This is a genomic window from Gammaproteobacteria bacterium (genome assembly GCA_028819075.1).
Lineage (GTDB): Bacteria > Gemmatimonadota > Gemmatimonadetes > Longimicrobiales > Gaopeijiaceae > BD2-11.
This window is the reverse complement of the sequence record JAPPMM010000049.1, coordinates 173015-263465: the sequence shown is the minus strand read 5'-3', so window position 1 is coordinate 263465 and position 90451 is coordinate 173015. Positions and strand designations below refer to the sequence as shown.

The following is a 90451-nucleotide window of genomic DNA, read 5'->3' as shown; positions in this document are numbered from 1 at the left end:
ATCCGTACTCGCCCATTTCCGGGCGTCCACATACGGTAATCACCTGACACCCGGCCCTTGCTGGCCATCTCGACAGCGATCATCGCACTACCCCTGACGGTCTACGCTGGCCGGCGAAGTCGGTGTACCGCGAGTCAGGGTCGGCGCGGTGGCTGACTCAACGACGAAAGTCCGGGCTAAAGGTCTCTAAGAGGCTTAGGCTGATGGGCAGGCGGGGAGCAGCTCCGTCGGCCGCCTGACTGACCCGCGTCCAGCCGGATCACTCTGCTCAATCGCCCACGTCAGACTTGGCGTGAAACCCGTGGACCGATTATTTCGCACACCCGAGGCGGGTGTAGCGGCGGGGGAAGCCTGATCGTTCACTCAAAGGCAGCGGCGCGCCAGCGACGCCAGCAGGAATTCCCGGCACTCTTGGATTGACGTGAACAGGTGATCGGGATCTGATGCTATGAGAAGCTCGACATCTGCCGATCCCCACGCCGCCCCTATCGCCACGATGCCAGCCCGTCGGGCGGCTTCCGTGTCGTCGGGGTGATCCCCGACGTGAAACGTCTCGCCCCGTTGGCTGCCGGCCTTGCGCATGGCGAGAACAAGCGGTTGCGGGTCCGGCTTTCGCCTTCTCACCTGGTGGTAACCGATCACGATGTCGATTCGGCCACCCGTGCTGACGTACGAAATACCGGGGGACCATGTCTGGACTGTTGGTGACGATCGCAAGCGCCTGGCCTCTCGCGGCAAGGTCGACGAGGAGTTCATGCACGCCGTCGTATACTTCCAGCGTCGGAAGCCGAGCCATGACCAAGTTCCATTTTCGGGCCGCCCGCAATGGCTCCACGGGGTTCGTGTCGACGAGTGTAAGATCGAAATCGAAGATGATCACGCTAGAATCCGAACAATGTCTGCGTCTCGCGGATGACGGCCGCGGGCTTTGGAGCAGGCTGCGTCGCATTCGCAAGCCGCAGGTCGTCCAGGAACTCGATGAGTGCCGAGCGATTCCCAATCGGTTGCGCGTGCCGTTGCTTGACGAGCTTCCGGTTGCCCTGGGTCGTCACTTCCGAATGAAAGCGTTCCCGGTGGTCGAGGTGGATGCAAGCGAGCGCCCGTTTCTGTTCGAGGGCGAAGCGCACGGTGTGCATCGTCCCGCCTCTGATATCCGTCTCGATGACGAGCACGCCGTCGGACAGTCCACTTTGGATCCGGTCACGCTGGGCGAACGCTGAGCGTGTCGGCGGCATTCCCACCGGATACTCGCTGGTCAGGCAACCTCCGGTGTCCAGGAGTCGGTCCGCCAGATCGCGATTCGCGGCTGGGTAGACTCTGTCCAGTCCGTGGGCCAGAACCGCCACGCCGATGCCTCCCGCCTCAAGGCACCCCTCGTGCGCCAACGTGTCGCATCCAAGAGCCAAGCCGCTGATGATCGCATAGCCGCTTTGGACGGCTATGCGCCCTGATCGCAGAGCCAGTTCCTCGCCGTTCGGCGTTGGCCTCCGAGTCCCCACCACCGCCAAGGCCCTCGATGCGTGCAGGCCCTGCACATTCCCCTTCACGAACAGCAGGGCCGGTGGATCGGAGATCTTTCGCAGACGGGCGGGATACTCTTCATCGTGGAATGAGATGGCGTGCACGCCGAACTCGGAGCCTCGGTGCAGCTGTTCCTCGCTCCACGCCCAAGCATCCGAGATCGCTGCAGACCGAACGCGGGGCAGCCGCGCGCGGATGCGGTCCAAAAGGGCTTCGCGGCAACTCTCGGGTTCTGTTTCGTTGATCGGCCGATCGACGATGGCCAAGGCACTCGCCCGCCCAACGCGTTTCAGCTTCATGAGCGCGAGTATCGAGACTGCGGTCAGCGACGCGCCGGCGACATCACGTTCCATTCAGCCAACTCCTCTCCCACTCAGGCGGCACATGCTCGTTCGAGATGTCTACTCCGAACCTCTCGTGCCAGTAGCGAGTTCGTTCCGTCTTTCCAAGCGCGACAGCGAAGACCCTGAGCCCGGGGTTGCGTTTCAGGATGGCTCCTGCAAGGTGCGACATCGTGTTACCGCTCGTGATGAAGTCGTCGAGAATCAGGACGTTGTCGGCATGCATCTGTGCCGACCTGAAATCGGCGGCGGCCAGAATGGACCTCCTGCTGGCGGCATCGGTTTGCAGGTGGAGTTTCTCGTGCGCCTTCTTCGTGATCCGATCCCCGGCGAATCCCACCCCCGCCCAACTGGCGCAGAACCGTGTCAAGCGCCACAGTACGCCGGCGGGGGACGCGACCGTCTCCCCTGATGATAACGCCGGGACGAAGACGGTCTTCGAGGTATCGAGTCCATGATCCTCGACGAGACCTCCGACGAGACGGGGAACAGCATCCCGCATCATCGCTGCTCCGCCGCGGAGGGCGGCGCGCTCTTTCTCCTTGAACGCATTGAAGCGGGCCGTCCAAGGGTCGTCGCGATCGTCGGTCAAGCGGTAGCCGATCGTGAACGCGCGCGTCACGCCGTCGTCCTCGGACAACTCGTCGAATGCCATCCAGCCACGAAACTCACTCCAGCCCGGCATTCGCATCTCCCGTTGTCTCCAAATCCTACCTTTTGGACAAGTGGGTGACGGACTCGATCTGAGTCCGGAACGGATGACCGTCCCATCGCGGAGCACATCGTCCGCGGCGCCCGAGATGTCGCTGCCGATCCGGTGAACGTCAGGCCGTTGGTCATAGGTAATGATAGCACGAAACCATGCGGCAGGCCCGCGCGAGAAACGGCAGGGGGCGGTCTGCTGAGTGGGTCGCCAAGTCGTCGCGGAGCCGACGACCCCTCTCGGGATGCTCCGCTACCTAGCAGGCAGGAGGCTCGAAATCCCTGCCCGTTGGCGCGCGTGCCTGGAAACACGATGGAGGAACGCCAAGTCGGGGAGTTCCAACCGCTCCTCCTGGGCGACCCGATGACGAACGCGACGAACGCAGTGGACCTTAGCCCCGGGTACGGCGTTGGCGGTGAAATCAAGACCCGTGGGTACGGACCGAACCGATAGCGTCTCTTCCCAGCAGTCGCTGGGCAAGATGACGGGATCGCAGATCGCGTCAACAGCCCCGCCAAATTCCTGCTATTTGACCCGGTTTTCCCGCAATTCGAGCACGACAGGCCCGATCATGGCTTCACGGCAAGAAGGGCAGATCGTGCAGTCCTAGTTGAACTTAGACGATTTCTTGCCTAGATTTCACGCCCTCTGAGAGACATCTGATAAGCGTGAGGTCGGTAGTTCGAATCTACCCAGGCCCATTGGATTCGAAGCCGGAGGTCCGAGTCCGGGCCCGGCTCCGAACCACCAGCTGCTCCCCGGCCGCTCGATACGCCTCGTCGATGGCCGCGTCCGTGTGCGGGGTGGCGGCGGCATCGGAGTTCGCGATCGAGATCCGTCCGAAGCGACGGCTGCCGATCACGCAGGGCCGATCGTCGGGGGCGAAGAGCGCCCACTCGATGGGATCGTTCAGGGTGTCGTAGCTGTAGGCGTAGCCGTGCGGCCAGCGGTTGACGGTGATCGCCTCGATGTCGCGCGCCGGATCGAAGCCCCCGTCCGCGAGCATGCGGCCCAACTGATCCCTGATCTTGCGCTCGAAGGTCTCGAAGGTCGTGGCCAGGAGGTCCGCCCGTCCAATGCGGTGCTGCTCCTTCTTCGGCTCGCCGGGAGCGCAGGGCGTCCGGGTCATGTGCAGGACCATCGGCCCGTCGGGCGATCGGTTGGGCTCGTAGTCGCCCAGTTGCACCGACCGGCCCAGGTTGACTCCGGTGTGGTACATGCCGGGGGAGTTCGCCCGTGAGATGCCCAGGTTGGTGAATGCGGTCCACCGGCGGACGAGGACGCTGGTGTAGACGATCGGCATCTTGACGCCGTACATGAGCGCCGCCCGCTGTGCTTCGGGCATCTCCGGCACGAGGTGCGGAATGACCCGGTTGTAGCACGCCATCACGCAGTGATCGGCGCGGACCTTCTCGGCCCTGCCCCCGCGCACGTAGGTGATCTCGACCTCGCGGGCCGAGTCGGGATCGCCCAGGTGGCGGGCGGACACGACCGTGCTGTTGAGTCGGATGCGGGCATCGGAGCCTTCCCGGTCGAGCCGGTCGTACGCGAGGCGCGACGTGATCGAGTCCTCGAGCGTGGACCCCGGAAGCGCGTCGGGGATCATGGCCCGGACCAGCAGCCGCGCCAGCGTCGCGTTTCCGTCCGGAAGATCGATGGTGGGTCCTCCGTCCCATTCAGTCTCGCGGCCGTGCTGTCCTCCCCCGATGTGCGTGAGGGGCCCCACCGGGGAGAAGGGCTCGAGGTTCATCCCCTGGAACCCGGGATAGCGCTCGGCCCAGGCGTAGAGCGCGGGATAGGCATCGATGCCCACGCAGAAGAGCCCCTTGGGCCTGTCGTCGTAGAAGGGAATGACGTCGGGATGCACCTTCGCGACATCGAGGAGGAAGTCGCGGTAGCTCATCCTGGCCAGCCGCTCCTTCTTCTCCCAGTCCGGGAGTTCCGGCATGTAGTCGGGGTTCGAGTTCCAGTCGTTGAGTCGCGCGATATCCCTGCGCGCGTCCGCGGACAGCGGGGTCCGGGCCAGCCAGTCGGCCCAGTCGCTTGCACGGTTCCCCCCAGGCCGCCCCATCACCAGCCGATCCTCGCCGAATACTTCCTTCGCGAAAAACGTGGCGCTGCCGAGCCCCAGAGAGCGGTAGAACTCCCGGCTTCCGGCGCTCGCCGCCTGCGCCCTGTCCAGGTCCAGGCCGATGGCCGAGAGCAGCGTCCGCGAGACCGTGCTGTAGTGGTTCACGGACTCCAGGTTCGAGGTCCCGCCGTTCAGGAGGAGCGTGCGGCCCCCGTACGTGAACTCGTTCCGCTTGGCGTGGCCCCCGAAGTCGTCATGGTTGTCGAGCACGAGCACGCGCGCGCCGGGGCCGGCCGATGTCAGGAAGAAGTACGCCGCGGAGAGTCCGCTCAGGCCCGCGCCGACCACCACGAGGTCATAGCTCTCGCGCGTGTCGGCGGCATCGCTCCAGGTGATCCCGTCCCGGAGCTGGTGGGCCACCTCGAAGGAGCCCGCATGGCTCCCGCGCATTCCCGTGAGGGCGGGCGGATAGTACTCCTGCGGGCCGCCGAAGGGCCGGCCTTCGAGGGCCGACAGCCATCCCGGCGCGATGAGGGAGCCGGTGACGGCAACCCCGACCCCGTTGACGAAGTCGCGCCGGGTGATGTCCCGGTGCATGCCGAGATCGCGATCCTCACTCGTGGACATGGCCTCTCCGGTTTCTCGAGTCGCGCGGCATGGCGGACGGTGTAGTTTCATGCAAACTCCTCCGGCCCAAAACCGGTGTCAAGCAAGACCAGAACCCGAGGAAGCGCTCATGCCAACTCGTCTGCGTTCGATCGGAGCGGGCTCGCTCGCGCTCGTGGCGTGGCTCGGGGCCTGCGAGCCCCGTGTCGGCGGCGGCGACGCCGATCCCGCCGACTGGGCCTACTTCGGCGCCGATAAGGCCTTCACGAGATACGCCCCTCTCGATCAGATCACGCGTGACAATGTCGGGGACCTGGAGATCCTCTGGCGGCGCCCCGCGGTCGATCCCGCCCTGACGGCCTCTTTCCCGGACCTAGGGGTGTCGGGCTACCTCCGGGCGACGCCGATCTTCATCGACGGCGTGCTTTATGCTCCCAACGGTGTCGGTCTGGCGGAGGCCTTCGATCCGGCGACCGGCGAGACCCTGTGGATCCAGCAGCCGTTTCCGCGGACGATCGAGGAGGCCCGGGGCCGGTCCTCACGGGGGATGGATTACTGGACCGACGGCTCCGACCGGCGCCTGATCCACGTGCGCGGCGGCTTTCTCTACGCCCTCGACCCGGCAACCGGCCACGCCCGTCACGATTTCGGCGATGGCGGGAGGGTCGACCTGGTTCCGGCCTCGGCCGAGCGGTTCAGCTGGAGTTCCGGTCCCATCGTTGTGAACGACGTCATCGTGGTCGCGGGCGTGGTGGACGGGGCGGGCGACTCGGGGATGCGCTGGAAGGGGAGCGCGCCCGAGAACCTGCGCGGATACGACGTGCGCAGCGGCGAGCTGCTCTGGACCTTCAACGTCGTGCCGCGGGAGGGCGAGTTCGGCGTCGACACCTGGGGCAACGATTCATGGAAGGAATCCGGCGACCTCGGCGCATGGTGCTGCCTCAGCGCGGACGAGGAGTTCGGTTTCGTGTTCGTGCCCTTCTCGGCGCCGACCGCCGCCTACTACGGGGGCCATCGTCCGGGCGACAACCTGTTCTCCAACAGCCTGGTGGCGATCGACGTCGCGACAGGGGAGCGGGTATGGCACTTCCAGATGGTGCACCACGACGTGTGGGAGTACGACACCGTGGGTCCGCCGACGCTGGGCGAGATCGTGGTGGACGGTCGCCGCATCCAGGCCGTCATGCAGCCGAGCAAGACGGGCTTCCTCTACGTCTTCGACCGAGTGACCGGCGAGCCGGTATGGCCGATCGAGGAGCGTCCCGTGCCCCAGTCCACGGTTCCGGGCGAGCACACCTCCGCAACGCAGCCATTTCCCACCAAGCCGGCGCCGTTCGCCAGGCACGGCCTCACCCTCGACGACCTCATCGAATTTCCGGAGCTCCGGGAGCGGGCGCGCGCGGTGGCCGACTCGTTCGTCCTCGGCCCGATCTTCACCCCGCCGTCGCTGGTAAGCGAGGAACCGGGCGGCAAGAAGGGAACGCTGATGGTGCCCGGATCGTGGGGGGCGGGAAACTGGAACACGGGCGCGTTCGATCCCGAAACCGGCATGTACTACGCGTTCGCGCACACGATCCCGCGCGTGTACCGTCTCGTGAAGGCCACCGACCCGACGTCGGAGATGGAGTACTGGAGCCCGAACCGGGACGCGCCCTACATCGACGGGCTGCCGATCACGAAGCCGCCGTGGGGCCGGATCACGGCGATCGACATGCACCGGGGCGAGCACGTCTGGATGAAGGCGAACGGGGATGGCCCGAGAGATCACCCCGCTCTCCGCGGTACGGACGTCCCGCCGCTCGGCGTCGCCAGCCGGCCCGTGGCGCTCGTCACGAAGACGCTCCTGTTCATGGGCGAAGGAGGCCAGGGAGTGTTCGGGGGCGTCCAGGCGAACATGTGGGGCAGGAGCTTCCGCGCCTGGGACAAGGCCACGGGAGACGTGGTCCGGGAGATCGAGTTGGACGCGGGTACGACGGGAGGCCCCATGTCGTACATGCACGACGGGAAGCAGTTCATCGTCGTGGCCATCGGCGGCAGAGAGCATCCGCCCGAGCTCATCGCGCTCGGGCTTCCCTAGGCCGCGTTCCGGCCGCGCCGGTCCGGGTTATCCCGCGGCGCTCCACCAACTGGACGGCTTCAGGCGCTCGCCCCGTCCGCTGACCCGGTCCAGCCAGAGCGCGAGGCGCCGGAGCGGGGTGCCCGCCAGCCATCGCCAGACTCGGCTCCACAGGTGGCGATAGTCGCGGTTGTAGGGGCAGACGCGCACGCAGATCGAGCAGTCGGTGTTCTGGTTGGCCCAGAAGCGGAAGCACTTCTCGGCGTCCGTGGTCCATTTGCGGATGCCCTGGATGTTCGACCGGTTGTGGACCACGGTGGACGGCTCGCCGTCGTCGATGGCCTTCGCGGGGCAGCTGTTCGTGCACGCGCGGCAGATGTCGCACGTCTCCTTCACGCCGAACCGGATGGGCCGGTCGTGGGCGAGCGGCATGTCGGTGAAGATCTTGCCGAGCCGGACCCGGGGTCGTACTCGCGGGTGATCAGGAGGCCGTGGCGCCCGTACTCGCCCAGTCCGGCCTTGATGGCGAGCGGGATGGCCAGTGCCGAGTCGTTCATGCTGGCCACGGCGCGGTAGCCGAGATTGATGATGTACTGCGCGATGGCCAGCAGCACGATGGTGTCGCGCGAATAGGTGGCTCCCGTCGCGGTGCCGCTCAGCGCGGAGGGGGCAGTGCTGAGGACTTCCCGGTCCATGGATTGCGCGATCACGATCACGTTTCCGAGATCGGTAGAGATCTCCTGCGGCTTCTCGTGCTCGTTCTCGCGGCTGTAGGCGTGTGTGTAGAGCCACCGCTCGTCGTTGCCGGTGATCCCAACCAGGTCGGCGCCCAGGGTCTTCGCGGCGTGCTTGATCTCGCGCGCCGCCTCCTCGGGAGATTCCACCGGCAGCGTGTGGCCCGGGCCCTCGCGGACGGCGGTGTACGGATCCAGAAAACCCTCGCGGCGATCGTCGTCTCCACGCAGCTCGGCAAAGATGTCCGTCACGTGCCACGATGCGTTGCGAAGCGCGTAGTCACGCTGGGTGAAGCCGTCGACGGCACGCCAGGTCAGCTTGGGCGTGCGGTAGGTCTCGTAGAACATGTCCGAGCGGTGCGTCCGCACCTCCGGGTCCCAGAACGAACGGCAGAAGATGTCGTCCCTCTGCGAGAAGCGCCGAAAACCCTCCAGGACATCGAAGCCGGCTTCCTCGTCGGAGACGGTGGATTCGGTATCGCGCGTGCGACCCGGGTCGGTTGAGTCGTCCATCCTGTCTGGCGCTCCAGCCGCGGGTCCCTGTTATTCTGGCGCGACGGAATCAGTCGACCCGCCGCCACGTAGAAGATGGTTAGCATTGCGCGGAAGAGCCAAGGAGGGCCAAGCCGATGAAATCGAAGATTCTGCACTACTCCGGCGAAAAGGCGGCCGTGAGTTACGATGTGAGGAGATGTATCCACGCCGCCGAATGCGTTCACGGCCTGCCCGATGTGTTCGACCCGGGCCGAAAGCCCTGGATCGATCCCGACTGCGCCGAGGCGGAACAGCTCCTCCAGGTGATCATGCGTTGTCCGACGGGTGCCCTGCATCTGGAGCGAAGCGACGGCGAACACACCGAGCCCACGCCCGAGCGGAATACCGCGATCATAGAGCGGAACGGTCCGGTCTACCTTCGCGGTGACCTGGAGATCGTCACAGGGGAGGGCGAGGTCTTGCTCAGGGACACACGCATCGCTCTTTGTCGCTGCGGGGCTTCGGAGAACAAGCCTTTCTGCGACGGAAGTCATGTCCGAGTCGGGTTTGCGGGGGACTGAAGCGCCGAAGAAGTGCGTCGCCCGTCGCCTCCTACCAGAACACCACGTAGAGCCCCACGGTCAGTATCACCACCACCGCGCCCGCCCACCTCGCCGAGGGCGCGGGTGCCAGATCGACGGCATTGGACTGCGGCAGTGACCGAGCCGCTCTCAGCGGGCGCACGCGCGACCCGACGATCATGGCGAGGCTCGACAGCACGAACGCTCCGGCCGCGGCGTTCAGGTACGCCTGCGAGTCGAAAAACACATCGAGCACCACCGTCAGCAGCCCGTACGCCACCGGGCCGATCAGGAGCGCCACCGTCGCCGCCCGCGAGGGGGCCCTGGGCAGGATCATCCCCATGAGGAAGACCGCGAGGATGCCCGGCCAGATGAAGTTCCAGACGCGCTGCATGTACTCGTAGATCCCCCCGACCGACGCGAGCTGGGGCGCCAGCAGGCAGCCGATCACGACGAAGACGCCGGTCGCGATCCTGCCGATGCGGATCGCCCTGCGGGGTTCGAGCTCCTCCGTCACGACGTGGCGCGAGTAGATGTCCAGCGTGAAGATCGTGGACGCCGAGTTCAGCATGGAGTCCAGCGAGCTCATCACCGCCCCGAAGAGGGCCGCGAACATGACGCCGCGAAGGCCCGTGGGCAGCAGATCGGTCATGAGCGTGGGATATGCCTGATCTCCGATCGCGATCCGGTCGGCGTAGAGCTGATACGCCGCGATCCCGGGCAGCACGATCAGGAACGGGATCAGCAGCTTGAGAAACGCCGCGAAGATCACGCCCTTCTGGCCCTCGGCCAGACTCCGCGCGGCCAGCGCCCGCTGGGAGATGAACTGGTTCAGCCCCCAGTACGCGATGTTCGGGACCCAGATGCCCATGATGTAGATCGTCCACGGGAGCGTCGGATGATCGGCCGGCAGCATCAGGTGGAGCCTGTCCTCGTTCGCGGACAGGAAGGCACCGAATCCACCCACGGCGTCCATGGCCAGGAAGAACAGCACGGCTCCTCCCCCGAGCAGCGCGATGCCCTGGAGCATGTCGGACCAGACGACGGCCTTCAGCCCGCCGTAGATCGTGTAGCCGCCCGCGAGCAGGCCGATGGCCCAGACCCCGGCCGTCAGGTCGAGCCCGAAGATGCTCGTCAGCGCCAGGCTTCCGGCGTAGAGGATGCCGGCCAGACCCACAATGACGTAGACCGTCATCAGGTACGCGGCCATGATGACGCGTGGAGTCGGCCCGAATCGGAACTCGAGGTATTCCGGGAGCGTGTAGATGCCGGCCTGCAGAAACCTGGGCAGGAGCACGAGCGCCACGAAGACGAGTGCGATGGCTGCGATCCACTCGAAGGCGGCGATGGCAAGTCCCGTCTGAAACCCCTCTCCGGACATGCCGATGAAGTGCTCGGAGGAGATGTTCGACGCGATCAGCGAGATGCCGATGAGCCACCAGGGCAGGTTGCGGCCCGCCAGGAAGTAGTCGGCGGTCGTGTCCTCCCTGCGGCCCGCGTAGAGGGACACGCTCACAACGATGCCGAGGAAGATGAGGAACGCGGCGAGATCGATCCGGTCTAGCGCCATCTTCGCGACGATTCAGGGGAAATGCTCGGATGGAGAATAGCCTGTCGCCCACCTCCTTGCCGAGCAACGGGATAGGGAATCGGTGGTTCGGTCCACCCGCCGGCAGCGCGGGCCTTGGAGCCAAATCCGCGATCTCTCTTGCGACACCGCATGCGCGTCACGTGCTGCTTCTTCGCCCGACGAGTAACCGCCACTCCTCCCAACCAGGATTCGATGCGCCTACGGGACGATATCCGCCGGTCCGGGGCGGCTACCCGGCCTGGTACTCCTTAGGCCGTGTCGCTACCACGGTACCCGCGGAGTCGACGATTCGTCCGGGAAGCTGGTTCTCCGCGTAGTGTCTGAACCTGATGGTGAGGAGCCCTGTAGCCGCCCTCCGGAGTTCGTTGTGATGACGCCGTTTCCTGGGGTTGGGTGAGCGCCGTGGCGGCGGCGCAAACCATACCGGTACTCGCTCGCGCGCCATTCTGGCAGCGGGGCCGAAATCCGTGTCTCCTGAAACGATGACAGCCGCGTCGCATCGGCCGAGGAGCACTGATTCCATCAGGGTAGCCGCAAGCCATACATCGGTCCCCTTCTCCTCATGGTAGACTACGCCGCCCCGCCGTCTTCGCCCCAGGGTCGCGTCCTGAACCGAGGGTGAACGCATGTCTCGAAGCAGGGACCCGCAGAGGCCTACAACATCAAGCCACTTGAGATCGTCACGCCGAGAGTCCCGCAGGGAATGATAGAGATTGAAGCCGTCGACGAAGAACGAGACTCGCGATAGCAAGGGATCCTGTCCGGCGACGCGGTGGGCAGAAAAAGGACCCGGCGAGGCACGGATGGCTCCGCCCTCGCCGGGGGCCGGTTAGACCGGAATTGGCCGATCCTCGCCGGGGTTGATGTACCGAAGGTAGGCCGAAGGTGAAGGAAGGTCAAGAACTGTCAGCCAATCCGCTGGCACCGGGGGTCGGAGCGCGGAACCGACTGCGCGGTGATGGCGCTCAGGCCAGCTTGTCTACCTGGGGTCCAGGAGCTGGTCGAGATGCATCCAGATGACTCGAGAGTAGCGGAACAGCAGAGGAGCCAGAAAGGGCACCATCACCGCAATCGCCAGGATGCTCTGATTCGCCGAGAGACCCCCCAACACCATCAGGACCACACCCAGCGGCGCGCACAAGGCCAGGCCCAACCCATAGCTCACGTACATCGCCCCGGTGAAGTAGCCTGGCTCTCTCTCGTATCTCAGCCGGCAGGAGGGGCAGAGAGGGTGCATCTTCCAGAGGCTTGCGAAAACCGAGCCGCCCAGGCAACGCGGGCACCGGAGGAGGACGACGGCCTGGAGGCGCCTCGGAAGCCCCTCTCTCATCGGCGTGGCCGCGCGAGATGGTTGAGGCCCTGAACCGCGGCCACGGGCCTCAGGACCGACCCGAAGGCGGGGTGTATCTCCCGTCGATGGCGGTCCAGCCGCCGTCCGCAAACAAGACCGACCCGGTCACGTAGCTGGCGGCGTCCGAGGCCAGGAAGACCGTGGGGCCGGCCATCTCCGCGGCGCTGCCCCAGCGGTTGAGGATGTTGCGCGCGGCGTAGGCGCCGTACCAGTCCGGGTGGTCCTTGATGGGTGCCGTGAGCGGCGTGTCGATGACGCCCGGCGCGACGGCATTCACCCGCACCCCGCTGGGCCCGAGTTCGGCCGCGGCGACGCGCACCATCTGCACGATCCCCGCCTTGGTCGCGGCGTACATGCTCTGGCCCGGCTCGACCACCACCGACCGGATCGAGCTGAAGAGGATGATGGACCCGGAGCCCTGCCCGCTCATGATCCGGCCCGCGGCCTGGATGACGTGCGCGCCGCCCTTCAGGTTGAGGCCCAGAACCCGGTCGATCTCCTCGTCGGTGTAGTCGAGGAGGGGCTTGCGCACGTTCACTCCGGGGGTGCAGACCACGACGTCGAGGGATCCGCGGGCGGCGGTGATGTCGTCGAATACGCGGGTGACGGCCGCGCCGTCCATGATGTCCAGGTGGCCGGAGGCGGCCTCGCCCCCGGCCGCGCGGATGGTCGCCGCGGTGCGGGCGGCGGCGTCCGCGTCGATGTCGAGGCAGGACACGTGCGCACCCGCCTCCGCACATCCGATCGCGACGGCCTCACCGATGCCGGAACCGCCTCCGACGACCGCGGCCGCGCGTCCCTCCAGGCTGAACATGGTTGTCATGACGGGTCTCCGGTGGGGTTTCGTGTGGTGAAGGAGCGGGGCACAATGTTAACAGCCGCGCCCAGCCGGCAACCCGGCCCAAGGACGCGCCGCCCCACGCGCCCGGCCTTCGTTGCCTCCAGCCCCCAGCCCGAAACTGCATGCACCACGCCAACCGTCCGACCCGCATCCAACGCGAAGACCGCATCCTCGCCGAAGTGGAGGCCGCGCGGGACGAGATCGTGGCCTTCACGGCGGAGATGATCCGGATCCCCACGGTGAACCCTCCGGGAGCGTGCTATCGGGACTGCGCCGAGCTGATCGGGCGGCGCTTGCAGGCGACCGGTCTGGCCGTGGAGTACGTGGAGGCCGAGGGGCGCCCCGAGCACACCGCCCAACACCCGAGGGTGAACGTGGTAGGGCGGGGGCCGGCCGTTCCGGGACGCCCTCGGCTCCACCTGAACGGCCACTTCGACGTGGTTCCGCCGGGTGACGGCTGGACGGTCGACCCCTTCGCGGGCCTGGTGCGCGACGGGCGCATCTCCGGGAGGGGCGCGTCGGACATGAAGTCGGGGATCGCTGCCGCCGTCTTCGCGGTCGAGGCACTTCGGCGGGCCGGAGTCGAGCTCGGGGGAGCCGTGGACATCAGCGCCACCGTGGACGAGGAGAGCGGCGGCTTCGCGGGCGTGGCCCACCTCTGCGAGACCGGGATCATCTCGAGCGACCATACCCAATACGCGATCATCCCCGAGCCGTTCGGGCCCACCCGAGTGTGCCTGGGACACCGGGGCGTCTACTGGTTCGACATCGTCGCGCACGGCCACATCGCCCACGGGAGCATGAGCCATCTGGGACGCAGCGCCATCGAAGACATGGGCGCCCTTCTGGAAGCCCTTCGAACCCGGCTCCTCCCCGAGCTGGCCACCCGCAAGTCAGCGCTGCCCATCGTGCCGGAGCCCTCCAGGCGCCCCTCCCTGAACGTCAATGCGATCACCGGCGGTCAGGCCGGCGAACCAACCCAGTCGCCCTGCGTGGCCGACCGCTGCGTCGCCACCATCGACCGCCGTTTCATCCCCGAGGAGCCCTTCGAGGAGGTCCGCGCCGAGATCGCGCGCCTGGTCGGCTCGGTGGAGGACGCCGACCCCGGACGCCGTTTCACCATCGAGGAGCGCATGGTGGTCCATCCGACTTCCGCGCCCCCCGGGTCGCCGCTCGTGGCTGCCCTGTCCCGGGCGGTGGAAACGGTAGCCGGCCGGCCCGCCGAACTCGTGGCCAGTCCCGGCACCTACGACCAGAAGCACTTCGACCGCATCGCCGGCATCGAGCACTGCGTGGCCTACGGCCCCGGACCCCTCGAGGAGGCCCACCAGCCGGACGAGTCCTGCTCCGTGGACGACCTCGTGGCGAGCACGCAGGTGCTGGCGCTGGCGGCGCTGGAGCTGGTGGGGCCCGCGTAGATGGCGAAGCTCCATGCGGGCATGTCGGTCGAGGAGTTCGACGACAACTACTTCTATGCCGCGGAACTCAAGACCTTCGCGCGCCAACTCGGCATTGCCGTCGGCCGACGGCGGAAGCTCGAGCTTGAGGCGCTTATCCGGGAGTTCCTTCGAACAGGGACGGTTCCCCTGGCCAAACCCGAGCCTGATCGCCGGTCCGGCAAGTCGCGCGACAGGCTGGCGGCGGAGACTATCGTCCGGGACTACGTCGACGACCGCAGGACGAAGGACTTTCTGCGAGACCTCGCGCGCGCGCGCGACCCCCAGCAAAAAGACAAGTCGGGCCAGTGGTACCGGCTCAACGAATGGCGCCGTACGCAACTTCGGGCAGGCCAGCGCATCACCTACGCGGACCTCGGCAATCGATTGTTGGAGCTTATGCGTTGGGAGGGCCGCTTTCCGCGGATCCCCGCCGGTCGATTCAACAACTTCGTCACGGATTTCTGGGCAGACCCGGCGAACAAGGGCAAGACCCGGGCCGATGCCGTGGCGGCCTGGAAACGCATCAAGTCCGTCCCCGGACCGAAGACGTACGAGGCGTATGCGGTTCTTAAGCCGAGTAGAGGTCCCGAGGCTGCGATCGAAGACGGGATAAAGCGATGAAGCGACAACCGGGTCTCGGCGCACTCCGGCGAGAGCTGCGGCGGCGGTACGCGCGGTGCGCGATCCTGGCCCTGGCCACGACCGCGGTTGCCGGCTGCGAAGCGGCCCCCGTCTCCACGAACACGTCGCGCGACAGCCTCGGGGTAACGATCGTCGAATCGGTTGCGCCGTTGTGGGCCGAGCGTGACGCCTGGCGGATCGAGGAGGAGCCGATCCTCGACCTCGCCCGGGCCGGCTCGGGCGAAATGCACACCTTCTTTCGCGTAAGGGATGTGCTGCGCGCGGGATCCGGGCATCTGGCCGTGGCCGACGGCGCGTCCCAGCAGGTCCGGATCTACGATGCGACCGGGCGATTCGTCCGCGCCTTCGGCGGGCCGGGCGAGGGGCCGGGCGAGTTTCGCTCTCTCTGGACCGTCGTCCTGAAGCCCGACGGACGACTCGTGGCGCTGGACCGGGCCGCGGGGGGAAGCGGCGCGGAGTTCGACCTGGGATCGGGGCTGACGTCTTCGTTTCGGATGCCGGAGGGGGTCTCTCCGGTTCGGCATCCCCTGCCCTCGGACGTGGTCTGGGGACTGGACCTGGCGCCAGGCACGGATGAGGAGAGACGAAGCGCGGGTGTACTGCGCCCCCCGGTCAATGTCGTTCGGTTGTCGGAGGATCGGATGTCGGCCGACTCGGTCACGAGCCTTCCCGGATACGAGAACTTCATCGTCACCGAAGGGGACGACATCCCGATCATGGGCCGGCTGCCCCACGCGGTGCCGGACGGCGAGGGGCGCATCGCAATGGGCACGGCCGACGCGCTCGAGTACTCGATCGTCGACGGCGGAACCGGGGAGCTGCGCCTGATCGCGAGGATCCCCGGAGTTCCGCTGACCGTGTCCAGCGCGGAAGTGGACCGTGAGAGGGAGGAGTGGCTGGGACCCGATCCCAGTCCCTTCATTCGGGATTTCATGGCTCGCCTGCCCGAGCCCACCGAGAAGCCGGCCTATCAGCGCATGATTGTGGATGCCGACGGGAATGTGTGGGCGGGCGAGTACCTCGGCCTCGCCCGGCGCGACGAACCGCAGGAGTGGTACGTGCTGGACTCGTCTGGGGCGTGGCTCGGAGTCGTCGAAACGCCGGCGCGCTTCGAGCTGATGCGGGTGGGGGCCGACGAGGTGTTCGGGGTGCGGCGCGATGTCGACGACGTCGAGCATCCGCAGGTTCTGCGGCTGGCGAAGCCCTGATCGGCTTCGATGGGACGTTTCAGCTGAAACGCGTTCCCGGATTCGCTGGCCTTCGGGACTGCGGCCTGAACTCAGTGGGGCTGCGACAAGCCCTTCCACGGATCGCCCGGCAGGAAGGCGATGATGCGCTCGAGAACCGTGTTCATGGCAACGTCGACATCCCAGAGGAGCCCCGGGCGAAGCAACGGACCCATGTCCTCGCGGAAGTCGGGGAGCCCGCGCTTCCCCTCCATGTTCTCCTCGAATTGCGCACGAGTCGCGGAGTGACCGCCCTCAGCCATGTAGCGCAGGAAGCAGGCGATCACCCTGGGTACGTCGACCCGACCCGTGTCCAGGGCATGCCATAGGTCGAACAGGTCGCGCCCCTTCTTCCGCTGGTAGAGCGCCCTGAGTTTGGTTCCGAGAAGCTCGTCGAGTGTGTACGTGGTTACTCCCGCGGACCCGCCGAACCAGCGGCTATCGACGTCAAGCGGCACCCTTTGGAGTCCAAGCTCCGTGAAATGTTCGCGGGTATTGATCTCGATCTTCAGGCGGAGCCTCAGCGGTGGCTGATCCTCCGACTCGAATCGGTACAAGAGGTTGACGCCTTCCTCCTTGAGCTTCCACCGGGGCGGGCCCAACCACGGATCGAGTACCGGCCGCATGAGGTTGAGCGTATCGCCGATCGGCTCCGCGCCAACCTGTACGAGATCGATGTCCTCCGAGTATCGGGGAGGTGGCGTCAGGTGCAGTTTGTATAGCGCCGTGCCCCCGCGAAAGGCGAGCGCGCTGGCCAGATTGGGCACTCGAAACAGCTCGACAAGCGCCCGGCTGATAACGAGATCCTGCTCGACCTGCGCGTCCGTGGCCCAGGGCGCGTGGACACGCCAGGACGTGATGTAGTCCCGGGGGATCATCCGTCTGTTTCTATGACGACGTTCACGATGAGTTTCCAGGTCGCGTCTCGCCCAGCTCCGGTGTTCGGCGCCGCGCGGCGTAACGGGGTGTAGCTGCGAGCCTGTTCCTCGACGAAGGGCAGCAGCGTATCAACCAGGTCTGATTCGCCGAAGCGCTCAAGGAGGTATCCCAGGCGCTGCGACCAACTCACCGGGGAGAGATGTGCTGCCCGCGCGAGGGCGTCCGCCTCCATCTCCTCCGCAAGATCGCGCAGGACCGTTGCGACGTTGGCAATGCCGCCGGCGTGGCTCGGGTAGCCGACGAGCTCCAGCGCGGTTACCTCGGGAGTCGAGTAGCGAGCCAAGCCCCGAGGCGTATTGAACTCCTTCACGAACATCCGGCCGAGGTCATGGCGGGCGACGAACACGACGCGCACCTGCCCGCACTCGATTGCCGCGCGGTTCCTGCGAGCCATCACCTGGACGACTTGCGGCCGCTGGTGCGCCGCCCCGTATCGCTCCGCCGCGCTGAGCAGGGCGAAGTAGTACGGTTCGCCGGCAAGATCCATCAACTGGGGAATGAACTGCTCGGCAGGCAGACAGCCGCGACTCCTGTACTCGGCCGGGACGATGATGTTGAAGCCGCGAATGGGCTCGGCGATGACGCCACGTGCCTTCAGCCGCCGCAACTGCGCTCGAACGGCGCTCCTGGGGCTGCGAATCGCGCCGACGGCCTCGTCGGTCGTGAAATGATGTCGTCCCCGCGCCGCCATGTCGGCGACGTAATCACGAGCGAACATGGATAGTACAATTACCTGTGCAAGTGACGCCCAAGGCGACGTTCGCAGAGAATCGGCTCACCTTTTTTTGATACGATTATTTGCGATACTAACATTTTTTGCTATCTATGCCAAGATTTGTAGTGCCAAGAGTGTGATGGGCGATGGCTACCCTCTGCACCCTTGCGGCATGCGGTTTCTGCGTCCCGGCACGCCTTCCCGAGCCGCGGCGAAGGGGATACAATCGTGAAGACGCGCGGAGCCCGGTCAGGGTGATTCGGCTCGCGCCCCGGCGCTCGGTTTCCCGACGAACAGCATGTCGGTGGTGGGTGGCCCGCCCAGACGCGGCTCGTAGAAGCGCGCGGTCAGCGCTTCCATGACCGGTTCGACGGTGCTGTCGTCGCAGAGGGCGACGGCGCAGCCACCGAAGCCGGCGCCGGTGAGGCGTGCACCCGCTGCACCCGCCTCCAGCGCCACCGCTACAATGGCGTCCAACTCATCCGTGCTCACCTCGTAGTCGTCGCGGAGGCTTTCGTGCGACTGCACCATGAGGTCGCCGAAGCGGTGCAGGTCGCCGCCGCGCATGGCCTGCTCCGCGAGGGCCACCCGGCGGCCCTCCGTGACCACGTGTCGGAATCGGCGAAACAGTACGGGGGAGAGGATCCGGCGGACGCGGCGGAGCAGGCCGTCGGGGTCGGCCGCTGAGACCAAGTCGCTGTACGCAGGCGCGGTGTTGGTTGCGCGGTTGCCGGAGTTGGCCGCCCGGCCTCCCGCCACGGCGCCGACCGACGCTGCCAGCGCCTCCCGGCACTGCCGCGCCCTCTCGTTATACATGTCGCGCGCGCCCGCGGACTTCTCCGCCCGGACCAGCGACGACGCCACCACCCACCGCCATCCCTTGGGCACGCGTACCGGGGTCACCCGCAACGGGTCGAATTCGATGCGGAGGGCGTGTCCGGCGACCCCGTGAAGACACGCGGCCTGATCCATCCCGCCCCCTTCGAGGCCGACGAAGCGCTCGGCACGCGCCATGAGGGCCGCGAGCTCGAGGCGCGACAGGGCCCGAGCCCCATCGCCTCGCGGCGCCCCGTCGCCAACGTCCACCCCGTTCGCCTTCAGCAGCGCAAGCGCCGAGGCCACCACCAGCGCGGACGACGACGACAGCCCCGATGCGATCGGCACGTCGCCGGACACGGTTCCTTCGATGCCTCGCTCCAGCGAGATCCCGTGCTCGAGCAGTCCCCGAGCGGCGGCGCGCACGTAGTTGGACCAGTCTCCCTGCGCTGCTGCCTCGATGGGACGTTTCAGCTGAAACGCGAACGGCGCGAAACGGGCCGACGGGCTGTCCAGTCGCACCACCGGATCGTCCACGACCCGGAACTCGATACGGACGTCCCGGTCGATGGCGATGGGAAAGACCGGCAGGCCGTTGTAGTCGGTGTGTTCGCCGATCAGGTTGACGCGGCCGGGGGCGATCGCTCGCCAGCGGACGGCATCGCGGCTGCGCAATTCACCGCTCAATCCGAATAGCCCAACTTCGGCAGCAGCCGGAAGAGCCAGATTCCCGCCCCGGCCGAGATCGCCAGCGCAGCCACCGCCGCCACGCCCTGCCCGTACAGCAGGTATCCCGTCCCGAAGAGCGCCGCGTAGACCAGCACGCACCCGAGGAACCAGGCGAGGAAGGCCGCCGTGACGGACCCCGATTCGCGCGGCCCGTCGCCCACGTCGACGACCCGCCGCCATCCCGCCCCCATCGGCCGGATCCTGTCGTAGAAGCCCTGCAGCGTCTCCGAATCGGCGGGCGCCGTAAGGAACGTCACCCCGAGCCAGCCGACCGTCGTGACCGCCACGCCGATCACGAGCTGCGTCCACGCCGGCAGCGGCGCCAGTCCCAGCGCCCCGTGCACCCAGGCGAAGTAGACGGCCACCATGAACGAGATCGTCATCCCGGCGAGCTCGCTCCACACGTTCACGCGGTACCAGAACCAGCGCAGCAGGAAGATGAGCCCGGTACCGGCCCCGATCTGGAGCAGGATCTGGAACCCCTGCCCCGCGGTGTCGAGCTGCAGCGCGATGAAGGCGCCCAGGACCATAAGCCAGACGGTCGACAGGCGTCCCACGGCAACCAGCCGCCGCTGGCTGGCATCCGGGTTCACGAAGCGGCGATAGAAGTCGCTAACGACGTAGGACGAACCCCAGTTGAGCTGGGTGCTGATCGTGGACATGTACGCCGCCGCCAGAGACGCCACCACCAGCCCGAGCAGTCCGGCGGGCAGGAACACCAGCATGGCCGGATAGGCCAGGTCGTTGCCCACCAGCCCGGGATCGAGGTCCGGGAAGCGGGCCTGGATGTCGGAGAGCTCCGGGTATACGAGCATCGAGCACAGCGCCACGATGATCCAGGGCCAGGGGCGGAGCCCGTAGTGCGCGACGTTGAACCAGAGCGTCGCCTTCATCGATTCCTTCTCGTTCTTCGCGGCCAGCATCCGCTGCGCGACGTAGCCTCCGCCCCCCGGCTCGGCCCCCGGATACCACGCGCTCCACCACTGCACCGCGATGGGGATGATGAAGATTCCCGCGGCGACGCTCCAGTCGGAGAAGTCGGGGAAGAAGTTCATCGCCGACTGCAGCTCCGGGTGCGAGACGAGCCCCGCGAGCCCCCCGACCTCGGGCTGGCGCAGCGCGAACACGGCGGCCGCGACCGATCCGATCATGGCTACGACGAAGAGTACGAGGTCGGTCACGACGACGCCCCAGAGCCCCGAAGTAGCGGAATAGATCATGGTCACCGTGCCCGCGATCAGCACCGTGGTCAGCGGATCGAGCCCCAGGAGTACGCCGCCGATCTTGGTCGCCGCGAGCGTCACGGTGGCGATGATCATCACGTTGTAGAAGACGCCCAGGTAGAGCGCCCGGAAGCCCCGCAGGAACGCCGCCGCGCGCCCCGAATAGCGCAGCTCATAGAACTCGATGTCGGTCAGCGCGCCGGACCGCCGCCACAGGCGCGCGTAGAAGAAGACCGTGCACATCCCGGTGATCAGGAAGGCCCACCACGCCCAGTTCTGCGCGACCCCGCCCCCGCGCACGAAGTCCGCAATCAGGTTGGGCGTGTCGGTCGAGAAGGTGGTCGCCACCATCGACGTGCCCAGCAGCCACCACGGGAGCTTCCGCCCCGAAAGGAAGAACTCGTCGGCCCCGGACCCCGCGCGCCGGGCGAAGCGGAGGCCGATGGCGAGAGCGGTGAGCCCGTACAGCGCGATGACGATCCAGTCGAGCGTGGTCAGTTGCATGCGGCTTCAGTCGCTGGAGGCGGAGGATGACGGCGCGTCCCGGCGGATGGGCCGGGCATCGCGGGAGAAAGGGGATGGCCGGGCGTCCCAAAGGGTTGGTTGGGCGTCCCAGAGACGCATCGGGTAGACCCCCGAGTCTACCAGCCCCCGCAGCGACTCGGCCACTCCCGCATGATCGCCGGGGAACGTGACACCGAGCCACAGCTCGCGGGTGGGCAGCACGGTGCAGCGCGCGCGGTCCGCCGCGATCAGGTCGTTCATGGCCTCGGAGAGGTAGAATTCGCGGTCGAGTCCGGGTCCCGAAGCGAGGAACGCGGCGAACAGGTCCCGGAGGGGCAGAAGGATGTCCGGTTGGAACCCCCAGAGGTTGGTGCAGACGGGCATTTGCAGGGGCACGTCGAGCGGTTTTCCGGCCACGTCCCGGCCCACGGCGCGGTCCCCGTCACGTCGGAGTTCCAGCCCCTCGGTCAACCGCCGGAGCGCGCCCGACTCGTCGATCTCGCACAGGCCACGGGAGACGCCCCCGCTCTCCGACAGGGTGACTTCGAGGGGGTAGCCGATGGTGAAATGAGTGGTGTTGCGCGCGTCGGCGGGTACCGACTGAGCGCCGCGCATCGCCCCGGCAAGAGCCGCGTACGCTCCCCGCCCGTAGAAGTCGTCCGCGTTGCACACGGCGAAGGGGCCGCCGACCTCTTCGCCCGCGGTGAGCACGGCGAAGCCGGTACCCCAGGGGCGGATTCGTCCCGGGGGCGGGTCATCCACGAGTCCCGGATGGGCCATCCGCTGGTACGCGTAGCGGATGTCGAGGTGGGTTGCCGCGTCCCGAAGATGCTCATCGAAATCCGGGCGCAGCGTCTCCTGGATGACGAACAGGAAGCGCGTGAACCCGGCGATCGCGGCATCGTAGAGGGCGTAGTCGAGGAGGGCTTCGCCGCCCGGGCCAATGGGCGCGAGCTGCTTGAGGCGGCCGAACCGGGTGGATTGGCCGGCCGCGAGGATGACGAGGGTCAGGGTTGGGCGAGACACGACATCGCTGTCAGTGGGCTCGTTCATCGGCTGGCGTGCCCGCCTTCGCAGGGTGCTCGAACGTCCGTTACCACCGGCGTCGGTTTTGGTTACCGTATTCAACACCGAGGTCGACGATAGCGAAAGGGGGAGGATTCTGGAGACGATGATCGGGCGGGGGGACGCCGGCCGCCACCGGAGTTACTCTCCGTGAGCCGGAAGGTCCTGATCACCGGTGGCGCCGGTTTCGTCGGGAGCCACCTCGCCGACGCCCACGTCGCCCGGGGCGATCGGGTGTGGGTCCTGGACGACCTCTCCGCGGGGCGAGCCGAGAACGTTCCCTCCGGCGCCGAGTTTGTCGAGATGGACATCGGCGATCCGCGCGCGCGGGAACTGATCCTCGACATCGGCTTCGACCTGATCAACCACCACGCGGCGCAGATCGACGTGCGCGCCTCGGTCGCCGATCCGATCGGCGACGCGAGGGTCAACATCGCCGGCCTCATCAACATCCTCGAAGGGGCGCGCGACGCGGGGACGCAACGAGTGGTCTTCGTATCCAGCGGAGGCGTGGTCTACGGGGAGCCCGAGGTGTATCCCACGCCCGAGGACACCCCCAAGTGCCCGGTGTCTCCCTACGGGGTGTCGAAGCTCGCGGGCGAGTACTACCTCGACTACTACCGCGAAGTGCACGGCCTCGACTACGTGGCGCTTCGCTACGGCAACGTCTACGGCCCCAGGCAGGACCCCCATGGAGAGGCGGGCGTAGTGGCCATCTTCTGCAACCGTCTGATCGACGGCGAACCCCTCGACATCTACGGGGACGGCGAGCAGACGCGGGACTACGTCTACGTGGAAGACGTTGCGGCCGCGAACCTGATCGCCTCCGAGATGCCGTTGGAGGACCGCGCCGGCATCGACGCGAGAGCCTACAACGTGGCCACCGGCGAAGCGACGAGCGTCAACACGCTGGCGACGCTTCTGGAAGAGATCGCTGGCGCCCGGCCGGGCCGGATCCACAAGGACGCTCGGGCCGGCGAGCTTCGGCGCAGCGTGCTCTCGACGGCGCGGATGCGGGCGATGGGGTGGTCGCCGGCGCAGAGCCTCCGGGAGGGGCTGGCGCGGACGTTCGGGCATATTGCGTCCGGCAGGACGACCCGGTCCATCGCCAGCAAGGCGCAGTGGCCAGACGAGTAGGGAGAAGACCATGCTTCGGCATCCAGCCTTGATCGATGGCGCGGCATGACGCGCACGTCATACGTCGAGTGGATGGCGCGCCGCATCGCCCAGGCGGGAGGGTGACCTACCTCGGCTCGGCGAACCCCAGCCTCCAGACCACCATCTCGGGGAAATCCCGTTCGTTCTCGACGGTCTCGATGACCAGGCCATTCCCGATAAAGGCCTCGAACAGCGCATCGTGACGGCGGGTTGCGATGAGCGAGCCGTTGGCGAGATCGATCAGGTCGATGCGCATCTCGTAGATCGCTTTCATGTCATCGTCGATCGGGACGTAGGCTACCCGGCCATTGGGCATGACTCGATAGTCCATGCGATCCTGCCAGTCGTCCTTGCGAGCAGAACTGATCACCCAGAGTCGCTGTTGATCGTCGACCTGCATCGCGAAGATCCGGTTCCGTGGCGGATTGTCGGGAGACCAGGGTTCGCGTGATGGTTCCCGCTCGTTCAGCACCGGCCCGCTGAGCCCGAGGATCCTGCGGCCGCTATCGCTCCATACCTGAATGAGATAGTCGTCGAGTCGCGCGCTGTAGATGCGCTTCTGCCGATCTACCGCCAACACCCGGTGCGCGTTGCCCGGTGCGTCAAGGCCCGCCATCCGACCGAACGAATGGAGAACATTCGGTCCATCGACGATGTGCAAGGGCATGGCGACCCGTTGAGTCGTCATCCTTGGCCTGTTCAACAGGTATCTCCCGTCGTCTCCGAGCGGTACCGCGAGATGGGAACCCCCCGGGTCGAGCAACCTGTCCGAGTGATAGGAGAAGTCGGCGTTCACGATGGTCTCTCGTCCGATATCGAGGTCGACGATGTGAACTCGCCCCTCGCCATCGGTGCGGACCGGAGCCGGACGATGGAACTCCATGGGCCCGTCCCCCCTGCGGCCGACCTGCCTCAGGAATCTCCCCTCCGCGTCCCAGACCTTGATCACGCCTTCCTGCTGCTGTCCGACCCAGTAATTGCCGGCATCATCCAACGCCACGTAAATCGACCAGTTGATGTACCCCGGGCCTGTCGTGTCGCCCAGAGCCACGACGCGCTCTACGGTTATGCAGTCTGCGCACATCCCCGGACTCTCGAGGATGTCTACGGTGGCGGTGCTGTCCTGCAGTGTGGTCAGATCCCTGTGGGAGTCGGGGGCGTCACAGCCGGAAAGCCAGCCGGCCAGGACGACAGCGAGTGGAAGTGGAGCGACAGCGAAGGGCAACGATGCCCTGGTGGACCTGCCAGGCATTCGATCCTCCTTGGCGAGCCGCCGGAACGAGCAGGCAGCGGACGTCCCTTCCATTCAGACTGCCTCCACGGTCTGAACGTTCCCGCTCGGCCACGTGTCAACGGATCTCGCCTCACCGCCCTTCCTGCCTCTTTTCAACATTCTCCACGTACGTCAAGGACTTCTCCAGCGTCGGATTCTCGTTGTAGGCCTCCGACTGCCCAGGCGGAATGCTCAGGTACTCCCAGTCCTCACCTCGGAAGGACTTGGCCAGGTACACGATCTGCCCCACATGGTAGGCGGCGTGGGCCAGCGACCGGAGGAGTGCCTCGTCGACTCGATGGGGAACGCGGCGGACGGTCACTTCAGAGGTCAGGTCGTGGTCGGTGAGCTGTGAGAGGGTTTCGAAAAGCACGCCCCAGCCCCGGTCCCACTTCGCGGCGACTTCGTCGGGCGACACCTCGCGCGGCTCGAACTCCGACTCCCTGTCGCGCCACGGTTTCTCCCCGTCCGTAGTCAGGAAGTCGGTGAAGCGCGACTCCAGGTTGCCGGCGACGTGCCAGACGATGGTCGCGATCGAGATGGCGTGTTCGGAACCGGCGACGAGGTGCTCGGCGTCCAGCTGGGAAAAGGCGCGCTCCCCGAGGAGCTTGTAGCGCCGGTATTCCGCTTCGATGAGGGCCAGGACGGTGCGGTTCATTATTGTCGTCTCATATTGTAGTGACGTGATATATTGAGCAGACATTGATATATATTGCAATATCTAATATATATTATATATACTATGTAGACATGATATACGATAGACAATATAATATAAGATCCGTGGACTATCAACCCTTCGGGCCGATCCGCTCCACAAGGGTCCCGATTTCCGCCACGGGAAGTACCGAGATGCGGTCGTCGAGCACGTACCCCTCGTCGCCCGGATACACGATCCAAAGATGGTCCAGCCCCAGATCCTGGAGCGCCACCCGCATCGACCGCGTGGTGCCAGGGGCGTCCGCGAACTTGCACTCGAAGCCGTAACGCTTCCCTCCGGAGAGCACGAGGAGATCGAGTTCGGCGCCGGCGTGGGTCGCCCAGTAGTACGCGTCCCGCGTCTCCAGCGCACCGAGCAGCTGTTCGACGACGAAGCCCTCGAATGAGGCTCCGACCTTGGGATGACCCGGCAACTCGTTCTCACCGGGAATCCCCAGCAGCGAATGCAACAGGCCCGTGTCGCGCACGTAGACCTTCGGCGCCTTGACCTGACGCTTCCTCAGATTCTCGAACCATGGCGGCAGGACGCGCACCATGAAGGCCCCCGCAAGGATGTCGAGATAGCGGCGGGCGGTCGCTTCGCTCGACCCGAGCGACCGGGCGAACTCGGCGGCGTTCCAGGCCTGCCCGTGGTAGTGGGCGATCATCGTCCAGAAGCGCCGCAGCGTCTCGGCCGGAATGGTGATGCCGAGCTGGGGAATGTCACGCTCCAGGAACGTGCGGACGAAGTCGCGCCTCCACAGCGATGACGCCTCCGTGCCGCGCGCGAGGAAGGAGCGGGGGAATCCGCCGCGGTTCCAGAGCTTTCTCCAGGCATCCGTTCCCGTTTCGCTCAAGCCGAAGCCGCCTAGATCCACGAGCCCCACGCGCCCCGCAAGAGATTCGGAGACGCCCTTCACCAGCTGGGGAGAGGCGCTACCGAGCAAGAGAAAGCGGGCGTCGTTGTCAGGGCGGTCCACCAGCACGCGCAGCGTTTCGAAGAGCGAAGGCATCCGCTGGACTTCGTCGATGACCACTAGGCCGCTCAGCCGTCCGAGCGTCTGCTCGGGTGTGGCGAGACGCCGTCGGTCGACGGCGGCCTCCAGGTCGAAGAATGTGGTACCGGGGGATTCGGCGGAGATCTGTCGCGCAAGCGTGGTCTTGCCGCATTGCCGAGGACCGGTGAGCGCGGCGCAGGGATGGACTTCGAGCGCCTCTTGAATGCGTCTGGTGGGCACTGGCCGGGCGATGAGCATGCCCTCATGATAATCCTTGAAAATCCGCAGAACAAGTGAGGATGTTCAAGGAACACCAGCCAGCTATCCCGTGTCCGGCGGCCTCCTCAGCACTCCTGCGAAAAGAATCGCGCCGGACTCGCGCTCTCGTATCAGGTAGGCGAAGGGCCGGTTCGCGATCACCGATGGCGGTAGGCTCGTGACCCCGATCCCGACCGAGGTTGTGCCGGCTCCTTCCGCGCCTTCCTCGGCCACCTCCACGAACGTCTTCTGCTTGACTTCGGAGATGAATAGCGGAGGAGAAGTGGTGGAGATGCCCGTGAAGTCGGCGACGTTCGGGAGGAAGGCGTCCGTCGTCCCGAGCGCCTGCAGGACCGGCTTGAGACTCTCGTCGTACTCGACGCGGAACCTGGGAAGCACGACCCTCACCTTCCTCGCGTTCAGGTTGTCCAGCAGACTCTGCCAGCGCCTCACATCCATCGAAGCGAGTTGCGCGTCGATGCTGCTCCCGGCTCCCGGCACGAGAACCGTCATCGCGAAGGCGCCTTCTCCGAAAGGCAGCTCGATGACCTGAAGGTTGCCGTCCTCTGCGTACGGGAATTCGGCGGTCAGCTCCATCATGGGCATGGACTGCGACTGGCCATCGGCAATGTGGAAGGGCGCGTCCTGCGTCCTTTGCGGATCGAATGCGTACTTCCACGGGCCCTTGAAGTAGATCGCGTTGATCAGGAAGAGCATCGTGCGGCTGTCAATGGGAGACTCGACGATCTCCCCGATGCGTCCGCCGGTTTCCTCCGACACCCATTGATTGATGGCGTCCGCGGCGGCGGCACTCGAGAAATCGAGCCCGGCGATCTCTGCGTCGAAGAAGGCTCGCACCGCTTCCAGGAAGTCCTGCTCGACCGCGAATCCGCTACGGTACCACGCCGAGTTGGCGAGCTGCGTGTTCACAGTGGAATCCGCTGCAGGCAGATGGGCCATGAGGCCATGATAGCCCAGGTTGACCGTGTCCAGCGGGGCGTCCTCGAAGCCGAGGGTGGCCCGCATCTGATCATACGTCGTCCCCCGAGCCCCGTTGAGCGCCATGCCGAGAGCCATGGATGCGCTCAGTGGCGAGACGAGAACGTTCGCCTCGGGATCCGCGGCCATCGCGGCGGGAAGAAGATTCCAGGCGAAGGCGTTGCTCTTTTCGAGGACGGCAGCCTCCGCGGAGGCCGAGCGCGGTGGGATGACGATCGAGTCCGGCGGACCGGGATCCGTGGGCTCCGGGACGACAGGATCTGCTGGACCCGGTTCGACAAGGTCGTCGGAGCAGGCCAGGGCCGGCATCACTGCCGCGATCCAGATAGCCAGAGCGATGCGGCTAACGCACGCGACGCGGAATACCGGTTCGATTCGGAAGTTCGCTCCGACGCGTCTGTGGCTGCTCACGCTGATCCCCTGTTCAACATCAACTCGCTCATGATGAAAGTAGCACTGTCCTCGGAGAACGAATGCACGAGCTGGAATGTGACGTCTCCGGGGAACGTCGTCGTCTGGCTGGAATCCGATGGAGGGCGTTAAGCTCGACTACCTCCGGGCCGGTTGCGAGCGATGGCGCGGCCCCTCGAAGGGCGACTCCAGGAGAGGAAGACCCCGATGAACAGCATCCTCCGCCTTGCCTTCGCGGCTGCAACGGCCCTCTTCACCGCTGCCACCGCGATGGCCCAGCAGGCTCTGCCGGCCGACCCCCCCGGCGCCCTCCCCTACGACCTCGCCTTCGGGATGGCGTCGTTCATCTGGGACACCCAGTTCGCAGTCTCGGCCGACGGGCGCTTCGTCGCGTACGACGTGCGGATTCCTCCCGCGGATACCACAGCCAACCTGGATGAGCGCTATCAGCCCAACGGCACGCCCAGTTCCGTGGTGGGGGCGACCATCCGTTACACGGAGATGGCCACGAGGCGGACGGTCGAGGTCTGTCCGGGGGGCACCTGTTGGAGGCCGGTGTGGTCCCCGGACGGGGCGTTGATCGCGTTCTTCTCGGACGCCGATGGCGTGCCGCAGCTGTGGGTGCACGATGTCGCGACGGGCACGTCGCGCAAGCTCTCCGACGAGCCGGTCAAGCCAAAGCTCTGGCACGGGGACGAGCCGCGCTGGAGCCCGGACGGGTCGACGCTGTATGTGGGGTTCGCGCCGGAGGGGCCGTTCCGCAACCCGATGCGCCCGGCCGAAGTGCGGCCTGAGAACCCGGCCGGGGTCGTGGTTCTGCGCAGCGGCAGCGAGGCGGCTGCGGCTCCGGAGGCGGAAGCGCCGCCCCCCACGCCGATGACCGACCACTACGCGCGCGAGCATCTGGTGGCCGTGAAGGCGGTCGATGTCGCCAGCGGAGTGACCCGCGTGCTCGTCGCTCAGGACGCCGAGTTTCCGGCCGGCACGCTGCGCCGCTCGGCGTCGGGCAGGTGGCTGGGGTATCTCTCCACCTTCCGGCCGGAGAGCGACACCACCCAGTCCACGGTGATGGACGTCGCGGTGGTGCCGACGGCGGGCGGCGAACCGATTCCGGTCGTGCGCAACGTCCCGCTCACCCGCAACGCCTACTTCAGCGTCAGCTACGCCTGGCATCCGTCGGACGACCGCCTGGTGTACCTGGACGGCAAGCGCTTGCACCTGCTCGACCTCCGTTCGGGGTCGCCCGCCGCCCCCGTGCCTCTCGCCCCCGAGCTTGGCGACGTCGCCTCGACCGTCTTCGCCTTCACACGCGACGGCGAGGCCGCGGTGATGGGCGTCGATGTCGTAGACGACCAGGGTTACGGCGACGCGCGCCCGCGCGCGCTCGCGGTCGTTCCGCTGGACGGCAGCCCGCCCGCGACCTTCGCCCTCGACGACGAGCGCTGGACCTACGACCAGGTCCTCAAGGCCGACGAGCGCACCGCGTGGCAGCCGGACGGCGAATCGATCTCGGTGCTCGTGACGGAACGCGCGACCGGTGACAAGGCCATCCTCCGCTACGATCCGGCCACGGACGACGGCCGCGTGCTCTGGAAGGCCCGGGCGCGGCTCGTCAACCTCACCTCCGGCGGCAGCCACGACTTCATCGTGGGCCAGTACGAGGACATGCGCACGCCGTCCAACATCTTCCGCTTCGACGCCGACTTCTCGGCCCGTGAGCGCATCTCGCACATCGATCCCCGCCTGGACGACGTGGAGATCGGGACCGCGGAGGTATTCGAGACCACCGTGCCGCTTCACGACGGCACCCTCGCCACCGTCAAGACGGCCGTGCTGCTTCCCCCGGGAGCAACGCGGGGCGACCGCCTTCCCGCCCTCGTCACCATGTATCCGGGCAGCGACATAACCCGCCGCGCCGCCGACTTCGGGGGCGGAAGCGTCTTCACGGTTCCGAACCTGGTCTTCACCAGCCGCGGCTATGCGGTGGTGCTATGCGACCTGACCCTCGGCCCCAACGAGCAGGCCGGCAACCCGATCCGGGACATGGTCGACGTGCTCCTGCCCCAGGTCTACCGCGCCGCCGAGCTCGGCTACGTCGACCTGAACCGCCTCGCCATCACCGGCCAGTCCTACGGCGGCTACGGCACCGGCTCGATCATCACGCGCACCAACATCTTCCGGGCGGCGGTGCCCATCTCCGGCATCTTCGACCTGTTCGGCACCTACGGGCGCATCGATGTCGACGGCGGCGGCTTCTTCCTGGCCTGGAGCGAGGGCGGGCAGGCGCGCATGGGCACGCATCCCTGGGCCGACGTGCGCCGCTATCTCGACAATTCGCCCTATTACAACGCGGACAAGATCGCGACCCCGGTCCTGATCGTACACGGAACCGAGGACATGGCCTATCACGACGCCGGCAAGCTCTTCAGCGCGCTCCGGCGGCTGGGAAAGCCGGCGCAACTGGCCTCGTACCTGGATCAGGGCCACGTCATCTCGTCATGGCGGAGGTCGAGCGCGATCGACGCGGCCCGGCGCATGGTGGAGTTCTACCGGCGCCACCTCGGGGATCCGGCGTCGAGGCCGATTATCCCGTGACTCGACGGGGACCACATCCCCTTCCCGAACACGACCACCTACGCCACCCCAGGATCCATCCCATGCAACTCGGCGCCTTCTCCATCAGCCTTTCCGTCAACGATCTCGAAGCCTCGAAATCCTTCTACGAGAAGCTCGGCTTCAGGCAGACCGGCGGGGACGGCACGGGATATCTGATCATGGTCAACGACAGCACGATCATCGGCCTCTTCCACGGGATGTTCGAGGGCAATATCCTCACTTTCAACCCCGGACTGGCGCAGGACATGTCGCGGCCGGAGATCTTCACCGACGTGAGGGAGATCCGCGCGTCGCTGGTGGCTGACGGCGTGGAGATGTCGACGGATACGGACCCCGACGGCACCGGGCCGGCGCACATCGTGGTGACGGATCCGGACGGCAACCCGGTGCTGATCGACCAGTTCTTTCCGAGACCGGGGAGCGCGGGGAAATGAAACCGGGGGGAGAGCCTTGAGCCGCACAGAGATACAGCGCACGATCGCCGCGCCCGCCGACAAGGTCTTCGCAGCGGTCGCCGACGTGAGACATTTCTCGCGCGCCGTGGAGCACATCGAGCACGTCGAGTTCCTGTCCGACACCCGGACCGGCCTGGGCACCCGCTTCCGCGAAACCCGCCGCATGCGTGGGCGGGAGGCCACGGTCGAACTCGAGATCACGGAGTTCGCAGCGCCCGAACGAGTCCGGTTTCTGTCGGAGGCGGGTGGCGTGAAGTGGGACACGGTCTTCACGGTTGTGGCAGGCCGAGACGGTAAAACGCGCCTGATGTTGGTCATGGAGGCTACGCCTCTCACCTTCCCCGCCCGGCTCATGGTGCCGCTGATGAAGGGCATGGTCCGCAAGGCGATTGCCGCGGACATGGACGCGGTCAGGAGGTATTGCGAGAGATCTTCGGGAGGTTCGTAGCGCACCGGGGTTTGCATCGTGGTTCGAGCGCATCCAGCTTTGTGCGCTTAATGTTCCGATACCTTATCGACATCGATACCACTCAGAGACGCATACATATGGCAGACCGGCGCCAGCAGGCTCTCGATTACCATACCGACGGCCGCCCCGGCAAGATCGAGGTGGTCCCGACCAAGTCGCTCTCGACCCAGCGCGAACTCACCCTCGCGTATTCCCCGGGGGTCGCCGAGCCCTGCCGCGAGATCGCGGCCAATCCCGCGGAGGTTTTCACCTACACGGCGCGCGGCAACCTGGTCGCGGTGGTCTCCAACGGGACCGCGGTGCTCGGGCTGGGCAACATCGGGCCGCTCGCCGCCAAGCCGGTGATGGAGGGCAAGGGGGTGCTCTTCAAGCGCTTCGCGGGCATCGACGTGTTCGACATCGAGGTGGATTCGAGCGACGCGGAGGAGGTCATCCGCTTCTGCCAGCTCCTGAGCCCCACCGTGGCCGGCATCAACCTGGAGGACATCGCCGCGCCCGAGTGCTTCGTCATCGAGCAGGCCCTGCAGGAGAAGCTCGATATCCCCGTCTTCCACGACGACCAGCACGGCACCGCCATCATCGCCGCGGCGGCGCTGCTCAACGCCATCGACCTGGTGGGCAAGCGCATCGAGGACGTGCGCGTGGTCTTCAGCGGCGCGGGCGCCTCTGCAATCTCCACGGCCCGCCACCTGCGCCGGCTGGGCGCGGATCCGCACAACGTCCTCCTGTGCGACTCGCGCGGCGTGATCTACGAGGGCCGCGAGGAGGGGATGAACGAGTACAAGGCCCCCTTCGCGGTCGAAACCGAACTGCGCACGCTGGAGGAGGCGCTCGTCGGAGCCGACATCTTCATCGGGCTCTCGGTGAAGGGGATCATGACGCCAGCCATGGTGTCGTCGATGGCGCCGGATCCCGTCATCTTTGCCCTGGCCAACCCGGATCCGGAGATCCTGCCGGAGGACGTAGCCGCGATTCGGGACGACGCCATCATGGCTACCGGACGGTCCGACTACCCCAACCAGGTAAACAACGTCCTGGGCTTTCCGTTCATCTTCCGGGGCGCGATCGATGTGCGCGCGCGCGGCATCAACGCGGAGATGATGCTCGCCGCGACGCGCGCCCTCGCCGAGCTGGCCCGGCTGGAGGTGCCCGAGGCGGTGCGTGGGGCGTACGGCCACGAAGACATCCACTTCGGGCGCGACTACCTCATCCCCAAACCCTTCGACCACCGCGTGCTCTTCCACGTCGCGCCCGCGGTGGCCGAGGCGGCCATGCGCACCGGCATGGCGCGCCAGGAGCTCGACCTGGACGAGTATCTGGACCGCCTGCAGGCGCTGCTGGGTCCGGGGCGCGCGGTCATGACCGGGATCCGCGCGCAGGCCCGGCGCGAGCCGGCGCGCATCGTCTTCCCCGAGGGCCACAACCAGGACGTGATCCGTGCCGCTGCCGAGCTCGCCGAGGCCGGGACCTGTCGCCCCATCCTGCTGGGGCGGCCGCCGCGCGTGGCCGAGAAGGCGGGCTGGATGGGGCTGGACATGGACGGCGTCGAGGTCGTCTACGCCGCCGAGCGTCCCGACGACCGCCACGACTACGCCGAGAAGCTGTTCCAGCGCCGCGCCCGCAAGGGCCTCACGCTGGCCGAGGCCCAGTGGAACCTCTACAAGCCCATCTACTTCGCGCTCAGCATGGTGGAGGAGGGGCAGGCGGACGCCATCGTGGCCGGCATCGAGGCCAACTACGCCGAGATCCTGCGCCCGGCGCTGCAGGTGATCGGGGCCAAGGGGGACATGCGGGTGGCGGGCCTCTACATGCTGGCCTTCCGCAACCGCCACCTGGTGTTCCTGGCCGACACGACGGTGAACATCGCTCCGTCCGCCGAGACCCTGCGCGACATCGCCCTCCAGACCGCCTCCTTCGTGCGCGACCTGGGCATCCCGCCGCGGGTGGCGATGGTGAGCTTCTCCAACTTCGGCTCGGCGCCGCACGACGAGTCCCGGCGCGTGGCGCAGGCGGTGCAGCTGGTGCGCGAGGCCGATCCCGAACTGGAGATCGACGGCGAGATGCAGGCCGACACCGCGGTGGATCCCGTGGCACTGCGCGAGGTCTACCCGTTCACCCACCTGACCGGGCCCGCCAACATCCTGGTCTTCCCGCGCCTTTCGGCCGCCAACGCCGCATACAAGCTTCTGGAGCACCTGGGGGGCGCCGACGCGATCGGTCCCATCCTGCTGGGCATGGCCAAGCCGGTGCACATCGTCGAGCGGGGATGCGCAGTGCAGGACATCGTGAACCTGTCGGCCGTCGCGACCGTGGACTGGCAGGCTCGCGCGCGCCCCGAGAATCGGTAGCAGCCCTCTTCCCAAGGAGCAAGAAATGACATTCGATTCACGCGCACGGCGGCGCTCCGGCGGCGCGGCGCTCTTCCTGCTTGCGCTGGCCCCCGCGTTAGCGGCCGACGCGGCCGCGCAGAAGCCGGTCCATGTCCCGGAAGACATTCCGGCCCGCGTCCAGCCCCTGCCTTCCCTGCGCGAGCAGGCGGCGGAGCAGCAGGAGTGGCTGGAGCTGCGCATCGGGCGGATTCTGCCGGCGCTGATGGCGGAATACGACGTGCGCATGTGGATCCTGTCCATGCGCGAGTACGCCGAGGATCCCGTCTTCTGGTCGATCACCTCGCCCACCACCTTTGCCGCCCGCCGGCGCTCCATCTACGTCTTCAACCGCCAGGACGACGGTGCGGTCGAGAGGCTGGCGCTCGGCGGGACGGACCAGGGCGGGGTTTTCCAGGCCTATCGCTCGACGCGGCCGGCGCCCACCCAGCCTACCGCGGAGCTGGTCGGCAACGAGCAGTGGAGGCTGCTGCGCGAACTGGTGGAGGACCGAGACCCGGAGAACATCGTGCTCAACATCGACCCCGACTGGGCCTTCTCGGACGGCCTGCACGCCGGGGAGCGCGAGGCTCTGGAGGAAGCGCTGGGCCCGGAGCTGATGGGCCGCGTCAAGCGCGAACCGCGCCTGGCCATGAACTACATCGCGCTGCGTCTGCCGGAGATGATGCCCCGATACCGCAAGATCGAGGAGACGGTGCACGCGGTCATCTCGGAGGCGTTCTCGAACGCGGTCATCACGCCCGGCGAGACCACAATCGAGGACGTGGAGTGGTGGATGCGCCAGCGGGTGCGCGACCTGGGCTACACGACCTGGTTCATGGCCAACGTGGACGTGCAGCGGGCGGGCGAGGTGCCCTCGGACGGCCCCGCCGTGATCGAGCGGGGCGACCTGCTCTGGACCGACTTCGGGGTGGTGGCGCAGAATCTCCACACCGACACGCAGCATCTGGGCTACGTCCTGCGCGAGGGCGAGACCGAGGTGCCGCCGGGGCTCCTGCAGTGCATCGCCAACTCGAACCGCCTGCAGGACATCCTGCTCGAGCACATGGAACCCGGGCTGACCGGCAACGTGATCCTGGCCAACACGCTGGCACAGATGCGGGAGGAGGGCATCAACGGGACCGTGTATACGCACCCCATCGGCGACCACGGCCACGGCGCCGGGCCGCTGATCGGGCGCTGGGACGGGCAGGAAGGCGTGCCCGTGCGCGGCGACGCGGTGCTGCTGCCCTCGACCTGGCACTCGATCGAGCTGCAGGCCACGACCCCGATCCCCGAGTGGGACGGCAAGCCGGCCAGTTGCCGCCAGGAGGAGGAGGCGTACCTGGACACCGAGGGCGAGCGGCACTGGGTGTTCCGGAGGCAGAGCAAGTTCCACATCGTGTGGTAGATGGGCCACGCCAGATGGCAGGAAAAGGAAGGAATGACATGGAGACGACGCGAATCACGATGCGAGGATGGGCCCTGGGGATGCTGCTGGGCTCGGCCGCGGCACTGGCCAGTCCGACGCAGACAGCCGCGGCCCAGGGGCTGGCGGTACCCGATCCCGTGCTCGAGGGCATCTGGGCCGAGGCGATGGACAACTCGCAGATCGAGTCCATGGGGCAGGTGCTGCTGGACGCCATCGGCCCCAGGCTGACCGGGTCGCCGCACATGGAACGGGCCCAGGAATGGGCGGTCTCGATGCTCTCCGGCTGGGGAGTGGAGGCCCGCACCGAGGAGTACGGCACCTGGGAGGGATGGGACCGCGGGGCCAGCCACGTGGACCTGGTGTCGCCGCGGGTACGCTCGCTGGAGGGGCGCATCCTGGCGTGGAGCCCCGGGACCGGGGGCGAGCCGATGGAGGGCGGGGTCGCCGTGCTCCCGGAGATCCGCTCGCCGGCGGACTGGCAGACCTTCCTTGGCACGGTGAGCGGCAAGTGGGTGATGTTCTCCTTCCCGCAGCCGACCTGCCGCGCGGACGAGCAGTGGCTCGAGTTCGCACAGGACGGATCGTACGAAGCCATGGCCGAGGCGCGCACGGCGGGCAACCGGGCCTGGAACCAGAGCCTGGCCGCCGCCGGCTCGCGCGATCCGCGCCGCCGCGACCTGCACGCGCAGATCGAGGAGGCGGGCGCACTCGGAATCGTCACCTCGCTCTGGCCGGGTTCCTACGGCACCACCCGCGTCTTCAACGCCTACAACCGTGAGACTCCGACCTTCGAGCTGGGGTGCGAGGACTACGGACTCGTTCATCGCCTGGCCGCCAACGGACAGGAGCCGGTGCTGCGGCTGACCGCGGAGGCCGAGAACCTGGGCGAGGTTCCGGTTTCCAACGTCATCGGCACAATTCCGGGAACCGAGCTTCCGGACGAGTACGTCATGCTTTCGGCGCATTTCGACTCGTGGGAGGGCGGATCGGGCGCGACCGACAACGCCACCGGCTCGCTGCTCATGCTCGAGACCATGCGCATCCTGTCCGCCGTGTATCCGAACCCGAAGCGAACCATCCTCATCGGGCTCTGGAACGGGGAGGAACAGGGGCTCAATGGTTCGCGCGCCTTCAGCGAGGACCATCCCGAGGTGGTGGAGGGGCTGCAGGTGCTCTTCAACCAGGACAACGGGACCGGACGGGTGGTGAACATCTCCGCCCAGGGTTTCACGGGGTGGGCGCGTCGCTCGCGCAGTGGCTGACGCGCGTGCCGGTCGAGGTCTCGGGCCACGTGAGCCTGAGGCTGCCGGGCAACCCGGGCGGAGGCGGCTCGGACTACGCCTCGTTCGTCTGCCACGGCGCGCCCGGCATCAACCTGAGCGCGCTGTCATGGGACTACGGCTCGCACACCTGGCACACCCATCGCGACACCTTCGACAAGCTCGTCTTCGATGACCTGAAGAACAACGCCGTGCTCGCGGCTTCGCTCGTCTACCTGGCTTCCGAGGATGATCAGCGGGTGAGCCGCGAGCGGCGCGAGCTGATCATGGGGCTCGGCGGAACCGGCGGGCGCTGGCCGGAATGCACGCCCGCGGCGCGGAGTTCGAGGGACAGCCAGAGGATGTAGGGGGCCGTGCAAGACGAGTTGCCGATCAAACCGGAATGCGTCTTGCGATTTGCCGATCGTTCGCGGACACGTAAGACGGTACCGAACCGTCAGCCGGCGGCTGGCGGCCCATCACCTCCCCCCACCCAGCGGTCGACCACAACCGACGTGGTGATCTGCCCCCACAGGTTGGTCACCGTGCGGAACATGTCCGGGATGCGGTCGATGCCGAGCAGGATGCCCAGCCCGCCGAGCGGCACCCCCGCCACGTCCAGGGCGGGCGCCATGGTGAAGATGCTCGCCGACGGCACCGGCGCGATGGTGAGCGCGACCAGGAAGACGGCGAGCACCGCGCCCCCGGCCGCGGCGAGCGGGAACGGCACCTCGAACAGGTGGGCCAGGAAGACCACGGCGGCCCCCTGGAAGAGCGCGCTGCCGGGCCGGTAGAGCGACGCGCCCAGCGGCAGCACCAGGTCGGCGACGTTTTCCGACACCCCGAGTTTCCCGCTCGCCTCCTGGAGCGACGCAGGGAGGGCGGCGACCGTGCTGGTGCTCGCGAAGGCGATGGAGGTGGCGCCGAACACGCCCTTCACGTAGCGGCCGGGACCGATGCCGCCCACCCAGCGCAGCAGCACCAGGAACACCCCGCCGGTGAACATGAGGAGCCCGGCGAGCACGGCCGCGACGAACACCGCCAGGCTCTGCACCAGGTCCCACCCGAGCTGCGCGGTCACCGGGGCGGCCAGCCCGAAGACCCCCACCGGGGCGCACCAGAGCACCCACCAGACCAGCTTGACCAGAGTGGCCGAGACCGCGTCGGCGAAGGTCATCAACTGCTCCTTGTGCTTCCCGCCGAGCGCGGCCGCGGCAGCCCCGAAGAGCGCCGTGAACACGATCAGCGGGAGCAGGCTTCCCGCCGAGGCGGCCGCGAAGGGGTTGGGCGGCACCAAGGTCACCAGGAAGTCGACCACGCCGGGGATCTCGGGCGCGGCCTGTTCGCCGGCCGCCGGCATCGCCACCTCCGGCGCGAAGCGCAGGAAGAAGGCCATGGTCGCCATGCCCAGCACGATCGCGGGCGGGGTGGTGATCCAGTAGAAGCCGAGGGTGGTGCCGCCCAGCCGGCCGAGCTTGCGCAGGTCGCCAAGGCGGGCCACCCCGGTGAAGATCACCGCCATCACCAGCGGGATCACCACCATGCGGATGGCGTTCATGAAAACGGTGCCGATGGGCGCGGAGGCCAGCGCCGCCGCCATGAGGGCCTCCGACCCGGTGGCCGCGGCGAGCAACCCGACCGCGAAACCCAGCACGAGCCCGGCGGCGATGAGGATGTGCAGCATGGAATGGATGCTACGCTTCGGCCTTTCCGCCCGGCAACCCCGCGCCCGGATGACTTACCGCGCTAGCGGATCACCGCAGGCTCCAGTCGAACCTTCGCAGCGTACTCCATGAACTGGTGCGAATAGGCTCGAATGTGGGTTCCCCCGGCGTAGACCTCCACCATGTACAACTGGCTGGTCGGAATGTCCTCCAGCTCCGACCAGCCCCCGAGCAGGCGGATCTCGTCGAGATACACCTCGGGCTCGAGCGGGCCTCGCGCGTAGCCCCGGTAGTAGACGCACGTGCTCCCGGCGCATGGCGTCGTATAGACGCCTGCGTGCAGGTCGACGAAATCGGCGGCTGACCATTGACTGCTGCGGAGAAGATCCTCCTGGCCAAAGGTGCTGACGCCGGACTCCACAGCCCGCCGCCGGCGTTCGAACCGGTCGGTTACGATCGCCAGACCTTCGAGCAGAATCGGGTCGGGCTGCATCCGAAGGGCGATCCGGTCCGACGGTGCGGCGGCCTCGACCTGGGACTCCAGCGTGGCGTATCCGAGCCGCTCCACGGTAACCAGGTGGATTCCGGCCTCGATCCCGCACAGCGCAAACCAGCCGTTGTCCGTAGTCAGCGATCCCCAATCCGACCCCGCCGCCGAAATATAGGCACCACTCAACGGCATCTCGGTGCCGGCATCGACGACAACCCCGAGGATCCGCGCCTGGTCGTCCAGGCATTCGGGCATCTCCTGCTGTGCGACAGCCGGAGAAACGACGCCAAGAGCCACGACCCCGATCCCGATCGCCTGGAGCACCGCTGAACACCGGGGCGAGTCAGACATTGAGCAATCTCTCGCGAGTGGGGGAGGTTGATGTGTACCAAGGTAGTACGATACATCGACTCGCGCCCGATGGATCCTCTCCCGCAACACCGCCACCAACGGCCGCCACCGATTGGCCGCCCGAACCCGGAGACCTCCCGTGAACGACCCCTGGTTTCTCGCGATCGCCATCCTGGGCTGCCTTCTCGCCCTCGCCGCCCTCGCGCTCGCCATCGTGCTGCGGCGCTACACCCGGCTGCGCCTGGAGCTGCCGGTCCGGCTGCGGGAGGCGCGCGAGGACGCCGTGGCGCGCAGCACGGCGGTCGTGCGCGGGCAGGCATTCGAGCACCTCGTGCCTTTCATGGACGACTTCGGCTACCATCCCCGGGACGCCCGCTTTCTCGGCAGTCCCATCGACCTTGTCGTCTTCGACGGCCTCGGCGAGACGGATGTGCGCGAGATCGTGTTCGTGGAGGTCAAGACAGGCCGGTCTCGCCTGAGCAAGCGTGAGAGGGCGGTGCGCAAAGCCGTGCTCGAAGGGCGGGTGACCTGGCGGGAGCTGCGGGCCTGAGTGTGCCCCAGGGACTCTCGGGGCTAGAATAGGCGCATGACTTACGAAATCGTTTTCGTGCTTGTGGTTGCGGCGGCGGCCCTGGTGTTCTTCGCCATGGATCGCATCCGGCTCGACCAGCTCTCCATGTCGGTTCCGGTGGTGCTGCTGCTGGGCGGAATCATCGGCCCGCTGGAAGCGCTCTCCGGTCTCTCCAGCGAGGCCACCGTCACAGTGGCGGCGATGCTGGTGCTCGGGCTGGGGCTGCGCAAGACGGGGCTGGTGGCGGCGATCGGCATCTGGGCGCGCACGGCGCCGCTGGGCGGCAAGACCCTGCGCATGTTCATCCTCTGCCTGCTGGTGGCCTTCCTTTCGCCGTTCCTGAACAACACCGCCGTGGTGATCGTGTTCATCCCGGTGTTCGCGGCGCTCGCCGAGCAGGCCGACGAACCCGTCTCGCTGTATCTGATGCCGCTTTCGTTCGTGGCCATCATGGGGGGGACGGTAACCCTGATCGGCACCGCCACCAACCTGGTCGTACACGGGGAGGCGGTCGCGCGCGGGTACGACGAGCTGACCATGTTCTCCATCGCGCCGGTGGGACTGATCTGCCTGGCGGTGGGGATGCTCTACCTGTTCACCATCGGGCGTCACCAGATGCCCCGCCGGGAGCGCCCGCCGGACCTGTCGAGCCGTTACGGCGTGCGCCGGTTCACGACCGAGTTGCGCGTGGGGCGGGACTCGCCCGCGGCCGGACGCTCGCTGGCCGAGCTGCGCTGGGGCGAGCGCTTCGACGTCGTGGTCGTGGGAATCGAGCGCGATGGACGGGTCATCTCGCTCCCTGCGGGCGAGCGTGTGATCGAGGCCGGGGACAGGCTCTACGCCCAGGGCGCGGCCGACAACCTGCTCCGTCTCGCCCAGGGGCAGCGGCTGGACACGCCCGAGGGGAAGCCGCCGCAGGAGGCGAGCGAGACCGTCGTCGGAGGGCGCATGGTGGAGGTCATCATGGGGCCCGGTTCGGCGCTCGTGGGGCGAACACTGAAGGACCTCTCCTTCGCTCAGCGCTACGACGTGACCGTGCTCGGAGTCCAGAGCCACGGCGCCGCCGTCACCGACCGGATCGCGCAGATGGAGTTCTCCGTGGGCGATATCCTCCTGGTGCGCGGGGAGGCGAGCGCGCTCGACCGCCTGGCCGACGAACCCGGCTTCATCCTGATGGCCGAGGTGGACCACCCGGTGGGCAGCCGGCCGCGCGCCGCCTTCGCGGCCGCCATCATGGCCGCGGTGGTGCTGGCCGCGAGCGTAGGCCTCTTCCCCATCTCCACGTCGGCCATGGCGGGGGTGGCGCTCATGGTGTTCACGGGGTGCGTGCGCGTCGACGAGATCTACGCGGAGCTTGACTGGCTGGTGGTGTTCGTAATGGCCGGGCTCATCCCGCTGGGGCTGGCGATGGAGTCGACGGGGGCGGCCGCCTGGATCGCCTCGGGGGTGGTGGGCACGACCTCCGGGCTGGGTGAGACCGGGATGATCGCCGCGTTCTACCTGCTGACGGCCGTCATGACCGCGGTGGTGGCCAACACCGCCACAGCCGTGATGCTCACCCCGGTGGCCATCCTTGTGGCCCAGAACGCCGGGCTCAATCCCTACGCCCTTCTGGTAACGGTGATGTTCGGAGCCTCCGCCTCCTTCGTCACCCCGTTCGGCTACAAGACGAACGTGATGATCTACTCGCCGGGCGGATACCGCTTCATGGACTTCGTGAAGGTGGGCGGGCCCCTCAACCTGCTTCTTGCGATCGTGGCCTCGATCTGCATCCCCTTCTTCTGGCCGAGCTGAACGTCCCACTCCGCATTCGCGGCTGCGTCGGCCGGTTGTAGCCAAGTACGCCGCCGCCCCGTTCTCAGCGGCCAGTTGCATTGTGATGAGCGCCCCTCTGCAGGCTGTTGCAAACTCGAAAAGGCAACACAGTGTTGCATTTTGGATTTTGCAACACTCCACGGACGGGTTTGACAGGCCATAGGTCACTGCATGCGGCCTGACCAGCCTGACGGGCGGCGCCACTGCGGGCGTGGCATCACGATGACGGGGCAATCGGGCAACCTCCTCGCCACAGAGAGAATCACATCCTACCGAGGGCGTGAGGCATCCGGCCGGGTCGCGCCTTGGTGCGAGCATCGTTCCCGAGGACGAGCGACATGCGGTGACGACAGGGACATCGGATCGCGCGAGAGTCGACGCCCGACGCAGGAACAGCCGACGGGTCATCGTAGCTTCCATGGCCGCGTCGATCGCGATCCATGCGTTCGTTTTCTCTGTCGTCATGGTGCCATCGGCCGAGACCAGCCGGCGTGCGGGGACAGTTCCCGACTCCCCCGGCCGCCCCACGTCATCCGACGCCCCCTCGGGCATCCGGGTCATCAGAATCGTCGCCGAGCCGGTTGCCCAGCGCCGGTTGCACGAATCGGACGCGCGGCTCGAGTCTCCCGAACCTGCGACCGAGCAACCCGTGGCGGAGCCTTCCGCGCCCGAAATGGAGTATGCGGCCGAGACAATCGAAGGCGAGCCGTCGCGACCTGACCGGATCGAACCCGCCGCCCGGCTCAGGCCCCGTTTCACCAATCCCGCGCTCTGGCGGGAGATCCGGGGCGCTCGAGCCGATACGGAATGGACGAGCGGCATGCTCTTGCGCGACCGCGTCGAGGGACGCGAATCACGATACACACCGCCCGACGCCTGGGCGTTCGACACATGGACGACTCAAGACGCGGGCGGACGGCTCTGGGGCGTCGCCCCAGGCAGCATCTACCTCGCCGGGTTCGGCATACGCACCTGTGGCGGACGCTTCGACGCCTCGAACTGCGGGTTCGGCCTGCCTGGCTGGAAGCGACGGCAATACCAGCGCTCCCTCCAGACCGCAATTGAAATCGAGAACCAGCAACGCTGGCGGGGCATCATGGAACGCAACCGCGCCATCCGTGAACGGCGCGGCGCGGAACGCCATCCAAGAACGGACTCCATCCCCGGTCATTCGCGATGACGATTGACATGCGACAGCGGCACGAGTGGCGCGTCCTCAACGACAGAAACGGCACGATATCAGCGTCAGAAATGGCAACAACGGGGCGTCAGAAACGGCGCAGGCGGAGCCCCGCGTTTCGGCTGAAACGCGATTGGGCTCTCGGATCCCGAAGCCGTTCCGTCAGGAACCCTCCCTCGGGGCGCGGCTGAACGGTTCGCGGGCGAACACCCGGCGCACCATCGGCTCGAAGAACTCGAGCGGCAGGGTGTCGTAGTCGGGATCGAACGCGCACTGGTCCCAGCGGTGGCAGAAGTCCACGGCGTCCTGATACCAGGGATGGTCGCGGTACTTGTCGCGCGCGTTGCGGTCGCCGCCCACGTGGTGGCCGTAATAGTAGTACTGGAACAGGCCGTGGTGCCGGACGATCCAGTACGTCCGCTCGGTCACGTAGGGACGCAGCAGCAGCGCGGCCAGCTCGCCGTGGCTGTGCGGGGCCATCAGGTCGTCGATGTCGTGCAGGAGCGCCGCCACCACCAGCTCCTCCTCCGCTCCGTCGCGATGGGCGCGGGTCGCGGTCTGCAGAGAATGCTCCAGCCGATCGACCTGGTAGCCGGCGAGCGAACCGGATAGCTCGCGGAGGTGCGCCAGCACCCGGTCGGCGGTGCCGGCGGCGAACTCCTCCTCGAGGTGCGCGAGCAACTCGTAGTCCTCGCGGGTCCCGTCCGCCATGCTGGTGAAGCTCACCATGCGGCCGCCGCGCCTTGCCGGATCGTCCATGCCTGTCACGCTCGCAAGTGAGGGTGCGTCGCCCCGCAGCGTGCGCCTGCGCCGAGAGATGTGTCAAGGACGGGCGCGCGGCGTCGGCGGTTGACACGCGCCATGCAGGGGGAGTCAGATAGTCCCTGGCGTCAGGCAGTCACAACGGACCCGGAGGATCGACCATGCAGCACTCGATCAGCAGCGTCAGCCCGAATGCCGGCGCCTTGGCCGCGGTCTGGAGCAGCGGCGAACGGACCGAGCTTCCGTACCTCTGGCTGCGCGACAACTGCGGATGCAGCGAGTGCCGCGTCGTGCAGACCACGGAGAAGCGGTTCCACATCTTCGAGGTCGCCAGCGACCTGAGACCGCTTCAGGTCGGCATCGAACGCGCCGAATCCGGGGACGAGGCGATCTCCATCGCCTGGCCGGACGGGCACCAGACCCGCTACCGGGCGAGCGAGATCCACGGCCTGCTGAGCCAGCCTCGCTCCGAGCTGCGCTACTGGGATGGCCGGTTCCAGCCGCGACAGTTCGACTATGCACGGTTCCTGGCGAGCGACCAGGCGGCGGCGGAGCTGATCGAGGAGTTTCTCCGGACCGGGGTCTGCGTGCTCGTCGACGCTCCCGCCGAACCGGATTCGTCCGAGCAGCTCGCGACCCGCCTGGGCCCGGTCCGCGAGGTGCTGTTCGAGCGCATCCACAACGTCAAGGTCGATCCGAAGGGGTACAACATCGCGCACACGGGCCTGGCCGTCGCGCCACACAACGACTTCACCAGCTACACCTGGCCGCCGAGCGTACAGGCCCTGCACATGCTGGTGAACGAGTGTGACGGCGGCGAGTCCATAGTCGTGGACGGCTTCGGGCTGCTCCACGAGCTGCGCAGTGATTCCCCCGACAAGTTCGATGCGCTGTGCGCGGTACCGGTCCCGTTCCGCATCTTCAGCGAGCGATACGAAGTCTACGCCGCCAACCCCATGGTCGAGCTGGACAGCGCCGGCGAGGTCAGGATGATGCGCTTCAACACCGCGCAAATGCAGGCGGTCCCCCTATCGGAGCCGCGGCTGAGCGACTTCTACGACGCCTATCACGAGCTGTCCAGGCGCGTCAACGACGTCAGCGCGCAGGTGACCTTCCGGTTGGAGGGGGGACAGGTGCTGCTGTGCGCCGGGCACCGCGTGCTGCACGGTCGCACCGCGCTCCGTTCGAATGGGCAACGGCACCTCCAGGACGCCTACTTCGAGCACGACAACGCGCGCACCCACCTCAGGTGGCTGCGCCTCAGCGGGCGGATCTGAAGGCGGCAGGCCCTTGGCATCGGATGAAACGCCATCTCCTGCTGGCACGCGGGCTCGGACCGCGCTCCGCGACTTGGCCCTCGGCGCCTCGGTGGAGATACTCCCGGGCCAACTGCCGTCTCCGGAAGTCCTCGCCAGCCACCTTCCGCGCGGGACCTCCGTCTACATACCGTACCCCCCGAAGGGCCGGTGGCCGGACACGGTCGCCGCCTGCGAACAGGCGCTGGCGGCGGGAATGAAGCCGGTGCCGCACCTGCCGGCGCGATCGGTGCGCAGCGCGGGCGAGCTCGACGACTGGCTGGCCGGCGTGGTGGAGAGAGGGGTGGACGCCGTGATGCTGATGGCCGGAGACCGCGCGACGCCCACCGGCCCCTACCCCGATACGCCGGCCCTGCTCGACTCCGGGCTCCTGGCCGAGCACGGTCTGCGGCGGCTCGGCGTCACCTCGTATCCGGAGGGGCATCCCCTGATCGCCCGGGCCGATCTGGATGAAGCACTCCGGCGCAAGAGGGAATACGCGCGGGCAACGGGTGCTGAGCTGTGGATCGTGACGCAGTTCGTGTTCTCGCCCTCCCCGGTGCTCGCCTGGCTGGCGCGGATGCGGGACGCGGGTTGCACGCTGCCGGTTCGCATCGGGCTGCCCGGACCGGTCGCACTGGGCGCGCTGATCGGTTACGCGGTCCGCTCCGGCGTCGTGGCGTCGGCACGGGCGCTGAAGCGCAAGCCCGGCATCGCGCGGCTGGCGGGCAGATGGTCACCCACTCCAATCGCGCTGGCGCTGGCTCGGCACCTGGCCGATCGCGAGGACACGGCTTCCCTGGACATTCATTTGTTTACCTTCGGGGGATTCGCGGACGCCGCCGAATGGCTGTCGAACCTGCGGAAGCTCGACGAACTGGCGGTTTGTCCGCCAGAAACGAGTTGATCTGGCACACAAAAAGAGGGCCCTGACAGGAGGTATTCCATGCGGCGTCGGACAAACACCTTTCTGATCGGTGCGGGCATCGCCGCCGCGCTCGCAGGCTGCGCCCCCATGGGCGACGCGCCCGCCAGAGACGAGGCGACGGCTGCCCGCGTCGACGCCATCTTCGCCGACTACGCCAGCGAGGCGGGTCCCGGCTGCTCCATGGGCGTTATCCAGGACGGCCGCCTGATCCACGCCACGGGCTACGGGACCGCCAATCTCGACCACGGCATCCCCAACGGGCCCGCGACCATCTTCCGCACAGGCTCGGTTTCGAAGCAGTTCACGGCCGGCGCGATCGCCCTGCTGGCCGTCCGGGGCGACCTGGAGCTGGACGCGCCCGTGCAGCGCTACATCCCGGAGTTCCCCGACTATCCCGACCCTCCCACCGTCCGGCATCTGGTTCACCACACCTCGGGCGTGCGCGACTACATCGTGCTCATGTCCCTGGCAGGCAACCGGAGCGAGGACTTCTACACCAACCAGGAGGTTCTCGACGCCATCAACCGGCAGCGCGAACTCAATTTCGAGCCCGGCGCCGAGTACCTGTACAGCAACGCCGGCTACTTCCTGCTCGGCGAGATCGTGGCCAGGGTCTCGGGACGGAGCCTGCGCGAGTTCGCGGAGAGCGAGTTCTTCGACCCCCTGGGCATGACCCATACCCACTTCCACGACGACCACAACGAGATCGTGCCCAACCGCGCCATCGGCTACGCCCCCACCGGCGACGGCTTCCGCATCAACGTGACCACGCTCGACATGGTGGGCGACGGCGGCGTCTTCACCTCGGTGGAGGAGTGGGTCGCATGGGACCGCAACCTCACCGAGGGCACCGTGGGCGGGCCCGAATGGGTGGCGCTCATGCACGAGCGGGGTGTGCTCAACTCCGGTGACACCATCCCCTACGCCTTCGGCATCTCGCACGGCGAACACCGGGGGCTGGCGACGGTCGGCCACACCGGCTCGTGGGTCGGCTACCGGGCGGCGATGTCGCACTATCCGGAGGCGGGCTACTCGTTCGTGGCGTTCTGCAACCGGTCGGCCATCGCCCCCGCGACGCTCATCGCGAGCACGGCCGAGATCTACCTGGAAGACCGGATGGAGCCGGTGGAGGGCGAGGAAGCCGAGGTGGCCGAGGAGGAGGCACCCGCGGAGGCAACGGGCGACGCAGACTCGCCGGATGAGCCCGACCTCGACATCCCCAACCGCGCGCACTACGCCGGATCCTTCTACAGCCCCGAACTGGACACCACCTATTGGATTGTCGAGGAAGGCGATGACGGCCTCACGCTCCACGTCGGCCGGCTCGATCCGGCCGCGTTGATGGCCGAGTCCGAAGGGGTGCTCACCAGCGAGCGGGGGTGGACTCTCCGGCTCTCGCAACTGGTCGACACCCGCTACCAGGCGATGATGGTCGACGCGGGCCGGGTCCAGAACCTCCGGTTCGCGCTCGTGGAGGGATGACGTGGAAAGAATGTGCGCGCGATTCGCGACGGGGATGCCGATCCTGCTTTCGCTCCTCGCCTTCACTGCACCTCTTCCCGTCTTCGCACAGGCCAGTCAGCTCAGCGGTCGGGTCCGGTCTGAGGACGGCCGTCCCGTCGAAGGCGCGCTGGCGGAGGTCAACCCGGTTTCGGACTCGACGCGGGTCGAATACACCCTCGCGGATGAGCTGGGCTTCTTCGCCTTACGCGATCTGGAGCCGGGCGCCTACGTGCTCAGGGTGACCCGAATCGGCTTCCAGGAATACCGGGAACAGGTGAGCGTCGAGGCGGACGTGACCGAGGTCGAGGTCGTGATGGCGGCCCAGGCGATCTTGGTCGGAGGCATTACCGTGGAGGCCGAGCGCAGCCGCGCCAAGACCCGCTTCGAGGAGTCGGCGGGCATCACCGTCCAGGAGATCGCGGCCGCCGACCTCAAGTCCATCCCGGTGCTGATCGAGGCGGACCCGCTGCGCGCCATCGAGGTGCTGCCGGGGGTGACGACGGTGTCGGACTTCTCCGGATCCTTCAACGTGCGAGGCGGTTCGGCCGACCAGAACCTCATTCTCCTCGACGGAGTCCCGATCTTCAATCCGTTTCACCTGGGCAACATCTTCTCCGTGTTCAACGCGGATATGGTGGACCGCGTCGAGCTTCAGTCAGGGGGCTTTCCGGCCGAATACGGCGGGCGCGTGTCTTCGGTGTTGACGGTTGCCAGCGATGCGGGCGACGGAGATTTCGGCGTCGACGCGGGCGTCAGCCTTCTGGCGACCCGCCTTGCGATGAACGGGGCCCTTCCCGAAAGCGCCTCGCAGACACTCGGTTTCACCACGACGCGCTGGCGTGCCTCGGCCCGCCGATCGTATCTGGACGTTCTCTTCAAGCCGTGGGTCGACTTCCCGTACCACCTGACCGACCTTCAGGGCGTCTTCGAAGGCTGGACGGCGGGAGGAAGCCGACTCCGGTTCGTCGGATACAGCGGACGCGACATTCTGGATCTTTCCGGGGTCGACGATACGCCGCTTCCGATCCGCTGGTGGTGGGGAAACGACCTTTTCGGCGGGTCATGGACGCAATCCATGGACGGGGGCGCGTCCATGGAGGTCCGCGCCTCCTTCTCGCGCTTCGGGTCCGACCTGTCCTTTCCGGAGGTCGACACCGAGTTCCAGACGGGCGTGGAGGAGGCAACCTTCGGAGCCGATCTCGAACAGCGTCCGGCATGGGCGACGCGCTGGAAGTCGGGCATGGCCGTGAAACGGGTCGCCTACGACAACGGGCTGGTCGGAGGCGGCTCCACCTTCCTGGACCAGGAAGGCACGGGCGTCGAGGTGGCCGGCTACAGCCAGGTACACTGGGACCCCAACCCCGACTGGCTGGTGGAGGGCGGCCTGCGCCTGGACTACTGGCGCCCGAGCGCGGGGGAGACGGCGGTCACGCTTTCGCCCCGCTTCGCCTTGAGACGCTTTCTGGGAGAGAGAAACGCGGCGGTGCGTCTGGCCGTGGGCAGGTACAGCCAGTTCATCCACTCCACGCGCGACGAGGAGTTTCCGTTCGGGCTCGACACATGGATCCTGGCGGGCGTGGAGGCCCCGCGCGTCGTGTCGGACCAGGTCCAGGTCGGAGCCGAGAGGTTCTTCGGCGACGCCGACCAGTGGTTCGCCTCGCTGGAAGGCTACTACCGGACCTTCGACGGCGTGGCCGCGGTCAACGCGGCCGAGGACCCGAACGACGCAACCGATGCTCTGGTGGCGGGTGACGGCAACGCGTACGGCGTGGACCTCTACGTGAAGCGGGACCGCGGCACCACCACCGGGTGGCTGTCGGTCTCGTTCCTGAAAACCGTCCGAACCTTCCCGGATACGCGCGTCGGGATCGATCCCCTGCCGTTGATCACCTATCCGCCCGTCTTCGATCGCCGCCTCGAGATCGATCTCTCCCTGCGCCGGCCCCTGGGCTGGTGGGGACTGGAAGCGGGGATCAGGGCAAACTTCGGAACCGGCCTGCCGTACACGAAACCACTCGGCACCTACCGCGTCTATCGAACCCGGTTCGTGACGGGAGTCCTCGAAATCGATGACGACGACGCGGTGGTGCTGGGGCCGCGCAACGGCTCCCGCTATCCGGCCCGGCATCGGCTGGACCTCTCGCTCCGGAAGACGGTGACGAAGAGCTGGGGCACGATGACGCCCTACCTGAGCATCATCAACGTGTACAACCAGAAGAACGTCCTGTTCTACTTCTTCGACTACCAGGCGGTGCCTCCCGCCCGGGAGGGCGTCTCGATGATCCCCTTCCTTCCCACCGTGGGTTTCGAGGTGTCGTTCTGATGATGGCCTCAGAGCGAGGGCGGAGGATTTGGCGGCGGTTCCGCAGGCCGGGCGCCTTTCGGTCTTCGGCCGCGAGTGTCGTCACCGCCGCCGTCGCGTTGCTCGCGGCCTGCGAGCTCACCGAGGTCACGATCGCCGAATCGGATGACGTGGTGATCTCGGAGACGCAGTTGACCGTCAACCTTCACGACGACGGGGGGACATCCCTCGCCGTGTACAGCTATCTGCACCGCACGCTGAGCGCCGCGCGCCCGGACGAGGTGGAAGGCGCCATGGTGCGCGTGTCGGGGGAATCGGGGGCGACCGTGCAGCTCGAGGCAGCGGACAGCGGGGGTGTGTGTCTCTATCGGCCGGAGCCCGACGATGACAACGACGACGATCCCTTCCGGGAAATCGGATCGTGCTACCGGGCCAGCGTCTCTCCATCGCCCTTCTCTCCGGGCGAGGTTCTGGAACTCGAAGTACTTCTCCCCGAAGGCGGGACCTTGACCGGGGCGAGCCGGATACCCTCCGCCTTCGACTTCATCGGCCTCACGCACGAGGACGGGTACTGCCGCCTGGAACCCGACACCAACTACCGCTTCAACTGGACGGAGGCGGCGGGCACCTGGTCGTATCTCTCCGACGCCTGGATCGAGGGATTGCCGCAGGCCCTGGCGGGCCGCGACGTGGAAGCACCCGACTCACTGTACCTGACCGGGTTTGCGATCGGACAGGACGACACCGATGTCCTCTTCCCAGGGGAATACGGGCTGTTCGACCTGGGCGAGGGTGCCGATACCGATCTCCTCCGCATTCTAGACGACGGCCTCCCTGGCGGCGCCTGGGCAAGGGTTGGATTCGCCGCCACCGACCGGAACTGGGTGAACTGGGCACGGGGCGGAAACTTCAATCCCTCGGGGATCATCCGCATCCCCTCCGTGTTCGGAGATGGGACCGGCTTCTTCGGCACGGCAACGCAGCGGGTGCTCGACGTCCGAGCTGGCGCGGGCGGCGAGGGGATGCCGCCGCTGTGCGGACCTGCAGAACCTCCGGAGTCCTGAGAAGCGCGGAGGACGGGGCTCGGGGCTTGGCGTCCCCTACCCCGCCAGCGGATCGGGCCGTAGCTGGAACTGGAGGACCTTGCTGGGCGTGCCCCTCCCCCCTTCCATGTGAAACGGCGCCCGAGTGCTCACGGTCGCCCACAGCCCCCTTCCCTTCCATCCCCCGTCCGGGTCGTCGATGCGGCCGTCCAGCCACTTGGTGTAGAAGCCGAGCGGATAGGGGACGCGCAGCACGACCCACTCTCCGTCCACGAGGGCGAGCAGCCCCTCGGAGGCGTTGCCGGTGTTGATGGGCACGTTCTCGCCGAGCCCGAAGACGTTGAACTGATCGACCCAGGTGTAGTAGCTCGCCTCGGCGCTTCCCGGGGCGGTGACACCCCGGATCTGCGGGAGCGGCTCCCGATGGAAGGTCCAGCCCTCGGGGCAGTGCTGGCCGGTGGCATCCGGGCCGTTGAGCGGGCCCGTGCACTTCGTGCGGTCGAAGCTGGCCATGTGCCCGCTGGCGAGCGCCACCCACATCACCCCGTTGCGGTCGATGTCCCCGCCGCGGGGCGAGAACCCATTGATGGGCGCGCCGGTCTCGTCGAGGGGCAGCTCGTAGAGCTCGGCGAGCGCCGTCGCCGGCGGATTCGGGCCCGGATCCAGCCGGACGATCGCGCCCGGATAGCCGAGTGACGTCGCCCAGACTGACCCGTCCGGCGCGGGCGCCACAGAGTAGAAGCCCGCGACGACCCTCTTGTCCATCGTGGGATCGACGGGCTCGTTGGGCTCGACGTAGTCGTCCCGCCGGCCGTTGCCGTTGGTGTCGAGGATGAGCGCGGTCCAGCCCTGGGAAGCCTCCTCGTCCCCGGTCTCCTCGAACATCCTCGTGTTCAGCCAGCCCACGACCTGCCCGCCCCCGCTGGTCCAGAGCGTATTGTCCTCATCCTCCGCGAACATGAGGTGGTGCGTGCTGAAGCAGGTACGGATGTGGGTGAGCTCCTGCGTCTCCGGATCCCACAGCTGCAGGTGGCGCCGGGCGCTGTTGGTCGGGAAGAGTTGTGCCGATGGGTGGTCCGATCCTTCGCGGCAGAAGTCCGGGTTCTCCGGGGGAGCCACCGTGGAGGTGAGCCAGAGCCGCCCCCGCTCGTCCAGCATCGGGTTGTGAACGTTGTTCTTGCTGGTCCAGATCACTTCGTCTCCCCAGTAGGGCGACGGCTCGGGCATGCCCGGACCCGACGCGGGCTGCGTGCTCGGATCGCGGACCGTGAGAGGGATTTGCGTCGCGGCGTGGCCCACCGGATCCAGGACCGACACGTAGTCCGCGCTGGCCTCCAGCGCCCCGTAGATGGGCCCATAGGCGTTGACCGTGGGATCGCGCCGGTCGGTGGAAACCTCGTCGTGGAGGTAGGCCTTGGGATCGGCCCAGTCCCACAGCGTGACAACCACGTTGCGCTCGATGCCCTCGGGCCGGGGAGGCGCCTCCGCCGGCACCTCGCCCGCCGCGATGCGGTCGGTCCAGTCGGCGAACATCTCGAGCATCCGCTGCCGGCCCATGCGGTCGAAGCCGCCACTCATGCCCCCGCCCGCCTGCCCCGACTTGATGCGCCGGTCCCACGCGTCCACGGAGGAGGAGAACTCACCCAGTTCCGCCGGGATGTTCCGGGTGCCGAGGCCGCCCATCTGATGGCACGCCGTGCAGTTGCCCGACTTCAGGAGCCGCATCAACTGGGCCTGGTGCTCGAGGTTGGGCGAGATGCCGTTCCCTTGGTCACCGGTTCCCGGGAACTCGTGCTCCTCCGGCACCTGGAGCAGCGACAGCCAGTACCCCGCGGGGTAGTACTCCACCGCTGCGCGGGCATCGGGCGCCGGCACCGCCGTCAGGTCCAGATCCGCGCCAGGGGCGACGCGAACCTTCTCCGAATCGACCAGGCCGTAGCCGCGCACCCAGACATCGTAGCTGGCCTCGGGCAGGTCGGGGATCAGGTACCGGCCCTCGTCGTCGGTCACGACGATCCGGGCGAAGCGGGTGGGAAGGTCGAGTGTTTCCGCGATGACCCAGACGCCGGCTTCGGGGCCGTTCGCGCCGGTCACGATGCCGCTGATGTCGTCGGCGTCGGTGGAGGGGGTGTCTGCGGCGGGTTCGCACGCGGTGAGTGCGGCCAGGGTGGCCACGGCCGCCAGAACACCCGCGGTCGAGATCCGCGGTTTGCTCATCCGTGGGGTCGTCCGATTCCTCATGTCACTCCTCCCGCTCAGGCATCCCGAGACCGACAACTCGGGTACTCTGACTGATAGGACGGAGGCTGATGCCGGGCCAGTGCGTTGCCGCGGAGATTCTGCCGGCGGGGTCTCAAGAAGGCTGGAAGCGATCAGCGTGTCGGGCCGCCGCCCGACAAGCGCCCGGGGCGAGGGCTGATGAAACCTGACGTGCTGCCCTACGGGCCGGGATTGTGGTATCGTTCTGATAGAGTTGGCGACGGGGCCGTGGAACCTTCAGGAACGACACAAGCAGCGATGAACGAGATCATCTTCGAAGTTACGGAGGACGAGGTCGACGGTGGCTACTCGGCCAGCGCGATCGGGTACGGGATTCACACGCAGGGCGATTCCATGGAGGAAATCCGTCGAAACGTCCGGGAGGCTGTTGACTGCTACTTCGATGAGACGATGGAACGCCCCGGGATCATCCGTCTGCATTTCGTGCGCGATGAAGTCCTTGTTCCGTGAGGTTGCCCCGAAATGTCAGTGGACGAAGGCTAACGGCCGCCTTGGCGCGGCTGGGGTATGAGGTTGTCCGCCAGCGCGGGTCTCACGTCCGGATCACCACGCAGGTCGGTGGCGAACATCATGAAGTCATTCCAGATCACAATCCGATTCGGGTCAAGACGCTGTCGAGCATACTGAAGAGCGTCGCGCGACATCACGGGATGACAGTAGACGATCTTCTCGCTCGCCTTGACCTATAGGATTAACCCTTTCACAACGGATCGATCATGGCCATGCACAACCCACCACACCCGGGTGGCATCGTCAAGCGGCAGTGTCTCGAACCCCTGGGGCTGACCGTGACACGGGTCGCCAAGGGTCTGGGCGTTACCCGGCAGGCGCTTTCGGAGCTGGTGAACGAGCGAACCGGGATTTCGGTGGAGATGGCCATCAGGCTGTCGAAGGCATTCGGTTCGACGGCGGAGACCTGGCTGGGGATGCAGACGGCCTACGATCTATGGCGGGCCCGCGACCGTACGCAAGAGATCGCGGTCGAGCGCTTCGTTGGAGCGTGAAACCCAAACTCCTCTCGGGCGGCAACCCCCAGATTGCGAAGGCCGATGGCGATGCGCCCGTGCAGGCGTACATCGCCGCCATGCCGGGCTGGAAGCACGATGTCGGCGGCTATCTCGACGCCCTCGTCGAGCGCCACGTGCCCGATGTCCGCAAGGCGGTGCGATGGAACTCACCCTTCTACGGCATCGAGGGCCAGGGCTGGTTTCTCGCCTACCACTGCTTCACGAAGTACGTGAAGGTGACCTTCCTGAACGGCGGCTCGCTGCGTCCCCTTCCCCCGGTGACTTCAAAGTACGAGCACGTGCGCTACTTCCACATCCTCGAGGACGATGAGCCGGACGAGGATCTGCTGGTGAGCTGGATAAAGCAGGCGTCGGCGCTGCCCGGAGAAAAGACCTTCTAGTCCCGTCCGGCCGCCACGTTCGCAAAGAGCCCGTTGGGCGCCCCTGAATTCGCGGTCACGATATCCGGAAGCCCGTCGCCGTTCAGGTCCCCCACACCCAAGCCGTAGGTCGCGCAGTCCGCGCATCCGAAACGGAACTCGACGAACGCCGGGAGCTCGCCGCCCCGGTTGAAGTAGACGGCGTTTTGCGCGCCCACGTTCGCAACAACGATGTCGGGATCCCCGTCGAGATCCAGGTCCGCGAGTTGGACCGCGTAGCTCTCGTCGTCGGCCAGCCCGAAGGGCAGGCTGCGGTCGAACCCTCCCGATCCATCGCCGAAGTACACGGCGTTCGACTCGCCGATGTTGGCCGTCACGATGTCGAGGACCCCGTCGCCGTCCACATCGCCCACAGCCACACCGCGCGTCTCGTCGCTCCCGGTCCCGTATCCGCTCACCCGCTCGAAGCTGCCGCCATCGTTCCAGTGGATGGTGTTCGCCCCACCGTCCCGGTTGGCGAGCACGAGGTCCGGGTCCCCGTCGCCGTCAAGGTCCGCGGCGACGACATCGATGGTAGAGTCGTCCCCGGCCCCGAACGGCGTTCCCTTGCCGAAGGCCCCCGAACCGTCTCCATGGAAGATGAAGTTCTGGCGGGCCCGGTTGACCACCAGGATGTCCACCTGCCCATCGCCGTCCAGATCGGCCAGCGTCAGGCTGCGCGTTGAACTTGGCGCTCCGAACGTGGCACCGGTCTCGAAGCGGCCCGTTCCGTCGTTGAAGAAGATGAGGCTGCGCGTGCGGTCGTTCCCCACTGCGACATCCAGATCTCCGTCGCCATCGAAGTCGGCGAGCGGGACAGCGTAGCTGCCCGCCTCCTCCTCACCCAGCCGCCGCGCCAGCGTGAAGGCGGCGTCGCCGTCGTTCAGGTAGACCCGGTTCTGCTCGGGCCAGTGGCGGCCGTTGGCGACAACCACGTCCAGCGCCCCGTCGCCGTTCACGTCGCCCAGGCTCACCGAGGCAGTCAGTTCGCTTCCTCCTCCAAGCGACCGGAGTGGGCGGAACGTCCGCTCCTGTGCGACGAGCGGGGTCAAGGCGAGCGGGGATGCGAGGCTGGCGGCGGTGAGTAGCGCAAGGCAGCGTTCCCGAACGAGCATCGTCAAATCCCGCATGTCTCCCCTCCTGCTCAGACCTCTTCCGAGCCAGCGATGCTCGAATGGATAGGACGGGGCAGGATGCCTGGCCAGTGCCGGGGGTGCGCTACCCGTCCGCCCTTCCGGGCCGCAACAGCAATGCGATGGCGATGGCGATGGCGGCAACCAGGCCTCCGACGACAAAGGCATCGTCGAGCGCGCCGCCCAGAGCCGTCGTGAAGTACCGGCGCACGCTGTCAGCAGCCTGAGCGCCGCCCGGCAGTTCCTGCAACGTCGAGTCGAGAGCCGCTCCGGCCAGCGCCATCGACTCCATCCAGCCGTCGGGAAGCTGGACGCGCAGCGACTCGGGGAGGGCGTCGAGAAACCGCGAGGACGTGCGCTGCGCAACCACCGCGCCCATGACGGCCACGCCCACCGTGCCTCCCACCGATCTCTGGAACTGCACTGCCGCCGTGGCAGCACCGATGTTGGCATGGGCAACGGTGTTCTGTACCGCAACCGTGAATACCGAGGTCACGCCGCCGATCCCGATGCCCATCACCAGGATGTACGCGAGGGCAATGGCAACCCCTGTTTCGGGGGTCAGGGTCGAAAGCGCCAACATCCCGGTCGCTGCGAGCGCCGTGCTGGACAGAGCCAACGCGCGATGGCTCACGCCTGAACGAGAGAGAAGCTGTCCCGACGTTGCGGCGCCGACGACGATGCCCAGCATGATCGGGGCGAGATAAGCGCCGCTTTGCGCGGCGGATGTCCCCTGCACCGCCTGAAAGAAGAGCGGTATGAAGAGGATGCCTCCAAACATCATGAACCCGATCAGGAACATGGCCGTCACGGACACGAGCACGGTTCGGTTTCGGTAGATGTCCAGGGGCATGATCGGCCACGCCGCCCTGGACTCGATGGCCATGAAGAGACCGGTGACCGCCAGTCCGAAGACAAGGAGCCCGATAACCTGCCAGGAACCCCACGGATACAGGACGCCGCCCGCGGAGAGGGCCACGAGCACAGACATCGTGGCTACGACCAGCGCCGCGATTCCCGCATGGTCGATCGCCGGGCGATCTCCGGGCGGGCGGGCGGGACGGGGATAGGACCGCGCGAGCCGGGCGAACACCGCCAACCCGACCGGTACGTTGACAAGGAACGCCCAGCCCCAATGCACCCGGTCAACGACTACCCCGCCCACCAGCGGTCCGGCGACGGCTGCCAGGCCGAAGACAGCGCCGGCCATGCCATGGTACCTGCCGCGATCCTCAGGAGGAGCCAGGTCTCCGGCGGCGGCGATGGCGTTGACCAGGATCACACCGCCCCCGGCACCCTGCAGGGCGCGGAAGGCGATGAGCTGGTTCATCGACTGGCTCAATCCGACAAGGACCGAAGCGAGGGTGAAGGCCACGACGCCGACCAGAAACATGACCCGGCGCCCGTAGAGGTCGGCGAGCCTGCCCGCGATCGGCATGACCGTCGTCGAGGTCACCATGTAGGACGTGGACGCCCACGCGTACCTGTCGAACCCCCCCAGGTCGGCGATGGCGGCAGGCAGCACGGTGCTCACGACCGTGTTCCCCATGGCGGCCAGAAAGAGCGCCGCCATCGCGCCGTGGAGCGCCCGCCGGTGTTGGTCGGGGCTCACCACCCCAACACCCCCGGCAGCCACAATACCACCCCCGGCACAAACGCGATCACCATCGTAAGCCCCAGCATCAACGCCAAATACGGCCACAGCGGCCGCGCCACCTCCGCCGGCTCGACCCCTCCCACCGAGCAGGCCACCAGCAGGCTGACGCCCACGGGCGGGAGGAACACGGAGATCCCCTGGGTCGCCACGATGACGGCGCCGTAGTGCACGGGATCGATGCCCAGTTGCATCGCCAGGGGCAGCAGGATGGGCGTGAGCAGGACCACCGCGGGCACGCCCTCCAGGATGGCGCCGAGCGGCAGGAAAACGAGGATCGTGAGGAGCATGAAGCCGGCCTGCCCGCCGCCCATTCCCACCACCGATGCCGCCAGCGTCTGGGGCACCTGCATCACGGCGAGGACCCAGCCCAGCAGGCGCGCGGCGCCCACCACGAACAGCACCATCCCCGACACCATGGCGGTCTGGACGATCTTCCTCCACAGCTCCGCAAGGGTGAGGGACCGGTACACCAGCCCGGCCAGCAGCAACGCGTAGGCGACCGCCACCGCAGCGGCCTCCGTGGGCGTGAAGAGCCCGAAGCGGATGCCCCCCAGGATGACCACGATCATGAGGAGCGGCAGCAGCGCATCTCGCGCCGCGCGCCGGAGTTCTGCGAGGGACGCGCGCTCCCCGGCAGGCCATCCCTGCCTGCGCGCCTGCCATCCGATCTGTGTCATCAGGCCGACGGCGATGAGCAGCGCGGGCACGATCGAAGCGACGAACAGCGCGCCGACGGAGACGTTGCCGATGACGCCGTAGACGACCATCACGATGGCCGGCGGAATGAGGATTCCCATGCCGCACGCGGCCGACACGATCGCGGTGGCGCGCGCGCGGCCGTAGCCGTTCGCCGTCAGTTGCGGCACCATGATGCCCCCGATGGCGGCCGCATCCGCGGAAGTGGAGCCGGACACCCCCGAGAAGAACATCTCGGCCATGATCACCACCTGCCCGAGCCCTCCGGGGAGGTGTCCCACGAGCGCCCGCGCCAGCGTCACCAGTCGGCGGCTGATCCCTCCGACGTCCATCAGGAAGCCGGCGAGAATGAAAAGGGGGACGGCGAGCATGGGGAAGGAGTCCATGCCCGCGACGATCTGCTGCGGAATGATGACGAGCGGGAGGTCGGCCACCACGATGGCCAGCACGGCCGCGATCGCGAGCGCGAAGCCGATGGGCACGGCGGCCAGCACCAGCAGCCCGAAGATGCCGAGGAGAAACGCGCCCATCAGCGGGTGTCCTCCCCGGCCCATCCCGCCACCATGTGCACCACCATCAGCACCCCGGACACCGGAGCCGCCGCGTAGACCAGGGCGACAGGCAGGTTCAGGGCCGGCGAGCGCTCTCCCATGGTGAGGTCCATGAGCGCGATGCCGGTGCCGATGAGGAGCAGCGAGAACAGCAGCACGACCGCCCCGGCGAACCTCGCCACGACCTTCTTCTCGCGCGGCGCGAGCGCCTTCGTGACCTGGTCGAACCCGAAGTGCGCCCGGTGCTCCACTGCCAGCGACGCCCCCAGCAGCGACAGCCAGATGAAGCAGAAGCGCGAGACCTCCTCGCTCCACGGATTCGGGTACGCGAAGAGGTAGCGCATCAGGACCTGGAGGAGGACCACGAGGGCTACGGTGATCAGAAGGCCACCCGCCGCCCAGGTCTCGAGCTTCACCAGGACCCCGTTGAGGGCGCGGAGCCGTCGCATCATTCGCGCTCAGCCTCGGCTCGCGTCACCTGATAGCCCCCGTCCGCGTTCTCGCCTTGTACCGCTCGTGATCTGGCAGGTATCGCGTATGCCGCCGGATCACCTCCGCCGAGAGATCGCCGAAGTGCCGCTCCACCAGGGCGGCCGCGACACCCGGGTGCACCTTCGACATGTCGCTCACGACCCACCCGATCCCGGTCTGGATGAACCGCTCGCGTTCGCGCACAAGCGCCGCAACCGTCGTCTCGATGAGCGGATGGTACGACTCGTCGCGCACCACCGCCCTGAAGGGCACGATTGCCGCGCGACGCTGCCAGAGGTTCTCGGCGGTGCGCCATCCGGCGATCCTTTCGGCCGTCCCGGTCGGGCCACGGCGGAGCAGCGGACCCAGCACCCGCACGCTGAACCAATCGCTCGTCGACCAGTCGAAGAAGGCGCCCTCCGCAAAGAGTTCTTCGGCCACCGCGAGAAGCCGGTCCGGATGCAGCCGCCGCACCAGGTACTGCTGCATGTAGAGAATCCCGGCGAACTTGTCCTCGGCCAGGCGTTCCCCGATCAGCGAACGGGCCAGGGCGAGCTGATCGTCGTCCGGCAGGCGCTCGAGCCCGTGCTCGCCTCGCCACTCGGCCACAATCCGCGTGACCACCGGCGTCTTCACCCCGCGGTAGCCGATCGCGTGCTTCAGGTAGTTCTCGAACCACACCTTAGTGGCGGGATCCGCAACCGCGTCCAGTCGCCCCTGCAGGTCTGCGATCAAGCCGGCGGCTCTCGAATCGAAGCTCATCTCATCGCGGGGGGATCAGGCTGTCCACGGCGCCGGGAGAGAACGCCTCACGCTCCGCCTCCTCCACCAGCCTTGCGATCAGCGCCTCGCCGTCCGGCAGCCGATCGGCCAGCTCGTTCCAGATGCGGGGCCGCACGGCCGGGACGAACGGCGCCAGCCCCGGGCGCGAGATCTCCACGCCCGCGGCCCGCATCTGCTCGATCGCGTCCGCCTCCATCCGGCGCGCGGCTTCACTCTGATAGGCAAGCGCATCCGCCGCGGACCGGTCGACGATCTCCCTGATGTCCTCGGGGAGCCCCCGATAGAACGGCTCGTTCACCAGAAGCGTGATCGGGTTGTAGGTGATGGACGTGAAGCTGTAGAAGCGGGCCACCTCGTAGAGCCGGCTGCTCACGAATCCGATGGCGTTCGCCTCGCCGCCGTCGATCACGCCCTGCTGCAGCGCGGAGTAGACCTCGCCGTAGTTCATCGGGGTCGCCTGGACGCCGAGCGCCGAGTACGCCGCCAGGTACGTCGCGTTCTGCAGGACCCGGAGCTTCAGTCCGGCGAGATCCCCGGGCGTCTCCACTGGCCGGCGCCGGTTGTAGACGTGGCGGAACCCGTAGTCGAGGAAGCCCAGCGAACGGACGCCCGTGCGCTCCAGCAGCAGATCACGCCACCAGTCCCCGACGGCGCCGTTCATGACCGCGAGCCCGTGATCCCGGTTCTCGAAAAGGAACGGGAGGTCGAACATCTGCCCCTCGGGCACCCAGCCCGATAGCACGGGCGTGCCCGTGATGGCCAGGTGCACCGCGCCGACCTGGATCTGCTCGAAGGCCACGCGCTCTCCGCCGAGCTGCCCCGACGGATAGATGACGACCCGGAAGCGCCCGCCGGTGCGCTCGAGCATGAGATCCCGGAAACGCTCCGCCAGGAGATGGAATTCCGAGTTGGTCGAGAGCACATGGGAGAAGCGGACCTCCCAAGTGCGGGAGTCGCCCAGGGTTGCACTGTCGGAATCGCCGAATTGCGGGCCGCGGCAGGACACCGCGAGGAACGACACCAACATCGCCGTCAACAGCGCCCGCACAGCTCGAGGAACGCGATCGACCGCCGGGCCGATGCCGTGGGTCGGGGCGCTTCGCAGCACTACGCTGTCGCTGCGTAGGGAGAGTGCTCGCCGAAGGCCCCGGAGCCCGTCCGCGATGCGCGGGATCGGCGTACCGTCATTCCTGCAGCCACATCCGGAGAGTGTTGCCAAACCGGAAATGCAATGCTGTGTTGCATACTGGGAAATGCAACGCTCTGCAGAGGGTCTGGCGACGATACGTCGCGGCGGCCTTCGTGACCCGCCGCGGCACCTCCCTCGGCCCATCGCACCAGCGATCCCCTCCGCGAGCCCCCTCCGCACCCTCAGATCAACTGCCCGGCATCGACGAACAAGCTGGTCCCGGTCACGAGGCGCGCTTCTTCGCCCGACGCGAGAAACACGACAGCCCCCACCACGTCGTCCGGCGTGCCGATCACCCCCAACGGAATGCGCGCGAGGCGGCCCTCCCGGAATTCGTCCCGCGCGATGTCGGCCCGGTTGAGATCGGTCTCGATCAGGCCCGGCGCGATGGCATTCACCCGGATCCCGTGAGGCGCGAGCTCGAGCGCCATCTGCTTCGTCAGCATCCCGACCCCCGCCTTCGACACGCAGTAGTGGGTGAGGTTCGGACCGGCCGCCGCCTGCCCGGCGGAGGACACGTTGACGATGGCGCCCGGCGTCCCGGCCTCGACCATGCGGCGCGCCACTGCCTGCCCGACCAGGAAATACCCCTTCAGGTTGACGTCCAGGATGGCGTCCCACTCCTCCTCATCGATCTCGAGAAGGGGCGTGCGCTTCAGGATGCCGGCGTTGTTGACCAGGATGTCGATGCCGCCCAGGAAGTCGTGCGCCCCGGCGACGAAGCGCTCGACATCCGACGCCGAGTCCGTGGACCCCTGCAGGGCAACCGCGCGCCGCCCCATTCGCTCGATCTCGCGAACGGCGCTCCCGGCATCCGCGTGGCTTCGCCGATAGTTGACGGCTACATCCGCGCCCTCACGAGCCAGGCCCAGGGCGATGGCCCGGCCGATACCCCGGGATCCTCCGGTGACCAGAGCACGCCTGCCTTCAAGACGCATGGAGAGTCCGGATTCGGGCGAGCCTCCGGCCGAGCCGGTCAATCATCAACCCAGATCGAAGCGGTCCAGGTTCATCACCTTGTTCCACGCCGCCACGAAGTCGCGCACGAAGGCCTCCTGTCCGTCGTCGCAGGCGTAGATCTCGGCGAACGCCCGCAGCTCGGAGTTCGAGCCGAAGACGAGGTCGACGCTGGTGCCGGTCCACCTCACCTCGCCCGTCCCGCGGTCGCGTCCTTCGAACTGGTCGTCGGAACCGTCGGATGCCTGCCATTCGACACCCATGTCGAGCAGGTTCACGAAGAAGTCGTTGGTCAGCGTGCCCGGCCGGTCCGTGAGGACGCCCAGCTCCGAACCCCCCGAGTTGGCGTTCAGGACGCGTAGCCCGCCGACCAGCACGGTCATCTCGGGAGCGTTCAGGGTCAGCAGGTCAGCCCGGTCCACCAGCAGCTCCGCCGCCGGCCTTCCGCTTCCGTTCCCGGCGAAGTTGCGGAACCCGTCCGCCCTGGGTTCGAGCACCGCAAACGACTCGGCGTCGGTCTGCTCCTCGGACGCATCCGTGCGCCCAGGCGCGAACGGCACCTGCACGTCATGCCCGGCGTCCCTGGCCGCCTGCTCAACCGCCGCGCACCCGCCCAGCACGATCAGGTCGGCGAGCGACACCCGCTTCCCGCCGGATTGCGAGCCGTTGAAGTCGTCCTGGACTGCCTCCAGCACCGCGAGCACCTCCGCCAGTTCGGCCGGATCGTTCACTTCCCAGCCGTTCTGCGGGGCAAGGCGGATGCGCGCCCCGTTCGCCCCGCCGCGCTTGTCGGTTCCGCGGAAGGTCGACGCCGATGCCCAGGCGGTCGAGACCAGTTGGGATACGGCCAACCCCGACGTCAGGACGCGCGCCTTGAGCTCTACGATGTCCCGCGCGTCGATCAGCTCATGGTCGACCTCGGGCACGGGATCCTGCCAAAGCTGCGGCTCGGCGGGCACCTCGGAGCCGAGATACCGCGCAACCGGCCCCATGTCGCGATGCGTGAGCTTGTACCAGGCCTTGGCGAAGGCGTCCGCCAGCTCCTCCGGATGCTCCATGAAACGCTTGGCGATGGCCGCATACGCGGGGTCCATCGTCAGGGAGAGATCCGTCGTCAGCATCATCGGGGCGTGCGTCTTCGACGGATCGTGGGCATCCGGGACGGTTCCCACGCCGGCGCCGTCCTTCGGGGTCCACTGCGCGGCGCCGGCGGGGCTCGTCACCTGCTCCCACTCATAGCCGTGCAGGTTCTCCAGGAAGTTGTTGTCCCACTTCACCGGGTTGGTCGTCCAGGCGCCCTCGATCCCGCTGGTAACGGAATCGGGGCCCTTGCCGGTGCCGTAGCTGGTTTTCCAGCCGAGGCCCTGTTCCTCGACTTCGGCACCCTCCGGCTCGGGACCCACGTAGCGGCCGGCATCCGCCGCGCCGTGTGCCTTGCCGAAGGTGTGCCCTCCGACGATGAGCGCGACGGTTTCCTCGTCGTTCATCGCCATGCGCCGGAAGGTCTCGCGGATGTCCCGCGCCGCCGCGACGGGATCCGGCTTGCCGTTGGGCCCCTCCGGATTCACATAGATGAGTCCCATCTGCACCGCGCCGAAGGGCTCGTCGAGTTCGCGGTCGCCCTTGTAGCGCTCGTCCCCGAGCCAGGTGTCCTCGGCGCCCCAGTCGATGTCCTCAGGCGCCCACACGTCCTCGCGGCCTCCGCCGAACCCCATCGTCCTGAAGCCCATCGACTCCAGGGCGCAGTTGCCAGCGAAGATCATCAGGTCGGCCCAGGAGAGCTTGCGGCCGTACTTCTGCTTGATGGGCCAAAGCAGCCGGCGCGCCTTGTCGAGGTGAGCGTTGTCGGGCCAGCTGTTGAGGGGCGCGAAGCGCTGGGTGCCGGCGCCGCCGCCCCCACGGCCGTCGCTGATGCGGTAGGTGCCCGCGCTGTGCCAGGCCATGCGGATGAAGAGTGGCCCGTAGTGGCCGTAGTCGGCCGGCCACCAGTCCTGCGACGTGGTCATCAGCTCGAAGAGGTCCTTCCTCAGGGCCTCCAGGTCGAGCGACTTGAACTCCTCGGCGTAGTCGAAAGCCTCGCCCATGGGATCGGTCGAGCGGGCGTGGCGCTGAAGCGGCTTCAGGTTCAACTGGTTCGGCCACCAGTCCTTGTTCATCGTGTGCATCTGCTTTCTTCCTCGAGGTTGAGCGGAGCGTGTCGTCGTGGGGTGGCGGCCCACCTGCAGCGTCGGGGCCGCGTCGCGCAGTGTTGGGCGGCGTCCCGCATCGAGTGTTTTTGGGTCGTTTGGACTCTATAGTATCGGACGCGGCAGGTCCATTCCTCATCGCGGAGCGATCCATGAGGCCCTCGGTTCGAGCTGTAATCATCTGTGTTCCAGCCTTCCTCACCTCCATGACGGTTCCGTTCGAGCTGGTGGGCACGGGGGCGTTGGCCGCGCAGTCGTTTCCCTCCGACGACCCGGTGATCCGGGCGATCTGGGAGGAGGGCGTGGAGCGCTCGCAGGTCTACGAACTGGGCCAGGTGATGATGGACTCGATCGGGCCGCGTCTCACCGGTTCACCGGCCATGGTCGGCGCCAACGACTGGGCGCTGGCGAAGTACGCGGAATGGGGCATCGAAGCGTACAAGGAGCAGTACGGCACCTGGCGCGGGTGGGAGCGCGGCATCACCCACATCGATCTCATCGCGCCGCGCGTGCGCACGCTCGAGGGCATGGCGGCCGCGTGGAGCCCGGCCACGGACGGGCCGGTCGAGGCGGAGGTGGTGATCCTCCCGGACGCGGGCAGCCCCGAAGCCTTCGAAACATCGCTGTCGGAGGTGCGCGGCAAGTTCGTGCTCGTCTCACCCCCGGAGCCGAGCTGCCGCGCGCCCGACAACCTGGAGTGGTTCGCGCGGCCCGAGACGATGGCCCGCATGACGGCGGAGCGCGAGCGCGCGAGCGCGGAGTGGAGCGAACGCGTGGGGAACACGGGGTTTGATGCGCGCTCGCTACCCGAGGCGTTAAGCACAGCCGGACCCGCCGGCGTCATCCGCTCGCAGTGGTCCGAAGGCTGGGGCGTCACCAAGATCTTCGGCACCCGCGCGCAGCGGGCACCGGTTCTGGACCTGAGCTGCGAGGCGTACGGGCTCCTGTACCGGCTGGCCGAGAACGATCAGGGGCCGGTGCTGCGCGTCGACGCCCAGGCCCGCTTCCTGGGAGAGGTGCCGGTCTCGAACGCCTTCGCCGTGATCCCCGGCAGCGCCGAACCCGAGGAGTACGTCATCCTCGGAGGCCACTTCGACTCGTGGGACGGGTCGGACGGCGCGCTCGACAACGGCACCGGCGCGGTCGCCATCATGGAGGCGATGCGCATCCTCAAGAGCGCGGTTCCCAACCCCCGGCGCACCATCATCGGCGCCCTCTGGAACGGCGAGGAGCAGGGCCTGAACGGCTCACGCGCCTTCGTCGAGGACAACCCCGGGATCCTCGAGCGCACCCACACGGTGTTCAACGTCGATCATGGGAACGGGCCGGTCACTTTCATCCCCATGCAGGGATTCGCCGGAGCCGCCGGGCGCTTCGGCGAGTGGCTGGCGCAGATCCCGAGCGAGCTGTCGGACCTGGTCACTCTGGAGATTCCGGGGATGCCCGAATCGGGCGGGACGGATCACGCCTCCTTCCTGTGCGCCGGAGTGCCGGCGTTCAGCTTCCACGTCGGCGCCGGCCGCAGCGAGATGAACATTGCCGACAACCGGTGGGACACCAGCATCTACACCTGGCACACCAACCGGGACACCTTCGACAAGATCGTCGTCGAGGATCTGCGGGACGATGCGGTGATGACCGCGCTGTTCGTCTATCTGGCGTCGCAGGATCCGGAGATGATGCCGCGGGACCGGCGGGCGATGCCGGAGGGCACGCAGTGGCCCGAGTGCCGCCCGCCGGCGCGGAGTTCGGGGGTGAGCCCGCGCTAACCCCGCCCCATGTCCTCCGGCTCCGAGTGCACCGCGAAGGCCGCGCCCTGCGGGTCCAGGCACTGCGCGATGAACCCGCCTCCCGGTACCTCCATGGGTCCGTTCAGCACCGTCCCGCCCAACTCGGTGACCTTCTTCGCCGCGGCGAAGGCGTCCGGCACCCGCACGTAGTTCAACCAGGCTGACACGGGCATCTCGGGAGGCCGGTTGTAGAAGCCGCCCAGAGGGTGCGCGCCGCGGTGGAACATCTGATAGATGCCCGCCTCGCCCATGTCCATCCGGTCAGCCTCCTGCCAGCCGAACAGCTCCGAATAGAAGGCCCAGGCCGCCTCCCAGTCGGTGGTGGCCAGCTCGCGCCAGGAGAACTCGCCGAGTTGGGCCAGTTCGTCGTGCCCGGGCGTCACGTCGGAGGGCTGGTAGGCGATGAAGACCGCGTCCAGCGGATCCTTGAGCACGGCCATGCGCCCGACCTGATCGACATCGACCATCTCCAGAACGGTCCCGCCCAGGCTCTCGGCCTTCGCGGCGCACGCGTCGGCGTCCGGCGTCGACACGTACAGAAGCCAGTGGGGCGGCACGCCCGTGCTCGCGAGATGCTCGGGGAGCGCCATCATCCCGCCGATCGGCACGCCCTGATTCATCCACAGGTGATACGGGGTCCCGCCTTCACCCCACTCGCCCGTGCCCCAGCCGATCACTTCACCATAGAAGGCGGCCGCGGCCGCAGGTTCATTGGTGAGCAGTTCGTGCCAGCAGAATCGGCCGGTGGGTGTGGTCGTTGTGGTCTCGGCGGGTGTCGCAGTTGCGGTGTCGGACATGACGGGATTCCTCGGGATGTGGGGGATGGATGTCGGCAACGGGAAGGCTGTTCTGGCGCGGCTCAATCGTTGACTCGATTATGGGGCTCAACAATCTTGCCTCGATCCTCGATCGGTTCAACGCTCGCGCGATTGGCGACGCACAGGACATCAGCCGCGGTACGATACGACGCGGGCCGCGACTTGGTGTCGCCACCGCAACTCAACACGAAAGGTGACGACTTCATGACACCCATCCGCGTGGGCGCCGATGCGCCCGATTTCACCGTGTTCGCGCCCCCCGGCGGGGCGAACTTCAAGCTCTCCGAGCACCGTGGCCGGCCCGCGGTACTGATGTTTGTGCCGCTGGCCTTTACGAGCACCTGCACGGCCGAGTTTTGCCATGTCGCCGAGAATTGGGCCCACTGGGGCGAGCTTGGCGCCGACGTCGTCGGCATCAGCGTGGACTCCCCGTTCGTCAACCAGAAGTGGGGCGAGGAGATGGGCGCACCGTTTCCCATCCTCTCGGACTTCAACAAGGAAGCAGTGAGCGCATACGGAGTTCTGCAGGACGAACTCATCGGGTTGCGCGGTGTGGCCAAGCGCTCGGTCTTCGTCGTTGACGGGGAGGGACGCGTCACCTACGCGTGGGTGGCGGAGAACCCTGGCATCCTGCCCCCGTTCGACGAGATCGTGGAGGCCGTGCAGGCGGTCGCGTGACGCCCGCGGACGGGTCGGGAGCCGATGCTCCCGACCGCCGCATCCATCCGTGCCCGCGGGCGCGGTCGGCTCTAACGTAATTCTTCAGCGGTAAGGCCGCCCCGGTTGTCCATGCGGGAGAGGGCTCGCGCCTCATCCTGGAGGCGTGTGGCCGCGAAGCAGGCGATTCCCGCAACACACTCGATGTTCAGGAGAGAAAGATGACGCTCACACGACGCGACTGGCTCAGGCTCACGGCAGGCGGCGGCGCCGCTCTCGCACTCACCCCCGACCTGCTTGCGTCGCTGGCGCGCCAGGAGGTCCTGGCCCGGGCCATTCCGGGCACGAACGAGACGATTCCGGTAGTGGGGCTCGGCAGTTCCGCCACCTTCTCGCGCGTGGCGCGCAGCGAGGATGTGACCGCCATCCGCAACGTGCTGCAGACCTTCGTTGACAACGGCGGCACGGTGTTCGACACCGCCCCCGGCTACGGCGCCTCCGAGCAGGTGGCCGGCGACGTTGCCAACGAACTCGGCATCCAGAACCGGATCTTCTGGGCCACCAAGGTCAACGTGGCCGGACGCGGGGGCGGCGGGGCCGATCCGGCGGCGGCGCGCGCGCAGATCGAGCGCTCCTTCGACCGCTTCCAGTTGCCGGTCATCGACCTCATCCAGGTGCACAATCTGGGAGACCCGCCCACCCAGCTCGGCATCCTCGCGGAGGAGAAGGCTGCGGGCCGGGTGCGCTACACCGGCATCACCAGCACCAGCGAGCGGCGCTATCCCGACCTCGCGGCGATCATGCGCAACGAGCCCATCGACTTCATCGGCGTGGACTACGCCGTCGACAACCGCGCCTCGGCCGACATGATCCTGCCGCTCGCGCAGGAGCGGAACATCGGCGTGCTGGTCTACGCCCCCTTCGGCCGCACCCGCCTCTGGAACCGGGTAAGCGGGCGCGACGTGCCCGAGTGGGCCGGCGAGTTCGACGCCCACAGCTGGGCGCAGTTCTTCCTCAAGTTCGTGGTGGCGCACCCGGCGGTAACCTGCGTCACCCCAGCCACGAGCCGCCCCGAGCACATGATCGACAACCTGGGCGGCGGCATCGGCGGGCTCCCGGACGAGAGCCAGCTCGAGCGCATGGTCCAGCTGGTGGAGGATCTGCCTCCGGCGTGATCGGGTAGACAGCGCCGGTCCAGGAGCCACGGCGGCCGTACTGACGCGCGGTCGAGAGTTGGGACCACCGTCGTGCCTGGAAACCGGACATCCTCAGAGGACCGCGTCCGGCCCAGCGGGTTCCCCACCCTGGGAGGCCGCTCGAGTAGGCGGATTGTCCCCGCCCCGGGCAACGAGTCCGTTCTTGCTATGGTTTCGCCCGGCCATCCTGCCAATCATCGTGTCGAGCGGGACTTCACCCTGAATCGCCGCGGACCAATGTGGCTGGCTCGATCCTGGTGGTCTCCCACCCCATCCTTGGGCCAAAGGGATCCATCGCATGAGCCGACGCGGAGAGCTGCTGCAGAGGGTGCTCGACGGTCGCTCGGATACGAGTATCCGCTTCGACGATCTGCGTGGCTTGCTGCGGAATCTGGGCTTTACCGAGCGAGTGCGCGGAAGCCACCATATTCAGGCGGGGTGGCGTTGCCGAGAAACTCAACCTGCAGCGCGATGACGGACACGCGAAGCCCTACCAGGTTCGGCAGGTGCGTGGCGTCATTCAGAGATACGATCTCTGGGGACAACCTGAATGATGCATAAGTACGAGATCATTCTTTACTGGAGCAAGGCCGACCGCGCGTTTGTGGCCGAGGTCCCGGAGTTACCCGGCTGCATGGCCCACGGAGACACACAGCAAGCCGCTCTCAAGAACATCACGAGAGCGATGGATCTCTGGATCGATACCGCAAGGGAGTTCGGAGATCCGATACCGGAACCCAAGGGAAAGCGTCTCATGCCGGCGTGAGAACGCGTCCCGCGGCGGGGAAGCTACCCCTCCGGCCTCACGATCTCGTACTGCGGCGGCGGCTCGGCGCCCAGCAGGTGGCGCACGAAGTAGTCCCACCGCCGGCGGATGAAGTAGGGCTCGTTCAGGCCGTGGGCGCGGTCCGGGGCCCAGATCAGGTCGAAGTCGCGGTTGGCCTTGATGAGCTCGTCGATCACCTGAACCGTCATCGCCGGGTGGACGTTGTCGTCCATGTCTCCGTGCATCAGCAGCAGCTTCCCCTCGAGGTTCGCGGCGTAGGTCTTGTTGGCGGATGCCTCGAAGTTGTCAGTGCCCGTTGAGTCTTCCTCCATGACGCCCTGGTACTTCTCCGCCCAGTAGATGTTGTAGCTGCGGTTGTCGTGGTTGCCGGCGCCCGAAACCGCCACCTTGAAGAACTCGGGGAAGCGCAGGATGGCGTCGGTGGAGGCGAACCCGCCGCCCGAGTGCCCGTAGATGCCCACGCGGTCCAGGTCGATGAACGGATGGCGCGCCGCGAGCTGCCGGATGACGGCGATGTGGTCGGGGATGCCGTTGTCGATGAAGTTGCCGTAGTAGTTGTCGTGGAAGGCCTTGGAGCGGTGCGGCGTGCCCAGGTGGTCGATCTGCACCACCACGAAGCCCAGTTGGGCCAGCGCGAAGTTCTCGCCGCCGCCCTTGAACTCCCAGTCCCCGACGCTGCCCCGCTGGGGCCCGGGGTAGATGTGCGAGATGATCGGATACTTCGCGTTCTCGTCCAGATCCGGCGGCAGGTAGAGGATGCCGTAGAGATCGGTGATACCGTCCCGCGCCTTCGCGGTGAACACTTCGCCGGGGATGAATCCGATCTCCTCGATGGCCGAGATGTCCGCCCGCTCCAGCTCGCGCACGACGCGACCATCGGCCGCGGTCCGCAGCACGGTGACCGGTTCTCCCTCGACGCGCGAGTACGTGTCCACGAAGTAGCTGCCGCTCGGCGAGAACTCGATGACGTGGTTGGCGTCCTCCGGAGTGAGCAGCGTCAGCTCCGAGCCGTTGAAGCCGACCCGGTACAGGTGCGCGTAATACGGATTCCGCCCCGGCTCGCGCCCGCGGGCAGTGAAATAGATGCGCTGGCGCGCCTCGTCGATGAAGACCGCCTGGCCGACGGTCCACGGGCCGGAGGTGATGCGGTTCCTGAGGTTGCCCTGCCCGTCGAAGCGGTAGAGGTGGGCCCAGCCGTCGCGCTCCGACCACCAGATCACGTCGTCGCCGCCCTCGGACACGTACCAGGACGGGGTGCCGCCGCTCGACCCGCCGCCGCGGTGCCCGAGCGACACGAAAGTGCGGGTGGAGTCGCCCAGGATGACCCGTGAGGACCCGGTCGCAGCGTCGATCTCGGCCAGGAACACCCGCTGTGAGCCGCGCGTGAAGTAGTTGACGTGCAGGCGGGTGCCGTCCGCGCTCCACGCGGAGTCGGGGGCCGAGCCGGCGAAGGAGAGCTGGTGCGGGACGGGCGCCACCTCGACCCGGCGGTTGGCGGCCGCGCGCGGGGCGGGGACGTTTTCCGCGCCGGCGCCGTCGCCATCCTCCCCCACCCCGCTGCCGGCTGCCATCTCCGCCTCCTCCAGCTCGACGATGTGCACCGTGGGCAGCGGGATCACCGAGTCGCCCGGCAGTGCGTAGGGCTGGGAGAAGTGCCGCGGCCGCTGCGACGTGTACGAGATGTAGTGCATGTGTTCCACGTCGCGCTCGTCCCGGCGGGCCACCGCGATGTAGCGCGAGTCCGGCGACCAGGCCAGCGTGGGCGTGCGCGGCCCCGGCCCCTGCCGCTCCTGGTTGGGCCGCGGTTCGTTGTAGCCGTACGCGTAGTGTTTTTCGCCGTCGCTGGTCAGCCGGATCGAGTCCCCGCCCCCCGCCGGGCGCACGTACAGGTCGTACTCGTGCGAGAAGGCCTCCCAGCGCCCGTCGGGCGACTCCACGAAGGGCAGCCGCGAGGTGAGCGTGTCCCCCACCGTGCAGGCGTAGCCCGCGATGTCGCAGGTGAAGCGCCGATCGTTCGCCGTGAACTCGATTTCGCTCTCACTCCCGCCGAAGCTGAATATGCTGAAAGGCAGCTGGTCCGGGACGTAGCTGGTGTCGTTCGCGAGCGACATCGCTCCCGCCAGGCGGTAGTGGTCGAAGAGGGGTTCGCGGCTGCCCGCGGCCGGGTCCACCATCACGAACTCGTAGCCCGACCCCGTGTTGTTGCGGTACCAGAAGCGGTCGCTGTCCCCGGTCTCCATCCAGGTCGGGACCACCTCGGCCCCCGCGATCATGCGCTCGGTGTTCCAGGTCAGAAAGCGTTCGGCGCGGGAGTAGTCCACCTCCTGGGCGACGGCCGCCCCGCCCCCGGCGAGGGCTGCGAGAAGAGCCGCCACGGCGAACGGACGAGCGGGGGAAGCAAGGACCGGGTAACGCATGGGGCCTCCAGTTGCGTTCAGGGTGCGGGGCGTCGGGATGATTGCGGAACCCGCGCGGGGCGGGGATAATCCGTGGTGCCAATGTGCGGAGGTGCCGGAGCGCCCGGCAAACCGCCCTGACCCGAGCATCGAGGGCCCGCATGAGTGAGATCAGCTTTACCGCCCAGGTCGACCGCCACTTCTACAAGGCGGCCGCGCACACGGAACACCCTCCGGGCCTCCTCGAACAGATCCGCGTGTGCAACAGCGTCTATGCGTTCACCTTCCCCATCCGCAAGGACGACGGCACCATCGAGGTCATCCACGCCTGGCGGGCGGAGCACAGCATGCACAAGACCCCGACCAAGGGGGGAATCCGCTACGCCTCGCACGCCAACCAGGACGAGGTGGTGGCCCTCGCCACCCTCATGACCTACAAGTGCGCCCTGGTCGAAGTCCCCTACGGCGGCGCCAAGGGCGCGGTCTGCATCGACCGGCGCCAGTACTCGGACGCCGAACTCGAGCGCATCACCCGGCGCTACACCTTCGAGTTGGTCGCCAAGAACTTCATCGGCCCGGGCATCGACGTTCCCGCCCCCGACTACGGCACCGGGGCCCGCGAGATGGCCTGGATCGTCGACACCTACGAGCAGATCGCCACATCCAAGCTGAACGCGGCCGGGTGCGTGACCGGAAAGCCGATCGCGCAGGGCGGCATCCGCGGCCGCACCACCGCCACCGGGCTGGGCGTCTTCTTCGGAATCCGGGAAACCTGCCTGGACAAGGGGTTCATGAAGGACCTGGGCCTGCAGCGGGGCGTGGGCGGCAAGCGCATCGTCATCCAGGGGCTCGGCAACGTGGGCTACCACGCCGCCTGCTTCCTGCACGACGCCGGCGCCGTCGTCACGGGCATCGCCGAATACAACGGCGGCATCCGGTCCGAGTCCGGCATCGATCCGCGCGCGGCCCGCAAGCACTTCCGCGAGCACGGCTCGCTCCTGGGTTTCCCGGGGACCACCGACGTGGAAAACAGCCTGGAGTTGCTGGAGGCCGACTGCGACATCCTCATTCCCGCGGCCATCGAGAACGTGATCACCGACGAGAACGCGGGGCGAATCCGGGCCTCGATCGTCGCGGAGGCGGCCAATGGGCCCACCACCGCGGCCGCCGCGGAAATGCTTCTGGAGCGCGGCGTGCTGATCCTGCCCGACATGTATCTGAACGCCGGAGGGGTCACCGTCTCATATTTCGAGTGGCTGAAAAACCTCTCCCACGTGCGCATGGGACGGATGGAGAAGCGATTCGAGGAGGCCAGCAACCGCCGGCTGCTGGCTGCGATGGAAGCAGTGACGGGGTACCAGCTCTCCGAGGCGGTGCTGGGTACGGCGGCGAAGGGCGCGAGCGAGGAGGACCTGGTCCGCTCCGGCCTGGAGGACACCATGGTGAACGCGCACCACGCCAGTTGCGAAGTGTCGCGCCGCCACGGCGTCGACCTGCGCACCGCGGCCTACATCATGGCCATCGACAAGATCGCGCTGATCTACGCGGAGCGGGGGATCTTCCCGTAGCAGCCCGCGGAAGAACTCCCTACATGAATACGCGCTCGAACTCGTCCCGCTGCGAGGCCGTTCCCACGAAGAGCACGTGCTCGCCCCTGCGGATGACGTGCCCCGGGCGCGGGTGCGGGTTGACCACCCCGTTGCGCTCCACTGCGATCACAGCGAGCCCGGTGCGCGCCAGGATGCCGCTCTCGCGCAGCTGCTTGCCGTCCAGCGAGCGGGGGACTTCGGCGTTGAAGAGGTCGAGCCCCTCTCCGAAGATCATCGGTTCCGTGCCCCGGAGCGCGCCCAGGACCGACTGGATCTTGATCTGGGAATCGCTCACGGCGAAGTCGGCACCGGCGCGGTGGATGGCCTCGACGTTCTCGGGGTGGGTCACCCGGCTGACGATGATGGTATCCGGGTTGAGCTTCCGGCAGTAGACCGCGAGGAAGATGTTCACGGCGTCCTCGTTGGTGGTGAGCACGACGGAAGCCGCCTCCCTGATCCCGACGCGTTCGATCACCCGCGTGTCCGCGGCGTCCCCGATCACGATGTCGCTGGTCACCTCTTCGATGTTTCCCCGCAGGGTCGGGTCGCGCTCCACGATCCGAACCTCCGCCCCGCGCCCTTCCAGCGCCCGCGCCACCTCGCATCCGACCCGGCCGCCACCGATCACCAGCACGCGTCCCCCGCAGGTGATGCCCTCGCTCAGATACCCGTTGAGCGCCTCCACCTCGGCCACGTTCCCCACCGCGAGCCCGATGCAGTCCTCCCGCAGCATCGTGTCCGGAAGCCCCGGCTCCAGGTGGCCTCTCTTGGCGATGGCGGACACGGTCACGCCGGTATGCGCGCGGACCTGCGCGTCCTCCAGGGTCATCCCGGAAAGACGGGTGTTGCGGATGGGAAACTCGGCGATCGCGATCTGCTTGTAGCGGCCGACGGTCAGCGCCCGCGCCGAACCGACCGACACCCTGTTGGCCAACTGTTTGCCGAGCCTGCGCGCCGTCAGCACGACATGGTTGGCCCCGGCCAGCTCCAGCACCGCCTCCCCCTCGGGGTTCACCGCGGTGGCCACGATGGGAACGCGCTCCGACACCTCGCGCGCCGTGAGCACGATGTTGGTGTTCACCACGTCCGGCGCGTTGGCCAGCAGGAGACTCGCGCGGCCGAAGGCGCAGTTCTCGTAGGTGGCCCGCACCCCCAGGCCGCCGCGCACGACCGGCACCTTGTCCGCGTGCAGGGAGGCGGCCCGCACCGGATCGGCTTCGATCACCACGCTTTCGACTCCGGAGAGCGCGAGCCGCTCGACCAGCTCCTCGGCCACATCGTCCCAGGTGCTGATGATGACGTGCCCGTCGAGATCCGCGGGGACGCGCGTGCTCACCCTGGTCTTGAACTGGGCCTCCACCCAGGGCGCATAGAAGCGGAGGAAGGCCACCGGCAGGTAGATGAGCAGCATGCTGACCCCGGCCACCAGCACCACCATGCTGAATATTCGCCCGAGGTCCGACTGGAACACGATGTCGCCGAACCCGAGCGTACTCATGGTCGTCAGGGTCCAGTAGACGCCCGTAAACCAGTCGTGCTCCTGACCCTCGCGCGCCATCAGCAGATGGAAGATGATCGAGGAGGCGGCAACGAAGCTGACCAGCACGACCGCGAAGCCCAGCAGGTTCAGGGGCCTCAGCTGGAGGTTGTCGCGGTGGCTGCCGCTGACCAGTTCGGCGATCGCGGCGATGGTGCCCTTCATCCGTAAGGATCCCTCATTGCGTCAGGTTCTTCACGCGCTGCGAGCTTCTTCGAATGTAATGGCTCGCAAGGCCGGGGTGGAAATGCGGCCTCCGGTGCGTTGCCGCCACGCCGGTGAGCTTGCGTGACGGCCGCCCCGGATGCTACCGGTTGCGCACCGTCGTTTCCAATCCGCAGGGGGTACGGATGCTGATCCGCTCGATGTGCGAACGGGTGCGCCGCGGAGCCGGGCGTCTCTCCGCTCTGATGGGCGTCTCCATGCTCGGCGCCACGGCTCTCGCCTCGCAGGCGGCAGCCCAGGACGACCCGGGTCCCGGCGAAGCCATCCCCTACTTCATCGACAACGGGGTCGGCATCCCCGGATACCAGCCATCGGATGACGAGTTGGCCCGCGCGGCTTTCGAGGCCTGGGCGCGGGAGAGCGGCGGTCGGCTGGGGTTCGTGGAAGCGGACTCGGAGGACGCGCTCATCCACGTGGTCTGGATTGATCCCGGGAGCGGTGTGTACGGGGAAATGCGCACCGTCCTGGTCGACGGCCGGCCGCGGGCCCTCCTCTACGTGACGCCCAGCGTCGACCTCCAGGGACCTGCCATCGCGCGCCTGGCCGCGGACGACCCGCTCCTGCGGGACACGATCGTCTACCTGACCTGCGTCCATGAGCTGGGGCACGCGATCGGGCTGCCGCACACCGCCGATTTCGAAGACATCATGTACTCGTTCGCCTACGGCGGCGACATCGTGCGCTACTTCATGCGCTACCGGGAGCGGCTCGCGAGCCGGGCCGACATCGCGAACCACTCCGGGCTGTCGCCGGGCGACCGGGCCGTCCTCCACGGCCTGTTCCCGCCGCCGGATCGGCGCCGTTAGACGCGGCCCGTCGCGGGGGCTTTCCGTCTCAGACGCCAGCTACCGGCCGTCCGGGGCCGCGCTCGACCATCTTCAGCAGCCCGTGGATGAAACCGCGCGAGGCGCCCTCAGCGTCCGTCGGCGGGCTCCAGCCGGACAATCGATGTCGGCTGCTCGTCGCGGTGGTCGATGGCGAGGTAGATGAGGCCGTCCGGGCCCTGGCGCACGTCGCGGATCCGCCCCATCCCGTACACCAGCGTCTCCTCCCGCTGCACGGTCTCGCCGTCCATGACCAGGCGCGCGAGCTGCTCGAGCGCCATGCCGCCGGCGAAGATGTCGCCCTGCCAGCGCGGGAAGGCGTCCCCAGTATAGACCATCAGGCCGGAGGCGCCGATGGACGGCACCCAGACGTGGCTGGGGTCCGCCATGTTCTCGTCCATGGTGCCCTTGTGGATGGCGAGTCCCGAGCGGTAGTTGACGCCGTAGCCCACCACCGGCCAGCCGTAGTTCTCGCCCGGCATCACCAGGTTGAGCTCGTCGCCGCCCTGGGGTCCGTGTTCGGTCTGCCAGACGGCGCCGGTCTCCATGTCGATGGCCAGCCCCTGCGCGTTGCGATGACCGTAGGCCCAGATCGACGGTTCGATGTCCGACCGACCCAGGAAGGGGTTGTCGGAAGGGACGCTGCCGTCCTCGTTGATGCGATTCGTGGTTCCGTGGTGATTGGACGGATTCTGGGCCGGGTGCGCCTCCAGGTCCCCGGAAGGGGGCGCCTGGCGATCGCCCACGGTGACGAACAGGGTGCCGTCCGGATGGAAGGCGATGCGGGCGCCGTAATGGCCCCGCCCCTGCGAGTTCGCCAGGAAGATCTCCCGCTCCGGGGTGAAGACGTCGTTCCGGAAGGTTCCGCGCAGCACCGAGGTGGTGGAGCCCCCATCGACCGCCTTGGCGTAGCTGATGAAGAGGACGTTGTTGTTCGCGAAATCCGGGTGCGGCAGCACGTCGAAGAGCCCTCCCTGGCCCTGGTCGACCACCTCCGGCACGCCGGACACGGGATCGGGCAGGAGGGAACCGTCGCGGACGATGCGCAGTCTGCCGGGCTTCTCCGTGACCAGCATGTCCCCGTTGGGCAGCCAGGCCATCGACCACGGGCGGATCAGGCCCGCGGCCACAGTCACCACGCGATAGTCGTGTTCGAGCGAGCGAACGACGCCCGACTGCGCCGAGGCGGAGGTCGGAGCCAGCGCCGCCAGCAGAAGTCCGGCGGCGGCGAGCGCGAAGAAGGAGCGGGCCATCTGAGTTCTCCTGTAAGGGTCCAAGTCTCTCTGGAATGTTATCGCAGCGATGGAATGCGGGCGAGTGGGGACGATGCGACCAGCGCTCCGGCTGCCTCCGCGCTCCCGAATGCCCGCCGCCCCCCAACGCCTCCCCGTCCTGTCGGCCCAGCCATCAGTTGAAGCCCTGGATGCCGCGGAAACGGTTGTTCACGACGTTGTTGAACAGCGAGCCGAACTGAAACGAGAAGCCGAGGCGCACGTTGTAGTCGTACGACGTGGCCCGCAGCCGCAGCGCGAGCAGCGCCTCCTCGTCGGTCACGCCCGCCGCCGACAGGTAGATCTGGTCTTCGACCCGCCGGATGTTGCCGCGGGCGTTGATGCTGAAGCCGCGCACCACGCGATAGTCGATATCCCCGCGCAGCGAGATATTGTAGAGGCTGGTGTCGTGGAGGAACTGGGATCCCTGCAGGGTCACGCCGGCGTCGCCCCAGTCCTGGCGCTGCGAGAAGTCGATCTCGAACGAGTGTTCCGCGCGGGTCTCCTCATCCTCCCCGAACGTGGTCGTCTCGAAGTATTCCCGGTACGCCGCGCCGATGCGATAGGAAGCGGTCAGCGAGCGCCGCGTCGCTTCCTCGTACGGGAAAAAGCTGTACTCGATAACCGGGGTCAGCTCGACCCGGACACGCTGGTTGAACCGGGTCGTGCGCGCGGACTGCAACTGCATCCCGGTGGACCAGTGGTCGGCGAGCGAGTAGACGGCGGTCTGATTGAAGTTCCAGTCGACCCTGGTGTCCGAGAAATCGCCGTCGTCGAGCTCTACGTTGAGCCGGTTGTAGCTACCTCGGAGGTTGGTGCGCACCTTCCACGTCGGGGTCACCCGGGATACCGAAAAGCTGCCGGAGCTCTGCGTTCTCGTGCGGGTTGACTCACCGTCGAATTCTCCGCTCCCGTTGATGCGGAATACCCAGAGATCCCACGGATCCTCGACCTCCGAGCGTGAGACCACGCGCTCACCCGTAATGTCCCGCGGCTCGGCGCTTACCAGCGTCACGATGTCGCGAAAGCCGGCGCTGCTGGCAAAGCTCGCCAAACCGACGCCCAGTGCGTGGGCGACCCCGTCGAGCTGTTCGCGTCCGGTGTCGGTGGGGAACGACTGGTACCGCACCGCGGACTCGTAGCCTTCGTAGGGACCGTAGCCGAGGTAGTCGAATCGGAACTCCCTGCCTCCGCTTCCGGTGCCCAGGCTGGTAATGATCACGTGGACATCGGCTGCATCGGGCACGCGCACCCAGTTCACCCAGTCGATCTCGGTTCGATAGTAGTCGAAATCGCACCTGGGACCGGAGCAGTCGAAGAAGACGTTCGGCCTTTCGACGGGTGGGGCTTCCTGGGCTGCGGCGCGCGAGGGCGCGGCCGCGAGAACCGTGAGCAGAAGAGGTGTGAGAGCCGACCACGCGGCCCGGGCAAATCGCCCTGGCAGCCCGGCGCCTCGCCGCTCTTCGTGCACGCGCGGATTCATCCGCGGACTGCCGGTCAGGCGGGAAGGGGCTCGCGCGGGATCGCTAGCGGAGGCTCGGCGGAAGGTAGTGGGCAACGCGATGAGGATGGCTGCTGAAGGATGCTCGGGTTGCGGGCCGTCGTTCCTCGGAGCCTCCCGGCTCCACGGCAAGGACTTCGGAAGATGCCATAGTGTTGAGCACGGCGGTAGGTGCCCGGCGGGGAGCGGGCCGTTACTGGCATTTCGGCCGCCCGCGCATGCATGATGCGTCATGCGTGCCCGTGCGACGCGCCGTGGTCGCCTTGGCGCGTCAGCCATCCCCGTCCCCGCTCAGGAGGATCGTCCCATGCGCCCGCTCCGACCCTCGTCCGGCTCCCGCGGTCTGTCCGCGACCCTCCTTCTCGCCATAGCGGCGGCGGTCGCGTCGTGCGCACCCTCCGGGGATGCGCCCGGTACGCAGGAGCAGACCGCGGCCTCCGCAACCGGGGCCAACCCGATGGTCGATCTGCTCGCGACCGGCCAGCCCGTCTTCGGCATCTTCTCCGGCGAGCACACGCCCGGGCAGGGCGCACGCATGGCGCGCAACCGCGAGGTCGACTTCGTCTTCTACTCGCTGGAGTCCGGGCCCTTCGACATCCCCGCCATGGAGGCGTACATGGGAGGGATGCGCGAGGGGGCGGGCGAGTACGCGCCCCAGCCGGTGGCGTTGCGCATCCCGCCCATCCGGGACGGGGCCGACTCGGCCCGGGTGCGCGCGCGGGCGGGGCTGGATGCCGGCGCCCATTCGATCGTCTACCCGCACGTGGAGAGCGTCGAGGAGGCGGAGCTGGCGGTGGGGGCGCTCGGCGACGCGGGGTGGCCGGGCAACCCGGACGGCAACCTGGTGAACATCCTTCTCATCGAGGACCGGGTGGGGATCGAACGCGCGGCCGAGATCGTGCGCACCCCCGGGGTGAGCGTGGTGATCCCCGGCCCGGGCGACCTGCGGCGCGCCTACGAGGGGGACATGGAGGCGGTGGAGGCCGCCATCCAGACCGTCCTGGCAGAGTGCCTGGCGGCCGGCGTGGCGTGCGGCATCACGGCCGGACCCGACGACATCGGTGAGCGCCTCGACCAGGGGTTCCGGTTCTTCATCGTCACGTCGCCGGAGGCGCTCGCGGTGGGGCGCGCTCACGCCGGGCGGGCGGAGGCGGAGGTCGCGCGCGCGACCAGCACGATCGGGCTCTGGGAGCGCAACCTGGCCGCCTTCGGGGTGTTCGTCCCGCCGGAGTTCGCCGGGGGTGGCGGGCCAGGAGCGGCAGCGGCACCCGGGGCGGGGCCGGGAGCGGAGCCGGGGGCGGGCCCAGGCGCGCGCGGCCAGAGGGGCCCACCGCGGTACACCGTCGAAGGCGGGCGTGAACTGGCGCGCAATCCCCTCCTGGACTTCGTCTTCCTCAACCTCGAGCGGAGCTACGACCCGGCCGCGGTGGAGGCCATCGCCACGGGCCTGCGCTCCCCCGGCGCGGTCGGCCGCAAGACCTTGCTGGTGCGCATCCCGTCCATCGAACAGGATGGGGAGGAAGCGACCCGCGCCCGCGTGCGGGAGGCGCTCGAGCTGGGTGCCGACGGGGTCGTCCTGCCGCACGTCCGCAACGTAGCGGAGGCGCGCGCCGCGGTGAGCTTCTTCGAGGACACGGGCGCGGACGTGTGGTCGCCCGCCAACCCGGACGGCACGGTGATCGCCATGCTCATGGTCGAGGACCCGGATGCGGTCGCGGAGGCCGCCGCCATCGCGGACGTGCCCGGCTACAGCGTGCTGGCGTGCGGCATCGGCAGCCTCACCGGCGCCCTCGGCGGCGACCGCGAGGCGGCCGAGCAGGGCAACCAGGCCGTCCTCGCCGAGGCCACGCGGGCGGGGCTCGCGGACATGATCACCGCCAACGCCGGCGACATCGGGCAGCGGGTCGGTGAGGGTTTCCTCGGGCTGCTCATGCAGGTGGGCGGCGCGGAGGAGGCCATCCGGCTGGGGAGGCAGGCGGCCGGACGGTAACCGCCGGGCGGGAGCCCATCCTGACACGCATCACCGGGGCCGGCCCGCGCGGCCTCGGGTCAAACCGTCCTGAGAGACCACGATGAGCGAATTCAGGGGCCGTTTGCAGCCGTGCGTCTGTTTCATACCGATTATCAGTTGTCTGTTACGCGTATTTGATGCTATCATGACACCTGCGCCCGCTCGCAAACCGCTCACGCGTTGCCCCTACGAACGCTTTGATCGTATCCCCAGCCAACCCGGAGCCCGTGCAGCTCGGCACACGCGAAGTTGCGGAACTGCTGGGCGTGCATTCCTCCACCGTAAAGCGGTGGTTCCGGGGGGTTCGCGGGTCTGGTGCATCCGGCGCCGCCCGCCCTGAGCCCGCTTCGGCGGGCGCCCGGGTCGGGACCACCGCCGGGGGCCACCGCCGCATCCCGCTGGACACCGCCCTGCGCGTGGCGCGGGAGCGCGGCAACGAAGTGTATCTGCACTGGTTCGGGGACGACGCCGGGGCGGTCTGGACCGCGGTTCAGGCGCTGGAGGGCGGCAACGCCTCGCCGGCGCGAAACCTGCTCGTCGGTTGGCTCAAGCTTGGGCGGGCGCACCTGATCGGTCGCTTCCTGCGCCATGTGACGGCGGTTGATCCGATCGGAGCGCGGATTCTGGACGGCGTGCTCGGAGGGTTCCTGCGCAGGGTGGGCGAGGGGTGGCGGCGAGGGGAACTGCGGATCGCCGACGAGCGCGCCGCCACCCGCGAGGTGAGCGAAACGATTATCTCTCTGGTCGGAGGGAGCGGCCATGCCGACCGGCGGCCGGGCCCGCAACCGCCGGTGGCCGTCGTTGGCACCCTCGAGACCGACCGTCACGGCCTGGGCGCTCTCCTGGTCCGCCTGATGCTGGTGCAGCGCGGGTGGGCGGTCGAGTATCTGGGCACCGGCCTGCCGATCCCGGAAATCGTGGCCGCGCAGCGAGCCCGGGGAGCCGCGCTGGTGTGCCTGTCCGTGACGCCACCATCCGGCCCCAACGACGTGCGACGGTTCATCGAGGTCGCGGGCAAACTCGCCGATCCCCGACGGCCCTTCGCGCTCGCGGTCGGAGGCACCGGCAGCCGAGGAACCCGATCCGCCGTGCGCGGGTGGCCGCTCGGCCGGTCCGGGCGGTTCGCCAGCCTGTCGGCGTTCCAGCGCTGGATGGACCGGCATTTTCCGCAGACCGCATCGATTCCCGCCTGATCCACCGATGTCCGGACTGACTCGCGTGGACCAGATCGGCCTCGCGGCCCTGGCTCTGTTCTCCATGGCATCCGTCGCGGGGTACGCCACCTTCGGACGGCATCCCGAACTGCTTGCCAGTTTCCCCTCGTCCGCCGGGTTCTTTCCGGTTGCGTTCGAGTTCTTCGCCCGCGGCCACATCCTCGTCGCGTTCGCGGCGCTGGCGATCTCCCTCTCGGCCCGCGCCGGATGGAGCTGGCTCCCGGGACTGGCAGTGGCCGGAGGACTGTCGCTGGGCGCCGAGCTGCTGGGCACCGCCACCGGGTTTCCGTTCAGCGCCTATCGCTACACCGAGCTGCTGGGATACCGGGTCGCCGGGCTGGTTCCCCTGCTGATTCCACTCAGTTGGTTCATGATGGCGTTTCCTTCCTACGTCATCGCGAACGCCATGGCTGATTCACGAGTCGCGCGCTGGGGAATCGGGGCGCTTCTGCTGACGACCTGGGATCTGACGCTCGATCCCGCGATGAGTTCGCTGACGCGGTACTGGGTATGGGAGACGCCGGGGCCGTACTACGGGATGCCGCTCGTCAACCTGGCCGGGTGGTTCGCGACGGGGGTGGCGATCATGGCCGGGTTCGACCTGGTGCGGGCGGACGAAGCAGCCCGGCGCATCCCCGTCCCGCTCATGGAGACGTACTACGCGACGGTGCTGGCGCTGTCGCTTGCGATGACGCTGGTCGGCGGATACCGGGGAGCGGTGATGGCGACCGTGGCCGTGCTGGCGCTGGTGAAGGGGGGGCAGCGGTGGGTAGCGCGCGAAGCACGCTAGCGGCCAGCGGCCTCGTCGAGACGGGGCTCGCCAGGGCGGGCAAGGCGGCCTCCGAGCGGGGGGTTGCGGTGCCGCCCCTGCGCGGCAAGCTGCTCCGCCCCCGGACCGCGCTGGCCTTCGTGCCACCGGAGCGGCGCGACCGTCTCACCGATCGCTTCTGGCTTGGCTGCCTGGCCGTGCAGATGGCGCACGAGGCCTCGCTCCACCACGACGATGTCCTCGACGGCGGAGCGAAGCGCCGCAACTCCTCCTCCCTGCTGGGTGCGAAGGGCGCGGGCGCCGCCCTCCTCGCGGGGGACCTCTGCCTGACCGGGAGCTACCGGGTCGCGCTCATGACCCGCTCGGAGGGATTCCTGACCGCCTTCACGGAGGCCGTGGAGACAACCGTCCGGGGCGAGAAGATGCAGGGGGAAGTGTCGGCGCGCGGGTGCCACGCGGACGGATACCTGGAAGTGGTGCGCGCCAAGAGCGGTGCGCTATTCGGGGCGGCGGCGGGGCTGGCGGGCTGGGCGGGCGATGGCGCAGCCATCCGGTCGGCGCGCGAACTCCGCGAGCTCGGGATCGAATTCGGGGCGTTCTATCAACTGGTGGACGACTTCCTGGACTACTGCCCCGGCGACGATACCGGCAAGCCCAAGCTACAGGACTTCCGGAACCGGGTCTGGACCTCCGTGCTCGGCGACCGCGGACCCCGGTGGTTCGATCTCACCCCCGAAGAGGCGCTGCGCGAGTTCTTCCGGAAGAGGACTAACGGTACCGAACATGTCCCCGCCGCTCCGTCCATGGCACACGAGGCGTTGGAGGGTCTGCGCGCGCGCGGCTCGAAGCTGGCGGGCAGGCTCCTCGCGGCAAAGGCCGACCCGGCCCTCGTCGACCTCATGCGCAGATGGGTCCGGCGCTGCGAGCGCGCGGCGGCGCAAGGTCTTGCGAGGCGCCCCGCGCCGCGGATCCCCGCAAACGGATCCGCGTCCCGCCTTTCCACAAGCGGCCGGCGGCGGGCGGACGGGCCGGCCGCGCCCCCCGCCTTCACGACGATCACCTCCATCGCGGCCCGCGCCCAGGCGCTCGGGGCCCGGCGGGAGTGGGGACGCTACTTCGCCCGCCACAGCCGCAGCTTCTCCTTCGCCGCCCGGCTCTTCGCGCCGGAGGAACGCAGGAGAGTGCGGGAGATCTACGCCTGGTGCCGGTTCACGGACGACCTGGTGGACGAGACCTCCGCACCCGGCGTCGACCTGTATCGAACGCTTGACGCCTGGGCCGCGATCTGCCGGGCGGCCTACGACGGCGAGGCGACGGGGATCCCCCTCGCCGACGCGGTCATGGGCGATATGGCAAGCCGGCGCATCCCCTTCGACCTCGCGTCCGAACTCATCGAAGGCGTGCGCATGGACGTCGAACCGCGCATCTACCGGACCATGGACGAGCTGCGCCTCTATACCCATCGCGTCGCGTCGGTGGTGGGCGCCTGGCTGACGTATTCGTTCGGCGTGCGCGACGGCTGGGTGATCGAGCGCGCACACACGCTGGGGCACGCGATGCAGCTCACCAACATCATCCGCGATGTCGGAGAGGACCTCGCGCGCGGGCGGCTCTACCTCCCCGCCGACCGCATGGCCGCCCATGGCGTGAGCCGGGAGGCGCTCCTCGCGGTGCGGGCGCGCGCGCGACGTGGAGGCGGAGTGGGAGCGGCGTACTCCGGGTTGCTCGAGGAACTCATGGGCATCGCCGATGCCGCCTATGCCGACGCCTACGAAGGCATGCCCCACCTGCCGGCTTCCTTCCAGCGCGCCGTGGCGGTGGCCGCGCAGGTCTATCAGGGCATCCACGACCAGGTGCGCGCCAACGGTCACGACAGTCTGAACCTCCGCGCCCACACCTCCCTGCCGGCCAAGGTGGTGCTCGCCCGCCGGGGCTACGGGCGCCTGCGGGCCGGGCGGCGGTGGCGCGTCGAACGGCACCCCGCCGCGCGAGGGTAGGCGCCCCATGTCTTCCAGGTCCGCCGGGCGCACCAACGGCGCGGCGCCGCGTCCACCGCAGGGCGGCTCCGACGGGTACAAACCGCTCCGCGCCGTCGTCATCGGGAGTGGCTTCGGCGGCCTCGCCTCGGCCATCCGCCTCCAGGCGGCCGGAGTGTCCACAACCCTCGTCGAACAGCGCGCCCAGCTGGGCGGACGGGCGGGCCAGCTGCGCCGGAACGGATACGTGTTCGATACCGGCCCCAGCCTGATCACGGCTCCGGCGCTCCTCGAAGACCTGTTCGCGGCGGCCGGCCGACGCCTCGGCGACTACGTCTCCCTGGTCCCCCTCGACCCCTTCTACCGGGTCTGGTTTCACGACGGCACCTGGCTCGACTACACCTCGGACATGGAGCGCATGAAGGCGTCGATGGCCAGGTACTACCCCGGCGACGCGGCGCGCCTCGAGGACTTCTTCGCCGCTCTCCGGCCCATCCATGACGCCGTCATCACCGAGGGGCTGGGGGCCCGCCCCTTCGACACGCTTGCCGCCATGGTCCGGTTCGCGCCCCGGGTGGCCCGCCTGAACGCCTGGAGGCCGGTCGCCCGCTCCGTGGCGCGACACTTCCACAACTGGCGACACCGTTTCCTGTACTCGTTCCATCCTCTGTTTCTGGGAGGCAACCCGTTCCGCGCCCCCTCCATCTTTCTCATGATCCCGTACCTGGAGAAGGAAGGCGGCGTCTGGTACGCGCGCGGGGGCATGTACAGCCTGGTCACCGCCCTTGAGACCGTCTTCCGCGAGATCGGCGGCGTCTTGTACACGGAAACGCCGGCACTGCGCGTGGAGGTGCTCAGGCGAAGGGTGAGGGGCGTTCGCGTGGGCGGGACGGGGGGCCGCGAACTGCCCCGGTCCTTCCTTCCCGCCGATATCGTCGTGAGCAACGCCGACCCGGGGCACACCTACGGGCGGCTCCTGGGCCATGTGCGCCGGCGCCGCTGGACCGACGACCGGCTCGCGCGCCTGCATCAGTCGATGAGCTGCTTCCTGCTCTATCTCGGCGTGCGCAGGCGTTACCCGCAGCTCATGCACCACACCATCATCGTCGGGCCCCGGTACGAGGGCCTGGTGCGGGATATCTTCGACCGGAAGACGCTGGCCGGAGACTTCAGCATGTACCTGCACACGCCGTCCCGGACCGACCCCTCCATGGCGCCTCCGGGCTGTGAGAGCATGTATGTCCTCGTGCCCGTTCCGAACGCCGCCTCGGGCATCGACTGGGCCATCGAGGCTCCCCGGATGACGCTTCGCGTCCTCGACGCCCTGGAAGCCTGGGGGCTGGAGGGGCTCACCGGGGCCGTGGAGGTGCGGGAGGTCTTCACCCCCGACGACTTCGCGACCCAGTTCGGCGCGGTCCTGGGCAACGCCTTCGGAATCGAGCCCAGGCTGACCCAGACCGCCTGGTTCCGGCCGCACAACCGGAGCGAAGAGGTGGGCGGGCTCTACCTCGCGGGAGCCGGAACCCATCCCGGCGCGGGCGTGCCGGGCGTGGTCCTCTCGGCCGCGGCGACCTGTCACGCCATCGCGCAGGATTTCGGGTTGGGATAGTGGTCGGCCCGCTCCCCGGGCCTCAGGACACCGCCTCGCCGGAGGAAACCGCAAGCAGAAAGCGCTCCACCGCGACGCTGGTTGCGTCCCACGACAGCGACTCGGCGTAGGCGCGCGCGCCCGCTCCGAGTTGCCCGCGAAGTTCCCCGTCCGTGACCAGCCTCCGGACCGCCCCGGCCAGGGCTTCGACGTCGCCGTGGGGCACCAGCAGTCCGGTCTTTCCATCCAGCACCGCCTCGCGCAGCCCGGGGGCGTCACTCGCGACCGAGGGCGTGCCGCAGGCGCCGGCCTCGAGCACAGTGATCCCCCAGCCCTCCTTGGGAGACGTGAGCCCGTGCACCCACGATGTGCGCATCAGGTCGATCTTCGTCCGGTCGTCCACGAATCCGAGGAAGATGACCCGATCCTCCACGCCCAGCTCGCCTGCCAGCCGCTCCAGCTCCGGGCGGGCGTCGCCCGCGCCGGCCACCTTCAAGTCGACGCGCAGTCCCTGCCGCGCAAGCTTCGCCACCGCGCGCACCAGCAGATCGACGCCCTTGTAGCGCTTGAGGCGTCCCAGGTACAGCAGAGAAGGCGCGGGCGTCCTGCGGCCCTCCGCGTGCGGCGCGTAGTGCGCGGTGTCGACCCCGACCGGAATGACCTCCATGGGAGCCCGCAGTCCTCGTCGGGTCAGGTCGTCGCGCGTGCTCCGCGAAACCGCAATGGTGGGCCGGCGTCGATACACCAGCGGGAGCGGCCGCTCCATGAGCCAGGTCGCCGCCGCGAGGGGGAAGGAGGCTTCGCGGAAGGCGGTGAGCCCGAACAGGTGGTGCACGAGCGGCACCACCGGGGCCGACGCCCACCACGGAGAGAAGAGGGGCACCTTGTTGAGGTTGTCCACCACCACGTCCCAGCGTTCGCGCCGCAGGTTGCGCAGGTAGTACCAGGGCGCGGCCATCGAGAAGGTGTAGCGTCCGCCGGTCCTGTGAACCTCGATGCCGTCCAGCCGCACGCGGGGCTCGCACTCCTCGAAGCCCGAGGCCAGCAGCGCAACCTCGTAGCCCCGTCCGGCGAGTCGGCCGAAGACCTGGTGGACGTGCTCTTCGGCTCCACCGGCCTGCGGGTTTTCCCGGTCCTGCCAGTTCAGGACGAGGATTCGCCGCACGGGGTCACGCCGGCCGCGCGTAGGCAATCAATTGGTCCACGCGATGGCTAGCCGCGCCGCCCGAGCCGCGCAGCGACGCGGGGATCTTCCTTCCAGTTCGCGGCCGTGGTCTCCAGCTGGACGGTCACGTGCCGGATGTCGAACTCCTCGTTGGCGATGGTCCGGATGCGGCCGAGCAGGGAGTCCATCTCCCCCCGGCGCTCCGGGTCGACCAGGACATGGGCGGCGAGGGCGTCGCTTCCCGGCGTCTGCGTCCAGACGTGCACGTCGTGCATCAGGGTCACCCCGGGCAGGTCCTCGATCCGGCGGCAGAGCCGGTCGACGTCGATGTGCTCCGGCGTGCCCCCGCGCAGCACGTGGACGACGTGGGCCAGCAGGCGCCAGGTGTTGACGAGCGCCAGGATGGCGATCAGGGCCGCGCACGCGAGATCCGCCGCCTGCCATCCGAACATCTGGATGGCCAGGCCCGCCAGGACCGCGGCCGCCGGACCCATGACGCTCGGGAGGGTCTGCTCCAGGGCGTGCGCGGCGCCCCCGTGCTTCTGCGCGGGCTGTCTCAGCATGAGCATGACGATGAGATGCACCGCCAGCCCGATCACCGCGATACCCAGCAGGAGACCGCCGTCGACATCGGAGACCTCGCCGAACCGGCCCCACGCCTCGAGCAGAATCCACGCCGCGATCCCCCACAGCACGAGCGCGCTGGCCAGAGAGGCCACGATGTCGGCGCGCTGGTAGCGGAAGGTGCGCCGCACCGCGCCAGCGGGCGCGTCCGATCCGGCCGCCAGCAGCGCCGGTCCCAGGGCCACGCCCAGGGTCAGGCCGTATCCGGCGTCGGCGAGGAGCGCCAGGCTGCCGGACACGATGCCGCCGGCCACCTTGGCAATGGTCACGGCGACGACGAGGGCGAGCAAGATGCGCAGGCTGGTCATGGATTCGGTCCGGTTTGCGAAGGAAAGGGGGTTGGCGGGGCGCGCCGGCTGGCCTCAGCTGGCCCGCGGGGTCGCCCGGTATTTGTCGAACCAGGCCACGATGTTGGCGATCTTGGCCATGAGCTGGCTGGGTCGCCGGCTCATGTCGTGGGAGGCCCCGGGCAGCCGGATCACCGCCGTGTCGATCTCGCGCATCTTCAGGGCGTGGAAGAGCTGGTACGACTCCGACAGCGGCGTGCGCAGGTCCTCCTCGCCGGTGATGATCAGCGTCGGGGTGTTGATTTCGCCGGCCAGGGACAGCGGAGAGAATTCCCAGTAGGGGTCGGGGTTCTCCCAGGGCAGACCGTCATAGCGGCTGAAGTAGTAGCCGTACCAGTTGTCCGCGGTGAGCGTCTTGCTGATCCAGTTGATGACCGGCTTCTGCGCCACCGCGGCGCGGAATCGATCGGTCTTGCCGACGATCCACGCGGTCATGATCCCGCCCGCGCTGCCCCCGGTGACGAAGAGGTTGTTCTCGTCGATGTACCCCCTGTCGATCACCGCGTCGACGCCGGAGATGATGTCGTCGTAGTCCTGGCCGGGATAGTTGTGGTAGAGCAGGTCCGCGAACTCCTCGCCGTAGCTGGTGCTGCCCCTGGGGTTGGGATAGAGGACGACGTACCCCGCGGCGGCGAGAAGCTGCATCTCGGCGGAGAACCGGTCGCCGTAGTTGGAGACCGGACCGCCGTGGATCTCGACGATCAACGGATGGCGCCGCGCCGGGTCGAAGTCCGGCGGCTTGACGATCCAGCCCTGGATGGGACGGCCGTCGAACGACGATTCCCACCAGATCTCTTCCACCTCTCCCAGCGTGCGGTTTGCGAGCAGATCGTCGTTGAGCGCGGTGATGCGCCGCGGTTCGTTGTCGCCGCGAAGGCGCACGGCGACCTCGCCGGGCATGTCCGGGCGGGTCTGGTTGAGCGCGATGCTGCCGTCCCCCGCGACCGAGAACGACCCGCCCCCGTAGGGCCGGCCGTACGAAGTGCCGCCCAGGTCCTCCGCCAGCACGTCGATCTCACCGTCCAGCGTCACGAACCCGACCTTGGAGTTGCCCTCGTCGTCGTACTGGAAGTAGAGGCCGCTGCCGTCCGACGCCCACACCGGGTTCGCGACGCTGCGGTCCAGGCCGCCTGTCAGGACGCGCCCACCGCTGCCGTCCAGGTTCATGACCTGCAGCCGGCTCACCTGGTAGGTGCGCGTGCGGTCCTCGTAGCCGACGAAGGCCATCTGCCGCCCGTCCGGGGAGACCGCGGGGCTCTGGTCGGGACCGGAACGGTCGGTCAGGGCGCGAATCTCCCCGCCCGCAACCGGCGCGATGTACAGCTCGGAGTTCCGGTAGTCGAGCACCCAGTCCGGGTTGCGGTTGGACGAGAACACGAGGCTCCCGCCGTCGGGCGTCCAGGCCGCCGCGCTGGAGTGCTGGAAGTCGCCCGTGGTCACCTGGACCGGGGTGCCCCCCTCCGCCGGGATGACGAAGAGGTGGCTGTAGCCGAAGTCCAGGTAGCCGACCCCGTCCTGCCGGTTCTTGAAGCGGTCCTCCATGATGGGCGGAGCCGCCCACTCGGCCCCCTCGGGCGGGCGCGGCGGCGCCACCAGGCTGGGCGCCGGGTAGGGCACCAGCATGTTGAAGGCGATCCGGCGGCCGTCGGGCGACCAGCGGATGCCGCCCGGCGACTCGGTAAGCTGGGTCAGTGTGGCGGTCTCGCCGGTGTCCATCCAGCGCAGGTGGATCTGCCCACCCGCCGTGTAGGCGAGCCGGGTGCCGTCCGGGGACCAGCGCGGCGATCCTCCCTCGCCCAGGCGCCGGTGCCCGGACCCGTCCACGTCCACGATCCACAGTTCCGACCGGCGCCGGTCGCGCATGATGTCCATCGAGTTGCGCACGTAGACGACCCGGCTGCCATCCGGGGAGATCTGCGGGTCGGCCGCGAACTCGAGCGCAAAGACGTCCATGGGCTCAAAGTGGCTCTGTGCCGCCGCCGGTTGGGCGGTGGCCAGGGTTGCCAGAAGGGCGGCGGCGGCTCCCACCGCCAGCGGGTTTGTCAGGGGGCGATTCTTCTCATCCATCGGCTTGCTCGCGGAATTCAGTTGACGTACAAAGTCCTGCGCAAACTCCACCGGATGGGCGCGGACGGCAACCGGTCTCCTTCGTTTTCGCGCCCACCGCGCTGCCCGTCCCCGAACCGGCTGCCCGGTCCCGGGAAGCCGCAGCCCGGTTCGTCACACAGGTGCCTGACACCTATCCTGCATCCATTGTCGCTCATTCCCAAAGGAGATCGACCGATGAACCGCATCGCATCGCTGCGCGGTTTCCTCCGCGTTCCGCTCCTCCGGCCCGCCCTTCTTCTCGCCCCCGGTTTTGCCGCGGCCGT

74 protein-coding genes and 1 pseudogene (1 of these 75 only partly in view) are annotated in these 90451 nt (G+C 67.9%); 39 read left to right on the top strand and 36 right to left on the bottom strand.

Annotated elements, in window-relative coordinates; all coding sequences use genetic code 11:
* Positions 1-794: 794 nt before the first annotated feature.
* Positions 795-1220, top strand: a complete 426-nt coding sequence (locus tag OXU32_14155) for a hypothetical protein (protein MDE0075096.1) — start codon at positions 795-797, stop codon at positions 1218-1220.
* A 643-nt stretch (positions 1221-1863) separates the two neighbouring features.
* On the opposite strand, the gene OXU32_14150 is transcribed toward OXU32_14155, so the two are convergent.
* Complete coding sequence (locus OXU32_14150) at positions 1864-2517, bottom strand: phosphoribosyltransferase (GenBank protein MDE0075095.1); 654 nt, start codon at positions 2515-2517, stop codon at positions 1864-1866.
* A 736-nt stretch (positions 2518-3253) separates the two neighbouring features.
* Positions 3254-5263: an NAD(P)-binding protein gene (locus tag OXU32_14145; protein ID MDE0075094.1), complete on the bottom strand. Its 2010-nt coding sequence runs from the start codon at positions 5261-5263 to the stop codon at positions 3254-3256.
* Between the two features lie 109 nt (positions 5264-5372).
* On the opposite strand from OXU32_14145, the gene OXU32_14140 reads away from it, so the two are divergent.
* Entirely contained in the window at positions 5373-7319 is a 1947-nt protein-coding gene (locus OXU32_14140; GenBank protein ID MDE0075093.1) for a PQQ-binding-like beta-propeller repeat protein, read from the top strand.
* Positions 7320-7346: 27 nt separating this feature from the next.
* Here OXU32_14140 and OXU32_14135 read toward each other — a convergent pair whose 3' ends face one another.
* Positions 7347-7730: a 4Fe-4S dicluster domain-containing protein gene (locus tag OXU32_14135; protein ID MDE0075092.1), complete on the bottom strand. Its 384-nt coding sequence runs from the start codon at positions 7728-7730 to the stop codon at positions 7347-7349.
* Entirely contained in the window at positions 7691-8545 is an 855-nt protein-coding gene (locus tag OXU32_14130; protein MDE0075091.1) for a hypothetical protein, read from the bottom strand. Before OXU32_14130 ends, OXU32_14135 begins: the two co-directional genes overlap by 40 nt.
* Before the next feature lie 116 nt (positions 8546-8661).
* Here OXU32_14130 and OXU32_14125 point away from each other — a divergent pair, with 116 nt between their 5' ends.
* Complete coding sequence (locus OXU32_14125; GenBank protein ID MDE0075090.1) at positions 8662-9087, top strand: (4Fe-4S)-binding protein; 426 nt, start codon at positions 8662-8664, stop codon at positions 9085-9087.
* A gap of 31 nt (positions 9088-9118) precedes the next feature.
* On the opposite strand, the gene OXU32_14120 is transcribed toward OXU32_14125, so the two are convergent.
* The 3 genes from OXU32_14120 to OXU32_14110 all read right to left on the bottom strand — a co-directional run bounded on the left by OXU32_14120 (position 9119) and on the right by OXU32_14110 (position 12852).
* On the bottom strand, positions 9119-10657 hold the full coding sequence (locus OXU32_14120) for a solute:sodium symporter family transporter (protein ID MDE0075089.1): 1539 nt from the start codon (positions 10655-10657) through the stop codon (positions 9119-9121).
* Between the two features lie 1000 nt (positions 10658-11657).
* Positions 11658-12008, bottom strand: a complete 351-nt coding sequence (locus OXU32_14115; GenBank protein ID MDE0075088.1) for a DUF983 domain-containing protein — start codon at positions 12006-12008, stop codon at positions 11658-11660.
* Between the two features lie 49 nt (positions 12009-12057).
* Positions 12058-12852, bottom strand: a complete 795-nt coding sequence (locus OXU32_14110; protein MDE0075087.1) for an SDR family NAD(P)-dependent oxidoreductase — start codon at positions 12850-12852, stop codon at positions 12058-12060.
* 140 nt (positions 12853-12992) lie between these two features.
* Here OXU32_14110 and OXU32_14105 point away from each other — a divergent pair, with 140 nt between their 5' ends.
* Genes OXU32_14105 through OXU32_14095 form a run of 3 tightly spaced genes read left to right on the top strand, consistent with a single transcriptional unit; the run spans position 12993 to position 16159 of the window.
* Positions 12993-14288 carry an acetylornithine deacetylase/succinyl-diaminopimelate desuccinylase family protein gene (locus OXU32_14105; GenBank protein MDE0075086.1) on the top strand — a complete coding sequence of 432 codons (1296 nt, stop codon included), beginning with the start codon at positions 12993-12995 and terminating at the stop codon, positions 14286-14288.
* A gap of 21 nt (positions 14289-14309) precedes the next feature.
* Positions 14310-14930: a hypothetical protein gene (locus tag OXU32_14100; protein ID MDE0075085.1), complete on the top strand. Its 621-nt coding sequence runs from the start codon at positions 14310-14312 to the stop codon at positions 14928-14930.
* Positions 14927-16159 (top strand): hypothetical protein, encoded by a 1233-nt coding sequence (locus OXU32_14095; GenBank protein MDE0075084.1) that lies wholly within the window; start codon positions 14927-14929, stop codon positions 16157-16159. The genes OXU32_14100 and OXU32_14095 overlap by 4 nt, the downstream gene beginning before the upstream one ends.
* 71 nt (positions 16160-16230) lie before the next feature.
* Here the strand turns inward: OXU32_14095 and OXU32_14090 are convergent, their stop codons facing one another.
* The 5 genes from OXU32_14090 to OXU32_14070 form a co-directional block, all read right to left on the bottom strand.
* The gene (locus tag OXU32_14090) at positions 16231-17055 is read right to left on the bottom strand and encodes a nucleotidyl transferase AbiEii/AbiGii toxin family protein (protein MDE0075083.1); all 825 of its coding nucleotides are present in this window, start codon (positions 17053-17055) and stop codon (positions 16231-16233) included.
* A complete protein-coding gene (locus OXU32_14085; GenBank protein ID MDE0075082.1) occupies positions 17052-17834 on the bottom strand; it encodes a type IV toxin-antitoxin system AbiEi family antitoxin in 783 nt (260 codons plus the stop codon). The genes OXU32_14090 and OXU32_14085 overlap by 4 nt, the downstream gene beginning before the upstream one ends.
* A 246-nt stretch (positions 17835-18080) precedes the next feature.
* Positions 18081-19322 (bottom strand): galactokinase, encoded by a 1242-nt coding sequence (galK, locus tag OXU32_14080; protein MDE0075081.1) that lies wholly within the window; start codon positions 19320-19322, stop codon positions 18081-18083.
* An 8-nt stretch (positions 19323-19330) separates the two neighbouring features.
* Positions 19331-21103 (bottom strand): Na+:solute symporter, encoded by a 1773-nt coding sequence (locus tag OXU32_14075; protein MDE0075080.1) that lies wholly within the window; start codon positions 21101-21103, stop codon positions 19331-19333.
* Positions 21104-21109: 6 nt separating this feature from the next.
* Complete coding sequence (locus OXU32_14070) at positions 21110-22156, bottom strand: NTP transferase domain-containing protein (GenBank protein ID MDE0075079.1); 1047 nt, start codon at positions 22154-22156, stop codon at positions 21110-21112.
* 162 nt (positions 22157-22318) lie between these two features.
* Between OXU32_14070 and OXU32_14065 the strand changes: the two genes are divergently transcribed.
* Complete coding sequence (locus OXU32_14065) at positions 22319-23305, top strand: NAD-dependent epimerase/dehydratase family protein (protein MDE0075078.1); 987 nt, start codon at positions 22319-22321, stop codon at positions 23303-23305.
* A gap of 106 nt (positions 23306-23411) precedes the next feature.
* On the opposite strand, the gene OXU32_14060 is transcribed toward OXU32_14065, so the two are convergent.
* The 4 genes from OXU32_14060 to OXU32_14045 all read right to left on the bottom strand — a co-directional run bounded on the left by OXU32_14060 (position 23412) and on the right by OXU32_14045 (position 27964).
* Positions 23412-24578 carry a hypothetical protein gene (locus OXU32_14060; protein ID MDE0075077.1) on the bottom strand — a complete coding sequence of 389 codons (1167 nt, stop codon included), beginning with the start codon at positions 24576-24578 and terminating at the stop codon, positions 23412-23414.
* Positions 24579-24690: 112 nt separating this feature from the next.
* The gene (locus OXU32_14055) at positions 24691-25257 is read right to left on the bottom strand and encodes a DUF1572 family protein (protein ID MDE0075076.1); all 567 of its coding nucleotides are present in this window, start codon (positions 25255-25257) and stop codon (positions 24691-24693) included.
* A gap of 133 nt (positions 25258-25390) precedes the next feature.
* On the bottom strand, positions 25391-26554 hold the full coding sequence (locus OXU32_14050) for an ATP-binding protein (GenBank protein ID MDE0075075.1): 1164 nt from the start codon (positions 26552-26554) through the stop codon (positions 25391-25393).
* Positions 26555-26617: 63 nt separating this feature from the next.
* Positions 26618-27964, bottom strand: coding sequence for a serpin family protein (locus OXU32_14045; GenBank protein ID MDE0075074.1), 1347 nt, complete (start codon positions 27962-27964; stop codon positions 26618-26620).
* Positions 27965-28171: 207 nt separating this feature from the next.
* Here OXU32_14045 and OXU32_14040 point away from each other — a divergent pair, with 207 nt between their 5' ends.
* The 7 genes from OXU32_14040 (at position 28172) to OXU32_14010 (ending at position 36929) form a co-directional block, all read left to right on the top strand.
* The gene (locus tag OXU32_14040; protein MDE0075073.1) at positions 28172-30559 is read left to right on the top strand and encodes a prolyl oligopeptidase family serine peptidase; all 2388 of its coding nucleotides are present in this window, start codon (positions 28172-28174) and stop codon (positions 30557-30559) included.
* Between the two features lie 62 nt (positions 30560-30621).
* Entirely contained in the window at positions 30622-31014 is a 393-nt protein-coding gene (locus tag OXU32_14035) for a VOC family protein (protein MDE0075072.1), read from the top strand.
* Positions 31015-31030: 16 nt separating this feature from the next.
* Complete coding sequence (locus OXU32_14030) at positions 31031-31483, top strand: SRPBCC family protein (GenBank protein MDE0075071.1); 453 nt, start codon at positions 31031-31033, stop codon at positions 31481-31483.
* A gap of 98 nt (positions 31484-31581) precedes the next feature.
* Complete coding sequence (locus tag OXU32_14025; GenBank protein ID MDE0075070.1) at positions 31582-33852, top strand: NADP-dependent malic enzyme; 2271 nt, start codon at positions 31582-31584, stop codon at positions 33850-33852.
* A gap of 25 nt (positions 33853-33877) precedes the next feature.
* Positions 33878-35281 (top strand): M24 family metallopeptidase, encoded by a 1404-nt coding sequence (locus OXU32_14020; GenBank protein MDE0075069.1) that lies wholly within the window; start codon positions 33878-33880, stop codon positions 35279-35281.
* 38 nt (positions 35282-35319) lie between these two features.
* Positions 35320-36564, top strand: coding sequence for a M28 family peptidase (locus tag OXU32_14015; protein MDE0075068.1), 1245 nt, complete (start codon positions 35320-35322; stop codon positions 36562-36564).
* On the top strand, positions 36537-36929 hold the full coding sequence (locus tag OXU32_14010) for a M28 family peptidase (protein MDE0075067.1): 393 nt from the start codon (positions 36537-36539) through the stop codon (positions 36927-36929). Before OXU32_14015 ends, OXU32_14010 begins: the two co-directional genes overlap by 28 nt.
* An 89-nt stretch (positions 36930-37018) precedes the next feature.
* On the opposite strand, the gene OXU32_14005 is transcribed toward OXU32_14010, so the two are convergent.
* The gene (locus OXU32_14005) at positions 37019-38245 is read right to left on the bottom strand and encodes a dicarboxylate/amino acid:cation symporter (GenBank protein MDE0075066.1); all 1227 of its coding nucleotides are present in this window, start codon (positions 38243-38245) and stop codon (positions 37019-37021) included.
* Positions 38246-38307: 62 nt separating this feature from the next.
* Complete coding sequence (locus tag OXU32_14000; GenBank protein ID MDE0075065.1) at positions 38308-39066, bottom strand: carboxypeptidase-like regulatory domain-containing protein; 759 nt, start codon at positions 39064-39066, stop codon at positions 38308-38310.
* A 139-nt stretch (positions 39067-39205) separates the two neighbouring features.
* Here OXU32_14000 and OXU32_13995 point away from each other — a divergent pair, with 139 nt between their 5' ends.
* From OXU32_13995 to OXU32_13985, 3 genes are all read left to right on the top strand, one after another.
* A complete protein-coding gene (locus OXU32_13995) occupies positions 39206-39616 on the top strand; it encodes a Holliday junction resolvase (GenBank protein MDE0075064.1) in 411 nt (136 codons plus the stop codon).
* Between the two features lie 36 nt (positions 39617-39652).
* Positions 39653-41431 carry an SLC13 family permease gene (locus OXU32_13990; protein MDE0075063.1) on the top strand — a complete coding sequence of 593 codons (1779 nt, stop codon included), beginning with the start codon at positions 39653-39655 and terminating at the stop codon, positions 41429-41431.
* Between the two features lie 439 nt (positions 41432-41870).
* Positions 41871-42632 carry a hypothetical protein gene (locus OXU32_13985; GenBank protein ID MDE0075062.1) on the top strand — a complete coding sequence of 254 codons (762 nt, stop codon included), beginning with the start codon at positions 41871-41873 and terminating at the stop codon, positions 42630-42632.
* A 162-nt stretch (positions 42633-42794) separates the two neighbouring features.
* Here OXU32_13985 and OXU32_13980 read toward each other — a convergent pair whose 3' ends face one another.
* Positions 42795-43391 (bottom strand): HD domain-containing protein, encoded by a 597-nt coding sequence (locus OXU32_13980; protein MDE0075061.1) that lies wholly within the window; start codon positions 43389-43391, stop codon positions 42795-42797.
* A 164-nt stretch (positions 43392-43555) separates the two neighbouring features.
* On the opposite strand from OXU32_13980, the gene OXU32_13975 reads away from it, so the two are divergent.
* The 5 genes from OXU32_13975 (at position 43556) to OXU32_13955 (ending at position 50486) form a co-directional block, all read left to right on the top strand.
* Positions 43556-44671 (top strand): TauD/TfdA family dioxygenase, encoded by a 1116-nt coding sequence (locus OXU32_13975; GenBank protein ID MDE0075060.1) that lies wholly within the window; start codon positions 43556-43558, stop codon positions 44669-44671.
* Between the two features lie 91 nt (positions 44672-44762).
* Positions 44763-45596, top strand: a complete 834-nt coding sequence (locus OXU32_13970) for a methylenetetrahydrofolate reductase (protein MDE0075059.1) — start codon at positions 44763-44765, stop codon at positions 45594-45596.
* 39 nt (positions 45597-45635) lie between these two features.
* Positions 45636-47099: a serine hydrolase gene (locus OXU32_13965; protein MDE0075058.1), complete on the top strand. Its 1464-nt coding sequence runs from the start codon at positions 45636-45638 to the stop codon at positions 47097-47099.
* Positions 47100-47109: 10 nt separating this feature from the next.
* Positions 47110-49443, top strand: coding sequence for a TonB-dependent receptor (locus tag OXU32_13960; GenBank protein MDE0075057.1), 2334 nt, complete (start codon positions 47110-47112; stop codon positions 49441-49443).
* Positions 49443-50486, top strand: coding sequence for a hypothetical protein (locus OXU32_13955; GenBank protein MDE0075056.1), 1044 nt, complete (start codon positions 49443-49445; stop codon positions 50484-50486). Before OXU32_13960 ends, OXU32_13955 begins: the two co-directional genes overlap by 1 nt.
* A 36-nt stretch (positions 50487-50522) precedes the next feature.
* Here OXU32_13955 and OXU32_13950 read toward each other — a convergent pair whose 3' ends face one another.
* A complete protein-coding gene (locus OXU32_13950; protein MDE0075055.1) occupies positions 50523-52682 on the bottom strand; it encodes a carboxypeptidase regulatory-like domain-containing protein in 2160 nt (719 codons plus the stop codon).
* Between the two features lie 300 nt (positions 52683-52982).
* On the opposite strand from OXU32_13950, the gene OXU32_13945 reads away from it, so the two are divergent.
* From OXU32_13945 to OXU32_13930, 4 genes are read left to right on the top strand one after another with little or no spacing between them, the layout of a single operon-like run.
* A complete protein-coding gene (locus OXU32_13945) occupies positions 52983-53195 on the top strand; it encodes a 2-oxoisovalerate dehydrogenase (GenBank protein ID MDE0075054.1) in 213 nt (70 codons plus the stop codon).
* Positions 53192-53434, top strand: a complete 243-nt coding sequence (locus tag OXU32_13940) for a type II toxin-antitoxin system HicA family toxin (protein ID MDE0075053.1) — start codon at positions 53192-53194, stop codon at positions 53432-53434. Before OXU32_13945 ends, OXU32_13940 begins: the two co-directional genes overlap by 4 nt.
* Before the next feature lie 27 nt (positions 53435-53461).
* Positions 53462-53749 carry a HigA family addiction module antitoxin gene (locus OXU32_13935; GenBank protein MDE0075052.1) on the top strand — a complete coding sequence of 96 codons (288 nt, stop codon included), beginning with the start codon at positions 53462-53464 and terminating at the stop codon, positions 53747-53749.
* Entirely contained in the window at positions 53692-54153 is a 462-nt protein-coding gene (locus OXU32_13930; protein MDE0075051.1) for a DUF1801 domain-containing protein, read from the top strand. The genes OXU32_13935 and OXU32_13930 overlap by 58 nt, the downstream gene beginning before the upstream one ends.
* On the opposite strand, the gene OXU32_13925 is transcribed toward OXU32_13930, so the two are convergent.
* The 8 genes from OXU32_13925 to katG form a co-directional block, all read right to left on the bottom strand.
* Entirely contained in the window at positions 54150-55301 is a 1152-nt protein-coding gene (locus OXU32_13925; protein ID MDE0075050.1) for a VCBS repeat-containing protein, read from the bottom strand. The genes OXU32_13930 and OXU32_13925 overlap by 4 nt on opposite strands.
* An 88-nt stretch (positions 55302-55389) precedes the next feature.
* Positions 55390-56916: an MDR family MFS transporter gene (locus OXU32_13920; GenBank protein ID MDE0075049.1), complete on the bottom strand. Its 1527-nt coding sequence runs from the start codon at positions 56914-56916 to the stop codon at positions 55390-55392.
* A complete protein-coding gene (locus tag OXU32_13915; GenBank protein MDE0075048.1) occupies positions 56913-58187 on the bottom strand; it encodes a TRAP transporter large permease in 1275 nt (424 codons plus the stop codon). Before OXU32_13915 ends, OXU32_13920 begins: the two co-directional genes overlap by 4 nt.
* Entirely contained in the window at positions 58187-58660 is a 474-nt protein-coding gene (locus OXU32_13910; GenBank protein ID MDE0075047.1) for a TRAP transporter small permease, read from the bottom strand. Before OXU32_13910 ends, OXU32_13915 begins: the two co-directional genes overlap by 1 nt.
* A 22-nt stretch (positions 58661-58682) precedes the next feature.
* Positions 58683-59414 (bottom strand): DNA alkylation repair protein, encoded by a 732-nt coding sequence (locus tag OXU32_13905; GenBank protein ID MDE0075046.1) that lies wholly within the window; start codon positions 59412-59414, stop codon positions 58683-58685.
* A 28-nt stretch (positions 59415-59442) separates the two neighbouring features.
* Complete coding sequence (locus tag OXU32_13900) at positions 59443-60570, bottom strand: TRAP transporter substrate-binding protein (protein MDE0075045.1); 1128 nt, start codon at positions 60568-60570, stop codon at positions 59443-59445.
* A gap of 263 nt (positions 60571-60833) precedes the next feature.
* Complete coding sequence (locus OXU32_13895; protein ID MDE0075044.1) at positions 60834-61589, bottom strand: 3-oxoacyl-ACP reductase FabG; 756 nt, start codon at positions 61587-61589, stop codon at positions 60834-60836.
* A 45-nt stretch (positions 61590-61634) separates the two neighbouring features.
* The gene (katG, locus tag OXU32_13890; protein ID MDE0075043.1) at positions 61635-63773 is read right to left on the bottom strand and encodes a catalase/peroxidase HPI; all 2139 of its coding nucleotides are present in this window, start codon (positions 63771-63773) and stop codon (positions 61635-61637) included.
* Positions 63774-63946: 173 nt separating this feature from the next.
* Between katG and OXU32_13885 the strand changes: the two genes are divergently transcribed.
* A complete protein-coding gene (locus OXU32_13885; protein MDE0075042.1) occupies positions 63947-65563 on the top strand; it encodes a M20/M25/M40 family metallo-hydrolase in 1617 nt (538 codons plus the stop codon).
* Here OXU32_13885 and OXU32_13880 read toward each other — a convergent pair.
* Positions 65560-66381, bottom strand: coding sequence for a VOC family protein (locus tag OXU32_13880; protein ID MDE0075041.1), 822 nt, complete (start codon positions 66379-66381; stop codon positions 65560-65562). The genes OXU32_13885 and OXU32_13880 overlap by 4 nt on opposite strands.
* A 225-nt stretch (positions 66382-66606) precedes the next feature.
* Between OXU32_13880 and OXU32_13875 the strand changes: the two genes are divergently transcribed.
* The 4 genes and pseudogenes from OXU32_13875 (at position 66607) to OXU32_13860 (ending at position 69021) form a co-directional block, all read left to right on the top strand.
* The gene (locus OXU32_13875) at positions 66607-67080 is read left to right on the top strand and encodes a redoxin domain-containing protein (GenBank protein MDE0075040.1); all 474 of its coding nucleotides are present in this window, start codon (positions 66607-66609) and stop codon (positions 67078-67080) included.
* Positions 67081-67280: 200 nt separating this feature from the next.
* Positions 67281-68234: an aldo/keto reductase gene (locus OXU32_13870; GenBank protein ID MDE0075039.1), complete on the top strand. Its 954-nt coding sequence runs from the start codon at positions 67281-67283 to the stop codon at positions 68232-68234.
* A gap of 319 nt (positions 68235-68553) precedes the next feature.
* A pseudogene (locus OXU32_13865) lies at positions 68554-68809 on the top strand (type II toxin-antitoxin system HicA family toxin).
* Complete coding sequence (locus tag OXU32_13860; GenBank protein ID MDE0075038.1) at positions 68809-69021, top strand: type II toxin-antitoxin system HicB family antitoxin; 213 nt, start codon at positions 68809-68811, stop codon at positions 69019-69021. Before OXU32_13865 ends, OXU32_13860 begins: the two are co-directional and overlap by 1 nt.
* 23 nt (positions 69022-69044) lie before the next feature.
* On the opposite strand, the gene OXU32_13855 is transcribed toward OXU32_13860, so the two are convergent.
* Positions 69045-71459 (bottom strand): DPP IV N-terminal domain-containing protein, encoded by a 2415-nt coding sequence (locus OXU32_13855; protein ID MDE0075037.1) that lies wholly within the window; start codon positions 71457-71459, stop codon positions 69045-69047.
* Between the two features lie 140 nt (positions 71460-71599).
* On the opposite strand from OXU32_13855, the gene OXU32_13850 reads away from it, so the two are divergent.
* Positions 71600-73006: a Glu/Leu/Phe/Val dehydrogenase gene (locus OXU32_13850; GenBank protein MDE0075036.1), complete on the top strand. Its 1407-nt coding sequence runs from the start codon at positions 71600-71602 to the stop codon at positions 73004-73006.
* A gap of 19 nt (positions 73007-73025) precedes the next feature.
* Here the strand turns inward: OXU32_13850 and OXU32_13845 are convergent, their stop codons facing one another.
* Positions 73026-74729 (bottom strand): NAD-binding protein, encoded by a 1704-nt coding sequence (locus OXU32_13845; protein MDE0075035.1) that lies wholly within the window; start codon positions 74727-74729, stop codon positions 73026-73028.
* 149 nt (positions 74730-74878) lie between these two features.
* Here OXU32_13845 and OXU32_13840 point away from each other — a divergent pair, with 149 nt between their 5' ends.
* Positions 74879-75595, top strand: a complete 717-nt coding sequence (locus tag OXU32_13840) for a matrixin family metalloprotease (GenBank protein MDE0075034.1) — start codon at positions 74879-74881, stop codon at positions 75593-75595.
* 107 nt (positions 75596-75702) lie between these two features.
* On the opposite strand, the gene OXU32_13835 is transcribed toward OXU32_13840, so the two are convergent.
* The gene (locus OXU32_13835; protein ID MDE0075033.1) at positions 75703-76866 is read right to left on the bottom strand and encodes a PQQ-dependent sugar dehydrogenase; all 1164 of its coding nucleotides are present in this window, start codon (positions 76864-76866) and stop codon (positions 75703-75705) included.
* A 154-nt stretch (positions 76867-77020) separates the two neighbouring features.
* A complete protein-coding gene (locus OXU32_13830; protein MDE0075032.1) occupies positions 77021-78367 on the bottom strand; it encodes a hypothetical protein in 1347 nt (448 codons plus the stop codon).
* A 325-nt stretch (positions 78368-78692) separates the two neighbouring features.
* On the opposite strand from OXU32_13830, the gene OXU32_13825 reads away from it, so the two are divergent.
* The 5 genes from OXU32_13825 (at position 78693) to crtI (ending at position 85964) form a co-directional block, all read left to right on the top strand.
* The gene (locus tag OXU32_13825) at positions 78693-80375 is read left to right on the top strand and encodes an aldolase/citrate lyase family protein (protein ID MDE0075031.1); all 1683 of its coding nucleotides are present in this window, start codon (positions 78693-78695) and stop codon (positions 80373-80375) included.
* A 248-nt stretch (positions 80376-80623) separates the two neighbouring features.
* Positions 80624-81589, top strand: coding sequence for a cobalamin-dependent protein (locus OXU32_13820; protein ID MDE0075030.1), 966 nt, complete (start codon positions 80624-80626; stop codon positions 81587-81589).
* A gap of 7 nt (positions 81590-81596) precedes the next feature.
* Positions 81597-82400 (top strand): carotenoid biosynthesis protein, encoded by an 804-nt coding sequence (locus OXU32_13815; GenBank protein ID MDE0075029.1) that lies wholly within the window; start codon positions 81597-81599, stop codon positions 82398-82400.
* Positions 82376-84376, top strand: coding sequence for a squalene/phytoene synthase family protein (locus tag OXU32_13810; GenBank protein ID MDE0075028.1), 2001 nt, complete (start codon positions 82376-82378; stop codon positions 84374-84376). Before OXU32_13815 ends, OXU32_13810 begins: the two co-directional genes overlap by 25 nt.
* A 7-nt stretch (positions 84377-84383) precedes the next feature.
* Entirely contained in the window at positions 84384-85964 is a 1581-nt protein-coding gene (gene crtI, locus OXU32_13805) for a phytoene desaturase family protein (protein ID MDE0075027.1), read from the top strand.
* A 22-nt stretch (positions 85965-85986) separates the two neighbouring features.
* On the opposite strand, the gene OXU32_13800 is transcribed toward crtI, so the two are convergent.
* Genes OXU32_13800 through OXU32_13790 form a run of 3 tightly spaced genes read right to left on the bottom strand, consistent with a single transcriptional unit; the run spans position 85987 to position 90146 of the window.
* On the bottom strand, positions 85987-87108 hold the full coding sequence (locus OXU32_13800) for a glycosyltransferase family 4 protein (GenBank protein ID MDE0075026.1): 1122 nt from the start codon (positions 87106-87108) through the stop codon (positions 85987-85989).
* Positions 87109-87155: 47 nt separating this feature from the next.
* Positions 87156-88040, bottom strand: a complete 885-nt coding sequence (locus OXU32_13795) for a cation diffusion facilitator family transporter (GenBank protein ID MDE0075025.1) — start codon at positions 88038-88040, stop codon at positions 87156-87158.
* A gap of 54 nt (positions 88041-88094) precedes the next feature.
* Positions 88095-90146 carry a S9 family peptidase gene (locus tag OXU32_13790; protein MDE0075024.1) on the bottom strand — a complete coding sequence of 684 codons (2052 nt, stop codon included), beginning with the start codon at positions 90144-90146 and terminating at the stop codon, positions 88095-88097.
* Between the two features lie 216 nt (positions 90147-90362).
* On the opposite strand from OXU32_13790, the gene OXU32_13785 reads away from it, so the two are divergent.
* Positions 90363-90451 carry the 5' portion of a CehA/McbA family metallohydrolase gene (locus tag OXU32_13785; protein ID MDE0075023.1) on the top strand. The gene runs 2518 nt beyond the window's last position, so the window shows 89 of its 2607 coding nt (coding positions 1-89); it begins with the start codon at positions 90363-90365; its stop codon lies beyond the right edge, outside the window.

Excerpts from the sequence above, each read along its gene's own strand:
- OXU32_13815 (MDE0075029.1), top strand. The coding sequence starts at position 81,597 with ATGTCCGGACTGACTCGCGTGGACCAGATCGGCCTCGCGGCCCTGGCT.
- OXU32_14095 (MDE0075084.1), top strand. The coding sequence starts at position 14,927 with ATGAAGCGACAACCGGGTCTCGGCGCACTCCGGCGAGAGCTGCGGCGG.
- OXU32_13860 (MDE0075038.1), top strand. The coding sequence starts at position 68,809 with ATGCATAAGTACGAGATCATTCTTTACTGGAGCAAGGCCGACCGCGCG.
- OXU32_13930 (MDE0075051.1), top strand. The coding sequence starts at position 53,692 with ATGGCGGGCCCGCGACCGTACGCAAGAGATCGCGGTCGAGCGCTTCGT.
- OXU32_13950 (MDE0075055.1), bottom strand. The coding sequence starts at position 52,682 with ATGAGCAAACCGCGGATCTCGACCGCGGGTGTTCTGGCGGCCGTGGCC.
- OXU32_14105 (MDE0075086.1), top strand. The coding sequence starts at position 12,993 with ATGCACCACGCCAACCGTCCGACCCGCATCCAACGCGAAGACCGCATC.
- OXU32_14125 (MDE0075090.1), top strand. The coding sequence starts at position 8,662 with ATGAAATCGAAGATTCTGCACTACTCCGGCGAAAAGGCGGCCGTGAGT.
- OXU32_13885 (MDE0075042.1), top strand. The coding sequence starts at position 63,947 with ATGAGGCCCTCGGTTCGAGCTGTAATCATCTGTGTTCCAGCCTTCCTC.
- OXU32_14050 (MDE0075075.1), bottom strand. The coding sequence starts at position 26,554 with ATGCTCATCGCCCGGCCAGTGCCCACCAGACGCATTCAAGAGGCGCTC.
- OXU32_14135 (MDE0075092.1), bottom strand. The coding sequence starts at position 7,730 with ATGCCGCTCGCCCACGACCGGCCCATCCGGTTCGGCGTGAAGGAGACG.
- OXU32_14140 (MDE0075093.1), top strand. The coding sequence starts at position 5,373 with ATGCCAACTCGTCTGCGTTCGATCGGAGCGGGCTCGCTCGCGCTCGTG.
- OXU32_13990 (MDE0075063.1), top strand. The coding sequence starts at position 39,653 with ATGACTTACGAAATCGTTTTCGTGCTTGTGGTTGCGGCGGCGGCCCTG.
- OXU32_13835 (MDE0075033.1), bottom strand. The coding sequence starts at position 76,866 with ATGGCCCGCTCCTTCTTCGCGCTCGCCGCCGCCGGACTTCTGCTGGCG.
- crtI (MDE0075027.1), top strand. The coding sequence starts at position 84,384 with ATGTCTTCCAGGTCCGCCGGGCGCACCAACGGCGCGGCGCCGCGTCCA.
- OXU32_14085 (MDE0075082.1), bottom strand. The coding sequence starts at position 17,834 with ATGTTCGCTCGTGATTACGTCGCCGACATGGCGGCGCGGGGACGACAT.
- OXU32_13830 (MDE0075032.1), bottom strand. The coding sequence starts at position 78,367 with ATGAATCCGCGCGTGCACGAAGAGCGGCGAGGCGCCGGGCTGCCAGGG.
- OXU32_13975 (MDE0075060.1), top strand. The coding sequence starts at position 43,556 with ATGCAGCACTCGATCAGCAGCGTCAGCCCGAATGCCGGCGCCTTGGCC.
- OXU32_13915 (MDE0075048.1), bottom strand. The coding sequence starts at position 58,187 with ATGGGCGCGTTTCTCCTCGGCATCTTCGGGCTGCTGGTGCTGGCCGCC.
- OXU32_14115 (MDE0075088.1), bottom strand. The coding sequence starts at position 12,008 with ATGAGAGAGGGGCTTCCGAGGCGCCTCCAGGCCGTCGTCCTCCTCCGG.
- OXU32_14090 (MDE0075083.1), bottom strand. The coding sequence starts at position 17,055 with ATGATCCCCCGGGACTACATCACGTCCTGGCGTGTCCACGCGCCCTGG.
- OXU32_13850 (MDE0075036.1), top strand. The coding sequence starts at position 71,600 with ATGAGTGAGATCAGCTTTACCGCCCAGGTCGACCGCCACTTCTACAAG.
- OXU32_13870 (MDE0075039.1), top strand. The coding sequence starts at position 67,281 with ATGACGCTCACACGACGCGACTGGCTCAGGCTCACGGCAGGCGGCGGC.
- OXU32_14060 (MDE0075077.1), bottom strand. The coding sequence starts at position 24,578 with ATGCCTGGCAGGTCCACCAGGGCATCGTTGCCCTTCGCTGTCGCTCCA.
- OXU32_14020 (MDE0075069.1), top strand. The coding sequence starts at position 33,878 with ATGACATTCGATTCACGCGCACGGCGGCGCTCCGGCGGCGCGGCGCTC.
- OXU32_14075 (MDE0075080.1), bottom strand. The coding sequence starts at position 21,103 with ATGCAACTGACCACGCTCGACTGGATCGTCATCGCGCTGTACGGGCTC.
- OXU32_13795 (MDE0075025.1), bottom strand. The coding sequence starts at position 88,040 with ATGACCAGCCTGCGCATCTTGCTCGCCCTCGTCGTCGCCGTGACCATT.
- OXU32_13945 (MDE0075054.1), top strand. The coding sequence starts at position 52,983 with ATGAACGAGATCATCTTCGAAGTTACGGAGGACGAGGTCGACGGTGGC.
- OXU32_13955 (MDE0075056.1), top strand. The coding sequence starts at position 49,443 with ATGATGGCCTCAGAGCGAGGGCGGAGGATTTGGCGGCGGTTCCGCAGG.
- OXU32_13880 (MDE0075041.1), bottom strand. The coding sequence starts at position 66,381 with ATGTCCGACACCGCAACTGCGACACCCGCCGAGACCACAACGACCACA.
- OXU32_14120 (MDE0075089.1), bottom strand. The coding sequence starts at position 10,657 with ATGGCGCTAGACCGGATCGATCTCGCCGCGTTCCTCATCTTCCTCGGC.
- OXU32_14070 (MDE0075079.1), bottom strand. The coding sequence starts at position 22,156 with ATGAACGAGCCCACTGACAGCGATGTCGTGTCTCGCCCAACCCTGACC.
- OXU32_14015 (MDE0075068.1), top strand. The coding sequence starts at position 35,320 with ATGGAGACGACGCGAATCACGATGCGAGGATGGGCCCTGGGGATGCTG.
- OXU32_14000 (MDE0075065.1), bottom strand. The coding sequence starts at position 39,066 with ATGTCTGACTCGCCCCGGTGTTCAGCGGTGCTCCAGGCGATCGGGATC.
- OXU32_13980 (MDE0075061.1), bottom strand. The coding sequence starts at position 43,391 with ATGGACGATCCGGCAAGGCGCGGCGGCCGCATGGTGAGCTTCACCAGC.
- OXU32_14110 (MDE0075087.1), bottom strand. The coding sequence starts at position 12,852 with ATGACAACCATGTTCAGCCTGGAGGGACGCGCGGCCGCGGTCGTCGGA.
- OXU32_13790 (MDE0075024.1), bottom strand. The coding sequence starts at position 90,146 with ATGGATGAGAAGAATCGCCCCCTGACAAACCCGCTGGCGGTGGGAGCC.
- OXU32_13960 (MDE0075057.1), top strand. The coding sequence starts at position 47,110 with ATGTGCGCGCGATTCGCGACGGGGATGCCGATCCTGCTTTCGCTCCTC.
- OXU32_13935 (MDE0075052.1), top strand. The coding sequence starts at position 53,462 with ATGGCCATGCACAACCCACCACACCCGGGTGGCATCGTCAAGCGGCAG.
- OXU32_13910 (MDE0075047.1), bottom strand. The coding sequence starts at position 58,660 with ATGATGCGACGGCTCCGCGCCCTCAACGGGGTCCTGGTGAAGCTCGAG.
- OXU32_14130 (MDE0075091.1), bottom strand. The coding sequence starts at position 8,545 with ATGGACGACTCAACCGACCCGGGTCGCACGCGCGATACCGAATCCACC.
- OXU32_14155 (MDE0075096.1), top strand. The coding sequence starts at position 795 with ATGACCAAGTTCCATTTTCGGGCCGCCCGCAATGGCTCCACGGGGTTC.
- OXU32_13875 (MDE0075040.1), top strand. The coding sequence starts at position 66,607 with ATGACACCCATCCGCGTGGGCGCCGATGCGCCCGATTTCACCGTGTTC.
- OXU32_13845 (MDE0075035.1), bottom strand. The coding sequence starts at position 74,729 with ATGAAGGGCACCATCGCCGCGATCGCCGAACTGGTCAGCGGCAGCCAC.
- OXU32_14100 (MDE0075085.1), top strand. The coding sequence starts at position 14,310 with ATGTCGGTCGAGGAGTTCGACGACAACTACTTCTATGCCGCGGAACTC.
- OXU32_13985 (MDE0075062.1), top strand. The coding sequence starts at position 41,871 with ATGGCCGCGTCGATCGCGATCCATGCGTTCGTTTTCTCTGTCGTCATG.
- OXU32_14145 (MDE0075094.1), bottom strand. The coding sequence starts at position 5,263 with ATGTCCACGAGTGAGGATCGCGATCTCGGCATGCACCGGGACATCACC.
- OXU32_14005 (MDE0075066.1), bottom strand. The coding sequence starts at position 38,245 with ATGCTGCACATCCTCATCGCCGCCGGGCTCGTGCTGGGTTTCGCGGTC.
- OXU32_13965 (MDE0075058.1), top strand. The coding sequence starts at position 45,636 with ATGCGGCGTCGGACAAACACCTTTCTGATCGGTGCGGGCATCGCCGCC.
- OXU32_14040 (MDE0075073.1), top strand. The coding sequence starts at position 28,172 with ATGAACAGCATCCTCCGCCTTGCCTTCGCGGCTGCAACGGCCCTCTTC.
- OXU32_13825 (MDE0075031.1), top strand. The coding sequence starts at position 78,693 with ATGCGCCCGCTCCGACCCTCGTCCGGCTCCCGCGGTCTGTCCGCGACC.
- OXU32_13925 (MDE0075050.1), bottom strand. The coding sequence starts at position 55,301 with ATGCGGGATTTGACGATGCTCGTTCGGGAACGCTGCCTTGCGCTACTC.
- OXU32_14055 (MDE0075076.1), bottom strand. The coding sequence starts at position 25,257 with ATGAACCGCACCGTCCTGGCCCTCATCGAAGCGGAATACCGGCGCTAC.
- OXU32_13895 (MDE0075044.1), bottom strand. The coding sequence starts at position 61,589 with ATGCGTCTTGAAGGCAGGCGTGCTCTGGTCACCGGAGGATCCCGGGGT.
- OXU32_14150 (MDE0075095.1), bottom strand. The coding sequence starts at position 2,517 with ATGGCATTCGACGAGTTGTCCGAGGACGACGGCGTGACGCGCGCGTTC.
- OXU32_14025 (MDE0075070.1), top strand. The coding sequence starts at position 31,582 with ATGGCAGACCGGCGCCAGCAGGCTCTCGATTACCATACCGACGGCCGC.
- katG (MDE0075043.1), bottom strand. The coding sequence starts at position 63,773 with ATGCACACGATGAACAAGGACTGGTGGCCGAACCAGTTGAACCTGAAG.
- OXU32_14035 (MDE0075072.1), top strand. The coding sequence starts at position 30,622 with ATGCAACTCGGCGCCTTCTCCATCAGCCTTTCCGTCAACGATCTCGAA.
- OXU32_13855 (MDE0075037.1), bottom strand. The coding sequence starts at position 71,459 with ATGCGTTACCCGGTCCTTGCTTCCCCCGCTCGTCCGTTCGCCGTGGCG.